Annotated in this window: 105 protein-coding genes and 1 tRNA gene (1 of these 106 running past the window's edge); 83 read left to right on the top strand and 23 right to left on the bottom strand. The window is 67.2% G+C overall.

The features are described from left to right. On the bottom strand, positions 1 to 398 hold the 5' portion of the coding sequence (locus ABFX56_RS12215) for a putative glycolipid-binding domain-containing protein (RefSeq protein WP_346233614.1). It extends 127 nt beyond the left edge of the window; the window shows 398 of its 525 coding nt (coding positions 1-398); it begins with the start codon at positions 396 to 398; its stop codon lies beyond the left edge, outside the window. A gap of 262 nt (positions 399 to 660) precedes the next feature. After that, positions 661 to 732 (bottom strand) — tRNA-Arg (locus ABFX56_RS12210). A gap of 108 nt (positions 733 to 840) precedes the next feature. Between ABFX56_RS12210 and ABFX56_RS12205 the strand changes: the two genes are divergently transcribed. Both ABFX56_RS12205 and ABFX56_RS12200 read left to right on the top strand, forming a co-directional pair. Next, complete coding sequence (locus ABFX56_RS12205; protein WP_346233613.1) at positions 841 to 1,071, top strand: DUF2249 domain-containing protein; 231 nt, start codon at positions 841 to 843, stop codon at positions 1,069 to 1,071. A gap of 3 nt (positions 1,072 to 1,074) precedes the next feature. After that, positions 1,075 to 1,554, top strand: coding sequence for a hypothetical protein (locus ABFX56_RS12200; RefSeq protein WP_346233612.1), 480 nt, complete (start codon positions 1,075 to 1,077; stop codon positions 1,552 to 1,554). An 11-nt stretch (positions 1,555 to 1,565) separates the two neighbouring features. Here ABFX56_RS12200 and ABFX56_RS12195 read toward each other — a convergent pair whose 3' ends face one another. Continuing rightward, positions 1,566 to 2,201: an arginyl-tRNA synthetase gene (locus ABFX56_RS12195; protein WP_346233611.1), complete on the bottom strand. Its 636-nt coding sequence runs from the start codon at positions 2,199 to 2,201 to the stop codon at positions 1,566 to 1,568. A 97-nt stretch (positions 2,202 to 2,298) separates the two neighbouring features. Here ABFX56_RS12195 and argS point away from each other — a divergent pair, with 97 nt between their 5' ends. The 10 genes from argS to prmC all read left to right on the top strand — a co-directional run bounded on the left by argS (position 2,299) and on the right by prmC (position 15,970). Then, on the top strand, positions 2,299 to 3,960 hold the full coding sequence (gene argS, locus ABFX56_RS12190; protein WP_346233791.1) for an arginine--tRNA ligase: 1,662 nt from the start codon (positions 2,299 to 2,301) through the stop codon (positions 3,958 to 3,960). 4 nt (positions 3,961 to 3,964) lie between these two features. Beyond that, positions 3,965 to 4,762 carry an LmeA family phospholipid-binding protein gene (locus ABFX56_RS12185; RefSeq protein WP_346233610.1) on the top strand — a complete coding sequence of 266 codons (798 nt, stop codon included), beginning with the start codon at positions 3,965 to 3,967 and terminating at the stop codon, positions 4,760 to 4,762. Between the two features lie 103 nt (positions 4,763 to 4,865). Continuing rightward, complete coding sequence (gene lysA / locus ABFX56_RS12180) at positions 4,866 to 6,320, top strand: diaminopimelate decarboxylase (RefSeq protein WP_346233609.1); 1,455 nt, start codon at positions 4,866 to 4,868, stop codon at positions 6,318 to 6,320. Continuing rightward, positions 6,317 to 7,639, top strand: a complete 1,323-nt coding sequence (locus ABFX56_RS12175) for a homoserine dehydrogenase (RefSeq protein WP_346233608.1) — start codon at positions 6,317 to 6,319, stop codon at positions 7,637 to 7,639. Before lysA ends, ABFX56_RS12175 begins: the two co-directional genes overlap by 4 nt. Continuing rightward, a complete protein-coding gene (gene thrC / locus ABFX56_RS12170) occupies positions 7,639 to 8,736 on the top strand; it encodes a threonine synthase (protein WP_346233607.1) in 1,098 nt (365 codons plus the stop codon). The genes ABFX56_RS12175 and thrC overlap by 1 nt, the downstream gene beginning before the upstream one ends. Further along, positions 8,736 to 9,695: a homoserine kinase gene (thrB, locus tag ABFX56_RS12165; protein ID WP_346233606.1), complete on the top strand. Its 960-nt coding sequence runs from the start codon at positions 8,736 to 8,738 to the stop codon at positions 9,693 to 9,695. Before thrC ends, thrB begins: the two co-directional genes overlap by 1 nt. Positions 9,696 to 9,841: 146 nt before the next feature. After that, the gene (gene rho / locus ABFX56_RS12160) at positions 9,842 to 12,112 is read left to right on the top strand and encodes a transcription termination factor Rho (RefSeq protein WP_346233605.1); all 2,271 of its coding nucleotides are present in this window, start codon (positions 9,842 to 9,844) and stop codon (positions 12,110 to 12,112) included. A gap of 5 nt (positions 12,113 to 12,117) precedes the next feature. Next, a complete protein-coding gene (gene prfA / locus ABFX56_RS12155; RefSeq protein WP_346233604.1) occupies positions 12,118 to 13,197 on the top strand; it encodes a peptide chain release factor 1 in 1,080 nt (359 codons plus the stop codon). A 276-nt stretch (positions 13,198 to 13,473) separates the two neighbouring features. Beyond that, positions 13,474 to 14,952, top strand: a complete 1,479-nt coding sequence (locus ABFX56_RS12150; RefSeq protein WP_346233603.1) for an HNH endonuclease signature motif containing protein — start codon at positions 13,474 to 13,476, stop codon at positions 14,950 to 14,952. A 148-nt stretch (positions 14,953 to 15,100) separates the two neighbouring features. Then, the gene (gene prmC / locus ABFX56_RS12145; protein ID WP_346233602.1) at positions 15,101 to 15,970 is read left to right on the top strand and encodes a peptide chain release factor N(5)-glutamine methyltransferase; all 870 of its coding nucleotides are present in this window, start codon (positions 15,101 to 15,103) and stop codon (positions 15,968 to 15,970) included. On the opposite strand, the gene ABFX56_RS12140 is transcribed toward prmC, so the two are convergent. Both ABFX56_RS12140 and ABFX56_RS12135 read right to left on the bottom strand, forming a co-directional pair. Then, positions 15,951 to 16,565 carry an HAD family hydrolase gene (locus tag ABFX56_RS12140; RefSeq protein WP_346233601.1) on the bottom strand — a complete coding sequence of 205 codons (615 nt, stop codon included), beginning with the start codon at positions 16,563 to 16,565 and terminating at the stop codon, positions 15,951 to 15,953. The genes prmC and ABFX56_RS12140 overlap by 20 nt on opposite strands. Further along, entirely contained in the window at positions 16,562 to 16,792 is a 231-nt protein-coding gene (locus tag ABFX56_RS12135; RefSeq protein WP_346233600.1) for an HAD-IA family hydrolase, read from the bottom strand. Before ABFX56_RS12135 ends, ABFX56_RS12140 begins: the two co-directional genes overlap by 4 nt. Before the next feature lie 288 nt (positions 16,793 to 17,080). On the opposite strand from ABFX56_RS12135, the gene ABFX56_RS12130 reads away from it, so the two are divergent. The 12 genes from ABFX56_RS12130 (at position 17,081) to ABFX56_RS12075 (ending at position 27,198) form a co-directional block, all read left to right on the top strand. Next, the gene (locus ABFX56_RS12130; RefSeq protein ID WP_346233790.1) at positions 17,081 to 17,749 is read left to right on the top strand and encodes an L-threonylcarbamoyladenylate synthase; all 669 of its coding nucleotides are present in this window, start codon (positions 17,081 to 17,083) and stop codon (positions 17,747 to 17,749) included. Continuing rightward, positions 17,746 to 18,936, top strand: coding sequence for an MraY family glycosyltransferase (locus ABFX56_RS12125; protein ID WP_346233599.1), 1,191 nt, complete (start codon positions 17,746 to 17,748; stop codon positions 18,934 to 18,936). The genes ABFX56_RS12130 and ABFX56_RS12125 overlap by 4 nt, the downstream gene beginning before the upstream one ends. Continuing rightward, a complete protein-coding gene (locus tag ABFX56_RS12120; RefSeq protein WP_346233598.1) occupies positions 18,933 to 19,373 on the top strand; it encodes a Cg1360 family ATP-synthase-associated protein in 441 nt (146 codons plus the stop codon). The genes ABFX56_RS12125 and ABFX56_RS12120 overlap by 4 nt, the downstream gene beginning before the upstream one ends. A gap of 122 nt (positions 19,374 to 19,495) precedes the next feature. Next, positions 19,496 to 20,287: a F0F1 ATP synthase subunit A gene (atpB, locus tag ABFX56_RS12115; RefSeq protein ID WP_346233597.1), complete on the top strand. Its 792-nt coding sequence runs from the start codon at positions 19,496 to 19,498 to the stop codon at positions 20,285 to 20,287. Positions 20,288 to 20,333: 46 nt separating this feature from the next. Further along, entirely contained in the window at positions 20,334 to 20,564 is a 231-nt protein-coding gene (gene atpE / locus ABFX56_RS12110; RefSeq protein WP_346233596.1) for an ATP synthase F0 subunit C, read from the top strand. Between the two features lie 49 nt (positions 20,565 to 20,613). Next, positions 20,614 to 21,195 (top strand): F0F1 ATP synthase subunit B, encoded by a 582-nt coding sequence (locus tag ABFX56_RS12105; RefSeq protein WP_346233595.1) that lies wholly within the window; start codon positions 20,614 to 20,616, stop codon positions 21,193 to 21,195. 3 nt (positions 21,196 to 21,198) lie between these two features. Then, positions 21,199 to 22,011: a F0F1 ATP synthase subunit delta gene (locus ABFX56_RS12100; RefSeq protein WP_346233594.1), complete on the top strand. Its 813-nt coding sequence runs from the start codon at positions 21,199 to 21,201 to the stop codon at positions 22,009 to 22,011. Positions 22,012 to 22,079: 68 nt separating this feature from the next. Then, positions 22,080 to 23,717: a F0F1 ATP synthase subunit alpha gene (gene atpA / locus ABFX56_RS12095; RefSeq protein ID WP_346233593.1), complete on the top strand. Its 1,638-nt coding sequence runs from the start codon at positions 22,080 to 22,082 to the stop codon at positions 23,715 to 23,717. A gap of 74 nt (positions 23,718 to 23,791) precedes the next feature. Beyond that, the gene (locus ABFX56_RS12090) at positions 23,792 to 24,691 is read left to right on the top strand and encodes a F0F1 ATP synthase subunit gamma (RefSeq protein WP_346233592.1); all 900 of its coding nucleotides are present in this window, start codon (positions 23,792 to 23,794) and stop codon (positions 24,689 to 24,691) included. A 21-nt stretch (positions 24,692 to 24,712) separates the two neighbouring features. Then, complete coding sequence (gene atpD, locus ABFX56_RS12085) at positions 24,713 to 26,173, top strand: F0F1 ATP synthase subunit beta (protein WP_346233591.1); 1,461 nt, start codon at positions 24,713 to 24,715, stop codon at positions 26,171 to 26,173. A gap of 1 nt (position 26,174) precedes the next feature. Further along, positions 26,175 to 26,444 carry a F0F1 ATP synthase subunit epsilon gene (locus tag ABFX56_RS12080; RefSeq protein ID WP_346233590.1) on the top strand — a complete coding sequence of 90 codons (270 nt, stop codon included), beginning with the start codon at positions 26,175 to 26,177 and terminating at the stop codon, positions 26,442 to 26,444. Positions 26,445 to 26,454: 10 nt separating this feature from the next. Then, on the top strand, positions 26,455 to 27,198 hold the full coding sequence (locus ABFX56_RS12075; protein ID WP_346233589.1) for a YaaA family protein: 744 nt from the start codon (positions 26,455 to 26,457) through the stop codon (positions 27,196 to 27,198). Here ABFX56_RS12075 and ABFX56_RS12070 read toward each other — a convergent pair. Beyond that, complete coding sequence (locus ABFX56_RS12070) at positions 27,105 to 27,728, bottom strand: methylated-DNA--[protein]-cysteine S-methyltransferase (protein ID WP_346233588.1); 624 nt, start codon at positions 27,726 to 27,728, stop codon at positions 27,105 to 27,107. The genes ABFX56_RS12075 and ABFX56_RS12070 overlap by 94 nt on opposite strands. A 137-nt stretch (positions 27,729 to 27,865) precedes the next feature. Here ABFX56_RS12070 and ABFX56_RS12065 point away from each other — a divergent pair, with 137 nt between their 5' ends. The 4 genes from ABFX56_RS12065 (at position 27,866) to ABFX56_RS12050 (ending at position 30,468) form a co-directional block, all read left to right on the top strand. Next, positions 27,866 to 28,837: an aldo/keto reductase gene (locus tag ABFX56_RS12065; RefSeq protein WP_346233587.1), complete on the top strand. Its 972-nt coding sequence runs from the start codon at positions 27,866 to 27,868 to the stop codon at positions 28,835 to 28,837. 73 nt (positions 28,838 to 28,910) lie between these two features. Next, positions 28,911 to 29,513: a hypothetical protein gene (locus ABFX56_RS12060; protein WP_346233586.1), complete on the top strand. Its 603-nt coding sequence runs from the start codon at positions 28,911 to 28,913 to the stop codon at positions 29,511 to 29,513. Next, positions 29,510 to 29,911: a phage holin family protein gene (locus ABFX56_RS12055; RefSeq protein ID WP_346233585.1), complete on the top strand. Its 402-nt coding sequence runs from the start codon at positions 29,510 to 29,512 to the stop codon at positions 29,909 to 29,911. The genes ABFX56_RS12060 and ABFX56_RS12055 overlap by 4 nt, the downstream gene beginning before the upstream one ends. A gap of 32 nt (positions 29,912 to 29,943) precedes the next feature. Beyond that, positions 29,944 to 30,468: a DUF3618 domain-containing protein gene (locus ABFX56_RS12050; protein ID WP_346233584.1), complete on the top strand. Its 525-nt coding sequence runs from the start codon at positions 29,944 to 29,946 to the stop codon at positions 30,466 to 30,468. Between the two features lie 11 nt (positions 30,469 to 30,479). On the opposite strand, the gene ABFX56_RS12045 is transcribed toward ABFX56_RS12050, so the two are convergent. The 4 genes from ABFX56_RS12045 to ABFX56_RS12030 all read right to left on the bottom strand — a co-directional run bounded on the left by ABFX56_RS12045 (position 30,480) and on the right by ABFX56_RS12030 (position 37,161). Next, on the bottom strand, positions 30,480 to 31,574 hold the full coding sequence (locus tag ABFX56_RS12045) for a YihY/virulence factor BrkB family protein (RefSeq protein ID WP_346233583.1): 1,095 nt from the start codon (positions 31,572 to 31,574) through the stop codon (positions 30,480 to 30,482). A gap of 85 nt (positions 31,575 to 31,659) precedes the next feature. Beyond that, the gene (locus tag ABFX56_RS12040; RefSeq protein ID WP_346233582.1) at positions 31,660 to 34,842 is read right to left on the bottom strand and encodes a DEAD/DEAH box helicase; all 3,183 of its coding nucleotides are present in this window, start codon (positions 34,840 to 34,842) and stop codon (positions 31,660 to 31,662) included. Between the two features lie 4 nt (positions 34,843 to 34,846). After that, complete coding sequence (locus ABFX56_RS12035; RefSeq protein ID WP_346233789.1) at positions 34,847 to 36,259, bottom strand: serine hydrolase domain-containing protein; 1,413 nt, start codon at positions 36,257 to 36,259, stop codon at positions 34,847 to 34,849. Beyond that, positions 36,259 to 37,161 carry an NADP-dependent oxidoreductase gene (locus ABFX56_RS12030; RefSeq protein WP_346233581.1) on the bottom strand — a complete coding sequence of 301 codons (903 nt, stop codon included), beginning with the start codon at positions 37,159 to 37,161 and terminating at the stop codon, positions 36,259 to 36,261. Before ABFX56_RS12030 ends, ABFX56_RS12035 begins: the two co-directional genes overlap by 1 nt. A gap of 102 nt (positions 37,162 to 37,263) precedes the next feature. On the opposite strand from ABFX56_RS12030, the gene ABFX56_RS12025 reads away from it, so the two are divergent. The 21 genes from ABFX56_RS12025 (at position 37,264) to ABFX56_RS11925 (ending at position 65,507) form a co-directional block, all read left to right on the top strand. Beyond that, a complete protein-coding gene (locus ABFX56_RS12025; RefSeq protein WP_346233580.1) occupies positions 37,264 to 38,013 on the top strand; it encodes an IclR family transcriptional regulator in 750 nt (249 codons plus the stop codon). A gap of 50 nt (positions 38,014 to 38,063) precedes the next feature. Continuing rightward, positions 38,064 to 38,855: a protocatechuate 3,4-dioxygenase subunit beta gene (gene pcaH / locus ABFX56_RS12020; protein ID WP_346233579.1), complete on the top strand. Its 792-nt coding sequence runs from the start codon at positions 38,064 to 38,066 to the stop codon at positions 38,853 to 38,855. Next, a complete protein-coding gene (gene pcaG, locus ABFX56_RS12015) occupies positions 38,852 to 39,397 on the top strand; it encodes a protocatechuate 3,4-dioxygenase subunit alpha (RefSeq protein WP_346233578.1) in 546 nt (181 codons plus the stop codon). The genes pcaH and pcaG overlap by 4 nt, the downstream gene beginning before the upstream one ends. Continuing rightward, complete coding sequence (locus ABFX56_RS12010) at positions 39,387 to 40,745, top strand: lyase family protein (RefSeq protein WP_346233577.1); 1,359 nt, start codon at positions 39,387 to 39,389, stop codon at positions 40,743 to 40,745. Before pcaG ends, ABFX56_RS12010 begins: the two co-directional genes overlap by 11 nt. Next, complete coding sequence (locus ABFX56_RS12005) at positions 40,742 to 41,515, top strand: alpha/beta fold hydrolase (protein ID WP_346233576.1); 774 nt, start codon at positions 40,742 to 40,744, stop codon at positions 41,513 to 41,515. Before ABFX56_RS12010 ends, ABFX56_RS12005 begins: the two co-directional genes overlap by 4 nt. Beyond that, on the top strand, positions 41,512 to 41,916 hold the full coding sequence (pcaC, locus tag ABFX56_RS12000; RefSeq protein WP_346233575.1) for a 4-carboxymuconolactone decarboxylase: 405 nt from the start codon (positions 41,512 to 41,514) through the stop codon (positions 41,914 to 41,916). The genes ABFX56_RS12005 and pcaC overlap by 4 nt, the downstream gene beginning before the upstream one ends. Before the next feature lie 51 nt (positions 41,917 to 41,967). Then, on the top strand, positions 41,968 to 42,201 hold the full coding sequence (locus ABFX56_RS11995; protein ID WP_346233574.1) for a hypothetical protein: 234 nt from the start codon (positions 41,968 to 41,970) through the stop codon (positions 42,199 to 42,201). Further along, positions 42,198 to 42,719, top strand: coding sequence for a Clp protease N-terminal domain-containing protein (locus tag ABFX56_RS11990; protein WP_346233573.1), 522 nt, complete (start codon positions 42,198 to 42,200; stop codon positions 42,717 to 42,719). The genes ABFX56_RS11995 and ABFX56_RS11990 overlap by 4 nt, the downstream gene beginning before the upstream one ends. 29 nt (positions 42,720 to 42,748) lie before the next feature. Next, positions 42,749 to 43,348, top strand: a complete 600-nt coding sequence (locus ABFX56_RS11985) for a TetR/AcrR family transcriptional regulator (RefSeq protein ID WP_346233572.1) — start codon at positions 42,749 to 42,751, stop codon at positions 43,346 to 43,348. Between the two features lie 8 nt (positions 43,349 to 43,356). Then, positions 43,357 to 45,090: an ABC transporter ATP-binding protein gene (locus ABFX56_RS11980; RefSeq protein ID WP_346233571.1), complete on the top strand. Its 1,734-nt coding sequence runs from the start codon at positions 43,357 to 43,359 to the stop codon at positions 45,088 to 45,090. Further along, on the top strand, positions 45,087 to 47,042 hold the full coding sequence (locus ABFX56_RS11975) for an ABC transporter ATP-binding protein (RefSeq protein ID WP_346233570.1): 1,956 nt from the start codon (positions 45,087 to 45,089) through the stop codon (positions 47,040 to 47,042). The genes ABFX56_RS11980 and ABFX56_RS11975 overlap by 4 nt, the downstream gene beginning before the upstream one ends. Before the next feature lie 99 nt (positions 47,043 to 47,141). Further along, positions 47,142 to 48,269 (top strand): DUF4192 domain-containing protein, encoded by a 1,128-nt coding sequence (locus ABFX56_RS11970; RefSeq protein WP_346233569.1) that lies wholly within the window; start codon positions 47,142 to 47,144, stop codon positions 48,267 to 48,269. A gap of 7 nt (positions 48,270 to 48,276) precedes the next feature. Continuing rightward, positions 48,277 to 48,804, top strand: coding sequence for an FHA domain-containing protein (locus tag ABFX56_RS11965; protein WP_346233568.1), 528 nt, complete (start codon positions 48,277 to 48,279; stop codon positions 48,802 to 48,804). Then, complete coding sequence (locus tag ABFX56_RS11960) at positions 48,805 to 49,602, top strand: PP2C family protein-serine/threonine phosphatase (RefSeq protein WP_346233567.1); 798 nt, start codon at positions 48,805 to 48,807, stop codon at positions 49,600 to 49,602. Between the two features lie 142 nt (positions 49,603 to 49,744). Then, positions 49,745 to 51,169: a serine/threonine-protein kinase gene (locus tag ABFX56_RS11955; RefSeq protein WP_346233566.1), complete on the top strand. Its 1,425-nt coding sequence runs from the start codon at positions 49,745 to 49,747 to the stop codon at positions 51,167 to 51,169. Positions 51,170 to 51,189: 20 nt separating this feature from the next. Next, the gene (locus ABFX56_RS11950; RefSeq protein ID WP_346233565.1) at positions 51,190 to 57,036 is read left to right on the top strand and encodes an Ig-like domain-containing protein; all 5,847 of its coding nucleotides are present in this window, start codon (positions 51,190 to 51,192) and stop codon (positions 57,034 to 57,036) included. 43 nt (positions 57,037 to 57,079) lie between these two features. Next, positions 57,080 to 58,051 carry an AAA family ATPase gene (locus tag ABFX56_RS11945; protein WP_346233564.1) on the top strand — a complete coding sequence of 324 codons (972 nt, stop codon included), beginning with the start codon at positions 57,080 to 57,082 and terminating at the stop codon, positions 58,049 to 58,051. Further along, positions 58,048 to 59,490, top strand: coding sequence for a DUF58 domain-containing protein (locus ABFX56_RS11940; protein ID WP_346233563.1), 1,443 nt, complete (start codon positions 58,048 to 58,050; stop codon positions 59,488 to 59,490). The genes ABFX56_RS11945 and ABFX56_RS11940 overlap by 4 nt, the downstream gene beginning before the upstream one ends. Next, on the top strand, positions 59,487 to 61,832 hold the full coding sequence (locus tag ABFX56_RS11935) for a transglutaminase-like domain-containing protein (RefSeq protein WP_346233562.1): 2,346 nt from the start codon (positions 59,487 to 59,489) through the stop codon (positions 61,830 to 61,832). Before ABFX56_RS11940 ends, ABFX56_RS11935 begins: the two co-directional genes overlap by 4 nt. Next, positions 61,829 to 62,560, top strand: coding sequence for a double zinc ribbon domain-containing protein (locus tag ABFX56_RS11930; RefSeq protein WP_346233561.1), 732 nt, complete (start codon positions 61,829 to 61,831; stop codon positions 62,558 to 62,560). The genes ABFX56_RS11935 and ABFX56_RS11930 overlap by 4 nt, the downstream gene beginning before the upstream one ends. Positions 62,561 to 62,675: 115 nt before the next feature. Beyond that, on the top strand, positions 62,676 to 65,507 hold the full coding sequence (locus ABFX56_RS11925; protein ID WP_346233560.1) for an FtsK/SpoIIIE domain-containing protein: 2,832 nt from the start codon (positions 62,676 to 62,678) through the stop codon (positions 65,505 to 65,507). 40 nt (positions 65,508 to 65,547) lie between these two features. Here ABFX56_RS11925 and ald read toward each other — a convergent pair whose 3' ends face one another. Both ald and ABFX56_RS11915 read right to left on the bottom strand, forming a co-directional pair. Beyond that, complete coding sequence (gene ald / locus ABFX56_RS11920; protein ID WP_346233559.1) at positions 65,548 to 66,663, bottom strand: alanine dehydrogenase; 1,116 nt, start codon at positions 66,661 to 66,663, stop codon at positions 65,548 to 65,550. A gap of 158 nt (positions 66,664 to 66,821) precedes the next feature. Continuing rightward, positions 66,822 to 67,847, bottom strand: coding sequence for an asparaginase (locus ABFX56_RS11915; protein WP_346233558.1), 1,026 nt, complete (start codon positions 67,845 to 67,847; stop codon positions 66,822 to 66,824). A gap of 38 nt (positions 67,848 to 67,885) precedes the next feature. Between ABFX56_RS11915 and ABFX56_RS11910 the strand changes: the two genes are divergently transcribed. The 3 genes from ABFX56_RS11910 (at position 67,886) to ABFX56_RS11900 (ending at position 70,835) form a co-directional block, all read left to right on the top strand. Then, positions 67,886 to 68,362, top strand: a complete 477-nt coding sequence (locus ABFX56_RS11910; protein WP_346233557.1) for an OsmC family protein — start codon at positions 67,886 to 67,888, stop codon at positions 68,360 to 68,362. Between the two features lie 92 nt (positions 68,363 to 68,454). After that, positions 68,455 to 69,432 (top strand): FKBP-type peptidyl-prolyl cis-trans isomerase, encoded by a 978-nt coding sequence (locus tag ABFX56_RS11905; protein ID WP_346233556.1) that lies wholly within the window; start codon positions 68,455 to 68,457, stop codon positions 69,430 to 69,432. Positions 69,433 to 69,506: 74 nt separating this feature from the next. Beyond that, positions 69,507 to 70,835 carry a M50 family metallopeptidase gene (locus ABFX56_RS11900; protein WP_346233555.1) on the top strand — a complete coding sequence of 443 codons (1,329 nt, stop codon included), beginning with the start codon at positions 69,507 to 69,509 and terminating at the stop codon, positions 70,833 to 70,835. A gap of 139 nt (positions 70,836 to 70,974) precedes the next feature. Here ABFX56_RS11900 and ABFX56_RS11895 read toward each other — a convergent pair whose 3' ends face one another. After that, positions 70,975 to 72,159 (bottom strand): acetyl-CoA C-acetyltransferase, encoded by a 1,185-nt coding sequence (locus ABFX56_RS11895; RefSeq protein ID WP_346233554.1) that lies wholly within the window; start codon positions 72,157 to 72,159, stop codon positions 70,975 to 70,977. 135 nt (positions 72,160 to 72,294) lie between these two features. Between ABFX56_RS11895 and ABFX56_RS11890 the strand changes: the two genes are divergently transcribed. Genes ABFX56_RS11890 through ABFX56_RS11850 form a run of 9 tightly spaced genes read left to right on the top strand, consistent with a single transcriptional unit; the run spans position 72,295 to position 81,187 of the window. Further along, complete coding sequence (locus ABFX56_RS11890; protein ID WP_346233553.1) at positions 72,295 to 73,488, top strand: substrate-binding domain-containing protein; 1,194 nt, start codon at positions 72,295 to 72,297, stop codon at positions 73,486 to 73,488. 2 nt (positions 73,489 to 73,490) lie between these two features. Next, the gene (locus ABFX56_RS11885) at positions 73,491 to 74,252 is read left to right on the top strand and encodes an ABC transporter ATP-binding protein (protein WP_346233552.1); all 762 of its coding nucleotides are present in this window, start codon (positions 73,491 to 73,493) and stop codon (positions 74,250 to 74,252) included. Further along, complete coding sequence (locus ABFX56_RS11880; protein ID WP_346233551.1) at positions 74,249 to 74,992, top strand: ABC transporter ATP-binding protein; 744 nt, start codon at positions 74,249 to 74,251, stop codon at positions 74,990 to 74,992. Before ABFX56_RS11885 ends, ABFX56_RS11880 begins: the two co-directional genes overlap by 4 nt. Beyond that, entirely contained in the window at positions 74,989 to 75,864 is an 876-nt protein-coding gene (locus ABFX56_RS11875; protein ID WP_346233550.1) for a branched-chain amino acid ABC transporter permease, read from the top strand. Before ABFX56_RS11880 ends, ABFX56_RS11875 begins: the two co-directional genes overlap by 4 nt. Continuing rightward, a complete protein-coding gene (locus tag ABFX56_RS11870) occupies positions 75,861 to 76,973 on the top strand; it encodes a branched-chain amino acid ABC transporter permease (protein WP_428834443.1) in 1,113 nt (370 codons plus the stop codon). The genes ABFX56_RS11875 and ABFX56_RS11870 overlap by 4 nt, the downstream gene beginning before the upstream one ends. Then, positions 76,970 to 78,523, top strand: coding sequence for a class I adenylate-forming enzyme family protein (locus tag ABFX56_RS11865; RefSeq protein WP_346233549.1), 1,554 nt, complete (start codon positions 76,970 to 76,972; stop codon positions 78,521 to 78,523). The genes ABFX56_RS11870 and ABFX56_RS11865 overlap by 4 nt, the downstream gene beginning before the upstream one ends. Beyond that, positions 78,520 to 79,182, top strand: a complete 663-nt coding sequence (locus ABFX56_RS11860) for a TetR/AcrR family transcriptional regulator (protein WP_346233548.1) — start codon at positions 78,520 to 78,522, stop codon at positions 79,180 to 79,182. Before ABFX56_RS11865 ends, ABFX56_RS11860 begins: the two co-directional genes overlap by 4 nt. Continuing rightward, positions 79,179 to 80,105 (top strand): alpha/beta fold hydrolase, encoded by a 927-nt coding sequence (locus ABFX56_RS11855; RefSeq protein WP_346233547.1) that lies wholly within the window; start codon positions 79,179 to 79,181, stop codon positions 80,103 to 80,105. Before ABFX56_RS11860 ends, ABFX56_RS11855 begins: the two co-directional genes overlap by 4 nt. Next, a complete protein-coding gene (locus ABFX56_RS11850; RefSeq protein ID WP_346233546.1) occupies positions 80,102 to 81,187 on the top strand; it encodes an alpha/beta hydrolase in 1,086 nt (361 codons plus the stop codon). Before ABFX56_RS11855 ends, ABFX56_RS11850 begins: the two co-directional genes overlap by 4 nt. Positions 81,188 to 81,203: 16 nt before the next feature. Here ABFX56_RS11850 and ABFX56_RS11845 read toward each other — a convergent pair whose 3' ends face one another. Then, positions 81,204 to 82,748, bottom strand: coding sequence for a DUF222 domain-containing protein (locus ABFX56_RS11845; RefSeq protein ID WP_346233545.1), 1,545 nt, complete (start codon positions 82,746 to 82,748; stop codon positions 81,204 to 81,206). Positions 82,749 to 82,943: 195 nt separating this feature from the next. Here ABFX56_RS11845 and ABFX56_RS11840 point away from each other — a divergent pair, with 195 nt between their 5' ends. Genes ABFX56_RS11840 through paaZ form a run of 4 tightly spaced genes read left to right on the top strand, consistent with a single transcriptional unit; the run spans position 82,944 to position 87,809 of the window. Next, a complete protein-coding gene (locus tag ABFX56_RS11840) occupies positions 82,944 to 84,128 on the top strand; it encodes an acetyl-CoA C-acyltransferase (protein WP_346233544.1) in 1,185 nt (394 codons plus the stop codon). Further along, positions 84,125 to 84,868, top strand: a complete 744-nt coding sequence (locus ABFX56_RS11835) for an enoyl-CoA hydratase/isomerase family protein (protein ID WP_346233543.1) — start codon at positions 84,125 to 84,127, stop codon at positions 84,866 to 84,868. The genes ABFX56_RS11840 and ABFX56_RS11835 overlap by 4 nt, the downstream gene beginning before the upstream one ends. Continuing rightward, positions 84,865 to 85,746 carry a 3-hydroxyacyl-CoA dehydrogenase family protein gene (locus ABFX56_RS11830; protein WP_346233542.1) on the top strand — a complete coding sequence of 294 codons (882 nt, stop codon included), beginning with the start codon at positions 84,865 to 84,867 and terminating at the stop codon, positions 85,744 to 85,746. Before ABFX56_RS11835 ends, ABFX56_RS11830 begins: the two co-directional genes overlap by 4 nt. Beyond that, positions 85,743 to 87,809, top strand: a complete 2,067-nt coding sequence (paaZ, locus tag ABFX56_RS11825) for a phenylacetic acid degradation bifunctional protein PaaZ (protein WP_346233541.1) — start codon at positions 85,743 to 85,745, stop codon at positions 87,807 to 87,809. Before ABFX56_RS11830 ends, paaZ begins: the two co-directional genes overlap by 4 nt. On the opposite strand, the gene ABFX56_RS11820 is transcribed toward paaZ, so the two are convergent. Together ABFX56_RS11820 and paaK are read right to left on the bottom strand one after the other, a co-directional pair. Then, positions 87,779 to 88,453, bottom strand: a complete 675-nt coding sequence (locus ABFX56_RS11820) for a TetR/AcrR family transcriptional regulator (RefSeq protein WP_346233540.1) — start codon at positions 88,451 to 88,453, stop codon at positions 87,779 to 87,781. The genes paaZ and ABFX56_RS11820 overlap by 31 nt on opposite strands. Positions 88,454 to 88,464: 11 nt before the next feature. Continuing rightward, the gene (gene paaK, locus ABFX56_RS11815; protein ID WP_428834442.1) at positions 88,465 to 89,784 is read right to left on the bottom strand and encodes a phenylacetate--CoA ligase PaaK; all 1,320 of its coding nucleotides are present in this window, start codon (positions 89,782 to 89,784) and stop codon (positions 88,465 to 88,467) included. 217 nt (positions 89,785 to 90,001) lie between these two features. On the opposite strand from paaK, the gene ABFX56_RS11810 reads away from it, so the two are divergent. Genes ABFX56_RS11810 through ABFX56_RS11795 form a run of 4 tightly spaced genes read left to right on the top strand, consistent with a single transcriptional unit; the run spans position 90,002 to position 94,677 of the window. Next, complete coding sequence (locus ABFX56_RS11810; protein WP_346233538.1) at positions 90,002 to 91,195, top strand: ABC transporter substrate-binding protein; 1,194 nt, start codon at positions 90,002 to 90,004, stop codon at positions 91,193 to 91,195. A 4-nt stretch (positions 91,196 to 91,199) separates the two neighbouring features. Next, complete coding sequence (locus ABFX56_RS11805; RefSeq protein ID WP_346233537.1) at positions 91,200 to 92,072, top strand: branched-chain amino acid ABC transporter permease; 873 nt, start codon at positions 91,200 to 91,202, stop codon at positions 92,070 to 92,072. Next, on the top strand, positions 92,069 to 93,973 hold the full coding sequence (locus tag ABFX56_RS11800) for a branched-chain amino acid ABC transporter ATP-binding protein/permease (protein ID WP_346233536.1): 1,905 nt from the start codon (positions 92,069 to 92,071) through the stop codon (positions 93,971 to 93,973). The genes ABFX56_RS11805 and ABFX56_RS11800 overlap by 4 nt, the downstream gene beginning before the upstream one ends. After that, entirely contained in the window at positions 93,970 to 94,677 is a 708-nt protein-coding gene (locus ABFX56_RS11795; protein ID WP_346233535.1) for an ABC transporter ATP-binding protein, read from the top strand. The genes ABFX56_RS11800 and ABFX56_RS11795 overlap by 4 nt, the downstream gene beginning before the upstream one ends. Positions 94,678 to 94,699: 22 nt before the next feature. Here the strand turns inward: ABFX56_RS11795 and ABFX56_RS11790 are convergent, their stop codons facing one another. Beyond that, positions 94,700 to 95,296, bottom strand: coding sequence for a TetR/AcrR family transcriptional regulator (locus ABFX56_RS11790; protein WP_346233534.1), 597 nt, complete (start codon positions 95,294 to 95,296; stop codon positions 94,700 to 94,702). Then, positions 95,289 to 95,741 carry a hydroxyphenylacetyl-CoA thioesterase PaaI gene (gene paaI / locus ABFX56_RS11785; protein WP_346233533.1) on the bottom strand — a complete coding sequence of 151 codons (453 nt, stop codon included), beginning with the start codon at positions 95,739 to 95,741 and terminating at the stop codon, positions 95,289 to 95,291. Before paaI ends, ABFX56_RS11790 begins: the two co-directional genes overlap by 8 nt. Positions 95,742 to 95,855: 114 nt before the next feature. On the opposite strand from paaI, the gene paaA reads away from it, so the two are divergent. The 7 genes from paaA to ABFX56_RS11750 all read left to right on the top strand — a co-directional run bounded on the left by paaA (position 95,856) and on the right by ABFX56_RS11750 (position 101,901). Beyond that, positions 95,856 to 96,818, top strand: coding sequence for a 1,2-phenylacetyl-CoA epoxidase subunit PaaA (paaA, locus tag ABFX56_RS11780; RefSeq protein ID WP_346233532.1), 963 nt, complete (start codon positions 95,856 to 95,858; stop codon positions 96,816 to 96,818). Beyond that, positions 96,815 to 97,126 (top strand): 1,2-phenylacetyl-CoA epoxidase subunit PaaB, encoded by a 312-nt coding sequence (paaB, locus tag ABFX56_RS11775; protein WP_346233531.1) that lies wholly within the window; start codon positions 96,815 to 96,817, stop codon positions 97,124 to 97,126. Before paaA ends, paaB begins: the two co-directional genes overlap by 4 nt. Then, positions 97,123 to 97,962 carry a 1,2-phenylacetyl-CoA epoxidase subunit PaaC gene (gene paaC, locus ABFX56_RS11770; protein ID WP_428834441.1) on the top strand — a complete coding sequence of 280 codons (840 nt, stop codon included), beginning with the start codon at positions 97,123 to 97,125 and terminating at the stop codon, positions 97,960 to 97,962. Before paaB ends, paaC begins: the two co-directional genes overlap by 4 nt. Before the next feature lie 14 nt (positions 97,963 to 97,976). Further along, positions 97,977 to 98,522 carry a 1,2-phenylacetyl-CoA epoxidase subunit PaaD gene (gene paaD / locus ABFX56_RS11765; protein WP_428834447.1) on the top strand — a complete coding sequence of 182 codons (546 nt, stop codon included), beginning with the start codon at positions 97,977 to 97,979 and terminating at the stop codon, positions 98,520 to 98,522. A 2-nt stretch (positions 98,523 to 98,524) separates the two neighbouring features. Then, complete coding sequence (paaE, locus tag ABFX56_RS11760) at positions 98,525 to 99,637, top strand: 1,2-phenylacetyl-CoA epoxidase subunit PaaE (protein WP_346233529.1); 1,113 nt, start codon at positions 98,525 to 98,527, stop codon at positions 99,635 to 99,637. A gap of 13 nt (positions 99,638 to 99,650) precedes the next feature. After that, positions 99,651 to 100,421 (top strand): enoyl-CoA hydratase/isomerase family protein, encoded by a 771-nt coding sequence (locus ABFX56_RS11755; RefSeq protein WP_346233786.1) that lies wholly within the window; start codon positions 99,651 to 99,653, stop codon positions 100,419 to 100,421. 334 nt (positions 100,422 to 100,755) lie between these two features. Then, on the top strand, positions 100,756 to 101,901 hold the full coding sequence (locus tag ABFX56_RS11750; RefSeq protein WP_346233528.1) for a ScyD/ScyE family protein: 1,146 nt from the start codon (positions 100,756 to 100,758) through the stop codon (positions 101,899 to 101,901). 201 nt (positions 101,902 to 102,102) lie between these two features. On the opposite strand, the gene ABFX56_RS11745 is transcribed toward ABFX56_RS11750, so the two are convergent. From ABFX56_RS11745 to ABFX56_RS11730, 4 genes are all read right to left on the bottom strand, one after another. After that, the gene (locus ABFX56_RS11745; protein WP_346233527.1) at positions 102,103 to 103,443 is read right to left on the bottom strand and encodes a dihydrolipoamide acetyltransferase family protein; all 1,341 of its coding nucleotides are present in this window, start codon (positions 103,441 to 103,443) and stop codon (positions 102,103 to 102,105) included. Further along, positions 103,440 to 104,459 (bottom strand): alpha-ketoacid dehydrogenase subunit beta, encoded by a 1,020-nt coding sequence (locus ABFX56_RS11740; protein WP_346233526.1) that lies wholly within the window; start codon positions 104,457 to 104,459, stop codon positions 103,440 to 103,442. The genes ABFX56_RS11745 and ABFX56_RS11740 overlap by 4 nt, the downstream gene beginning before the upstream one ends. After that, complete coding sequence (gene pdhA / locus ABFX56_RS11735; RefSeq protein WP_346233525.1) at positions 104,456 to 105,574, bottom strand: pyruvate dehydrogenase (acetyl-transferring) E1 component subunit alpha; 1,119 nt, start codon at positions 105,572 to 105,574, stop codon at positions 104,456 to 104,458. Before pdhA ends, ABFX56_RS11740 begins: the two co-directional genes overlap by 4 nt. 108 nt (positions 105,575 to 105,682) lie before the next feature. After that, complete coding sequence (locus tag ABFX56_RS11730; protein WP_346233524.1) at positions 105,683 to 106,162, bottom strand: Lrp/AsnC family transcriptional regulator; 480 nt, start codon at positions 106,160 to 106,162, stop codon at positions 105,683 to 105,685. An 81-nt stretch (positions 106,163 to 106,243) separates the two neighbouring features. Here ABFX56_RS11730 and ABFX56_RS11725 point away from each other — a divergent pair, with 81 nt between their 5' ends. The 6 genes from ABFX56_RS11725 (at position 106,244) to ABFX56_RS11700 (ending at position 113,452) form a co-directional block, all read left to right on the top strand. After that, positions 106,244 to 108,031 carry a proline--tRNA ligase gene (locus ABFX56_RS11725; RefSeq protein ID WP_346233523.1) on the top strand — a complete coding sequence of 596 codons (1,788 nt, stop codon included), beginning with the start codon at positions 106,244 to 106,246 and terminating at the stop codon, positions 108,029 to 108,031. A 316-nt stretch (positions 108,032 to 108,347) separates the two neighbouring features. Continuing rightward, positions 108,348 to 109,340 (top strand): transcription termination factor NusA, encoded by a 993-nt coding sequence (nusA, locus tag ABFX56_RS11720; RefSeq protein WP_346233522.1) that lies wholly within the window; start codon positions 108,348 to 108,350, stop codon positions 109,338 to 109,340. 20 nt (positions 109,341 to 109,360) lie between these two features. Beyond that, positions 109,361 to 109,714: a YlxR family protein gene (locus ABFX56_RS11715; protein WP_346233521.1), complete on the top strand. Its 354-nt coding sequence runs from the start codon at positions 109,361 to 109,363 to the stop codon at positions 109,712 to 109,714. Between the two features lie 89 nt (positions 109,715 to 109,803). Beyond that, positions 109,804 to 112,482: a translation initiation factor IF-2 gene (infB, locus tag ABFX56_RS11710; protein WP_346233520.1), complete on the top strand. Its 2,679-nt coding sequence runs from the start codon at positions 109,804 to 109,806 to the stop codon at positions 112,480 to 112,482. 110 nt (positions 112,483 to 112,592) lie between these two features. Beyond that, the gene (rbfA, locus tag ABFX56_RS11705) at positions 112,593 to 113,027 is read left to right on the top strand and encodes a 30S ribosome-binding factor RbfA (RefSeq protein ID WP_346233519.1); all 435 of its coding nucleotides are present in this window, start codon (positions 112,593 to 112,595) and stop codon (positions 113,025 to 113,027) included. 29 nt (positions 113,028 to 113,056) lie between these two features. Next, positions 113,057 to 113,452, top strand: a complete 396-nt coding sequence (locus ABFX56_RS11700; protein ID WP_346233518.1) for an SRPBCC family protein — start codon at positions 113,057 to 113,059, stop codon at positions 113,450 to 113,452. Positions 113,453 to 113,477: 25 nt separating this feature from the next. Here ABFX56_RS11700 and ABFX56_RS11695 read toward each other — a convergent pair whose 3' ends face one another. Continuing rightward, positions 113,478 to 114,341 carry an HhH-GPD family protein gene (locus ABFX56_RS11695; RefSeq protein WP_346233517.1) on the bottom strand — a complete coding sequence of 288 codons (864 nt, stop codon included), beginning with the start codon at positions 114,339 to 114,341 and terminating at the stop codon, positions 113,478 to 113,480. A gap of 60 nt (positions 114,342 to 114,401) precedes the next feature. On the opposite strand from ABFX56_RS11695, the gene ABFX56_RS11690 reads away from it, so the two are divergent. Then, entirely contained in the window at positions 114,402 to 115,070 is a 669-nt protein-coding gene (locus ABFX56_RS11690; protein ID WP_346233516.1) for a nucleoside/nucleotide kinase family protein, read from the top strand. Positions 115,071 to 115,343 lie beyond the last annotated feature (273 nt).

Here is a 115,343-nt window from a genome sequence, read left to right as displayed (position 1 = left end):
TAGCGCTGGGGGTCAGCTACCACCGTGAGGGCGGGCACCGCGACGTATGCGGTCGTGATGTCGACACTCTCGCCGATGGCGAGCTCAAGCCGCCGGATAGGCAGCGTGTTGCTCAGCGGTGAGATGGCGATATCCACTTCACGGGCGGCCTCGAGGTCTTGCCGCTCACGGCCGTCCACCGTCCACACCGCGCCGTCAAACTCGATCCGAAGCGATCGAGAACCAAGCACGAGGGCTAGCAAACGGAACTGCCAGTGATCGTCAGCAATCAGCGTGTACATACATTGTCCGAAGGTCCCGTGAACGGCGCTCTCAACTCGAAAGCCGTCCGCGGATTCGCTCACAGAACAGGTCTCCGTGCTGATCGATTCGAGGCCATCCCAGCTCAGCATGATCATGGATCAATGATGTGCGGCGAGTTGACTGTTGTCACGCGCTCCCGCGGACCGCAACCTTTAGAAAATGGTGAACGACGGCGTCGGGAGTCGAGGGCTTCCGTTCGAGTAGACGTGGTCACCAGCCCGGAGGACGTTCCTCTTACGACGTGGAACTCGGTAGCAGTGCGCCTGGACGTCGCACTCTGCCGCTCGCACTTAGTTTTGGATCGATGGCACCGCGAACTAGATGGTAAAAGTCCGAACTGGCCTGGCACGTGACAGGTGCCCCCACGCAGATTCGAACTGCGGCCCCTGCCTCCGGAGGGCAGTGCTCTATCCCCTGAGCTATGGGGGCCAGGGTGCGTCTAGGTTATCAGTCGACCCTGGCCGTCACACGCACGCTCTCGATAACATCGAAGGAACGGATGCGTTCACGACGGCGCATCCGGAAAGGAAACCCACCATGGCTGAGGCCTATATCCTCGACGTCCGTTCGGAAATCCCGCAGAGGCGGCACGAACTGATCTTTGAGCACTACCACGCACTCGAGGCAGGCCACAGCTACATCCTGGTGAACGACCACGACCCCAAGCCGCTCTACTACCAATTCGACGCCGAGCACAAAGGCCAGTACACCTGGCAGTACCTCGAAGAGGGTCCCACCGTCTGGCGCGTCGAAATCGGCAAGCCGTAAGGCGTGAACCTCGAACTCCCTGTCGCACTCGCGAAAGTTCTCGTCGGCCTGCTGATCCTCGCTTCCAGCCTCTGGATCGGCGGTTTCGTCGCCCTCATCATCTTCAGTGCGAGCAGTAAGAAAAGCCTCGACCGGCCGCAACGTATTGCCCTGTTCCGTCAGGTCGGACCCCGCTATCTGAGAGTGGCCGCGGTAGCGTCCGTACTGGTCGTGATCCCCGGCGCGGTGCTGCTGATCGCCCGACCGTTCGACGGGTTCACCATTGCGGTGCTGGTGCTCGCTGTCGCCATCGGGGTGGTGACCTGGATCGGCGTGCGGCAGGCGCGCGCCATGGGACGGATGCGCAAGGCCGCCCTCGCGCATCCGGACGACGGTACCCAGGCCGCAGCGATCGATCGGGCCGCTACACGGGCGACACTGCTGCGCGCCGGCATCGGCGTCCTCAGCCTGGCCCTGTTCGTCGTCGGCATCGCGATGGCGTAGCCGGCCGCCTGCTAGCCGAGGCTGGCGATGGCCGGATTGACGATCTGCGTGGCGTCGGCCGGCTCCGCGAAGAAGGTTGACCGAGCGACCACCCAGTAGCTGCCGCTGAAGACCTGCGCGACACCGACCCCGCCCTGAACGGTGAAGTAGCCGGGCGCCGCGAATGCCGAGGTGGCCGTGCTCGAGGAACCCAGGTCGCTCTTCAACGACGCGATGTCACCGGCCGGCAGGTTCGCCGCCGACAGCTCGATCGTGTCCCGGCTGGTCTGGTTCAACCAGCTGCAGGCCACACCCTTCTTGGCGACCGCGATCGCGGAGGTGCTGCCGGCCGCCGGCGTGAAACTCGACTGCAGCCCGAAGTTCGGGTTGAAGTCGTACATCGCCTGCCGTGACACCAATTGGTCGCAGGTGCGATTCACCGGGACCGGATTGGCCTTGGCCGACGCCGACGGAGACGGCGATGCCGACACACTCGCGCCCGCCGATGGCGAGCTGCTCGGCGCAGCAGACGAAGTCTGACTGGACGACGGGGACGGGCTCGCGCTCGGCCCTGGTGTTCCGCTGCATCCCGTCAGCGTCGCCACGGTCAGCGTGACCGCGGCAACGGCAAGGGTGGCGCGGGCGGAGGATGCGGTGATGATGGACACGCCTCCATTGTTGCCGTTCGACCCTGCGTGGCGCCGCCGCCTCGCCCACTTTCGGCGGTTCCGGCCGCAGAACCGGCTCCCGGTAGAATTGGCCACCGTGACCCCAGCCGAACTTTCCGCCCACATTCTCGCCGTCGTCACAGATGTGCTGCAGGCGCACGATGGTGGCGCGGCCCTCGTGCCGGCGGAGATCGCGCTGGAGAGGCCGAAGAACCGGGAGCACGGCGACTGGGCAGCCAACATCGCCATGAAGCTGGCACGCCCGCTCGGCGCACGCCCGCGCGAACTGGCCGAAGAGTTCGCCAGCGGCATCCGCGCCATCGACGGCGTCGCCTCGGTGGATGTCGCGGGCCCCGGATTCATCAACATCACCCTCGATGCCGCCGCCGCCGGCCGACTCGCCGAGACCATCGTCGATCGCGGCGACGCGTACGGACGCAACGACACCCTTGCCGGGCAGACCATGAACCTCGAGTTCGTCTCGGCCAACCCCACCGGACCGCTGCACATCGGGCACACCCGCTGGGCCGCGCTGGGCGACTCGATCGCGCGGGTGCTCACAGCCTCCGGCGCGCACCTAGTCAGCGAGTTCTACATCAACGACGCCGGCAACCAGATGGACAACTTCGGCGCCTCGATCTACGCCGCCCTGAAGGGTGAACCGACCCCAGAGCACGGCTACCCGGGGCAGTATGTCGCCGACCTGGCCGAACAGGTCGCAGCGGCGCATCCGGACATCCTCGAGCTCCCGATCGACGACGGCCTCGCGCTGGCCCGGGAGACCGGCTACCAGCTGCAGCTGGCAGAGATCAAGGAGTCGCTCGAGAAGTTCAACGTGCACTTCGACGTCTGGTTCAGCGAACGCAGCCTGAAGAAGGTCGACCCGGCGACCGGCCGCAACGCCATCGACGACGCCGTGGAGCGCCTGCGGGCGCAGGGGCACGTCTTCACCGCGGACGGCGCCATCTGGGTGCGCACCACCGACTTCGGCGACGACAAAGACCGCGTCATCCGCCGCGCCAACGGCATTCGCACCTACTTCGCCTCGGATGCCGCCTACTACCTTAATAAGGGCGACCGCGGCTTCGCGCACAAGATCTACCTGCTGGGAGCCGACCACCACGGTTACGTGAACCGACTCAAGGCGCTCGCCGGTGCCGCAGGAGACGACCCCGAGCGTGACATCGAGGTGCTCATCGGCCAGCTCGTGAGCATCAACGGCGCGAGACTTTCCAAACGCGCCGGCAACATCATCGAACTGAACGACCTGCAGGCCTGGCTCGGCACGGATGCGCTGCGCTACTCCCTGGCCCGCTACCCGGCCGACTCGCCGCTCACCCTCGACCCCGAGCTGCTGCAGAAGCGCACCAACGACAACCCGGTCTTCTACGTGCAGTACGCCCACGCGCGAACCCATCAGGTGGCCAAGAACGCTGCCGCGTCCGGGGTGGACCGCAGCGCCTTCGCCCCCGAGACGCTCACCCACGAGACCGAAAGCGAACTGCTCGGCGCTCTGGGGGAGTACCCGCGCATCGTGGCGCAATCGGCCGAGCTGCGCGAACCGCACCGCGTCGCCCGCTATCTCGAGGAGCTCGCCGGCTCCTACCACCGCTGGTACGACAACTGCCGGGTCACCCCGCTCGGCGACGAACCCATCACCGATGTGCACCGCACCCGCCTCTGGCTCAACGACGCCACCGGCCAGGTGCTGCGCAACGGCCTCGGCCTGCTCGGAGTAAGCGCACCAGAACGGATGTGACCGGATGCCTCCCGCAGATCGCGAACTGGCCGGGCGCCCCCGGCGCCGGCGAGGTGTGCTGATCACGATCCTGATCGTCGTCCTCGCCGTCATCGTGGCCGGCGTGGTCGTGCTGGACGGCGTGGCCCGCTCCTACGCGGCCGACCAGATCGAGCAGAAGATCCGCACCGAGGTGGGGCTCGGTTCCGAGACCCCGCTGACCGTGAAGGTCGGCGGATTCTCGGTATTGGCCCAACTGGCCACCGGCGCGCTCGACGACGTACAGGTGTCGGCCGACGGCGTGGCGCTGGGCGAAATGACCGGTTCGTTCCGCCTGCGGGCCCGGGGCCTGCCGATCGACACCACGAAGGCTGTGCAGCGGCTGACCGTCGACGTGAGGCTGGATGCCGAGGACGTCAAGAAGGTGATCGGCACCTTCGGTACTGTGCCACTGGACTCCCTGACCATCGGGGACGGCGCGTTGCACCTGAAATCCGAGCTGCGGGTGTTCGCCTCGCTGCGCATTCCGGTGGGACTAGATCTGACTCCCGGCGCGTCGAACGGCGAGATCGCCCTGACACCGACCGGGGTGGACCTGGCCGGCAAGTCGGTGTCCGCCGCGGACGTGAAGCAGCAGTTCCCCACCATCGGCGACGCGCTGTTTCAGAAGCGCACCTTCTGCATCGCGGACAAGTTGCCCAGCCAGCTGGTTCTGGACGATGCCCGCGTGTCGGGCAGCGACCTGGTGCTCTCCTTCGCGGCGACCGGGCTGCGGCTGGATGCTGCATCGCTGGCCGCCAAGGGCACCTGTCCGTCACGCTGACGCACCTCGTCGGCCGATTCGGTAGAATTCACGGGGTTCAGCGGCCAGCCCGCCGCCCTATGCGCCTGCCCAGCACGCGCCAGAGACAGAGTAAGGGTTTCCTTTGACTTCCAGTCCGCTCGCCCCAGCCTGGCTGGAACATCCGCGGGACGCCAACGACCTGCCAGCCTCGGTGTGGCCGGCGAACGCGACCCGGGACGCATCCGGTCGCCTTCAGCTCGCCGGCGTCGACGCGACAGAACTCGCTGGCCGGTTCGGCACTCCCTTATATGCGGTGGACGAAGCGGACGTCCGCGGCCGTGCGGAGCATGCCCGGCTCAGCTTCGAGTCGGAGTTCGCCCGCGTTGGCTCGAGCGCCAAGGTGTACTACGCCGGCAAGGCGTTCCTGTGCACCGAGGTGGCGCGCTGGGTCACCGAGGCCGGACTCAGCATCGACGTGTGCAGCGGGGGAGAGTTGGCCGTCGCACTCGCGGCCGGAATCGCGCCGGAACGCCTGGGCTTTCACGGCAACAACAAATCCGCGGCCGAGATCGACCGTGCGGTGCGGGTCGGCATCGGCGTGATCGTGCTCGACAGCCCGACCGAGATCGAGCGGGTCGCTGCCGCGGCGGAACACCACGGACTGGTCCAGCCGGTGCGGCTGCGGGTGAACACCGGGGTCCATGCGCACACGCACGAATACCTGGCCACCGCCAGGGAGGACCAGAAGTTCGGCATCGCCCTGGCAGAGGCCGCGGATGCCGTCACCGCGATCCGCGCGCACGACACGCTCGAATTCCTGGGTCTGCACGGACACATCGGCTCACAGATCTTCGGAACCGACGGCTTCGCCCAGTCCGCGTCGCGGCTGCTCGAATTGCACGCCATGCTCCTCGACGCCGGCCCGGTCCCGGAATTGAACCTGGGTGGCGGATTCGGCATCGCCTATACGAGCGTGGACCACGCCATGCCCCTGGACGAACTCGCCAGAGGGTTGGCCGACATCGTGCAGTCGGAGTGCGCTCGCCTGCAGATTCCGGTGCCGGTCGTGGCGGTCGAGCCTGGCAGGTCGATCGTCGGGCCGTCCACGGTGACGCTGTATGAGGTGGGTACCGTGAAGGATGTGGAGGTCTCCAGTGCCACCGGTGCCACGGCGATCCGCAAGTACGTCAGCGTCGACGGCGGCATGAGCGACAACGTGCGCCCGGCCCTCTACGCCGCCGACTACAGCGTGCGGATCGCCAGCCGCACCTCGGCCGCCGATCCCGCACTGGTACGCATCGCCGGCAAACACTGCGAAAGCGGGGACATCGTCGTACACGCCGACTACCTGCCCGGTGACGTGACACCGGGCGACCTGCTCGCCGTGCCGGCCACCGGCGCCTACTGCTGGTCTATGGCCAGCAACTACAACTACCTCGGTCGCCCCGCCGTGGTCGCCGTGCGCGATGGTGTCGCCCGGGTCATCGTGCGCGGCGAAACCGAAGCCGACCTGCTCTCCCGCGATGCCGGCATCCAGAACGTCACTGAATCCACTGCGCCGATGAAGTCCACCGCGCCAAAGAATGGAAACGAATGATCGAGTACCGCAATCTCCGAGTCGCGCTCTTGGGGGCAGGAGCAGTGGGCGCTCAGGTGGCGTCCCTTCTGCTGCAGCACGGCGAGGAGCTCGCGGGTCGAGCCGGCGCGGGACTGGAACTGGCGGGAATCGCGGTGCGCGACGTCGATGCCGAACGCACCGTCGACCTGCCGCAGGAGTTGTTCACCACGGATGCCGAATCCCTCATCCTCGGCGCGGACATCGTCATTGAGCTGATCGGCGGCATCGAGCCCGCCCGCAGCTACATCCTGCAGGCCCTGAACTCCGGCGCCGACGTGATCACCGGCAACAAGGCGCTACTGGCCACCCACGGCGGCGAGCTGTTCGACGCCGCCGAGCAGGTCGGCGCCCAGCTGTACTACGAAGCCGCCGTCGCCGGAGCGATCCCCATTGTGCGCCCGCTGCGGGACAGCCTTGCCGGCGACCGGATCAAGCGCATCCTCGGCATTGTCAACGGCACCACGAACTTCATCCTCGATCGAATGGACACCGCGGGGGAGAGCCTCGAAGATGCGCTCGCCACGGCCAGCGCCCTCGGTTACGCCGAAGCCGACCCCACCGCCGACATCGAGGGCATCGACGCCGCCCACAAGGCCTCGATCCTGGCCAGCCTGGCCTTCCACGTTCCCGTGCCGCTGTCCGAGGTGCACCGCGAGGGTATTACCGGGATCACGCTGGCCCAGGTCGACGCGGCCCGCAAGGCCGGCTACGTGGTGAAGCTGCTCGCCATCTGCGAGCGTCTCACCGACCCGGAGACCGGATCCGAAGGCGTCAATGCCCGCGTCTACCCGGCGCTGGTGCCGCTGGATCACCCGCTCGCGGCGGTGCGCGGGGTGAAGAACGCCGTGTTCATCGAGGCAGAAGCCGCCGGGGACCTCATGTTCTACGGGGCGGGGGCCGGAGGTCTGGAAAGCGCCTCCGCGGTGCTCGGCGACCTGGTCTCAGCGGCCCGCCGGCACGTGATCGGCGGACCGGGCCTCGCCGAGTCCAACCACGGCCACTTGCCCATCCTGCCGATCTCGAAAGTGCTCACCCGCTACCAGATCACCCTCACCGTGCTCGACCGGCCCGGCGTACTCGCCGCGATCGCCACGGTGTTCAGTCAGCACGGCGTGTCGGTGGAGAACGTGGAGCAGTCGGTGCGCCGACTCGCGCCCGGCGACTCGGTGGCCACCGCTACCCTGGTAATAGTGACCCACAAGGCCCTGGAATCTGACCTGGCGGCAACCGTCACCGCCGTGGCCGCCAATGATGTGGTGAGTTCTGTCACCTCGGTTCTCAGAGTGGAAGGTATGTAATGGGTGTTCTCACCGTCAGCCGGCAATGGCGCGGCGTTCTGCGCGAGTACGCGGACCGCCTGGACATTTCGGATGCGACGCCGATCGTCACGCTCGGCGAGGGCGGCACACCGCTGATTCCCGCCGCCGCGCTGTCGGCACGCACTGGCGCCAAGGTGTGGGTGAAGTTCGAAGGCACCAACCCGACCGGCTCCTTCAAAGACCGCGGCATGACGATGGCCGTCTCCAAGGCACTCGAGCACGGTGCGAAAGCGGTCATTTGCGCCTCCACCGGGAACACCTCCGCCTCGGCCGCCGCCTACGCCGCCCATGCCGGGATCACCGCGGCCGTGCTCGTCCCCGAAGGCAAGATCGCGCTAGGCAAACTGAGCCAGGCCATCGCCCACAACGCCCAGCTGATGCAGATTCAGGGCAACTTCGACGACTGCCTCGAGATCGCCCGCGACCTGGCGAACAACTACCCGGTGCACCTGGTCAACTCGGTCAACCCCGACCGCATCGAAGGCCAGAAGACGGCGGCGTTCGAGATCGTCGAAGTGCTCGGCGACGCCCCGGACTTCCACATCGTCCCGGTCGGCAACGCCGGCAACTACACCGCGTACACGCGCGGCTACACCGAGGAATTGACCCGGAGCGCCACCACGAAACTCCCGCGAATGTTCGGCTTCCAAGCCGAGGGCAGCGCGCCCATCGTCCGCGGCCACATCGTCACGAACCCCGAGACGATCGCCAGCGCGATCCGGATCGGCAATCCGGCATCCTGGGAGCTCGCGACCGCGGCCCGCGAGGCCACCGACGGCTACTTCGGCGCGATCAGCGACGAGCTCATCCTGCAGGCGCACCGCATCCTCTCCGCCGAAGTGGGCGTCTTCGTGGAGCCCGCCTCCGCGATCGGCGTTGCCGGACTGCTCGAGCGCAGCGCGGCCGGCGCCATACCCAAGGGCGCCACCGTGGTGATCACCGTCACCGGGCACGGCTTGAAAGACCCGCAGTGGGCCGTGCACAACGCGGACGGGTCCGAGTTCACCCCCACCATCGTGCCCAACGACACCGCCGAGGTGGCCAGCGCCCTCGGGCTGTCGAAAACACCGGCCTGATGGCAGCTGCCCGTGGGCTCGTGTCGCGCTCGGTGAGCGTGCAGGTACCCGCCACGACCGCCAATCTCGGGCCCGGCTTCGACACGCTCGGCCTCGCACTGTCGCTCTACGACCACATCACGGTGACCGTGCGCGAGGAGCCAGGTGCCAGCGTCGACGTTCACGGCATCGGCGAGGGGGATGTGCCGACGGATGCCACCAACCTCGTCGTACGCACCATCGCGCACACCTTCCGCGCGTTCGGGCAGGAGCTGCCTGGCCTGCACATCACCGCGCACAACGCGATCCCGCACGGGCGGGGTCTGGGCTCCTCCGGTGCGGCCATCGTCTCCGGGGTGATGGCCGCCAAAGGCCTGCTCGACGGAATCGTCTCGATGGACGCCGGAACCCTGCTCGCCATCGCCAGCGAATTGGAGGGCCACCCCGACAACGTCGCCCCAGCACTGTTCGGCGGGCTGACCATCGCCTGGACCGGCGACGACGGACCGCACTACAAGAAGCTGTTCGTGCACCGCGGCGTCTCACCGTTGATCTGCGTTCCGCAGGCCACGATGTCGACCAAGGTCGCGCGAAGCCTGCAGCCGGCATCCGTGCCGCACGAGGATGCGATCTTCAACGTCTCGCGCTCCGCCCTGCTGATTGCCGCGCTCATCCAGAGCCCGGAATTGCTGATGGCGGCCACCGAGGACCGGCTGCACCAGAGCTACCGCGCCGTGGCGATGCCCGAAACCGATGCGCTCATCGCCACGCTGCGCTCCGCCGGCTTCCCCGCGGTGGTCTCCGGGGCCGGACCGTCCATCCTCGTGCTGTGCAGCGACCCGTCGCAGCGTCTCGCAGCCGCCGAACTGGTGCAACGTCACCAAGCCACGCCGTGGCAATCGCTGCTCCTGGCCGTGGACTTCAAAGGTGCTACAGTGATAACGCATCCGGTAGAAATCTCGGCCTCATCGGCTGATTAGCCCGGATTGCGCAATCACTAGCACTCGCTTCATCACACACCAACCCTGCGCACCCGCTCAGACCGAGCGTGATGATCGTCAAGCTCCGCTGCGAGGGCACCGTACAACTCGGTGCCGTATTCGTCAGGGGAAAGGAATCACTCTTAGTGACTGATGTCATCGTTCGCGCCACCTGGCCGGACCCGAGCGTCAAGCTGACCGACCTGCGCGTTTCCGAGCTGCAAGCTCTGGCCGCACAGGTGGGCATCCGTGGCGCTTCCAAACTTCGTAAAGGAGAACTCGTGGACGCAATCTCCGAGGCCCAGAACCACACCGATATTCACCAGGACGATGCCGCCAGCACCGCCAGCACCACCGCACCTACCGAACCCGCCGCGGAGGCGGGAGTCAAGAAGCGCGCCCCACGGCGCGCCACTGCGCGCGGCGGAGTCGTCACCACCACGGCGCCGAAGGCCGCGCCTGCCGAGCCGCAGGCCGCACCCGCCGCACCCCAGGCCACCCCGCCGACCGAATCGCACGCTCCGGCACAAGAGGCGCACACTCCGGCTGCCGACCAGCACCAGGACGAAGCCGCACCGGGCGAAAGCCGGATCGGCGTTCGTGAGCCGGCTGGCGCGCGTGCCCGACGTGCCCGCGCCGCCATCGACGCCGCGGCATCCGGCACCAAGCTCGCCGCCGACCACGTCGCCCACGCCGAAGCCGGCGTCGACCTGGCCGCCGAGCGCACCGAACGTCCGTCGCGCGCGAAGTCCGGCCGGCAGACTCGGACAAAGGATGCCGCAGAAAACGCCGCGACCACTCAGGGCGTCGAGGAGGGTTCGGCCGCCACTTCGGCATCCGAGACCGAGCAGGTTAGCACCGAGAAGGTCAGCACAGATCAGGTCCGCACAGGGCAGGTCAGCACCGAGGCCGGCACCGATAAGGCCGACGCCGAGCATGGCAACGGCGAGCATGGCAACGGCGAGCAGGCGGCTCCGTCGCGGAACCGCAACCGCAATCGCAACCGTAACGGCGGCGATCGCGGCGACCGCGGTGACCGTCAGCAGGGCGACCGTCAGCAGGGCGACCACCAGCAGGGCGACCGTCACGGCGACGACCAGCACGGCGATGACCACGAGGGCGGCCGAGGCGGCCGCAACGACCGCAGAGGTGACCGCCAGGATCGCCAGCAAGACGGCGACAGCGAGAGGGGCGGGCGCAGCCGGTACCGCGACCGCAAGCGCCGTGGCCAGAGCGACGACTTCGAGCCGGAGATCACCGAGGATGACGTGCTCATCCCGGTCGCCGGCATCCTCGACGTGCTCGACAACTATGCGTTCGTGCGCACCAGCGGCTACCTGCCCGGCCCCAGCGACGTCTACGTCTCGCTAGGCCAGGTCAAGAAGTACAACCTGCGCAAGGGCGATGCCGTGGTCGGCGCCATCCGGCAGCCCCGTGAGAACGAAAACACCAGCCGTCAGAAGTACAACGCCATCGTCAAGGTCGACTCGATCAACGGCCTTCCGGTGGAGCAGGCAGGCGAGCGCGCCGAATTCGGCAAGCTCACCCCGCTCTACCCGACCGAGCGGCTGCGCCTGGAGACCGAGTCAGGCAAACTGACCCCGCGCATCATCGACCTCGTGTCGCCGATCGGCAAGGGCCAGCGTGGCCTGATCGTCTCACCGCCGAAAGCGGGCAAGACGCTCGTGCTGCAGGCCATCGCCAACGCCATCGCGAAGAACAACCCCGAGGTTCACCTCATGGTCGTGCTCGTGGACGAGCGCCCAGAAGAGGTCACCGACATGCAGCGCACGGTGAAGGGCGAGGTCATCGCCTCCACCTTCGACCGCCCCGCCGAGGACCACACCACCGTCGCCGAGCTCGCCATCGAGCGGGCCAAACGCCTGGTCGAACTCGGTCACGACGTCGTCGTGCTGCTCGACTCGATCACCCGCCTGGGCCGTGCATACAACCTGGCCGCTCCGGCGTCCGGTCGCATCCTCTCCGGCGGCGTCGACTCCTCGGCGTTGTACCCGCCGAAGCGGTTCTTCGGCGCGGCCCGCAACATCGAGGACGGCGGCTCGCTCACCATCCTGGCCACGGCGCTCGTGGAGACCGGATCCAAGATGGACGAGGTCATCTTCGAGGAGTTCAAGGGCACCGGCAACATGGAGCTGCGCCTGTCGCGCCAGCTCGCCGACAAGCGGATCTTCCCCGCGGTGGATGTTAACGCATCCGGAACCCGCCGTGAGGAGATGCTGATGGGCGTGGACGAGACCAAGATCACCTGGAAGCTGCGCCGCGCCCTCGCCGGGCTCGACACGCAGCAGGCGCTCGAGCTCGTGCTCGGCCGGCTGAGGGACACGACGAGCAACGTCGAATTCCTCATGCAGGTGCAGAAGTCGATGCCGTCACCGGCAGGCGCGAAAGAGGACTAACACCCATGTTCGAGTCAGTGAAAACCTTACTGGCCGAGCATGAGGACCTTCAGGGACAGCTGTCCGATCCGGCCCTCCACTCGGATCCAGTGCGCTCCAAGCGCGTCAACCGGCGGTACGCCGAGCTGAGCCGGATCGTTGCGGCATACCACGAGTGGCGGGAGCTCACCGATGACCTGGCGGCGGCCACCGAGATGGCCGACGAGGACGAGTCGTTCGCGGAGGAGATCCCGGAGATGCAGGAGAAGCTGGACATCGCCCAGGAACGCCTGCGTCGCCTGTTGATCCCGCGCGACCCGGATGACGGTCGTGACGTGATCATGGAGATCAAGGGCGGCGAAGGCGGTGCGGAGAGCGCGCTGTTCGCCGCGGACCTGCTGCGCATGTACCTGCACTACGCGGAGTCCAAGGGCTGGAAGACCGAGCTGCTCGAGCGCAACGAGAGCGATCTCGGCGGCTACAAGGACGTGCAGCTGGCGATCAAGTCCAACGCGACCGACCCGGCGCAGGGCGTCTGGGCGCACCTCAAATACGAGGGCGGCGTGCACCGCGTGCAGCGCGTACCGGTCACCGAGTCGCAAGGGCGCATTCACACCTCCACCACGGGCGTGCTCGTGTTCCCCGAGGTGGACGAGCCCGACGAGGTCGAGATCAACCCGAACGACCTCAAGATCGACGTGTACCGCTCCAGCGGTCCCGGTGGCCAGTCGGTCAACACGACTGACTCCGCGGTGCGCATCACCCACCTTCCGACCGGCATCGTCGTGTCGATGCAGAACGAGAAGAGCCAGCTGCAGAACAAGGAGGCCGGGATGCGCGTGCTGCGCGCCCGCATCCTCGCCCAGCAGCAAGAGGAAGCGGATGCCGAGGCCTCGGCGGCCCGCAAGAGTCAGATCCGAACCATGGACCGGTCGGAGCGCATCCGCACCTACAACTTCCCCGAGAACCGCATCGCGGACCACCGCACCGGCTACAAGGCCTACAACCTCGACCAGGTGATGAACGGAGCGCTGGACCCGGTGATCGAGTCCTGCATCGCCGCGGATGAGGAGCACCGCATCGCCGAGATCGGCGAGTCCGTCTAACCACACCTTCAACCGGTGGTCGAGCCTCGTCGAGACCTGCCTCCGGTGGTCGAGCCTCGTCGAGACCTGCCTCCGGTGGTCGAGCCTCGTCGAGACCTGCCTCCGGTGGTCGAGCACCGTCGAGACCTGCCTCCGGTGCTCGTGGAACCAGTGTCAGTGGTCGGGTGTTCACTAGAAGTATGGAACACGTCTTCGCAGTTGGAGTGACAACCGGCCGTCCTAGTGCCGAGTTATCGTGTCGGCACCAGTGTCAGTGGCAGGGTGTGTAATCAGATTATGGAAGACATCTTCGATCGCCAGGCGCGGATCGCGGCGTTGCTGGCCGAGGCCGAAGCGGTGGAATGGATGCCGGAATGGATGCCGGAACCCACCGCGGAGTGCACGCCGGGCTGGCGGCCGGATGGCGATAGCATCCCCGTTGTCGGGATGGGTGTCGGCAGTGGCGCCGGCATGGGTGCCGACGCGGCGGTGGCTGCGGGTGCCGACGGGGACCCGGATCTGGATGACACCGACCCGGTGGTGCGTCGGTGGCGGATCGAGCAGGTGGTTGCAGTACGGGCACAGATATCCCGGCTGCAGGCGTTGGAGCACCGCCAGTTGGCGGCTCTGGCCCAGACGGTGGAGGATACCGTGGCGCCGGGTACCGGCGGTGCGGAGCTTGAGCAGGCGATGCGGTCGTTGACGGCGGAGTTGGCGGCCGCCTGCCGGGTGTCGGCCCCCACGATGCAGGCCAGGCTGGGATTGGCGCACCTGATGGTGCATAATTTCCCGGCCACCCTGGAGGGATTGCAGGCCGGCCGGGTGGAGTCCGGGCATGTGCGCACCATCACCCTGCATGGCGGCAGCATTACCGATCCGGCCGACCGGGCCGAATATGAACGCCTGGTGTTGGAGCGGGCCGGTCGGGTTACTCCGGGCCGGTTGACCAAGTACGCGCAGTTGACCGCGTCCCGGGTCGGGAAGGTGTCCTTCCAGGACCGGCACAAGAAAGCCAGGGAGGCCCGGTGTGTGCGCTTGTCCGACGAGGATGATGGGATGGCCACGTTGACCTTGTATGTGACCAAACTGCTGGGTACGGCCATCTGGGACCGGCTGACCGAGCAGGCCAAAGCCATCCATAGCGCCAACACCAGCACCGACGATCAGGCCAACACTGCGTCTGATCCGCGTACGTTTGATCAGATCCGCACCGATTTGGCTACCGAGCTGTTGTTGACGGGGCAACCCACCGGTGGGTCGGATGCCCCGCATGCCGCGGGTATCGGTATCCGCGCCGAGGTGTCGGTGGTGATCCCGGTGCTGTCGCTGCTGGGCCAGGGTAAGGATCCGGCTGTGCTGGCCGGGCATGGTCCGATCGGGATGGATGACGCGCTCCGGTTGGCCGCCGATGCTCCGGAGTGGGTGCGGGTGCTCACCGATCCGGTGGCCGGGATGGTGCTCACCGTGGATAAGTACCGGCCCTCGAAACGATTACGCAGATTCTTGCAGGTCCGGGATGGCCGATGTCGGTACCCGGTATGTAACCGGGCCCCCCAGCGTACCGAGATCGACCACACCTTCGCGTGGGAGTTCGGCGGTAAGACCACACCAGAAAATCTGGAATGTTTATGCAAAAGCGATCACACGCTCAAACACCACAGTGCCTGGACGGTACGCCAAGTCGCCCCCGGCATCCTGGAATGGACCAGCCCCCTCGGCCAGGTCATCACCGACCTACCCGACACTGACATCCCCGGCAACATCCCACCCTTCTAACCACAGGCAGGGTCTCGACACTTCGACAGGCTCAGTGGAGTCCAGGCTCGACCACCGGGGGGCTGGGGCGGGGCGAGCTCGACCACCGGATCGGCTGGGCACGTCGCGCGCGTGAGGCGGGTCGAGCGAGGGGTGGCGGGATGAAAGGATGGAATCGATGGAACTGACTGTGCGTGCGCTACGGGATGCGGCGATCGAGGCGCTTGGGGCTGCAGGCATCCTCGACCCGGACGTCGACGCGGAACTGCTCATAGGTCACGCGCTGGGCATGAGCCGCGGACAGGTGCAAGCCGGCGCGGTGACCGGCGCGACCGTGTCCCAGGAGTGCGCGACCGCCGTCACCGACGCCGTCACTCGTCGCTCTCGGAGAGAGCCGCTTCAACACATCACCGGCAGTGCGCCATTCCGTTTGCTCGAGCTCGCGGTGGGTCGGGGAGTGTTTGTGCCCCGTCCGGAAACCGAGACTGTCGCCCAGTACGCCATCGACTCCTTGCGCGTTGTCGCCTCGCCTGAGCCGGTCGCCGTCGACCTCGGAACCGGCAGCGGCGCCATCGCGCTGGCCATGGCCACCGAAGTTCCGCACGCAGTGGTGTACGGGGTGGAGAACTCGCCGGCAGCCTTCGAATGGACGCAACGGAACTTCCGTCGCTATGGCAAGGACAACGCCCATGCGGTCTTCGCCGACATCGCGGATGCACTGCCCGAGTTGAATTCGGCCGTGGATGTCGTGGTCTCCAATCCGCCGTACATCCCGGCCGACGCCGTTCCGATAGACCCGGAAGTGCGTCTGTTCGACCCTGACCATGCCCTCTACGGCGGAGTGGACGGACTGGATATCGTGCGCGAGGTCTCCATCACCGCTCGGCGCCTGCTACACGCGGGCGGGGTGCTGGTGATCGAGCACGGCGAACTGCAAGCGGAGGCCATCCACCAGCTACTCGCGGATGACGGCTGGCGCGCGACTGCCACCCACCAAGACTTCCTCGGCCGCGACAGGGCTACGACCGCGCTGCGCTGAACTCCTCGATCGCTGCCAGCAACTCCGACCCCGTCGTGAACAAATGCCCCGTAATGCCCACCGATTCCGCGCCCGCCACGTTTTCCGGCAGATCATCGGCGAAGAACGCGTCACGCGCCGGCGTACCGTATCGCTCCAGCACCCGTTGGAATACGATCGGATCCGGTTTACGCGCCGAATAGTCGCTCGAGGTGAACAGGTGCTCGCCGAACAGCGGCACCAGCTCCGGTGCGAGCGTGCCCAAGTGCTTGGCGGCCAGCGGCCCGTTATTGGTCAGCAAAGTCACTTGGCCGAGCTCGCCGGCTCGGGCGACGGCCTTCAACGATTCCGGCAGCGGCGTCATCGCTCCGCCGCGGATCGACACCCAATCGGATTCCGTGACGTCCACCCCGATTGCGGCGTTGAACGCGAGCAGGTACGCCTCCGGACTGGCATGAAGGCCGGCCTCTGCCTCGGACTCACTTCCCTTGCGCCACCATAGATCCTGCAGTGTCTCAGAACTCAGCCCGGTGAGCAGCGACAGGCTCTCGGAACGCGCCTTCCAGTCGTAGCCGTACAACACGTCGTCCATGTCGAAAATGAACAGCAGGCTCATCGGCGACGCTCGGCGAAATCATCCATGGCCCGATTCAGCGCCTCCAACTGAAACTGACCGTCCACCTCGGTGAAGTGATGGGCGTGCATGCCGAGCTTGAGCGCGGCAGCCACGTTCGCGGCGGAGTCATCCGCCATGAACGCGTCCTCGGGTCTCACCCCGAAGTGCTCCAAGGCTCGCTGGTACGCGAGCGCCTCGGGTTTGCGCGCACCCAGCTCGCAACTCACCAGCCGATTCTCTCAGCGACACCCCGGTGACTTTTTCCCATTGCTCGAAATACTCATCGGCGGTACGCCATTCGCCTCGCTCGGCACGGGCCTCGTACCCGGCCGCCCACCAGGTTTTCGCGAGATGATACTGACTCGCCCCGATCGATTCCGCCAGCGCAGGCAACCGCCTCCGGAAGTGGTACCGGTACAGCGTCTTGTCGAAGTCGAACAGGTAGAGGTCCACGATGCTTCGTAGCTTAGGCGACCCTCACGGCGTGCGCCGTCCAGAATAGGATGGCTTACGATATGGCGACCATTTACGACTGCTCGGACAGCGCCGAGCTTCTGACCGGCATGCGACTCGCCAGAGGGGCACTCGGCCGAGGCGAACTCGTCGTGCTGCCCACTGACACCGTCTACGGCGTGGCCGCGGATGCCTTCAACGCGGCAGCCGTGCAGCGCCTGCTGAACGCAAAGGGCCGCAGCCGACAGGCGCCACCGCCGGTGCTCATCCCCGGAATCCCGACCCTCGACGCGCTCGCCGCCGACATCCCCGACCAGGTGCGGGCGCTGGTCGACGCGTTCTGGCCCGGCGGACTCACCATCATCCTGGCCGCCAGGGACAGCCTCCAATGGGACCTGGGGGAGACCCACGGAACAGTGGCGCTGCGGATGCCCGCCCACGCGATGGTGCTCGAACTTCTGAATGAGACCGGGCCGCTGGCCGTCTCCTCCGCCAATCTCACCGGCAAGCCTGCCGCCCGCACGGTACAGGAAGCCCACGACATGCTGGGAGACGACGTCACTGTCTATCTGGACGGGGGAGTGGCCGGCGCAGGCTACGACCACAACGAAGGACAGGATGCCGCCTCCACGATCATCGACGCCACGGAACTGATGGAACCCGGGGGCAGCATCCGCATCGTGCGGCACGGCGTGATCTCCGACGCCGCCATCCAGGAGGTCATCGGGTGATCTTCTACGTGCTCGCCCTGGTCATCTCTGCCCTGGTCACCTTCGGGCTCTCAGTGCTGATCTGGAAACTCAGCACGAAGTTCCGGTTGTACCCGGCCATCCGAGCACGCGACGTACACACGCAGCCCACCCCCCGCCTCGGCGGCATCGCCATGTTCCTTGGGATCCTGGTCGCCTTCGCGGTCGCCTCACAGGTCAGCTGGTTCCACCTGGTCTTCGTCAATCCCGGCCCGATCTACGCGATCCTCGGCGCCGCGCTCATCATCGTGCTGATCGGCGTCGCCGATGACATCTGGGACCTCGACTGGATGACGAAGCTAGCCGGCCAGATCATCGCGGCAGGACTGCTCGCCTGGCAAGGAGTACAACTGGTCTCCCTGCCGATCGGCGGCCTCACCGTCGGGTCGGCATACATGTCGCTGATCCTCACCGTGCTTGCGGTGGTACTCGTGATGAACGCGGTCAACTTCATCGATGGCCTGGACGGACTGGTCGCCGGCGTCGCCATCATCGCCAACGGCGTCTTCTTCGTCTACAGTTATGTCCTCGCCAGGGTGATCGGCGAAGCAGAGTACTTCAACCTCGCCTCCCTGATTTCGGCCATTCTCATCGGCGCCTGCCTGGGGTTCCTGCCACTCAACTGGCATCCGGCGAAACTGTTCATGGGCGACGCCGGCGCACTCCTTGTCGGGCTGCTGATGGCCACCTCCGCGATCTCGGTGACGAGCAATATCGATCCGCTGTCGATGCACTCCGGAAAACTCCTGGCGCCCGCCTTCATCCCGATCATGTTGCCCCTGGCGATCCTGGTCGTGCCGCTGATCGACTTCGTGCTGGCAGTGCTGCGACGGCTGAGAGCCGGGAAGTCACCGTTCAGTGCCGACCGCAAACACCTGCACCACCGGCTGCTCGACATGGGCCACTCCCACCTGCACGCCGTGCTGATCTTTTACGGGTGGAGCGGAGTAATCGCCGTCGGCGGCCTTCTGCTCATGGTCATTCCGGTAGTGTGGGCGTTTGCCTTCGTCGTCGTCGGATTGGGCGGATGCACCTGGCTCACGCTCGCGCCGCTGACCCGCCGCAAGGCGCTCGAGAAGGCCGCCCAATCCGCTGCCAAGGACGACGCTGGCACCGTCGCGCACCTTGATGGGCTCGACGCAGCATCCGTCCCGAAGGAGACCCTATGAGTTCCGTGCTCGTGTTGAAACGCGCGCTGCTGTACGGCGGCATCCTGGCCGCGGCCATCGCCGTCGTCGGGTCGATCGTCGGAGGACTCGTCGCCGGAGGAGCGGGAGTGGCCAGCGCACTGATTGGCACCGGCATGGCCGTGGTCTTTCTGGGCATCACAGCCACCAGTATCCTGTTCGCGCGCAAGTTCGACATCGGCGCATTCTTCGGCATCGTTATGGGCGCCTGGTTGCTGAAATTCGTGCTGTTCCTCGTACTGGCCTTCGCCCTGAAAGACCAGCCTTGGATCCAGCCGACAGTGCTGTTCATCACCATCGTCGTCGCCGTCCTGGGCACCCTCGCCGTCGACGTGATCGTCGCCGCGAAGTCCAGAGTCCCCTACGTCGAGACCGAACTCCCGGAACCGCCTGAGGACCCCGAGCTCACCCAGCGCTGATTTCGGGCGAGGCCTAAAGTCTTGGTAGGATCGTCGAAGAGTCATCCCCCACCTTTTCGTCGCCGTGTAAAAGCACGCCTGGATAGCACCTGGAGAAAGCGCTGCTAGCGAACGCCGTAGGTTTGTTCATCCAGACCGCAGACGACGTTCCGCCGTTCGTCGGGCCGTCAATCGGGGAGTTCTACCCACCCGCCATCTTCTTCGCGGGAACACCCTTCGAGATCAACCGGATCATGATCATCCGGTTCCTCGCCGTCATCGCGATCGTGCTCATCTTCTGGCTCGGCACCCGGGCCATGAAGGTAGTTCCTGGCCGTTTCCAGAGCGGTGTCGAGATTGCGCTGGACTTCGTACGGGTCAGCATCGTGGAAGACCTGCTGGGCAAGAAGGACGGCCGCCGATTCTTCCCGCTCATCGCCACTGTGTTCTTCACGATCCTCGCGATGAATCTTGCTGGCGTCATTCCCGGACTCAACGTCGCCGGCACCTCGGTGATCGGCGTCCCACTTCTGTTCGCCGTCATCGCCTATATCGCCTTCGTCTACGCCGGCGTGAAGAAGTCCCCGTCTGGATTCGTAAGGAATTCATTGTTCCCCCCGGGCGTTCCGTGGCCGCTGTACTTCCTCATCACGCCGCTCGAGTTCATCTCGACGTTCGTTATTCGTCCCGTCACTCTCACCCTCCGACTCATGATGAACATGATCGTCGGCCACCTGCTGCTGGTGCTCTTTTTCACGGCAACTCAGTGGTTCCTCCTCGACTCGCCGGGCATCTTCAAGCTGTTCGGTATCGGCACCTTCGCCTTCGGCTTCGCGTTCACCGTCTTCGAACTGCTGATCATCCTGCTGCAGGCATATATCTTCGCCATTCTCACCACGGTCTACATCCAGCTCGCGCTGATTGAAGAACACTAACCGGGTCAAGCAACCGCTTGATTCGTCATCACGGAAGGAAACACGCGTGGACGTCACTACTCTCGCCGAAATCGGTGGAAACATTGGAACTGTCGGCTATGGCCTGGCGGCCATTGGCCCCGGTATCGGCATCGGCATCGTCGTCGGTAAGACCGTCGAGGGTGTGGCGCGTCAACCAGAGCTCGCTGGAAGGCTCCAGGTGCTCATGTACATCGGTATCGCCTTCACCGAGGCCTTGGCCTTCATCGGTATCGCGACCTTCTTCTTCATGCGCTAAATCGCATACCGTCACATCTGAACTAATCCGGGGAGACTGAGGAGTCACCATGCTTCACGCAATCGTTGCGGCAGCCGAGGCTGACCACAACCCGCTTATTCCGGCTCCCGCCGACCTCATTTACGCAACCCTGTGCTTCCTCATCATCCTGTTCTTCTTCTGGAAGATCGGCGTGCCGCGCTTGCGGGAATTGCTGGATGCTCGAGCGGAAGCCATCGAAGGCAACATCGCCAAGGCGGACAGCGCCAAGGCCGAGGCGGATGCTGCGCTGGCCGAATACACGGCACAGCTCGCTGACGCTCGCGCCGAGGCGGCGAAGATCCGTGAGACCGCTCGCGCCGACGGAGCTCAGATCCTTGCCGAATTCCGGGAGCAGGCTCAAGCGGAGGCGGCGCGCGTGACTGCGCAGGCTCAGGCCCAGATCGAAGCAGAGCGGCAGGGCGCCCTGGTGAGCCTGCGGGCCGAAGTAGGCTCGCTCGCTATTGACCTGGCTTCCGGCGTCATCGGCGAGACTCTCGCCGACGACGAGAAGGCGGCAGCCATCGTCGACAGGTTCCTCGCAGACCTGGAGGCTTCTGAAAGCACTACCTCCCAAGACACGCAGAGCGTCGCCGCAGAGCAGGGCAAGTAACACATGGGCTCCGCAACCAGGCAGGCATTAGCCGCATCGAGATTGGCGCTCACCGCCCTCGGCGGCAACATCGACCTCGCCAAGGACGGGTTGCGCATCGGCGAAGAACTGTTCGCAGCCGCCCACGTCGTCAGCGACTCCAAGCAGCTGCGTCAACTGCTGGCCGATCCGTCCACCCAGGCGGAGGAGAAGAAGGCCGTTGTTGCCAAGGTGTTCGGCCAGAGGCTCGGCCCGGCCGTGACCGGGTTGCTCGCGACCGTCGCAGCCACCCGCTGGTCCAGGCCCGACGACCTGCTCGGCGGCATCGAAGAATTGGGACTGCGCGCGGTCGCCGAGTCTGCAGGACGCGACAGCGACATCGAAAGCGAACTGTTCGCGTTCGGCGCGGCAGTGTCCACCGACTCGCAACTTGAACTCGCGGTCGGTAGTCGGCTGGGTGACCCTGACGCGAAAGTGGCGCTCGTTGAGGCGTTGCTGAGCGGCAAGGTCTCTGAGCAGACGGTCGCGATCGTACGTCATCTCGTTCGTCAACCACGCGGCCGCCGGATCGGGCCCTCGCTGGCCAAGGCGGCAGCCATCGTCGCTGACCAGGCCAACATGCACGTCGCCACGATCACCACGGCCGCACCCCTGGCATCCGCCCAGCTGGAGCGACTACGGTCGAAGCTCTCCGACAGCTACGGACGCGAGTTGATGGTCAATCAGGTAGTGGATGCCGCAGTACTCGGCGGCGTCAAAGTCCAAATCGGCGACGACATCATCGACGGAAGCGTACTCACCAGGCTCCAAGACCTCAGGTTGCAGCTCGCAAGTTAACGGGAGCCTTCAGGCGCTCGTGTGATCCAGGATTCGGGACGGAATGGTCCCGCGAAGATAGGGAAAAAATGGCAGAAGTAACGATTAGCCCGGACGAGATCCGCGACGCGCTCAAGGACTTCGTTAAGTCGTATCGGCCGAGCAAGACCGCCACCACCGAGGTTGGTTACGTCGTGGACGCCGCCGACGGTATCGCGCACGTCGAAGGTCTTCCCGGTGTCATGGCGAACGAGCTGATCCGGTTCGGCGACGGCACGCTCGGCCTGGCACTCAGCCTCGACGAGAACGAAATCGGCGTCGTCGTGCTCGGCGAGTTCGGCGGCATCGTGGAAGGCCTCGAAGTCGCCCGCACCGGCGAAGTGCTCTCGGTACCGGTCGGCGACAACTACCTCGGCCGCGTGGTCGACCCGCTGGGTAACCCGCTCGACGGTCTCGGCGCCATCGAACCAGAGGCCAGGCGAGCCCTCGAACTGCAGGCGCCCGGCGTCATGCAGCGTCAAAGCGTCAAGGAGCCGATGCAGACCGGCATCAAGGCCATCGACGCGATGATCCCGATCGGCCGTGGACAACGTCAGCTCATCATCGGCGACCGCCAGACCGGCAAGACGGCCATTGCCGTGGACACCATCATCAACCAGAAGGCGAACTGGGAATCCGGCGACCCGAACAAGCAGGTGCGGTGCATCTACGTGGCGATCGGTCAGAAGGGTTCGACCATCGCCGGCATCAAGGGTGCCCTCGAAGACGCCGGAGCCCTCGAATACACGACCATCGTCGCGTCCCCGGCGTCCGACGCCGCGGGCTTCAAGTATCTGGCACCGTACACCGGCTCGGCGATCGGCCAGCACTGGATGTACGCAGGCAAGCACGTCCTCATCGTGTTCGACGACCTCTCCAAGCAGGCCGAGGCCTACCGTGCCGTATCGCTGCTGCTGCGCCGCCCGCCGGGGCGTGAAGCCTACCCCGGCGACGTGTTCTACCTGCACTCCCGGCTGCTCGAGCGTTGCGCCAAGCTGTCCGACGAGCTGGGCGCCGGATCGATGACCGGCCTGCCGATCATCGAAACCAAGGCCAACGACATCTCGGCGTACATTCCGACCAACGTGATCTCCATCACCGACGGCCAGATCTTCCTGCAGTCCGACCTGTTCAACGCCAACCAGCGGCCAGCGGTCGACGTCGGCGTCTCGGTGTCCCGCGTCGGCGGCGACGCCCAGGTCAAGTCGATCAAGAAGGTGTCCGGAACCCTGAAGATCGAGCTGGCGCAGTACCGTGCCCTCGAGGCGTTCGCGATGTTCGCCTCGGACCTCGATGCGGCCAGCCGCCGCCAGCTCGCCCGCGGCGCCAGACTGACCGAGTTGCTCAAGCAGCCGCAGTACTCGCCGTACCCGATCGAGGACCAGGTCGTCTCGATCTGGGCCGGCACCAACGGCAAACTCGACGAGGTCCCCGTCGAGGACATCCTGCGGTTCGAACACGAACTGCTGGACTTCCTCGGCCGCCATTCCAAGGTCCTCACGACGCTTCGCGAGACTAACGTGCTCGACGACGCCACCGTGGCAGAACTCGACGCGCAGATCGACAAGTTCAAGCTCGAGTTCCAGACCGGCGAAGGCAAGACGCTCGCCTCGGTCGGCAAAGAGGTCTTCGAGGAACTGCCGGAAGAAGACGTGAACCAGGAAAAGATCGTCCGCCAGAAGCGCTAGCACCCGTTCCCTGAGGAGGTCGCTCTGCGACCGTCTCGAAGGGGATGGGCAGGAAATACGAAAGGGAGGGAAACATGGGAGCGCAACTTCGGGTCTACCGGCAGAAGATCAGATCTGCCCAGACGACCAAGAAGATCACGCGGGCCATGGAGCTGATCTCCGCCTCGCGCATCCAGAGGGCGAGAGCGAGGGTTGAGGCGTCGGGACCCTACTCGCGCGCCGTGACACGCGCCGTGTCGGCCGTTGCGACCTTCTCGAACATCGACCACGTGCTCACCACGGAGCCGGAGAAGGTGGAGCGCGCCGCTGTACTCATCTTCGCCTCCGACCGTGGACTGGCTGGTGCGTTCAACGCGAACGTCCTGCGCGCGGCCGAAGAATTAGCTTCGCTCTTGCGCAGCCAGGGCAAAGACGTCGTCTACTACCTGGTCGGCCGCAAAGCGGTCGGGTACTTCTCGTTCCGCAAGCGGCCCGCCGTGCAGACCTGGGTCGGAAGCACAGACACGCCCACCGTGGAAACCGCTCGGGAGATCGGCGAGGCACTGGTCGCCTCGTTCCTCACCCCGGCATCCGAGGGCGGCGTCGACGAGATCCATATCGTCTACAACCGACTGGTCAGCATGCTCACCCAGGTGCCCGAGGTGGTCAGGCTGCTGCCACTGGAGGTTGTCGAAGGCGTCGAGCCGCCATCGGGGAACGAAGTGTTCCCGCTGTACGCGTTCGAGCCGGAGGTCGGCGACGTATTGGATGCGCTGCTGCCGGTGTACATCGAGAGCCGCATCTTCAATGCGATGCTGCAGTCGGCGGCATCCAAGTTCGCCGCGACGCAGAAGGCCATGAAGTCTGCCAGCGACAACGCGGACAAGCTGATCCGCGACTACACCAGACTGGCGAACAACGCCCGCCAGTCCGAAATCACCCAACAGATTTCCGAGATCGTCGGCGGCGCTGACGCCCTCTCGGTCAGCAAGTAACACAGGAGAGATAGGCACGCCATGACCGAAACAGCCACAGCTTCGACGACACTCGAGAAGCCCACCGGCGTTGGTCGCATCGCCAGGGTCAACGGCCCGGTCGTCGACATCGAGTTCCCGCACGATTCCATTCCCGGTATCTACAACGCCCTGAAGACGACGATCACCATCGGCGACGACTCGCACGAAATCACCATGGAAGTCGCCCAGCACCTCGGCGACGACCTGGTCCGCGCGATCGGCTTGAACCCGACCGACGGCCTCGTGCGCGGACAGGAGGTGCGCGACACCGGCGCGCCCATCTCGGTCCCGGTCGGCGACGTCACCAAGGGTCGCGTGTTCAACGTGATCGGCGACGTTCTGAATGCCAAGCCCGGCGAGAAGATCGAGATCACCGAGCGTTGGCCCATTCACCGCGAGCCGCCGGCGTTCGACCAGCTCGAATCCAAGACCGAACTGTTCGAGACCGGCATCAAGGTCATCGACCTGCTCACCCCGTACGTGCAGGGCGGCAAGATCGGCCTGTTCGGCGGCGCCGGCGTCGGCAAGACCGTGCTGATCCAGGAGATGATCCAGCGCGTCGCGCAGGACCACGGCGGTGTCTCCGTGTTCGCCGGAGTCGGCGAACGCACCCGTGAGGGCAACGACCTGATCGGTGAGATGGAAGAGGCCGGCGTCTTCGACAAGACGGCGTTGGTCTTCGGCCAGATGGACGAGCCGCCGGGGACGCGTCTTCGCGTGGCGTTGTCCGCGCTGACCATGGCGGAGTACTTCCGCGATGTGCAGAAGCAGGACGTGCTGCTCTTCATCGACAACATCTTCCGCTTCACGCAAGCCGGGTCCGAGGTGTCCACCCTGCTGGGCCGCATGCCTTCTGCTGTTGGTTACCAACCGAACCTCGCGGACGAGATGGGTATCCTCCAGGAGCGCATCACCTCGACGCGTGGTCACTCGATCACCTCGCTGCAGGCCATCTACGTGCCAGCCGACGACTACACCGACCCGGCCCCGGCAACCACCTTCGCCCACCTCGACGCCACCACAGAGCTCAGCCGTGAGATCGCCTCCCGCGGCCTGTACCCGGCCGTCGACCCGCTGACCTCCACCAGCCGCATCCTGGACCCGCGCTACCTGGGTGCCGACCACTACAACACGGCGATCCGGGTCAAGGCGATCCTGCAGAAGAACAAGGAACTGCAGGAGATCATCGCGATCCTCGGTGTCGACGAGCTGTCAGAAGAGGACAAGGTCACCGTGTCGCGCGCGCGGCGCATCCAGCAGTTCCTGTCGCAGAACACCTACATGGCGAAGAAGTTCACCGGCGTGGAGGGTTCCACCGTTCCGCTGAAGGCGACCATCGAGTCCTTCTCCAAGATCGCCGACGGCGACTACGACTCCGTTGCAGAGCAGGCGTTCTTCAACGTCGGCGACCTCGACGACGTCGACCGCAAGTGGGCGCAGATCCAGAAAGAGAACGGCTGATATGGCCGAACTCAGCGTCAGCCTGGTGTCCGCAGCGCAGGAAGTCTGGTCCGGCACGGCCTCGATGGTGGTTGCTCGTACCACCGAGGGTGAGATCGGTATCCTCCCCGGCCATGAGCCGCTGCTGGCCATCCTCGGAGCCGGAGAAGTGCGCGTGACCGAAACCGGCGGTGCCAAGATTGTGGCGAACGCCGAAGACGGATTCCTCTCGGTGGAGAACAACACCGTGACGATCGTGGCGAGGAACGCCGAGCTGGTCTCGGGACGGTAGTCCGGCACTCGTGCTGATTCTTCTGCCGCCGTCCGAATCGAAGCGAGACGGCGGCAGTGCGAACAGCAGGCTTCGGCTGAGCACCCTCGGCTACCCCACGCTGTCGGCACCACGCAGACAGGCGCTGAAAAGCCTGTCGGCACTGGCCAAGGACTTCGACGAGATGGGCCGCGCCCTGCGGCTCGGACCGCATCAGCACGACGAGTTGGTGCGCAACCGGCGGGTGGCGCGCTCACCGGTGCTCGGTGCCCTCCACCGCTATACCGGCGTGCTGTACGAGGCGTTGGATGCATCGAGCCTGCCAGAGCCCGCACGACGGTTCGCGGCCCAGCATCTGGTCATCCACTCCGCACTGTTCGGCCTGGTGCGGGCGGACGACCCGATCCCGGCCTACCGGCTCTCCTCGACCTCACGGCTTCCCGGCCTGTCCCTGCGCACCCTGTGGAGCGCGCCGATCGAAGCCGCCCTCGTGAATCAGCCCGGACTGATCCTCGACGCCCGCTCGGAGTCGTACACGCGCTTGGGGCCGGCCCCGGCCGGACGCAGCCTGTTCCTGCGGGTCGTCTCCGAGGACGGCCAGGGGCGTCGCAAAGCACTGAACCACTTCAACAAGAAGGGCAAAGGCACCTTCGTGCGCGCACTGCTTCGTGCCGGTATCGATCACGCCGACGCGCACTCCCTACTGTCCTGGGCGGCAGACGTTGGCATCGCGCTGTCGGCGCCGGTGCCAGGCGAACTGGAACTGGTGGTCTGAAGCCGCGCTCGATTGTCTGGCACTCGGGCGCTGTGGATGATTCCTTCGTGGTCGAGCAGCCAGGCCTTGGTGGTCACGCCCTGCCCGCGGCTGTATCCGGTGATCTTGCCGCCCGACGTGAGCACGCGATGGCAGGGCACCAGGATCGGCACCGGGTTGGCACGGATCGCGCCGCCGACCGCCCGTCCCGCGGCCGGGTGTCCTATGGCTGTGCCGAGTGCACCGTAGGAGGTGACCTCGCCCCATCCCAGCTCCGCCAGTTTCGCCCACACTGACTTCTGGAACATCGTGCCGGCGGCCGCCACCGGAACCGAGAACCGGTGCCGCCTGCCGGAGAAATACTCCCCGAGCTGGCGAGCGGTTTTCACGAGCAACCGGTCGGCCCTCTCCGGCAGGTGATCGTGCGGAAGAACGCCGTCTGTCTCGATGGCCACGCCGGTGATGGCCGTGCCGTCGCTGAGCAGTTCGATGCGACCGATCGGCGTCTGCAGCCGGAGGAGACGGTCGCTGGCGAAAGTGGGAGTGATCATGGCGACACTGTAAATCCGCCTCGTCGCCAGGCTCCGCGTCTGTTCGCAGGCGGGGGAGAACCGCCCGCTATTCCCGCCTGGGGAGGACAGGCTCGGCACCATCGCCGGTTGAGTAGTGCCCGCCCTACGCTTGACACATGTCAGAAATCGAATATCGCGCTCTCGGCCCATCCGGCCTCATGGTGTCCACCATCGGGCTCGGCTGCAACAACTTCGGGCGCGAGGGCACCGCCACCGAGACTCAAGCCGGCACCGACGCCGTCATCCACGCCGCCATCGACGCGGGAGTGACCTTCTTCGACGGCGCCGACATTTACGGCAAAGAGCGCGGGCTCAGCGAGACACTCATGGGGCATTCCCTGAGGGGACGGCGCGACAAGATCGTGCTCGCCACCAAGTTCGGCATGGACATGGCGGGCACGAACGGACCGGACTGGGGTGCCCGCGCGTCGCGGCGCTACATCCGGCTCGCCGTCGAGTCGTCCTTGACCCGACTTCAGACCGACTGGATCGACCTGTACCAACTGCACGAACCGGATGGCGTGACGCCGATCGAGGAGACTCTCGCGGCGTTGGACGAGCTCATCACCGAGGGCAAGATCCGTTATATCGGTAGCTCCAATTTCGCCGGCTGGCAGGTGGCCGAGGCGGAACTCACGGCGCAACTGCACGGGCATCCGAAGTTCGTCTCCGCGCAGAACGAATACAGCCTGCTCGTGCGCGACGCCGAAAAGGAGGTGCTGCCCGCGGTGAACGCGTTCGGGCTGGGATTTCTGCCGTGGTTCCCGCTGTACAACGGGCTGTTCACCGGCAAATTCAGCCGGACCGGCGGACCGGCGGGGAGCCGGATCATGCGCACCCGTTCCCACCTTCAGGAGAACGCGCCGTGGGACACCATGGAGGCCTATGAGACGTTCTGCGCCGAGCGCGGCGTCACGATGCTCGAGGCGACCTTCGCCTGGTTGCTGGCCCAACCGGGGTTGACCAGCGTGATCGCCGGTGCCACCTCACCGGAGCAGATCGTGCAGAACGCACAGCGCGCAACCAGTTGGAAGGCCTCGGCTGCCGAGGTTGCCGAAATCTCGGAGTTGTTTTCGCACCCCCAATGATGCAAGGGGGTTGACAGAGTTTTCCGTTGAGACATCCTATGCGGCAGGTTGAACATCAACGGAGGAAACGATCATGAGCAACACATATTACGAACCGCGGCCGAGTACAGCGCCCGACGATTCTGCGCGGCTCCCGGACCGCGCCGCATCGGAAGGGGCCCATGTGGCCGAGGTGGCCAAGGGCGAGGCCGGGAAGGTCGCCGGCGAGGCCAGGCGGCAGGTGCGAAGCCTGATGGATCAGGCGCGCGTCGAAGCAAGCGACCAAGCGGCGCAACAACAGGAACGAGCCGCCAGCGGCCTGCGCAAAGTCAGCGAACAACTGCAGAGCATGGGCGACACGGCGGACGACGGGCTGGCCGGTAATCTGGTCCGCGAAGCCGCCGAGCGTACCGGCTCGTTCGCGCAGTGGCTGGATGCACGGGATCCCGGCTCGCTCCTCGACGAGGTCAAGGGCTTCGCCCGTCGTCGCCCAGGGACGTTCATTGCGATAGCGGCCGTGGCCGGTGTCGCGATCGGGCGACTGACCAGGGCGGTGGTGAGCAACGCTACCGAGTCCGACGACACGATGAAGCCACCCCCGATGCCGAGCCAGTACGTTGCACCTGCGGCACCCGGCCTCGACACCGAATTCACCACAACGGATGAATTCAGCGACATCCGGGATGTGACGCCATGACCCAGGTGCCAGAACCGAATCCGGAGCAAAAGGCGGCAAGCACGTCCCTGGGCGACCTGATCGGCGAAGTGTCGAGAGACTTTTCGACCCTGCTGCGCCAGGAGATGGAGCTGGCCAAAGCCGAGTTGCGGCAATCCGCCACCCGCGCGGGCAAGGGCGCTGGACTCTACGGAGGAGCCGGCGTAGCCGGACACTTCGCCGTGCTGTTCCTGTCGATCGCCCTCTGGTGGGGGCTGGGTTATCTGATCGGCAACGCCTGGTCCGCGGTGATCGTGGCCGTGATCTGGGGCATCATCGCGGCGATCATGTATGTCATCGGACGACGCGAAATGAGCGCCGTGAAGGGCATGCCGCAAACCGTGGAGACGGTGAAGAAAATACCCGACACCCTCAAGTAACCAACTGAGAAAGCTTTTAGGAAGGCAGAACAATGATGAACACCGATCCGGATGACATCCGAACCGACATCGAAGACACCCGCCGCGAACTGGGCAGCGACGTGGACGCATTGGCGGAGAAGGTAACACCGTCGAAAATCGTGCACCGCCAGACCAGCCGCATGAAAAACGCCTGGGGGTCGGCCAAGGATCGTGTCTTCGGCACGGTCTCGGACGCGCAGGAATCGATGACAGACACGCTGTCCGATGTCCCCTCGAACGTCGCGGAAAAAGCAAAGGGCAACCCCATCGCCGCCGGCCTGATCGCCTTCGGCATCGGCTGGTTGGCTTCATCGCTCATCCCGGCCAGCGAGAAGGAGAAGGAACTCACCGAAACGATGAAGGAGAAGGCCGCTCCGCTGGCCCAGGAAGCGTCCGGCATGGCCGGGCAGATGGCCGACCACCTGAGGGAGCCCGCCCGCGAAGCGATGGACGCGGTCAAGGAGTCGGCGACGGACGCGGCCGGCACCGTCAAGGACGAAGGCACGAGATCGGCGGAGAACCTGACGGGCAGTTGACGCGCCGCCGGCTACCGGCCTTCTGAGCCGGTTTCTTGGCCGGTTTCTTGCCGCCGGTCGCCACTGGAGAAACGTTCTCTCAGTGCGCGGCCGGCGGCAAGTGACGTCTCCTCCTTCTTCTTCCGCTTCTCGCTGCGACTGCTGTCCTTCGGCGGCAGTTGCAGAGCCTGTTCCGCCTCGATGCCCGCCTGCAACTGCCTACCGCGCTCGGTCTCCGAGTCGAATTCCGCACCGAACAGCAGCGCCAAGTTGGCCAGCCAAACCCACAGCAGCAGCACGATCACACCGCCGATCGCGCCATACGTCTTGTTGTAACTCGCGAAATTGCCGACATAGAACGCGAAGCCGGCGGAGGCGATCGCCAACACCACGAGCGCGATCAAGGCGCCGAGGCTCATCCAGCGGAACTTGGGTTGCTTCACATTCGGCGTGATGTAGTACAGCAGCGCGACGATGACCACGGCCAAGAACACCAGGATCGGCCACTTGATCACCGTCCACACCGCGACGGCGACCTCGCCGAGGCCGAGCAGATCACCCACCGCCGTGGCGGCGGACCCCGAGACGGCCAGGATCAGCGCCATCACCGCGATGAGGACGATGGCGATCAGCGTCATCAGGAGCAGAACAGGCCGCAGCTTCCAGAACGGGCGGCCCTCGTCGATCTCGTAGACGCGGTTCATCGCTCGAGAAAACGCGCCGACATACGCGGACGCCGACCACAGGGCGCCCAGGATGCCGGCGATGAACGCGAGACCGGCCGCGGGCGAGTGGACCAGTTCCTGGATCGGGTCGCGGAGCAGGTCGACCGCGGTGCCCGGTGCCACGGTGCCCACGGCATCCAGCAGCGCCCCGGTGGTGTCGTCGGCGTTGCCGACCAGACCGAGCACGGCGACCAACGCCAGCAGTGCGGGGAACATGGCCAGGATGCCGTAGTAGGTGAGGCTGGCGGCGATGTCGGTGCAGTGGTCGTCGATGAACTCGTGGAGGGTGCGCTTCAGCACGTACTTCCAGGTGTCCTTGTTCACCTTCGGCGGTGTCTGCGGCTTGGCCGGGTGGTCCGGCGGCGGTGCCGCTTCCTTCTGAATGCTGGGTTGTTGCGTCATCGGAGTGCCCTCCCATCGATCGTTCTGCCGACGGTAGTCCACCGCGGCTGGAGCGCTAGGGCCACAATCGCGCTGGCGCTAACGATTATGACGATTCGAGCAGTCCCCGAATGTCGTCTGCGGTGAGCGCCGACGCGAAAATTCCGTCGTCGTCCAGCACCGAGGTGAACAGCTTCGCCTTCCGATCACGCAGCGCCATCACCTTCTCCTCAATCGTGCCTGTGGCCAGGATGCGGTACACCATGACGTTGTTCGACTGTCCGATCCGGTGCGCCCGATCGATGGCCTGGATTTCGGTGGCGGGGTTCCACCACGGGTCGAGTAGGAACACGTAGTCGGCCTCGGTCAGGTTCAGTCCGAAGCCGCCGGCCTTCAGGCTGATCAAGAAGGCCGGTGCGGTGCCGCCCCGGAACCGGTCGATCACCTCGCCACGCCGAGGGGTGGAGCCGTCCAGGTAGCAGAAGTCCACGCCGAGGCTCGTCAACCGCGCGGCCGCTTTCTTCAAAAACGAGGTGAACTGGCTGAAGATGAGCACACGGTGACCCTCGGCCACGATGTCCTCCAGTTGCTCGAAAAGCGCGTCCAGCTTCGCCGACGGTACGGATGCGTAGCGCTCGTCGACGAGGGAGGCATCCAGGCTCAGCATCCGCAGCAATGTCAACGACCGGAACACGATGAAACGATTCCGGTCCAGATCTTCGATCAGCCCGAGCAGCTTCTGCCGCTCGCGTTGTAGAAACGTGTCGTACAGCTTCCGGTGCCTCGGGCCCAACTCCACGCGCAGCACCTGCTCCTGCTTGGCCGGTAGTTCCCCGGCGACGACGTCCTTGGTGCGCCGCATCATCAGCGGCCGGATGCGCCGGCGGAGTCTGCTGAGCCGCTCGACCCGGGTGTCGGCCTCGTCGCCCTTCTCGATGGGCCGCTGATACTGCTCGCCGAACCGCCGCGCCGACGGGAACAGCCCGGGCGCGACGATCGCGAACAGCGCCCACAGCTCCATCAGGTTGTTCTCCATTGGAGTGCCGGTGATGGCGAGCTTGAACGGCGCATCCAGATCCCTGGCGCAACGGTGGATGGCCGATGCCCTGTTTTTGACGAACTGCGCCTCGTCGAGGATGAGTCCGGACCAGCGCTGCGAGGCGTACTGGTCGAAGTCGAGCCGGAACAGGGTGTACGAGGTGACCACGACGTCCGCGCCGGAGATCTCCGCCGATAACTGGGTGCCTCGTCCGGCGGCGGTGCCCGACACCGCCACGACGTGCAACGTCGGCGTGAATCGGTGTGCCTCGTCGGACCAGTTCGACACGACCGAGGTGGGAGCCACGACCAGGAACGGGGCGGCGTTGCCGGCTTCGGATTCACGGGCGTGCAGGATCAGCGCCAGCGCCTGCAGGGTTTTGCCGAGGCCCATGTCATCGGCCAGGATGCCGCCGAGCCGGTGCCGCCAGAGGAATGCCAGCCAGTGGAAGCCGTCCGACTGGTAGGGCCGCAGTGTGGCCGTGAGCGCAGGCGGCGGTTCGGTGGGCTCCACCCGGTCCAGTTCCAGCAGCCCGGTGACGCTGTCCCGCCAGCGGCGCGCCTGCACGGTGTTCTCGGCGAGTTCCTCCAGCTCGGCCCACAGCGCCGACTGGTATCGGCTGATCCGCAGGCCGGTCTCCCACTCCTGCAGCGACTTGGCCTCCTCGATCAACTGCCGCAGCTTCTCGAATGCGGGCTGTGCCAGGGAAAGATAACTTCCGTCGATGAGGAGCAGCTTGTCGCGTCCCGCCACCAGGGCGCGGAAGACGTTGTCGAACGGGATCGATCGCCCGTCGATGGACACGAGCACCCCGAGGTCGAACCAGTCGCTCTGATCGGTGTCCATGGTGGTGATGGTGAACTGCGGTGCGGCGGTCAACTCGCGGTAGTCGGGTTTGGTGCCCAGCACCTCCACCTTCACATCGGGCAGCACCTCGAGCGCTGGCAGGGTGTGCTCGGTGAATTCAGCGGCATCGATGCCCCGCAGGGTGACATCCTCGGCCTGCCAGGGCCGCAGCACCGCGCCCACCCTGGCCAGCAGCGCCGCCTCGGCCGGCCGATCCCGGAAGGCCCGGGGTTCCCAGCTGAAGGCCAGTCGCAGTTCGTGGTCCGGTGCGTAGGCGGCCTGCAGCACGAGCACGGGAGGCAGCACCTCGGGGAACTGAACAGAATCGTCCGAACTGGTCAGCGGGATGGCGCGGCCCAGTTGCGCTGAGAGGTTCAGAAACTCCGCGGTGTCGGCCGCGGGAACGGACATCGTGGCGGCGCGCCCCAACAGGGCGCGCTGGGCACTCTGAAGCGGGCGGTCGACCGGGGCGAGGGTGATCACCGTGCCGGAGTCCTCATCGAACGCATACACGCCGTGCGTGCCGATGGTGCCTGCCGACTGCACAGGATGCGGCCGCCCGTCGATGGTGAGCATCGTCGTCACCGTAATGCCGTGACCCTGCGCACGGGCGTCCAGGGTCAGTTCGGCCCGTTGCGCGACGACCACCCGGACATCCGCTTTCGTTCCGACGAAGCTGATGCCCAGGGCTTGAGCCTCGCGGATCAGTTGCCACAGCAGCCCACTGGCGAAGTCCTCCAGGTAGAGCCAGTCGTTGTCATAGCCAAAATACAACTGCCCGCCGGCCCGGTGCAGGGCGGCCAGCTGGCAGAACCAGCGCAGTTGTTCGGGGTCGAGGCTCAGCCGAGTGGACTGGTACGCGATCGTGTTCCAGGTCATGTTCGCCCTGACCCAGTGTCCCTTGCTGTTGTGCAGTACCGGCCGCACTCCGAGCCGCCACAGGCCGCTCGACGCGCGCGCCTGCTTGCGCAGTTCGAACTGCAACCCCATCGGCGAGGTGTCGGTGGACGGTTCCTCGGGGTCCGCCGCGAGCGGGGACAGTGTCGCCTTCCAGTCGCTGCCACGCCGTAGTGCCCCTCCGGGCACCGCCGCACGCACGCTGAGGGCGTTGCCGGCCAGCAGCGTGGCCGCGACGTGTTTGCAGTCGAATTCCATCGGGCAGCTGCACACGCTGATAGTCGGCCGTCTCCGCCCTCCGTGACCGGCCACCAGGTCGATCCGGCAGCGATAGGGCGCGGTCCGACTGCCCTGCACCACCCCGGTGAGCCGGGATGTGTCGGCGTCCCAGGCGACGTGGGTCACCGCGCCGTTTCTGGCATAGGCGCGGCCGCGTTGGTAGGAGGTCTCTCCGACGAGGCGGAGGATGTCTGCCGCGTCCACCAGGGGAGGCGTGGCCGGTGGCATCCGACTATGCTCTCACAGCCGGTGTTTTCACGGGCGCCGGGGCAACCTTCAGAGTCTGCACCCTCGGCGGGTTCTCGGGGGTGAGCAGCATCTCCACCCGCAGGCTGTTGGTGGCGCCGGAGAGGTTCCACACCTGGTGGGACGCGGTGGAGGCGGCGGACTCGTCGTCCGGTGGTTCGCTCCCGCCGGTGAGCCCGCCGACGGCCGTCACGGCCGCCGCGATCGCCGCACGCCGGTGCTCGAAACTGTCGTCGAGGGCGACGTTCTCGGAGAACAGGCGCCCAGCCACCTCGTCCGACCAGTGTTCGATCAAGCCGGTGACCGCTCGGCGGGCCGGCTCCGTCTGCGGCCAGGCGAGCGTGGCGGGGGAGCCGGGGCGGCTCTCGAGCAGGGCATCGAACGCGGCGGTGGCCGGCACCGACACGCGGGCCTGCGTCGCATTGGCGAACGCCACGATGCCCAACCCGGAGGCTGCCGACCAGCGCATGTGCGACGAGAAGCCGGGATAGCCGCCGGAATGGGAGACGACGGGTCCTTCCCGCGGATACTGCTCGACGAACAGGCCGAACCCGTAGCCGCACGGGTGGGCGCCCCGAGCGGGGGCGAAGCGGTGCAGCTGCTGCATCTCGCGACGTGACGCCCGCGACAGTCCCGGTGCGCCGGCATCCGGGTCTCCGTAGAAGGCGCCGGCGAGCCAGCGCGCCCAGGATGCGAGGTCGACCGCCGTGGTGAACAGTCCGCCGATCGGGGAAAACGCCCCGGGGGTCGAAAACGGCAGCCGCTCCCAGCCGTCGCCGCACCTCCGGTAGCCGGAGGCGAGGCCGCCGGAGCTCGACACCGACGCGTCGAACCCGGTCGAGCTCAGGCGCAGCGGCCGCAGGAACCGGGTGGCCACGAACCGGCGGTAGGGGATGCCGCCGGCCCGCTCGATGACGCGGCCGAGCAGTGCGAACGACAGGTTCGAGTACGCGAACCGGGTGCCGGGGATCGATTCGAAACTCAGTCCGCGTACCAGCAGCGCCGTGAACTCGTCGTCCGTCATCGCCTCCTGGCGGTCGGCCCACGGGTCGTCGGTGGGCAGACCAGCCGACATGGTCAGCAGCATCCCGATCGTCGGCACCGGCGAGTCCGTGGTCGGCAGCGCCACTGCCGAGAACTCGGGCACGAACCGCGTGATCGGTTCCTCCAGCGACAGCTGCCCCTCGTCTCGCAATGACAGCACCGCGGCCGCGGTGAAGGACTTGGTGCAGGAAGCGATGCGGTAGGCGGTGGTGTCCGTCGGGGCGGACCCGTCATCCAGCGTCCCGGTGGAGCCCCAGTGCAGCACGCCGGTTGCGTCGAACACCGCCCACACGCTGCTCGGCGCGGCGCCGGAGTGTTCGAGGAACGGCCGATCGATAGCCGCACCGTCCAGCATCACGGCACGAGCACGATCTTGCCCAGGCCGTGACCACCCTCGAGTTCTTGGTAGGCGTCTCGAACTCGCGCCAGGGGGAAGCTCGCCCGGATGGGCAGCACCAACTCGCCCGCGGCGGCCAGACGAGCCAGCTCGGCCAGTTCCGCCGCCGTCTTCCCGCCACCGCCGACGGTGGAGATCCCGTACGTTGCGCTGCCGTCGTCGATGGCCACCGAGTTGATCTTGTCCGCCGGAACGCCCATCGCCAACGCCAGCTCGACGATCGAGCTGCCAACGCTGTCGAGCACCGCGGTGATCCCGTGCGGCGCCACTGCCTTCAGCGCCTCGCCCAGATCCTGCCCATAGGCCACCGGGATGATGCCGAGCCTGCGCAGAAACTCGTGGTGCGCTTCGCGGGCCGTCCCGATCACCGTGGCACCGGAACGCCGGGCGAATTGCGCACTGAGCAGACCGACGCCGCCGGTCACGCCGCTGACCAGAACCGTGTCATCCGCGTCGAGGCGCACCGCCGCGGAGGCACGCACCGCCGTGTTGCCGACCAGCCCGAGTCCGCCGGCGGTCTCCCAGTCCAGTTCGGCAGGTTTGGGCGCCACGCTGGTGGCCCGCGCCAGCACGAAGTCGGCCTGGCAGGAGGATGCCCAGCCGAGAACCTCATCGCCCACCGCGAGTGTCGTGACACCCTCACCGAGTTCATCGATGACTCCGGAGAACTCGCTGCCCTGACCGCGCGGCGCTGTCAAGCTCGGCACCGTTCCGCGACGCACCTTGGAATCGAACGGGTTCAGTCCTGCGGCGCGCACCGCGACGCGCACCTGGCCGGCGCCAGGGTGCGGCTCGTCGACCTCGACGACCTCCAGGACCTCGGGGCCGCCGTACCTCGTGAACCTCACTGCGCGTGACATCTGGTCTCCTTGTGCCTTGGAACGAGTTTAGTTTCGGCACCGGCGACCGCGTCGATAACATGGTGTCGTGCAGCATCACGCCCGCCACGGACGGAGCCAGCGATGACCGGCGAATCGATGATCACGCGGGTCGCCCGGGTGCTGCGGGCGTTCGACGCCGACCATGACGCGCTGACGCTCACGGAGCTAGTCACGCGCACCACACTGCCGATGGCGACCACGCACCGCATCATTCGCGGCCTCGTCGCCGAAGGACTGCTCGAGCGGCACGGCTCCCGCTACGTCATCGGCACGGCGCTGTGGGAGCGGGGCGAGCTGGCCGGGATCAGTTTCCACTTCCGGGAGACGACACTCCCGTACCTGCTCACGCTGTACGAGGCGACCCGCGAGAACGTGCACCTCGCGGTACGCGAGGGACTGGATGCGCTCTACGTCGCCCGGTTGGTGGGACCGCACTCCGTGCCGACCATCAGCAGGATGGGCGGCCGGTTGCCGTTGCACACCACCGGAGTCGGCAGGGCGCTGCTGGCGTTCCAGAGCGAGGCGTTCCTCGAAGAGTTCTTCTCGCATCCGCTCGCGCAGCCCACCGCGTATTCACTGACGACCGAAAAGGCGGTGCGCGCCGAGCTGGAGGTGACCAAACGCACCGGGTACAGCCTGACCAACCAGGAGATGACTCTGGGGAACACCTCGCTGGCGGTTCCGATCTTCGTCGGCGAGGGGCCGCCGTACGCCGCGGTGGGATTGGTGACGCACCTGGCCAGATTCGACCCGCGGCGCAGCGTGCCGCTGCTCAAGGATGCGGCAGCCGGCATCGCGAAGGCCCTCGTCGGACGACGCGATTTTCACTAGCCGGTAATTTGCTCTTGCCGCCGTCGGCACGTTGCTGTGACCCTTGGGGCGTGACCCTCCCCACTGCGGCGACGACGCCGACCCAAGAAGACATTTCCGCCGAAATCCAAGCCCGCCAAGCCGACTACCGTTCGGCTCGCGAGTCGGGCGCGGCCGAGCAGTTGCAGCCAGACGCGGACTTCCCGCCGTACCGCAGCAGCATCCTCCGGCACCCCACCAAGGACCCATACCACGTGGATCCTGAAACCATCGAGTTGTTCTCGCCCGCGTTTGGTCACCGGGACGTGGCGGAGGTGGAGTCAGACCTCACCATTCAACGCGACGGCGAGCCGCTCGGCCAGCGCATTGTCGTCACCGGGCAGGTGCTCGACGGCGACGGACATCCGGTGCGCCATCAGCTCGTGGAGGTCTGGCATGCCAACTCCGCAGGGCGGTACCCGCACAAGCGCGACCAGCATCCCGCCCCGTTGGACCCCAACTTCAGCGGAACGGGCCGCTGCATCACCGACGACAACGGCGTGTACCGCTTCCTGACGACCAAGCCAGGCGCCTACCCGTGGCGCAATCATCGCAATGCCTGGCGACCGGCGCACATCCACTTCTCTGTTTTCGGCAGTGCGTTCACACAGCGCATCATCACCCAGATGTACTTCCCGGGCGACCCGCTGTTCCCGCTCGACCCGATCTTCCAGTCCATCCTCGACCCGAAGGCCCGGGAGAGATTGGTGGGACAGTACGACCACAGCGTCAGTTCCCCCGAGTGGGCGCTGGGGTACCGTTGGAACATTGTGCTGACCGGGTCGCAGAGAACCTGGACCGAACCGGAAGGTGGCGACGCGTGAGCCAGTTCATTCAGACACCGGAGCAGACCATCGGCCCGTTCTACGGGTACTCCCTTCCCTACGAGGGCGGGTCGCAATTGGTCGACCGCATCACCCCCGGCGCACTGCGACTGCACGGGACCGTGTTCGACGGCGCCGGCGACGGCATCCCCGACGCCATCGTGGAGATCTGGCAAGCCGACGAACAGGGCTCGATCTCCCAGGAGCCCGGCTCGATCAACCGTGACGGATACACCTTCACCGGCTTCGGCCGCACTCCCACCGACGCCACCGGGCGCTACCAGTTCACCACCGTGGAGCCGGCGGGAGTGGACGGCTCCCTGCCGTTCTTCGCCGTGGTCGTCTTCGCGCGGGGCCTCATGCACAAACTGCACACCCGGATCTACGTGCCGGAAGCGGCGGACGGCGGCACCGACAGCCTGCTGAGCGCCGTGGCGCCCGAGCGACGGAGCACTCTGATCGCGACTCGGGAGGCGGACGGCTCACTGCGTCACGACATCCATCTGCAAGGTGACCAGGAGACCGTCTTCCTTGCCTATTGAGGGGCCCGACGCCGACTACGGCCTGTTGGCCCCATCGTGGGCGGGAACTCCGGTCGCCCGTGCCACGGGCGACCGCGCGGTACTGAGCGCGATCCTCGATGTCGAGGTGGCGCTGGTGGAGGCCTACACGGCCCTCGCACTGGCACCCGAGACCGCCCCGAACGCGCTGCGGTCGGCGATCGCAGGCACCAGATTCGACCCGGCGGACCTCGCCACGCGCGCGGCCGGCGGCGGCAACCCGGTGATCCCGCTCGTCGGCGACCTGCGGAAGGCCGTCACCGCCATCGATTCGGGTGCCGGAGCCTGGGTGCACCGCGGCGCCACGAGTCAGGACATCCTCGATACCGCGCTGATGCTCGTCGCCAGCCGCGCCAAGACCGGCATCCTTCACGATGTCGACGCGGCGATCGACGCGCTCGCGACGCTGGCCGATCGCCATCGTGCAACGGCGATGGTGTCGCGCACCCTCACTCAACACGGCGTCCCGACGACGTTCGGCGTGAAGACCGCCGGCTGGCTGCACGGACTGGTCGGCGCCCGGCGCGCCCTGGCAGGCGCACACCTGCCGGTGCAGTGGGGCGGCGCAGGCGGAACCCTGGCCTCGTTCGAGGTGGTCGCCGGCACCGGGGCCGGAATGGACATCGCCCGCCGGATGGCACTCTCCCTCGGTCTGGCGGCCCCCGAAGTGCCGTGGCAGACCCACCGAGCGCCGATCACGACGCTCGGCGACGACCTGGCCACACTGTCGGACGCGCTGGGCACGATTGCCGGCAACGTGCTGCTGCTGTCCAGGCCGGAAGTCGCCGAACTGGCCGAGCCGTCCGCTCCGGGCCGCGGAGTGTCCTCGGCCATGCCGCAGAAACACAACCCGGTGCTGAGCGTGCTGATCGCCTCCGCCGCGCGGCGTTCCCCGTCGCTGGCCGCCGAACTCCATCGCAGCGCGATCACCGTCGACGAACGGCCGCCCGGGGCCTGGCACGCCGAATGGCAGGCTTTCCGCGAACTGATCAGGCTGGTCGGCGGAGCAAGCCGGCTCACCGCGGAACTGACGTCGGGCCTCATCGTCGACGCCGCGGCGATGCGCGCCCGGCTGGATGAGGCCGGCCCGCTCGTCATCAGCGAGCGGCTCATGCTCGAGTTCGGCCCGGTGATCGGCAGGGCGCGACTGCAGGAGCTGGTCTCGGCGGGCGGTGACGACCTGCCCGCGGCACTGAGGGCAGAACCGGCGATGGCACAGGTCACCGACCCCCAACTGGAACGGGCGCTGAACCCTGCCAACTATCTGGGCGCCGCGGACCAGATCATCGACGCAGTGCTGCGTGAGGCAGCGGAAGGACGTCAGAAGTGAGCGTACCCAGCATCGTCGGCACCGAACTGGGTGGACACGGCCCCGCGCTGATCCTCGGCCCGTCCCTCGGTACCCCGACGGCGCTGTGGCAACCCACCGCGGTGCTGCTGGAACCGTCGTTCCGGATGCTCGCCTGGGACCTGCCGGGCCATGGCGCGTCGCCGGCGGCCGGTTCCGCCTTCACGGTGGAAGAGCTCGCCGACGGTGTCATCGCCCTCGCCGACGCGGCAGGCATCGACGCCTTCGACTATGCCGGAGTGTCGCTCGGCGGCCAAGTCGGATTCGCCCTGGCCATCCACCACCCCGATCGGCTGCGGCGCCTCGCCGTGATGTGCTCCACAGCGAAAATCGGATCGGCGCAGGCCTGGAACGAGCGGGCCGAGGTCATCCGCACCCAGGGCACACCGGCGCTCGTCGACGGGTCAGCGAAACGATGGTTCGCGCCCGGGTTCATCCAGCGGCATCCGGACCGCGCCAGCGCCCTGCTCATCGCGCTCAGCGACACCGACGATGAAAGCTATGCGTTGTGCTGCCAGGCCCTCGCCCTGGCAGACTTCCGCAGCGCCCTGGGCTCGATCGCGAGCCCAACCAGGATGTACTACGGCGAGTACGATCAGGTGATCTCCGCCGCCGACGCCGAGTACGTGGCTGGCCGCGTACGCACCGGCAGCGCGGCCGTGATCCCGGGCGCCGCCCATCTGCCGCCGGTCGAACAGCCGGAGGCGGTGGCGTACGCGCTCGCCGGGTTCCTCGGAAAGGAAGGGTCATGAGAAAAGACCGCACCGAACGGGAAGCACACGACGACGGCATGGCGGTACGCCGTGCCGTGCTCGGAGACGAACACGTGGACAGGGCGAACGCGAAGCTCGACGAGACCACCGCGGACTTCCAAGACCTGATCACCCGCTACGCCTGGGGTGAGATCTGGACCAGACCCGGCCTCGACCGCAGAATGCGCAGCGCCATCACCCTGACCGCACTGGTCGCCCACGGGCACTTCGACGAGTTGGCCATGCACCTGCGGGCCGCCCAGACCAACGGACTCAGCCGCGCCGAGATCAGCGAGGTGCTGCTTCAGGTGGGAATCTACTGCGGCGTCCCGGCAGCCAACTCGGCGTTCGCCGTGGCGCAGAAGGTCTTTTCAGAGGGTCCGCCTCCGAAGACGCTGTGAGATAAGCAACTTGGGTTGCCAAGTCAGGTAACACGATCTAACGTTTCCGCCATGGACGCCGTACAGATTCCGCCCCTGGGCGGCCCCGCGGACGGCTTGGCCGCCGTCGTCGCGTTGCGCAAACTCGCCGACCAGCTGGAAGACGCGGAGGTCGAACGCGCCATGCGCAGCGGCTGGTCCTGGTCGCAAACGGCGGAGGCGCTCGGGGTGACCCGGCAGGCGGTGCACAAGAAGCACGGGCAGCGGCTCATCGCTGCCGGCCTGGAACTGCGGACGCGTGGATGATGACCATCACGACTCCGGAGCACTTCGTCGGCGAGACGAGCAATCGCACGTTCCAGATCGCCCGTCAAGAAGCACGCAAGAGGGGCTCGAAGACCGTCGAAGCCGAACACCTGCTGTTGGCACTGGCCTCCAGAACGACCACAGAGTGCGGCAGGCTGTTGATTGAGGAGGGCCTGGACCGGGAACGCCTCGATGCCCTGCTGCAACAGGAACGGCGCGAGGCGCTGGCCTACGCCGGAGTCGAACTACGCGAACGGATGCCGGCTGCCGGGACCGAGGGCGCCGCGCCGCTGGGGTTGGGCACCTCGGCGAACGAGGCGATCCGCCGAGGAGCCGCGATCGGGCACGCGGAACACCACGTGCGGGTGGGCACGGATCTGCTGCTGGGCATTCTGGGCGCCGAACTGGGCACCGTGCCGCGCGCTCTCGCGCTCGCGGGCATCGACCCGTCGGCACTGGCGCGGCGCGTACGCACGGAACGAAGCAGCGCGGAAAAATTTGAGAAACAACTTGACTGAGTGAGTACTCACTCAGTTATAGTTTTCTGGTGACTTCGACACCGCCCCGTGTACTTCGGGCCAGCCCACTCGCCGTGGACGAACGCCGCGCCATGATCATCGACGCGGTGATCCCGCTGCTGCTGGACCATGGCGCCGACGTGACCTCCCGGCAGATCGCCGACGCCGCCGGGGTGGCAGAGGGCACCATCTTTCGCGCCTTCGGCGACAAGGAGAGCCTGATCCGTGCCGCCGTCGACCGGTACCTGGAATCGTCCCCGATCCGGCAGCCGCTCACCGAGATCAATCCCGACCTGGCTTTGGAGGACAGAATCCGGGCGGCCGTCGTCATCCTGCAGGCGCGGTTCCGCGGCGTGTTCCGGATGGTGTCGATCCTCGGCGAGCATCCGCACCCGCGCAGTGAACACGACAAGAAGAACATCGCCGCAGCGTTCTCCGGCGTGTTCGAACCCGACCTGGAACACCTGAACATCCCGCCGGACCGCGCCGCCAAGCTGCTGCGCTGGATCTGCTTCGCGTCCTCGCTGCCGCCGTTCAACGACGGCGAGTACTACACGGCAGACGAGCTGACCGAGATGGTCATGTACGGGATCGTCGGCCAAAAATCAACACCCGAACCTCACCTTTAGGGACACCCATGCTGCTACGCATCCTTCGCCGTTATCTGAAGCCGCACGCGAAACTGCTCGTCGCGGTCGCGCTGTTCCAAGCCGCACAGTCCATCGCGTCGCTGTATCTGCCCACCCTCGTCGCCGACATCATCGACAACGGCATCGCCAAGGGCGATGTCGGTCATATCATGATGGTCGGCACAATCATGCTGGCCATCACGTTGGCCCAAATCGGCTGCGCGATTGCTGCCGTCTACTACGGCGCGAAGGCGTCGATGTCGCTGGGCCGCGACCTGCGCGGCGCGATCTTCCACCGGGTGAGCGAATTCTCCGAGCGGGAGGTGTCCCAGTTCGGGGCGCCCTCGCTGATCACCCGCACCACCAACGACGTGCAGCAGGTGCAGATGGTCGTGCTGATGACCTGCACGCTGTTCGTCGCGGCGCCGATCCTGGCGATCGGCGGAGTGATCATGGCCATGCAGCAGGACATCGGACTGTCCTGGCTGATGGCGGTCAGCGTTCCGGTGCTGTTGATCTCGATCGGGCTGATCATCTCCCGGATGGTGCCGCTGTTCCGGCTCATGCAAAAACGAATTGACACCGTCAACCGGGTGCTGCGCGAACAGCTCACCGGCATCCGCGTGATTCGCGCGTTCGTCCGCGAGAACATCGAGACCACCCGGTTCGCCACGGCCAACGCGGAACTGACCGAGACCTCGCTGGGCGCCGGACGGCTGTTCGCGATGATGTTCCCCATCGTCATGCTCGTGCTCAACGTATCGAGCGTCGCGGTGATCTGGTTCGGCGGGCTGCGGGTCGAGTCCGGCGAGATGCAGGTCGGCGCCCTGGTCGCCTACCTCAGCTACCTGCTGCAAATCCTCATGGCCGTGATGATGGCCACCTTCATGGGCGTGATGCTGCCGCGCGCCGCGGTCAGTGCCGACCGGATCGGCGAGGTGCTTCAAACCGAGACCTCGGTGCGGATGCCCGACCACGGCGTCACGACGCTTCAGGAGGACGGCACCGTCGAATTCGTCGACGTGACCTTCTCCTACCCGAAGGCGGAGCAGCCGGTGCTGCGCAACGTGAGCTTCGCCGTGCGCAGCGGGCAGACCACGGCGATTATCGGCAGCACCGGCGCGGGCAAAACCACGCTGATGAACCTGCTGCCGAGACTGTTCGACGCCACAGGCGGGTCGGTGTTCGTCGACGGCGTTGGCGTACGCGAACTGGACCCGGACACGCTGTGGAGCCGCATCGGCCTGGTGCCGCAAAAGCCCTACCTGTTCGCCGGCACGGTCGCCAGCAATCTGCGCTACGGCAAACCGGATGCCACGGAGGACGAACTGTGGGAGGCGCTGCGGATCGCGCAGGCCAAGGGCTTCGTTGAGGAGATGGAGGGCGGGTTGGATGCCGAGATCGCTCAGGGCGGCACAAACGTCTCTGGCGGGCAGCGGCAGCGGCTCGCGATCGCCAGAGCGCTGGTCAAACAGCCCGAGATCTACATCTTCGACGACTCGTTTTCCGCGCTGGACAGCGCCACCGACGCCAGGCTGCGCCTGGCGCTGAAGAAGTACCGAAGCACAGCGACCATGATCATCGTCGCCCAGCGAGTCTCCACCATCATGGACGCCGACCAGATCATCGTGCTCGAGGGCGGCGCACTCGTGGGCAGCGGAACGCACGCGCAGCTGCTGGAGGATTCGGAAACCTACGCTGAGATTGTCGCATCTCAGCTCACCGCGGAGGAAGCAGCATGAGCGAGACCACGAAGCCGGCTCCCCGCCGCCCCATGCAGCACGGCCCGTTCGGCGGCGCCGGGATGCCGGCCGAGAAATCGATGAATTTTTGGGGCTCGGCCAGGCGACTGCTCGGAACGTTGAAGCCGCACCGGGTCGGCCTGGCCTTCGTCTTCCTGCTCACCGTGCTCAGCGTGGGGTTCAGCGTGATCGGCCCCAAGCTGCTCGGGGAAGCCACGAACCTCATCTTCGAGGGAGTGATCTCGGCCAAACTGCCTGCGGGAGTCACCCAGGATCAGATCGTCGCGGGCCTGCGCGCCCAGGGCGAGAACAACCAGGCCGACCTGCTCAGCGGCATGCACCTGACGCCCGGAGTGGGCATCGACATCCACGCGCTCTCCAGCGTGCTGATGTGGGTGCTCGTGCTCTACATCGCCTCGTCGGTGTTCGGCTGGTTGCAGGCCTACGTGCTCAACGAGGTGGTGCAGCGCACGATCTACCGGCTCCGCCAGGACGTCGAAGTGAAGATCAACGCTCTGCCGCTGGGCTACTACGACCGAATGCAGCGCGGCGAGTTGCTCAGCCGAGTCACCAACGACATCGACAACGTTGCCCAGTCGCTGCAGCAGACGCTCAGCCAGATGCTCAATTCACTGCTCACCGTGATCGGTGTGATGGTGATGATGTTCCTGGTCTCGCCGCTGCTCACCCTCGTCGCCCTCGTGACGATCCCGCTGACCGTGGTGATCACCGGCGTGGTGGCCAAGCGCTCGCAGAAGCTGTTCGTGGCGCAGTGGAAGCACACCGGTGAGCTGAACGCCGACATCGAGGAGAACTTCACCGGGCACTCCCTGGTCAAGGTGTTCGGCCGGCAGCGCGAGGTCGGCGCCGTGTTCGACGCCAAGAACGAGGAACTCTACAAGGCCAGCTTCGGCGCCCAGTTCGTGTCCGGCATCATCATGCCGTCGATGATGTTCGTCGGCAACCTGATCTACGTCGCGATCGCCGTGGTCGGCGGGCTGCAGGTGGCGAACGGCTCGATGCGGCTTGGTGACGTGCAGGCGTTCATCCAGTACTCCCGCCAATTCACCCAGCCGCTCACCCAGCTGGGCAGCATGGCCAATCTGGTGCAGTCCGGCGTCGCCTCCGCCGAGCGGGTGTTCGAGTTGCTGGATACCCAGGAGCAGACCGCGGATCCGGTGCCGGCACAAACCCCGTCGGGCACGCAGGGCCGTCTGGTCTTCGAGGACGTGTCCTTCCGCTACGCCGCCGACAAGCCGCTCATTGAGAACGTGTCGCTGACCGCGGAACCCGGTCACACGATCGCCATCGTCGGGCCGACCGGAGCTGGCAAGACCACCCTGGTGAACCTGATGATGCGCTTCTACGAACTGGATGCCGGGCGGATCACGCTCGACGGCGTCGACATCGCCACCATGACGCGTGACGACCTGCGGGGGCGGATGGGCATGGTGCTGCAAGACACCTGGCTGTTCGGCGGCACTATCCGGGACAACATCGCCTACGGGCGGCCGGATGCCACAGAGGCGGAGATTCTGGATGCGGCAACGGCCACCTACGTCGACCGGTTCGTCAGATCGCTACCCGACGGCTACGACACCGTGCTGGCCGACGAGGCGGAGAATGTGAGCGCGGGGGAGAAGCAGTTGCTCACCATTGCGCGGGCGTTCCTCGCGAAGCCGAGCGTGCTGATCCTCGACGAGGCGACCAGTTCGGTGGACACCCGCACCGAGGTTCTGGTGCAGAAGGCCATGGCGGCGCTTCGCAGCGACCGGACCAGCTTCGTGATCGCGCACCGGCTGTCCACGATCCGCGACGCCGACCTCATCCTGGTGATGGAGAACGGTCAGATCGTCGAGCAGGGCACCCACGAGGAGTTGCTGGCCGCGCAGGGCGCCTACTTCACCCTGTACAACGCGCAGTTCGCCGCTCCGGTCGCCGACGAGGTGTAGCCGGCCATCTCGGTTGTGCACAGGCCGGTGGATTGCCGGTTGTGCACAGAACCGGGGTGACCGCCGCAGCGGCAGGCGTCAGCGCTGCACACTGTGCGGATGACCACCATCGTCAAGGCCCACAACGCCAGCGACTTCCTCGCCCTCGTGCCGTACCTGCTCGGCTTCCATCCGCGCGACAGCGTCGTGCTCGTGGCGTTCTGCGGCAACCGCACTCGCGGTGCCCTGCGCTTCGATCTGCCGAAAACCGACGCAGCGCTGGCGTGTAAGCGCATCGCGACCACGATGATCGGGATGCTGTGCAAGCTGCCCGAGGTGGATGCGCTGGTTCCGGTTGCCTTCACCGACGACCGGTTCGCGGATCCGATCCCGCACCGCGTGTTCATGGAAACCCTGCTGCGGCGTGCGGACCTGGCGGGGTTCCGTGCTCGCGACGCGCTGTGCGTGGCCAGCGACGGATGGGGTTCATACCTGGAGGCGGACTGCCCGCCGGGTGGACATCCGTTGGACCAGATCAGCGGCTCCGACATCGGCCGGAGGATTCCGGCCGCGGCCCGCGGCTCCCTCGGCGCCGTCACCGACGGTGCCGTGATCCCCGCAGTCGATCTCGGCACTGCCGAACGAGTGGCGCGCCTGCTGGCTACCTATCGCCGGGTGACCGACACCGCTGAGCTGGTGCCGTTCGGCCGCCTCGGCGCAGTGTTCGATACCGATGGTCCGCCGCCGGTGTTCACTCTTCCTCGTCTCATCGAGCTGGCTCTCCGGCTGAATCCGACCCGGATTGAGGACCGGGATGCCGCGCTGCTGCTCTGGCTCCTGCACAAGCCGGTGGGCCGCGACGCGCTCATGCTGCAATTCGCCTTCGGGCCGGCAGCCGGTTTCCGTGTGCTGTTCGGCGAAGCGAAATTCCGGGACGGTGATGACAGCGTCGCCCGCGAGTCGGCAGCGCTGATGTTCGGTGAGGGACCGCGGCCCGATCCGGCACGCATCACTACCGGCATCGGTGTGCTGATGGCGGTGACCGCACGCGCCCCGAAATCCGCCAGGCCGGCAGCGCTCTGCACGCTGGCCTGGCTGCAGTGGGCGCTCGGACGCGGGTCGGTGGCCGGCATCCTTGCCCAGCAGGCGCTGTCCATCCAACCCGACTACGGCTTCGCCCGGCTGTTGTCGGCCATGCTCGATGCCGGCCGCCTTCCGGAGTGGGCGTTCGAGACCTGCGCGCCATAATGGGGGGATGCGGGACGAGGAGGATTTCGGGGAAACGATCGTCGGCGTGCCGCGCCGCCCTGACGCCGCGCCGGACCTCGCCGACGCCGACACGATCATCCGGGATCGGTCGGAACTGGTGCTGCCACCGGCCGCTCCAGTGCCATCCGTGCCAGCTGTACCATCCGCGGCTGGCGAGGCTCCCAGGCGATATCGGCTGCGGGTCGGCGACCGGCAGCCGATCGTGCTGGATGCGCCGGTGTTCATCGGCAGGAGACCCGTCCCGCCGCGGATTCCGCTGGAGGCCCCTCCGCACCTGGTGCGGGTGTCGTCGCCGCACAGCGAGGTCTCCGGCACCCACATCGAGGTGGTGCAACAGGGGTCGTCTGTCATCGTCACCGACCTCAAGTCGACCAATGCCACGATCGTTCTGGTGCCGGGAGCCGTACCCCTGAGGTTGCGTCAAGGTGAGTCGGTGGTGGTGACGCCCGGCACCGTGGTGGATATTGGTGATGGCAATCGCATCGAAATCCTCCCCACGCAAAGGCTTACCTAGGTGACGCAGCTCGGCAGCAGCACGGCAGTTCAGACAGTGCATCCACCACAGCGGCCGGAAGCGTCGGTGGTGCTGGGCTGGGCTGCCCTCACCGATACCGGCCTGAGGCGCGCCCACAACGAGGACAGTCTGCTGTCGCGCCCTCCCGTTTTCGCGGTGGCCGACGGAATGGGCGGTCACGCCGCAGGGGATGTGGCCAGCGCCGCCGTGGTCGCGCGGCTTGACGAGGTGCTCTCGGGCGACTTCCTCGAGCCAGGCGTCATCGACACCGCGCTGCGGGCGGCCACCGCCGACATCGCCCTCGCCGCCGACGAGGATCAGCTGGGCGTCGGGACCACCGTCACCGGCATCGCTCTCACCGTGCAGGGCAACGGCGTGTATTGGACCGTGTTCAATGTCGGCGACTCCAGGGTGTACCTGTTCGAAGACGGTGAGCTTTCCAGGCTGACAGTCGACCACTCGGTGGTGCAGGAACTGGTGGATTCCGGGGCGATCAGACCGGAGGATGCCGAATCGCATCCGCGCGGCAACATCATCACCCGCGCCGTCGGCTTCAACGTGGAGCCGGTCCCCGACTACTGGATGCTGCCGGTGCGGGAGAACGTGCGCCTGCTGCTGTGCTCAGACGGGTTGACCAAGGAACTGAAGGAGAGCGCGATCCGCGACCACCTCGCCGCCGGCCAGGATGCGGCGCGTACTGCCGACACGCTCGTCGCCGCCGCCCTGTCCGCGGGGGGCCGCGACAACGTGACGGTCATCGTGGTCGACGTACTCGGCACGAGCGGATTCTTCGACTGACGGCCCCCTAACTGGGGATGACACATCGGCGCCGGGCGCCTGGCTACCCGGCGATTTGCGCACCTGCCGTGCTTAGAATGAAGAGGTGGGGTAGCGCTTTGCAAGACCCAGGGACCTGACAGAGCGAGGTGAGGGGGGCGCCATGGCACGACGCCTACCGTCTCAGCCTCCCGTGCTGCCCGGATTCAGCTACGTGCACGTTCTGGGCGCGGGGGGTTTCGCCGACGTCTTCCTGTACGAGCAGAATATGCCCAGGCGCCAAGTCGCGGTCAAGGTGCTGCTCAGCGAGGTCGTCAACGACCAGGTGCGGCAGATGTTCCAGGCCGAAGCCAATCTCATGGCTCAACTCAGCGCGCACCCGTCCATCCTCACGGTGTACCAGGCCAGCGTCTCCTCAGACGGCCGACCCTACCTGGTCATGGAGATGTGCTCGTCAGCGCTGGGGGAGCGCTACCGCAGGGAGCGGGTCCCGGTCGCGGAGGTGATGCGCATCGCGGTGAAGATCGGCAGCGCCGTGGAAACCGCCCACCGCGCGGGGGTACTGCACCGGGACATCAAGCCGTCGAACATCCTGCTCACCGCCTACGGGCATCCGGTGCTGTCCGATTTCGGTATCGCCGCGACGCTGAGCGACGCCGCGACCCAGGAGGCGGTGGGAATGTCCATTCCCTGGTCGGCTCCCGAGGTGCTGATGGATGAAACGCCCGGATCGGTGGCTTCCGAGGTGTGGTCGCTTGCCGCGACGGTGTACTCATTGCTCGCCGGCCGCTCGCCGTTCGAGATCCCGGGGCAGTCCAACAAGTCCGCCGACTTGATCTCTCGGATCAACCGGGCGAAGACCCAGCCCATCGGCCGGTCCGACGTGCCGGTGAGCCTGGAGCGGGTGCTGCAGCACGCGATGTCCAGGAAACCGGAGTCCCGCCCGGCCAGCGCGCTGGAACTGGTACGCGAATTCCAGGCGATCGAAACCGAGCTGGGCGTTCCGCAGACGCCGGTCGAGGTGGCCATGGACGACTGGGCATTGGCCACCGTGTCCGACCTCGAGGAACGGACCCGGATCCGCGGCGTCGTCGGCTCCGGCGGCCCGGCGCGCCCGCGGCGGCGGCGGGCGCTCAGTCACCAGGTGGACTATGCGCCGGTCGGCACGCTGTTGCGGGAGTCGAGCCCGCTGTCACCGCACTCCGGAACCGCGTCCGCGCCGATCAGCATGCGGACCAGGGCTCTCGGCTGGGTGCTCGTGGCCGGCTTGGTGCTGGCCATCGCCCTCGGTGCCATGGCAACGATGGTGCTGGTCAACGCGAACGCCTCGGAAATCCCCGCGGTCAGCGACATCACCGCCGAACTGACCCGCGATTCTGTACACTTCAGTTGGCCCGATCCCGGTCTCAGGCCCGATGACCAATACCAGATCGCCACCCGCGATGGACAGACCAGCATTCAGCAGACTCGGTCATTCACGGTGGACGCGACCGCGGGCGACCGCGTCTGCATCACCGTGACCGTGAATCGTGACGGCAAGACGGGGCCGCCCAGCAGCGAGAAATGCGCTGACTTTGTGAGCGGCTGATGAGGTCTTTTCTCCACTGGATGGCTGCCCGCAAATCGCTCGTCGTGTCCGCGACGAGCGCTTCTGTTATTGCGGTACTGGTGGCCACGGTCGCGATCGTGTCCGGCGGCTATACCGCGCAGCGCATGGATCTGAACGACGGCTCGGTCTGGGTGGCCAACGGCGGGGAGCACGTGATCGGCCGAGCCAACACGCAGGTGCTCGCGCTGGACACCGTGGTGCCCAGCACCGGCACCGAGATCGACGTCGTCCAGCGCGGCGCCAACGTGCTCCTGGTAGACCGCACCGACAGCAAGATCGATGTCGTTGATCCGGCGACCTCTCAGGTGCGCGACAGCGTTCCGCTGCCGCCGCAAGATCCGGAGGTCTTCCTGACCGAGGCGAGTGTTGTCATCGTCGCGCGCGGGACCGGCCAGGTCTGGGTCATGCCCGAAGCGGACGTGGTCCATTTCGACCAGCAGTCGCCGCCGACGCTGAGCCTCGGCAAAGACGCCGTCGTGAGCGTGTCCCCGGACGGTGTGCTGATCGGCTACTCGTCCCAGGCCCGCAGGGTCTACCGGCTCGACCTGGGCGCGCCCGGCAGCACCCCGGCGACCTTCCAGGCCGGGCTGGGCGATTCCAACGCCGCCGTCACCGTCACCTCGGTCGGGAACCATTGGGCGCTGCTGGATGCCACCTCCCGCCGGCTCAGCCTCGACGGCCGGTTGTTCGACCTGTCCAGCCTGATCGGCGGTGGCAGCAGCCCCGTGCTGCAACAGCCGTCGTCCGGCGGCGATCGGGTCTACGTCGCGTTCGACGGTGGCCTGGTCTCGCTGCCGGTGTCCGGCGGCACTCCGCGCGCCCAGGTCACCGGAGAGTCCGGGTTCCCCGCGGCACCGGTCACCCTGAACGGCTGCACCTACGCCGCGTGGTCGGGAGGAAGCGCCTGGCGCTCGTGCGCCGGGGAGAGCGAACCACAGCTGCAGCGGTTGGACTCGATGCCTCCGGCAGCGGTACGGCTCACCTTTGCGCGCAACGGCGACAAGGTGCTGCTGAACGACCCGCGCGGCGGCGGTTCCTGGGCGGTGCAGGCCGACGGGCACCTGATCGACAATTGGTCTGAACTCATCGTCACGAAGGACGATCAGCAGCAGGTCGAGGAGAACAACCTCGACACCCCGCCGGAGCTGGCCAAGGACCAGATGCCGCCGGTGGCCGTCAACGACACGCTGGGCGCCAGGCCCGGTGTCAGCAGCATCCTGCCCGTGCTGCTCAACGACTATGACCCGAACGGCGACGTTCTCGTCATCTCGGATGTCACCCCGATCGACGCGGCCCAAGGTCGCATCGACCTGGTGAACAACCGGCAGCAGCTGCAGCTGACCACGACGCCCGGCGCCCACGGCGCGTTCGGCTTCCGATACACCATCGACGACGGCCGCGGCGGCAGCGCCACCGCCGCGGTGACCGTGACCGTGCGGTCCCCGCTGGAGAACTCGCCGCCGGAACAAGTGCGGCAAACCTCCATGCTGGTGGCCCAGGGAGGCCGGGCCACCGTCTCGGCGCTCGGCGACTGGATCGACCCTGACGGCGACGCGTTCTACCTCGTCTCGGCAACGACCGCGCCGCCGGACACCGTCAGCTACCGGCCGGAGGGCAGCGTCGTGTTCGTCGACGGAGGCGCCTCGGCCGAGCAACGGTCGGTCAGCCTCGTCGTCTCCGACGGGCAGGACAGCGCCAGCGGCAGCATCCGCGTCAGTGTCAAAAAACCGGGCGAGGTGCCCATCGTCGCCGACCCGTTCGTCGTGCTGGCCTACGCCGGAGCGCCGGTGACCATCCACCCGCTCGACCATGTGCGCGGTGGTAGCGGGGTGTTGCGGCTGACCAGCGTGCCGGTGAAGAGCGGCTCCAGCATCACCGCCAGCCTGGAGAAGGGCACCTTCACCTTCACCAGCGATCAGATCAGAACCCACTACCTCGATTTCGTGGTCAACGACGGCGACAACACGGCCACCGGAGTCATCCGAGTCGACGTCGCGGCGCCTCCCAATGCCAACAGCACCCCGATCACCCTGCCGAAAACCATCTTCGTGAAGACCCTGAGCAGCCAGACCATCGACGTCGCCTCCACCGACATCGACCCGGCAGGCGGCGTGCTGCTGGTGACCGGGGTGTACAACGTTCCCGGCACTGCGCCGGTGCGTGCCGACGTGCTCGAGCAGAAGGCGATCCGGGTGACCCTGACCGGGCCGCTGTCGGGCCCGGTCACCTTCAACTACCGGATCAGTAATGGGCTGGCCGAAGCCGAAGGGGTGGTCAGGGTGATCGAGACCCCGATCCCGGCGAGGCTGCAACCGCCCATCGCGACGGACGACGCGGTGACGGTGCGGGTCGGAGACGCGGTGGACATCCCCGTTCTGGACAACGACGTGCAACCCGACGGTGAGGACCTCAGCCTCAATCCGCAGCTGTCCACCACCCTGACCGGTGATTCCGGACTGCTGTTCGCCTCCGGGGATGTGCTGCGTTACCTCGCCCCGGACAAGCCGGGCAACTTCACGGCCACCTACGAAGTGTCGGGACCCGACGGGCAGCGTGCCCAAGCGAACGTGCGGATCGCGGTGCGCGAGCCGAACGATGCGACGAACAACCCGCCGGTGCCGGCGGCGGTCACGGCGCGCGTGCTCTCCGGCGCGACCGTGCGCATCCCGATCCCTCTCACCGGGATCGATCCGGACGGTGACTCCGTTCAGCTTCTCGGCCAGGAATCCAACCCGCAGAAGGGTGCCGTCACCACCGTCGGAGACGACTACTTCGACTACGAGGCCGGCGGCTACTCCGCCGGAACCGACACCTTCACCTACACGGTGCTGGATGCGCTCGGCGCCAGGGCTATCGGCACGGTCCGGGTCGGCATCAGCGCGAAACTCGACGGCGCCCGCAACCCGGTCGCCCTCGAAGACGAGGTGACGGTGCGGCCGGGCAGCACCGTCTCGGTGCGGGTGCTGTCGAACGACTCCGATCCTGACGGCAGCCCGCTCAGCGTCGTGGGCGTCGTACCCAACGACCCGACCGTCACCGCCGAGGTCGTCGGTGACATGGTCCGGGTCACTCCACCACGGATCCCCGGACGCTACGGGCTGGTCTACACCATCGCCAACGACTCCGGCGGCACCGGCTCGAACTTCGTCACCGTGATCGTCGACCCCGACGCGCCGCCGGTGTACCCGGTGGCCAGGGACACGGTGCTCACCCTCACCGACATCCTCGACCGCGACACCATCGACGTCGACGTGCTCCGCAACGTGTTCCTCGCCGACGGCCCGGTGTCCTCCCTGACAGTGGCACTGCTCCCAGGACGCGACGCCGACGCGCAGGTGACCGCGGATCGGCGGATTCGGGTGACGGTCGGCAACCAGCGCCAGATCATACCGTTCCAGGTGTCCCGGCCCGGCGACGGCGCCGTGGCCGCATACGCGTTCGTCTGGGTTCCCGGATACGACGACGCGTTGCCGCAACTGAACCACAAGGCCCGTGCGCTCAGTGTGCCCAGCGAATCGGCGCTGACCATCGACCTCAACGACTACGTGGTGGCCATCGGCGGCAAGAAGGTGCGGCTCGCCGACACCTCCGGAGTACGGGCAACGCACTCCAACGGCCAAAACCCCGTGGTGGACGACCACACGCTGCGGTTCACCTCGGCGGACAAGTATTTCGGACCGGCCTCGGTGTCATTCCAGGTCACCGACGGCGCCAGCGCCGACGACCCGAACGGACGCGTCGCCACGCTCGTGCTGCCGATCAAAGTGACGCCGCGGGAGAACCAGCCGCCGGTGTTCAACGGTGGCGTCATCGACTTCGAACCAGGCGAGAGCAAAGTGCTCGACCTGCTGAAACTGACCACATACCCGTACCCGAAAGACGTCGACGAGTTGGCGTATTCGGTACTGGGACAGGCGCCCGCCGGCTTCAGCTACACCCTCAGGGACCAGAAACTCACCCTGCACGCCGACAGTGACGCCGTGAAGAACACCACGAGCACCATCGTGCTCGGTGTGCGCGATGACATCGCGGAAGGCAAATCCGGAACCATCCAGCTGGGCTTGGTGCCCTCGACCCGGCCGCTGGCCAGGCCGGCCGCGGACGTGGCGGTCACCCCGCGTGGGACGACCACCATTGTGGATGTCCTCGCCAACGACGACGCCGGAAATCCGTTCCCCGGGCAGCCCCTGAAGGTGGTGGCCATCCGCGGGATCGACGGCGATGCCCTCCCGGCCGGGGTGAGCATCGCGCCGAGCGCCGACAACCGCAGGCTCGCGGTCACCGTGGCCAAGACCGCGCAGCCGGTCAATGTGAACCTGCAGTACCAAGTGGCCGACGCCACCGCGGATGCTGACCGTTACGTGTGGGGTGCCGTCACCCTCCAGATCCAGGACGTTCCCGAACCGGTGACCGGGGTGGCCGTGACCTCCTTCTCCGACCGATCGGTCACCGTCGCCTTCAGCCCCGGCGGGTTCAACAACTCGCCGATCAGCGGATACGAGGTGACCGCAACTCGAACCGACGGCACCGTGTTCTCGGTGACACCGTGCCCGATCACCAGCGGATGCGCCGTCCGTACCCCCGGAAACGGCCCAGACAACGGGGTGCGCATCTCCGTCACCGCACAGAACGCGATCGGGACGTCGGAGCCGACGGCGATCGGCTCCACCGTCTGGTCGGACCTGCTGCCCGCCGCGCCATCGATCAGCGACGCCAAGGCCACCAACGTCGCTCCGGGAGCGGTGAGCATCAGCTGGCCTGCGGTGGCCGCCCCGGCCGGCGGAAGCGCGATCACCGACTACATCGTGCGCATCGTCGGCCCGGACTGGGACTCCTCCTCGGCTGTTGCGGCGACCGGCGCCAGCCAATACACGTTCACGCCGACCCTCGTCGCCGGGAGGCAATACCAGGTGAGCCTCTACGCGAAGAACAGCGCCCAGGTGCTCAGCAGCAACGACTGGAACCGCAGTGCCACGGCCACGGTCACCGCGGTGGGTCCGCCGTCAGCGGTGAGCGCCCTCAGCGCCGTGGTGGCGAACGCGCGCGGGGACGTCGCCGTGACCTGGGGCGGAAGCGATCCGAATGGTGCCCCGACGAATTCGGTGACCTATACGGTGGGCCGATTCACCGTCGGTGACACCGCGCCGACGGCCTGTCGAAGCGCGAGTCCCGGCTCTGGCGGGCCGGTCGTCAGCGGCTGGACCGACACCTCGGTGTCTGACGGCGGCCACTACTTCTACGTGGTCTACGCCGACAACGGCTATTTCTGCACCCCTACCGTTTCCGGCTCCGTGGTGACCAAAGCCACGCCGGGGCAGACCAGCGGTACCGTGACCGTCGCCCGGAACGGCACCACCGGTCAATTCGACATCCGAGTCGACGCGCTGACGAGCGCAGGGCCGAAGTATCCGGACACCGTCTTCCAATACCGGCTCGGCAGTGGTGCCTGGACCACCCTGGTCAGCGGTACCTGGATCACCTCGATGGCCGACTCTTCGGTGTACGGGAACCCGATCACCGTCACCCTGCGCGCCTGCCGGGACGCTGTGGGCGGATTCTGCGGCGAATCCTCCGCACCGACCACCCTGACCCCGGTCAACACCCGGGCCGGTATCACCAGCTGCGCCGCAGGATCCGACGTGATCCCGACCCCACCGGTCAACGCCGGAGCGCCGACGGTGACCTACCGATACTCGTTCCAGAACGAGCTGGGGATCTGGGTCGCGGCGAGCGACGCGACGCCACCGGCCGGCACCACGGCAGTGCGGGTGACGGCGACCGTTGAGATCGGGCCGGCGCCGTACTACACCGACCCCGCCTACGGTGAGGGGCCGTGCACGCCATGATGGACAGACAAGCATCAATCGCATTCGCCGAAGGGGCACCACGATGACAATGACTCCCGAGCAGGCGACCTGGTTCTCCGGTATCTTCGGCCGGTTGGTCGCCAACGTCGAGCAGGTGCTGCTCGGGAAGACCTTCGTCATCCGACTGGCCTTCACCGCGCTGATCAGCGAGGGACACCTGCTGCTGGAGGATTTCCCCGGCACCGGGAAGACGTCGCTGGCCAGGGCGATGGCACAAACCGTCGACGGATCGAGCAACCGGGTGCAGTTCACCCCGGATTTGCTGCCCGGAGACATCACCGGAGTCAGCATCTACGACCAACGCTCCGGTGACTTCGAATTCCACAAGGGGCCCATCTTTGCGAACATCGTGCTGGCCGACGAGATCAACCGCGCCAGCCCGAAGACGCAGGCCGCGTTGCTCGAGGTGATGGAAGAAGGGCGCGTCACCGTCGACGGCGTCACGCATCCGGTCGGTGCGCCGTTCATGGTGATCGCCACTCAGAACCCGATCGAGCAGGCCGGAACCTACCGGCTCCCTGAGGCACAGCTCGACAGGTTCATCATGAAGACGTCGATCGGCTACCCCGACCACGCCTCAACGCTCCGCATTCTCGCCGGCGCGGGAGTCAAGGCCCATGACGTCACCATCACGCCGATCGCGCTCGCCTCGGTCATTGTCGAAATGGGGCGCTTGGCCCGTACCGTGCACGTGGACCCGTCGATCAACGACTACATCTCACGACTGGTGGATGCGACCAGGAGCGCAACCGAAATCCGGCTGGGCGCCAGCGTGCGCGGCGCGCTGGCGCTGGTACGCACCGCGAAAACACTCGCGGCTGCCAGCGGCAGGCACTATGTGGTGCCCGACGACGTGAAGGCGCTTGCCGAGCCGGTGCTCGCCCACCGGCTCGTGCTCGATCCCGAGGCGGAGTTCGACGGGGTGACCGCGTCCAGCGTCGTCGGTCAGGTGCTGATCGAAACCCCACCGCCCGGTGATCGGCAACCGGTGTGAGCAGCCGCACCAGTCAGGCCATCGGCGCGCCGGCCAGCGGCGCGCCCACCCATGGCGTGACCAGCAGTCGGACGATGACCTCGACATCGTCCGCCCGGTTCGACGCGACGCTCGGGGCGACCCAGGGTCTGGTCAACGCGAGAACCCGCATCGTCGGCGACCGCACCGGCTTCCTCGCCGACACCGTCATCGCGCTGGTGCGGCTGGGCCGACGAGTGCGCACGATCGGCAGTGTCGTCGGCGGCAGGGTGGCCACCGTCGTCACAGCCCTGGGCTGGTGCATGGTCGTTCTGGTTCCGCTCGCGTTCTTCTTCGGTTACACCCTCGGCTGGTTGGAACTGGTCGCGGTGGCCTACGCGGGCTGCGTGCTGCTCGCCGTAGCCGCCCTCTATCTCTTCGGACGCAATGCGTTCACCATCTCACTTGACGTGCCGCGCAGCCGAGTGGTCGTCGGCGAGGCCGCGACCGGGCAGGTCGTCGCAACGAACCCCACCAGACGCCGCCTGCTCGGAGTGAAGACCGAGGTCCCGGTGGGCCGCGGCCTGGCGGAATTCGCCATGCCGAGCCTGCCACGCGGCGGGTCGTTCCGCGACACCTTCTCGGTTCCGACGGCACACCGCGGGGTGCTCACGGTCGGCCCGGTACGCACCGTGCGCGCCGACCCGATCGGGCTGGTCCGCCGCGAGCTGGTGTGGACCGACACCGTCGACGTGTTCGTGCACCCACGTACCATCAGTGTGCCCAGTACCAGCACCGGATTCATCCACGACCTCGAGGGCAACCCCACCAGGGACCTGTCCAACAGCGACGTGTCGTTCCACGCGCTGCGGGAATACGTGCCAGGCGACGAGCGCCGGTACATCCACTGGAAGAGCACAGCCAAGACCGGAACCTACATGGTGCGGCAGTTCGAGGAAACCCGCAGAAGCCACCTGGTCATCGCGTTGAGTCTGGCCGCGTCAGACTACTCCGGCGAGGACGAATTCGAGATGGCGGTGAGCGTGGCCGGCTCACTGGGAGTGCGCGCGATCCGCGACGCCAGAACAGTCTCCGTCGTCGCCAGCGAGACCACGCCGGACTTCGCCACGCGCAAGGTCCTCGCGGTCAAAGAACTCAGCACCGTGACCAGGGCGCGTCTCCTCGACGACCTGGCCGTGATCGAGCGGGCCGAAGCGGCGTTGACCATCCGCGATGTCGCCAGGGTCACCGCCGACACGGTGACCGGAATCTCGGTCGCCTTCCTGGTCTGCGGATCACCGGTGACCCCTGCGGCACTGCGGGCGGCGTCCACGATGTTTCCACTGGGGGTCGAGGTGGTCGCCGTGGTCTGCGACCCGGACTCCGTTCCGGGATTGCGCCGCGTCGCCGGTCTCAGCGTGCTGACCATCGGATACCTGGAAGACCTCCAGAAGTCACTGGCGCGGGCGGCCGCAGCGTGACCCACGACTTCGGGGCTGACGCCCGCCAGCAGCGCCGCGTGGGCTCCGCCGGATTCATCACCGTCACGCTGGCCATGCTCTGGCTGGCTACCGCCATCGCGTCTGTGGCGTTCTGGCCGATCTACCAATCTCCGGCGCTGATCGTGCTCGTCGTCGCCGCCACGGTGCTGGGATCGGCGATCGCCGTGCTCGGCGCACTGTTCCGGTGGTCCAGCGCGGTTTGTCTGGCGGTCGCCATCGCCGTCTACCTGCTCGCCGGCGTGCCGCTGGCGGTACCCGATCGCGCCCTGTCTGGCGTGCTGCCCACCGCCGACGGCCTTCTCGACCTCATCGCCGGCACCGCCTTGAGCTGGAAGCAGCTGCTCACGGTGTCCCTGCCGGTGGGGAGTTACCAGACCCTGCTGGTCCCGGCGTTCATCCTGGTGTTCGGCACCGTGACGGTGAGCGGCTCGGTGGCGCTGCGGGCGAAACGATCGGAACTGGCCGTTCTCGGGCCCATCGTGCTGTTCCTCGCGGCGATCGCCCTCGGCTCGACCAGGGCGACCTTGCCGCTGGAACTCTCTCTGGGGCTGACCGCGGCCATCCTGCTGTGGCTGCTCTGGCGACGCGCCTACCGCCGGCTGGAATCGCTCAGGCTGCTCAGCGGGGAACACGCTCTCACCGCCCGAAGTCGCGACCACCAGCTGATCAGCGTGAGGACACTGCTGGGTGCCGCGCTGACCATGGCGCTCGCGGCGGGCACCGCGGTCGCCGCCAGCGCGATGGTTCCGCCATCCGGCAGCCGTGATGTGCTGCGCACCGCCGTGGTGCAGCCGTTCGATCCACGCGACTACGTCAGCCCGCTCAGCGGATTCCGGATGTACGAACAGGCCAGTCACGCATCCAGGACGATGTTCACCGTCTCCGGGCTGCCGCAAGGCGCGCGCATCCGCATCGCCACCCTCGACAGCTACAACGGCATCGTCTATTCCGTCGGAAGCGACCGGCAGAACAGCGCGTCAGGCTCCTTCACCCGGGTTCCCGCCGCCTTCGACCAGTCCGAGGTGTCCGGGCAACACGTCACCGTGGAGGTGACCATCGACGGCTACCGGGGAGTCTGGGTTCCCACGGTGGGGAAGTTCGAGCGGATCCAGTTCTCCGGAACCGGCGCGGCCGACCTGCGCGACTCGTTCTACTACAACGACACCAGCGGGACCGCCGCCGTGGTGGCCCCGCTCGGCGAGGGTAGCCGCTACCAGCTTCACGCGGTCCTGCCGACTGCCCCGACGGCGGAGCAGTTGTCCGGACTGACGCCGGGATCCGAACAGTCGCCGCAGCCGTCTCTCATTCCCGACGAACTGTCGAACACACTGGACCGCTACGTTCGGGACATCACCAGCCCCGGCGACCGGTTGGTCGCGATGATCGACGCACTGAAGTCCAACGGCTATCTCAGCCATGCGGTCGCACCGGACGACCCGCCCAGCCGTTCCGGCCACGCGGCGGACCGGATCACGCAACTCCTCACCGACCAGCGGATGATCGGCGACCAGGAACAGTATGCGGTCACCGCCGCGCTGATGGCCCAAGAACTGGGCTTTCCGGCACGCGTCGTGTTCGGGTTCGAACCGTCCTCGGGATCGTCAGGTCCGGTGACGGTGCGCGGCGGCGACGTCTCAGCCTGGATCGAGGTGGGCACCGCACAGTTCGGCTGGGTGGCGTTGGACACCACACCGCCGGAGCGCGAAATTCCGCCGGAGACCCCGCAAGCGCCGGCACAGGTGGCTCGCCCCCAGTCTCCGGTGCAGCCGCCGCAGCAGGCGAAGGACACGCACTCCGTGCAGACTCCTCCCGAAAGCACCCAGGAACAGACCCCGGCGCCCGACCCACTGCTTCAGGCCCTTCTTGTGGCGTTGCAGGTAGTGGGATGGCTGGCGCTCGGCTCGGCCGTGGTGCTCGCTCCGTTCCTGACCATCGTGGCGGCGAAGGCCCGCCGACGCGCACTGCGGCGGAAGGCATCCACCCCGATCGAGCGCATCAGCGGCGGCTGGCGGGAGTTCGAGGACGCCGTCGTCGACCACGGATTCCTGCCACCGCCGTCGCCCACCCGCACGGAGGTGGCTGCCCTCACCGGGGGGATGCGGTCGCTGATGCTGGCCTCCGTCGCCGATCGCGCCGTCTTCGCTCCCGAGACAAGCCAGGCACGGGAGGCGGACCAGGTGTGGCGCACCGTCGGTGAGCTGCGAGGCGAACTCGAGCGCGGCCTCACCAGGTGGCAGCGGATCAAGGCCAGGATCTCGGTGCGTTCACTCGGTGGTTATAGTGTCAAGAGGCTGTTCAAGCGACAAGGGGATCGGCAGTGAACTGCGCGTATTGCGGCACGGCGCTGCCGCAGGACGCGCTGTTCTGCGGCGAGTGCGGCAGGTCGGTTCCGCATGAGTCCTCTTCCCGCAGCCCCGGCGTCGCCAGGCCTGCCGTTCAGTCGGCGGCCGTGATCTGCCGGCAGTGCGGTGCCACCATGTCCGCGCACGACATCTTCTGCGGCGAGTGCGGCTTCGTGTCCCCGGCGGTCAGCGAGGTGTTCATCACCCCCCGCGACACCGCACGGATCGAGTCGGCAGCACCGCCGGACCTCGAGCCGATGCCGGTGGCCGAGCCGATGCCGGTGGCCGAGCCGATACCTGAGCCCGTCGCACCGGCATCCGTCGCCCCGCCACCGGAGGACGACCTGGAATCCACCCGGATCGTCGGCCGGCCTCAAAGCGGCGAGCGGTTCGTCCTCCAGTTCAGCACCGGCGAAAGCGTGACCGTCTACGGTTCGGGGCTGATCGGCCGGAGCCCGCACCCGGAGCCCGGCGAACACTTCGACCGGGTGGTGCGGATCGCGGATGCGACCAGGTCGGTGTCCAAGACGCACCTGGAGTTCGGACAAGAATCCGGCGCGTTCTGGGTCAAGGATCGCTTCTCCGGCAATGGAACCGTGGTGCGCGAGCCGGAGTCGCGTCCGCTGCGCTGCCTGCCCGACCATCGGCACAGGGTGGCGCGCGGAACCCGGGTGGACATCGGCGAGCAGTTCTTCGTCGTGAGCTGACCGCCCTGGTCATCGCCGGCCCCGCTTGTCCTCCCCGAGCCGGCAGGGCACCCGGTCGTCCCCAGTTCACCGTGCGGCTCACGGGTACCCAGAACGACGGTGCTTTCCTACCCTGGTGAGCCCGTCGCACGTATCGCTGCCGGCACCGCCGGTGTCGCCGCCGCCATATTCCTTCCCGGTGCTGGCCAGTGCCGCCCCGGTGGTCGGATCGATGGTGATGTGGGCGGTGACCCACTCGATCTACCTGCTCGCCTTCGCAGCGCTGGGGCCGGTCATCGCACTCGGCAGCTTCCTTGACGCGAAGTGGAAGGGCGCCACAGCGGTGCGGCGCGGCAACTCCCGGTTCGCCGCCGAGCTGAGGGCAGCACGACTGGCCATCGGCGAGGCGCACCGCCTCGAGCGTGACACTCTGCAGAAAACGGCGCCGAGTCCCTCGCGGGTTCTAGGCTCACCGCCGAGCGACCCGGAACGCTGGCGGTGCGGCTTCGACGCCGAGGTCCCCATCACCATCGGCAGCGGGCCGATCCCCAGTACCCTCGTCCTCGACCCGCCGGCCGGATCCGGGGCAGACATCAGCCAGGAGGCGGCGACAGCGCTGCGGCAATTGCGGCAGAGTGCGGCGCTGTTGCAGGATGCCCCCGTGATCGTGGACGCCCGGTTGGGCATCGGCATCTGCGGCCCCGGCGTCGTGGCGGCCGCGGTGGCCCGCGGCATCCTCGTGCAACTGGCCGATGCGCTCTCGCCGTCTGCCGCGGAACTATCGTTCGGCGACCCCTTTGGATGGCTGGCGGACCTACCGCATCCGCGAACACCGGTGAGACCGGGCGCACAGCAGAACGGCACCGTCCGGTTCTCGCCCATCTCGGGCAGCGAGGGAGCCCCGCGCGTCGTGGTCGCGGTGGCCAAGCGTGCCGCCGACCTTCCCAGGGACTGCCGGATCGTCCTCGACACGACGGCTCCGGCCTCGGTCGTTCGGCATCCCGAGCCGGAACGATGCGGACCGCTGACGCCCCAGCCGGTGACCGAGGAGCAGGCGCGCGGTCATGCCGCCGTGTTACGCCGCTGCGCCGGGGAAGCCGGCATCCTAGGCTCCGGCGCACGGTTGCCGGAATTGGTGCCGCTGACCTCGCTGCCCCAGCGGCCGGGGGAGACCCGCTCGTCCCTGTCCTGCACGCTGGCAGCCGGATCGCGCGGGGCGCTCACCGTCGACCTGGTGGGCGACGGCCCGCACGCCGTCATCGGCGGGACCACCGGCAGCGGCAAGAGCGAACTGCTGGTGTCGTGGGTGCTCGCCATGGCAGGCAATCACGGCCCAGACCTGGTGAATTTCCTGCTCGTCGACTTCAAGGGCGGGTCCTCCTTCGGGCCGCTGGTCGACCTTCCGCACTGCGTCGGCGTGATCACGGACCTGGATGAGCGCTCCGCCGCCCGCGCGCTGGACAGTCTGCGTGCCGAACTGCGTTTTCGGGAGCGGCTGCTGGCGCGATGCGGGGTGCGATCGCTGGAAGACCTGCCGGCCGGTGACGCGTTACCCCGGCTGGTCATCGTCGTCGATGAGTTCGCCGCGGTGGTCGACGGCTTTCCCGATCTGCACGGCTTGTTCTCCGACCTGGCGGCACGCGGCCGGTCGCTGGGGGTGCACCTGATCCTGTGCACGCAGCGTCCGGCCGGAGTGGTGCGCGACGCCGTCATGGCGAACTGCACGCTGCGGATCTGCCTGCGGGTGAACAGCATCGCCGACAGCGTCGAAGTCGTCGGCACCGGCGCCGCAGCCGAACTGACGCGGCTGCCGCTCGGCCGCGGCTACCTCGGCATATCCGGGGAACGCCCGCAGCTCGTGCAATTCGCCCTGTCGGAGGGAGCCGACGGCTACCGTGCCGGCGCACGGTGGCCGCTCGTGCCACTCCGCAGGCCATGGTGCGATCCGTTGCCCACCGCCATCGACCTGGATCGACTACCCGCCGCAGAGGAGCCGGGCATCGGTTTCGCTGTGGCCGATCTTCCCGATCAGCAACGGCAGAGCTGCGCCGTCTACGACCCGGAACGGCACGGCAACCTGCTCGTGGTCGGAGCACACGGTTCCGGCAAGAGCACCGTGCTTGCGGCGCTGCAAGCCGCAGCCCGACTCTCGTTTGCAGGCGACGTGCGGTGGATCCCCGGCACGGTGCCGGGCGCCTGGGACCGTCTCACCGCGGTCCGTGATGAACTGCGTCAGCCCGGCGGGCACGGCCGCCTGCTGCTGCTCGATGACCTCGACGCGTTGCTGGACCGATTCCCCGAGGACTATCAGCGTGCGTTCCTGGACCTTCTCGTGGCGGTGCTGCGCGAAGGCGGCAACAGGTCGGTGCACGTCGTGCTCGCCACGCAGCGATCGACCGCCGCGCTGCAGGCCGTCGCGGCGCTCTGCGACGCCAGGCTGCTGCTGCGCCTGCCCGACCGGCAGGAGCACGTCATGGCCGGCGGCACGGCGGCTGATTTCGTGCCGGAGGCCGCACCCGGTGCCGGGCTCTGGCGTGGCCACCGCGTGCAGGTGGCCACGGTCCCGGTGCCGCCACCCGACGACGTGCCGGAGCCGCCGCGGCTCGACCTGTCCGGCATCCGTGGTGTGATTGCGGTGTCGAGCCGGCCGGTCTGGTTCGCACAGCGGTTGCGGCAGCATCCGCACATCAACGATGTGGTCGAACTCGCCGGCGCCACCGAGATTGACGTGGTCGCTGGAGGCAGCGGGGGAGCGACCGCCTTCGTCGCCGACGCCGACACCTGGCAGTCGCGTTGGAGCGTTCTGGAGAACGTGCGCTCGACGCTGCCGATGCTGTTCGAGGGCTGCCCGGCGGCGGAGTTCCGCGCCGTCACCCGGCTGAGGACCCTGCCGCCGCCGCTGGAGGCGGGCTCGACCGCCCTGTGGCTCAAGAACCCGGCCGGCAACGTCAGCCGGGTACGCCTGTAGCGGTCGACCCGTTCAGCGGAGCCCGTTCAGTCGAGCTCGTTCAGTCGAGCACCGTTCCGATCGGAGTGAGCGTGAGGTGATGGGCGTTCGCGACGGCGGGGTTGGTGACGTGGCCGGCGTGGGTGTTCAGCCCGCGCGCCAGCGCCGCATCCGCTGTCATCGCCTGCTTCCAGCCCAGGTTCGCGATTGCCCGCACATACGGCATGGTCGCGTTGGTGAGCGCATAGGTGGAGGTGTTGGGCACCGCCCCCGGCATGTTCGCGACGCAGTAGAACAGTGAGCCGTGCACCGTGAAGGTCGGGTCCTCGTGGGTGGTCGGGTGGGAATCGGCGAAGCAGCCGCCCTGGTCAACTGCGATGTCCACCAGCACGCTGCCGCGTTTCATCCGCGCCACCAGGTCGTTGCTGACCAGCTTCGGAGCCTTGGCCCCGGGGATCAGCACGGAACCGATCACCAGGTCGGCGGTGAGCAGGGCACGCTCGATTTCGAAGCCGTTCGAGGCGATGGTGTGCACACGACCGGCATACAGCGAGTCGAGTTCCGCCAGCCGCTGCAGGTTCGTGTCCAACACGGTCACGTCGGCGCCCAAACCGACCGAGACGGCGACCGCGTTGGCGCCGGCGACGCCGCCGCCGATCACCACCACCTTGGCCGGGTAGGTCCCCGGCACGCCGGGCACCAGCAGCCCAGGACCGCCGTTCGGCTTCAGCATGGCGTTGGCGCCGACGATCGGCGCCAGTCGGCCGGCGACCTCGCTCATCGGGGCCAGCAGGGGAAGCGCCCTCGTGATCAGCTGAACCGTCTCGTACGCGATGGCGGTGACCCGGTTGGCGATGAGCGCCTGGGTGAGGTCCGGCTCCGCAGCCAGGTGCAGGTAGGTGAACAGCACGAGATCCGGCCGCAAAAACGGAAATTCCTGCTCGATGGGCTCTTTGACCTTCAGCAGCAGGTCCGCCGCCGCCCACGTCGAGGCGGCATCGGGGCTGATCGTCGCCCCCGCCGCCACATATTCCGAATCGGGAATCGACGATCCCATTCCTGCGCCGGTTTGCACGGTGACCGTGTGCCCGTGTGCGACAAGGTCGTGGACACCGGCCGGGGTGATCGCCACCCGGAACTCGTTGTTCTTGACCTCTTGAGGAATGGCGACCTTCATTGCTCTCCGAAATTTCTTGAGTGACACAGTTTTCTTGGGTGACACAGATGGGTGACGGGCGCCGAGCGGGCCCGACTCAAGAATATCGACGAGCCGACGTCAGCTCCGCACCCGAAATCCGCGCACCGTGCCGGTTTCGTGACATTGCACCGCGAATATTAGCGATTTGTGTACTCGTCGGACATGCGCAGTCGTCCCACCGGGATGCCGCCGCCCAGAACAGGCTCGACCGTGAGCGCGATCACCCGGTCGGCATCGGCCCGGTTGATGGCGCCGACGCTGGCGAGCAGCTCGAGGGCGATCAGCGTGGTCACCCGATGGCTGCCGTCGAACACCTTCACCGCGACCGCGGCGCCGGTCGGGGTGGCCATGGCGATGACCCCCTCGGCGCCGCCCTTGGCCAGGATGCCCAGCTGCTCGATGACGACGGTGTTGGCCCGGCCCGGTCCGGCAATGGCCCAAGGATGCTCGAGGATCGACGACATCAGGCTCGCCGCGTGCTCGTCGCCGTGGCGCAGCCCGGCACCGGCGACCAGGCCCAACGCCCTGGCCAGGCCGCGCAGGCCGACGGCGAACAAGGGGGCGCCGCATCCGTCGACCCCCAGGTGTCCAACGCTCTGGCCGGTGAATTCCTCGACCGTCCGCCTCACCGCCCGTTGCAGCGGATGCTCCGGATCGAGGTAGTCGTGCGTCGACCAGCCGTTCGCCGCACACGCCATCAAGAACCCGGCGTGCTTTCCTGAACAGTTCATCGTGATCGCTCGGGCACCGACGCCCTCGCGGCGGGCGTCGAACAACGCGTCCGCGTCGGACGGCCAGTCCGCGGGACAGCCCAAGTCCGACTCGGACAAGCCGGCCCGCTGAAGCATCGCCCTGACCACCCGCACGTGCCGCTTCGTCCCGCTGTGGCTGGCGGTCGCCAAGACCGCCTGCTCGCCGGTCAGATCGACGCCGCTGCGCATCACCGTGATCGCCTGCAGCGGCTTCAGAGCCGACCTCGGATACACCAGCGCGGTGCCGTCGCCGATTTCGCGTTCGACGGTCCCGTCCGGCGACAGGACGACCGCGGCGCCGAAATGCCGGGATTCAATGAGGCCGCTGCGCTCTAAAACGGCGAGCTCCCGCACGCCGGACAGGCCAAGGGGATCCCGAGTGGAACTGGCAGAAACGCTGGTGTCGGTCATGATGATTCGAGCCTATCGCCGGGTGTAACGTGCGGAGGGTGAATCATGAGCATCGCTACGTGGTCAGGGTGCAATGGCAGGGAAACCGCGGCACCGGAACGAGCGGCTACCGGGAATACGGTCGCGAGCACACGATCTCGGCGGAGGGGAAGCCCTCGATCGACGGATCGGCCGATCGCACCTTCCACGGCAACGCCGACCGGTGGAACCCCGAAGAGCTGCTCCTGGCCGCACTGAGCCAGTGCCACATGCTGAGCTACTTGCACGTTGCCGTCCGCCACGGGATCGTCGTCACGGACTACTCGGATGCGCCGATCGGCACGATGGAAGAGACCGGCGACGGCGGCGGGCACTTCAGCTCGGTGGTCCTCCGCCCCGTGGTCACGGTCGCCTCCGCGGATGACCTCGCCGTCGCAGCCGCATGCCACCACGAGGCAAGCCGCCTGTGCTTCATCGCGAATTCGGTCAATTTCCCGGTGACGCACGAACCCACTGTGCAATTGGCATCCGAGTAACCGGTAATCTCGATTCAGGCATCGGTCAGGCTGGGCCGTGCACTCTTGGGGGAGGCAATCATCCCCGCACGTCATCACACGGAAGAAGACCAGTGTCCAAGTTTTCCAGCATGATCGCCATCGCCGCGATCGCGGCCCTCGCGCTCACCGGCTGCAGCGGCGCCCCCTCCGGCGGTGACGACCCCTCGTGCGCGGCCACGGCATCCGGCTCCAACTCGAAGAAACTCGAGGTGACCGGCAAGTTCGGCACGGCACCATCCGTGAAATTCCCCACCCCGCTCAGCGCCAAGAAGACCGAACGTGCGGTCATCATCAAGGGCAACGGCAAGGTGGCAGCCAAGGGCACCGTCGCATCGGTCAATTACACGGTGTTCGACGCCACGACCGGCAAGAAGGTCGACGCCACGGCTTACGACAAAAAGGGCGCCACCGACTTCCCGATCGACACCGGGCAGCTGCTGGCCGGGATCGTGAAGACCGTGCAGTGCGCTCCAGCCGGGTCTCGGGTCGCCTCGGTCATCCCGCCGGAAGACGCATTCCAAGCCGCCGGGGCGCCGCAGTTCGGCATCAGCGCGACCGACTCGATCGTGTTCGTGATCGACGTCGTCTCGGTGACCGTTCCGAAGAAGCAGCCGCCGGCGCTGCCGAAAGCCAACGGCAAGGACCAGCCGGCGCAGGCAGGGTTCCCGAAGGTCACGGTCGCCGATGACGGAACCCCGACCGTGACGATTCCGGATGCCGCACCGCCGTCCGAGTTGAAGACCGCAGTGCTCAAGCAGGGCTCCGGCGCGGTCGTGCCAGAACAGGGCAGCGTCGTCGTGCACTACGTTGGCGTGAACTGGAACACGAAGAAGATCTTCGACGAGAGCTGGTCGAAGGGCGCACCGGCGACCTTCGACGTGTCCCAGGTGATCCCCGGCTTCAGCAAGGCCGTGGTGGGGCAGAAGGTCGGCTCGCAGGTCATCGCCGTCGTTCCCCCCGCCGAAGGTTACGGAGACAAGGGCGCGGGCAGCGACATCGGCGGAACCGACACGCTGGTCTTCGTCATCGACATCCTGGGCCTCAAGTAAGGATGGGCCTGACGTAACGGCGGAACGCCTCCAGACCCAGACGATTCAAAGAGTCGCGCAGGTACGCTGTGCAGGTGGAAACCGTGCTGCTGTATCTTCTCGGCATCCTCTTTGTCGCGGTCGGGATCGCGGTGTCGATCGCGTTGCACGAGATCGGCCACCTGGTACCCGCGAAGCTGTTCGGGGTGCGCGTCGGCCAGTACATGATCGGTTTCGGCCGGACCGTGTTCTCATTCCGGCGTGGCGAGACCGAGTACGGCATCAAGGCGTTGCCGCTGGGCGGATACATCTCGATGGCCGGCATGTTTCCCCCGGCCTCCGCCGGCGCCGGTGCGCGCACGGCGAGCACCGGCTTCTTCCAAACCCTGGTGCAGGATGCGCGCAGCGCCAACGCCGAGACCATCCGGGACGGCGACGAGAACCGCACCTTCTACCGGCTCCCGATCTACCAGCGCGTCATCATCATGTGCGGCGGCCCGTTCATGAACCTGGTCATCGCCGTGGTGCTGTTCGGGGTGGTGCTCTGCGGCTTCGGAGTGCAGCAGCTGAGCACAACCATCGGCAGCGTCAACTCCTGTCTGCTGCCTGCCACCAGTGCGCGCCAGACCTGCGAACCCGGCGATCCGGCGGCCCCCGGCGCCGCAGCCGGCCTGAAACCCGGCGACACGATCGTCAGCATCAACTCGCGGCCGATCGATTCCTGGGCGCAGGCGACCGACATCATCCGCGGTTCGGCCGCCCGCCCGCTGACCATCGTCGTGGACAATGACGGCTCGAGGCGCACCGTGCAGGCGACACCCGCGCGCACCCAGTGGTACGTCTACAACGACAAGAACGAACCGGTCAAGGACGCCAGCGGAAAGCCGGTCACCACCGAGGTCGGCATGCTCGGCGTCTCCTCCGCCTACGAGCTCGCCAGGCAGCCGGTGACCGCCGTGCTGCCCGCCGTGGGCAACAACATCGTCCAGGTCTCCAACATCGTGCTCCAGCTGCCGCAGCGGATGATCGATGTCGCCAATGCGGCGTTCGGCACGCAGCCGCGGGACCCGAACGGCCCGATCGGCCTGGTCGGCGTCGGCCGCCTGGCCGGCGAGATCGCCACGGTGCACACCGTCCCGATCATGGAGCGCGCCTCGGTGCTCATCGGCGTGGTCGCCTCGGTGAACGTGGCGCTGCTGGTGTTCAACCTCATCCCGCTGATGCCGCTCGACGGCGGCCACATCGCCGGCGCGCTGTGGGAGGGCATCCGCAGGTTCTTCGCGAAACTGTTCCGGCGCAAGGATCCCGGGCCGGTGGACGCGACCCGGCTCGTGCCGCTCACCTTCGCGGTGGTGATCGTGCTCGGCGCGATGAGCGTGCTGCTCGCCTACGCCGACATCGTGAAACCGATCACCCTGCAGTAACAGCCCGCCACCGGTAACCCCGCGCCGCCCCACCCGGCCCCCCCACCCCGTTTCACGGAGTTTCTGTAGTTTCGGGTTGCTGGAACTGGGAAGCAGGGGCCTCCTGGACAGTTTTTCCTTGAAACGGGATTAAGGACGGTCAGCGCCAGAGCAGCAGCGCCTCGCCCTGTCCGCCACCGCCGCAGAGCGACACACCGGCCTTGCCGGAACCACGCCGCTTCAGCTCGTGCGCAGCGTGGAGCGCCAAACGGGCTCCGGAGGCGCCGATCGGATGCCCGATGGCGATCGCGCCGCCGTGGATGTTGACGATGTCCAGCGGCAGATCGAGCTCCCGCGACGAATGCAGGGACACGGCGGCGAAGGCCTCGTTGATCTCCACGAAGTCGAGGTCGGATGCCTGCCATTCGCTGCGCGACAGCGCCTGCGTCAGAGCGTGCGACGGCTGGGAGTGCAGCGAGTTGTCCGGCCCGGCCACCTCGCCGGGGGCACCCAGCACGGCGAGCCACTCCAGATTGTGCTTCTCGGCATAGTCCCGCGTGGTGAGGACGAGAGCCGCCGCACCGTCGCTGAGCGGCGACGAGTTGCCTGCGGTGATCGTCCCATCCGGGGCGAACGCGGCCTTCAGACGGGCGAGTGTATCCGGGGTGCTGTCCGGCCGGATTCCCTCGTCGGCGGTGAGGACGACCGGGTCGCCCTTGCGCTGCGGGATGGTGACCGGGGCGATCTCCACGTCGAACAGCCCAGCGGCCTGAGCGGCGCCGGCGCGTTGATGGGACCACGCCGCCACCTCGTCCTGCTCCTCGCGGCCGATCCCGAGCTTCGTGTTGAAGCGTTCCGTGGATGCGCCCATCGAGTCGTGGTCGAAGGCATCGGTCAGTCCATCGTGCGCGGTGGTGTCGAGCATCGGCATCGTTCCATAGGACCAGCCCATCCTGGAGCCGGGCAGGACGTGCGGTGCGTTCGTCATGGACTCCTGGCCGCCGGCCATGACCACCTCGGCTTCTCCGCTGCGGAGCAGGCGGGCCGCATCGATGACGGCGGCTAGCCCGGACAGGCACACCTTGTTGATGGTCACCGCCGGCGTGTTCCAGGTAAGGCCTGCCGCGATGGCTGACTGCCGTGCCGGATTCTGCCCGGCTCCAGCCTGCAGCACCTGACCGAAGATCACGGCGTCGACCGCCGAAGCCTCGACACCGGATCGCTTCAGTGCGGCCGTCATGGCGATGGTTCCCAATTGGACGGCACTCAGTGATGCGAGTTGACCTTTGATCTTGCCCTGGGGGGTTCGTGACCCCGCGAGGATAACGATGTCATTGTGATTCATCGTGACTCGACTTCCTTTACCTAGTACGCATTTCGAGTGTATGTCCTTGACACTACGCGCACACCAGGATAGGTTTCTGATACCTGAATCGCCTGTCATGTTGGGCGATCCCCACAGCATGAAAGGCAACCAACTATGCGGGTAACAACGAAGTACCTGGCGCCGGCCATTCTGGCCATCGCCGGAATGGTCCTGGTCGGCTGCGCCCCCACCGCAGCCCCGGCAGCGAAGCCCGGCGAGACCGCATCCCCGGTCGACGTCGCCATCATCACCTCGCAAACCGGTCCGCTGGCGACTTACGGGGCGGCCTATCTGGCCGGGTTCGAAGCCGGCATCGACCACGAGACCAAGGGAACCGGCGAGGTCAACGGCCACAAGCTCAACATCAGCTACGCCGACGACGCCGGGGACAGCGACAAGGCTGTCACCGCAGCCAAAGACTTCATCGGCAAGGGCTACAAGATCATGGCCGGCACCGCCTCCTCCGGCATCGCCCTGGCCCTGGCCGAACAGGCCGAGCAGAACAAGGTGCTCTACATCTCCGGCCCGGCCGCGGCGGATGCGATCACCGGCATCAACGACTACACGTTCCGCTCCGGACGGCAGACCTTCCAGGACGTCGCCACCGCCGGAACCTTCATCGGCAGCCCGCAGGGCAAAAAGGTCCTCGTCTTCGCCCAAGACACGGCGTTCGGCCAGGGCAACCTCGCCGGCGTGAAGGCGGTGCTCGGCGGCCAGGGCGCCACGGTCTCCGGCGAACTCGTCCCAGAAGACGCGACAGAGTTCACCCCGTTCGCGCAGAAGATCCGCGACGCGGCGCCCGACCTCGTCTTCGTCGCCTGGGCGGGAGCCACCTCCGGCGCCATGTGGCAGGCCCTTGAGCAACAGGGCGTGTTCGACGCGATCCCGGTCGTGACCGGCCTCGGCGACGTCTCGACGTTCGGTGCCTACGGGGCCGCGAGCGAGAAGATCAGCTTCCTCAGCCACTACTTCGGCACCGCGCCGGACAACCCCGTCAATGACGCCATGGTGAAGTACCTGAAGGCGCACGACCACGTGGCCGACCTTTTCTCGCCCGACGGCTTCGTTGCCGCGCAGATGATCGTGAGGGCCGTGAAGAAAGGCGGCGGCACGGATGTCGCGAAAATGATCACCGCGCTCGAGGGCTGGAGCTTCGACGGACCGAAGGGGCACATGACCATCCGCGCCAAGGACCACGCCATGTTGCAGCCGATGTTCCAGGCCCGCCTGGTCGCCTCCGGCAACAGCTTCGCTCCCGAGCTGATCAAAACCGTGGACGCCGACACGGTGGCACCGGCAGTCAAGTAACGGTGACCGCGAACCAGAGCGCGCTGTCGGTGGAGGGGCTGAGCCTGACGATCGGCGGTGCGAGCATCCTCGAGGATGTCACGCTGCAGGTCCCCGCCGGCGAGATGCTGGGAGTGATCGGCCCGAACGGAGCCGGCAAGACCACCCTGTTCAACCTCATCTCGGGAGTGCTCGCGCCCACCTCCGGCACGATCCGGCTGGGCGGGCGCGACGTCACCCGGATGCCGATCCACCGCAGGGCGCGCGCCGGCCTGGGCCGCACGTTCCAGACTTCGAGCCTGTTCAATGGGCTCAGCGCGATAGAGAACGTGCGGCTGGCGGCCCAGACCGAGCTGGGCGGCAGCCTGTCCATCACCAAATTCCCGCACGCTTCGGATGCCGCGACCGGCACGGCGATGCGGCGCCTGGATGAGGTGGGATTGGCACGGCACGCCACCACCCTGGCCGGAGTGCTCTCCCACGGCGACAAACGCAAGCTGGAGGTGGCGATGCTGCTGGCCACCGAACCCACCGTCATCCTGTTGGACGAGCCGATGGCCGGCGTGGCCTCCGGCGACGTCCCGGAGCTGACCGAGGTCATCCGTCGCCTGCACCAGGGCAGCGGCCGCACGGTGCTCATGGTGGAGCACCACATCGACGTCGTTCTGGGCCTGGTCGACCGGGTGGCTGTCATGCACCACGGCCAGCTGCTGGCCTGTGACCGGCCCGAGGTGGTCATGGCCGACCCGCTGGTGCAGAGCGCCTATCTGGGGGAGGTCGCATGAGCAGCGCCGCCCCCATCCTCAGCGTGCACGGGCTCAGCGCCAGAATCGCCGGGCAGCAGGTGGTCGAGGACGTCAGCTTCGAGGTGCCCGCCCGCGGGGTTACCGCCCTGCTCGGCCGCAACGGCGTGGGCAAGACCAGTACCATCCGCGCCATCCTCGGCCTCATCGAACGACGCGGCGACGTCGTGTTCGCCGGCACGCCAATCGGCAAGGAACGCACCCACCGGATCGTGCAGCGCGGCATCGGCTACGTGCCAGAAGACCGCGAGGTGTTCGCCGGACTCACCGTCGCCGAGAACCTGCGCCTGGCCGAGCGGGACCGCGACCCGCACCGCCGGTTCGTGGCCGAGCTCTTCCCCGACCTCCAGGACCGCGCCGGCCAGCGCGCCGGCACCCTCTCCGGGGGCCAGCAGCAGATGCTCTCGCTGGCGCGGGCGCTGATCAACAGCAACGGCCTGCTGCTCGTTGACGAACCCACCAAGGGCCTCGCGCCGATTATCGTCAGCGAGGTGACCGCCGCCCTGGCCGCCGCGTCGCGCAGCGTGCCGATTCTTCTCGTCGAGCAGAACCTGGCCGTGGTGCGGCAACTCGCCGACGGCGTCATCGTCCTGGCCGCGGGCCGGGTGGTGCACACCGGCAGCGCCGCCGATTTCCTTGACGACCACAACCTCATCCTCCGTCACCTCGGTGTCCACGCCGAGGCGAATGCGACGGGCCAGAACGTGGGGGAGGACCGATGAGTACCATCGTGCTGCTTCTCATCACCGGCCTCGGACTGGGTGCGCTGTACTTCCTGGTCTCCTCCGGACTGTCCCTGATCTACGGGTTGATGGGCGTGCTGAATTTCGCGCACGGCGCGTTCCTGTCTCTCGGCGCGTTCGCCGGATGGGAGCTGGCCAGACGCCTCGGTGGAGACAGCTGGATCACCCTGATCCTTTCGCTCGTGCTGGGCGCCGCGGTGGGCGCGGCTTTCGCCGCAGCCACCGAATTCTTCCTGATCCGAAAGCTCTACGAACGGCACATCGAACAGGTGCTGGTCACCGTGGGACTCGCCCTGGCGACCGTCGCCCTGTTCGAGGGGATCTGGGGCACCGACCCGGTGTATGTCGACGGTCCAGCCTGGCTCACCGGTACGACGCAGGTGCTCGGTGCCACAATCCCCAATGACCGGTTCCTCCTCATCTTCGCCGCCGTCGCCGTACTGGTCGCGATCGTGCTGTTCCTGCGCCACACCCGGTACGGTCTCGTTATCCGGGCCGGTGTCGAGAACCGGCCGATGGTGACCGCCCTTGGCATCGACGTGCGCCGTTCTTTCACAGTGGTCTTCGCGATCGGCGGAGCGGCCGCCGGCCTCGGCGGTGTGCTCGCCTCGCACTACTACGGATACGTCTCGCCGGCACTCGGCGGATCATTGCTGATCTTCGCGTTCATCGTCACCGTCATCGGCGGACTCGGCTCCCTCGCGGGCGCCGCCATCGCCTCGGCGCTCGTCGCCGTACTGCAGCAGTTCGCGAACTTCTATTGGGGCGGCACCGGAGACCTGATGGTGGTCCTGCTGCTCGCCGCGGTGCTCCTGGTGAGACCGCGCGGACTTCTGGGGAGCCGGTCATGAGGCGCACGCCACGGATGAATCGCCACACGCTCTCCCGGACGCTGCGCCGGCCGTGGGCCAGCTGGTCACTGGCGGCTGCCCTCGTGGCACTCCTGGCCTGTCTTCCGCTGCTCAACCTCAGCATCCCGGGTGTTCTTCCCGGACCCACCTACACGCCGGGAACCCTGCAACTTCTCGCGTTCAGCATGCTCATCGCAGCACTGGCGCTCAGCTACCACCTGATCTTCGGCGTTGCGGGACTGCTGTCCTTCGGACACGCGCTGTACTTCGCCGCCGGTGCCTATGGCCTCGGTATCGCGCTGAAGCACTTCGGCCTGGAACTGCTTCCCGCGATCGGCGCCACCCTGGCGGTGGGGGTGCTGCTGGCCGGCGTGGTCGGGGCACTGAGCCTCCGGGTGACCGGAATCTCCTTCGCCATGGTGACCCTCGCCTTCGCGCAGGCCGGCGCCGTGCTGGTCCGCAAGAACCCCGGCAAGCTGACCGGCGGCGACGAGGGACTGGCGCTGGACACCACCCACGTGCCCGACCTGCTCGTGGGCGTGCTGAACACCCGGAACCTCTACTGGCTGTGCCTGGCCGTGCTCGTCGCGGTGTTCTTGATCAGCAGCTGGTTCGAACACTCCCGTGCCGGACACGTCGCCGTCGCCACCCGCGAGAACGAACTGAGAGTACGGGTGATCGGGATCCGCCCGTACTTCATCAAACTGCTCACCTTCGTCGTGGCGGGAGTGCTGGCGACCGTGGTCGGCATGGCCTATCTCCTGCTGCAGAGCAGCGCAACCCAACGCCTGGCATCGGCGGATTTCACCCTCACCATCCTGGTCATCGTCGTGCTCGGCGGCGTGGGGCTGCGCTGGGGCGCCGTGATCGGCGGGGTGGTCTACACGCTGCTGGATCAACGGCTGACGGCGCTGGCGTCTTCCGACGCGATCAACTCCTTGCCCGATGTCTTGCGTGTTCCGCTGTCCGAGCCGATGTTCCTTCTGGGATCGTTGTTTATCCTCGTGGTTCTGTTCCTGCCCGGCGGCATCGCGGGGGTGGCGCTGAGACTGTCGCGGCGCGGGCAACGTGCGAAAGACGCGCGGGACGTTCTGGAGGAGGTGGTATGACCGACGAACTGCACACCCTCGGCCGGTGGACCAGAGATCGAGCCCTGGCCACCGGCGACCGCATCGCCGTCGACGACCGCGGCGTGGTGCTCACCTACCGCGACCTGGATGACCGGGCCTCACGCCTGGCACAGCAGCTGCGGGCCAGCGGCTACCGCATCGGCGACCGGATCGCCACCATCACCGGCAACAGCGCCGATCAGGTGGTGCTGTTCTTCGCGTGTGCGAAAGCTGGACTCGCACTGGTGCCACTGTCCTGGCGACTGTCGCCGCGTGAACTCGCACTGCAGATCGACCAGGCCGACCCGGCTCTGCTGCTCGTCGAGGACGAATTCGACACCCTCGCAGCGGCGGCACGCAAGAGGCTGCTGTCGCCGCCACCGGTCGCCGCCCTCGGCAGCGGCGGCATCGAGGCCCGCGTGACGGCTCGCACCCGTCTCGGCGAAGCGGCCGGCAGGCAGGATGTGCGAGACGACGACGCCCTGCTCATCATCTTCACCTCCGGAACCCAGGGACAGCCCAAGGGAGCGATCCTCACCCACTCGAACTGCTTCTGGACCAACCTCGCGCTGTCCCGCATCGCCGAGATCACCAGCTCGGACACCGTTCTGGCCGTCATGCCGCAGTACCACGTCGGCGGCTGGAACGTGCAGCCGCTCTTGGCCTGGTGGGTCGGCGCGACGGTGGTGCTGGAGCGCACCTTCGACCCCGGCCGGGTGCTGCAGCTGATCAAGGAACGCCACATCACCACGACGATGGGAGTGCCGGCGAACTACCTGTTCCTCGCCCAGCATCCGTCGTTCGCCGACGCCGACCTGTCCAGCCTGCGCCACGCCATCGTCGGCGGCGCACCGATGCCCGAACCGCTGCTGCGCACCTGGCACGCCAGAGGAGTCGCACTCACCCAGGGTTACGGACTCACCGAGGCGTCCCCGAACGTGCTCTGCCTTCCCGACGAAGACGCCCGCCGCAAGGTGGGACTGGCCGGCAAGCCGTACCCGCACGTCGAGGTCGCCGTCGCCGACGCGGTCACCGGCGAACCCCTGGACGGCCCGGCCACCGGCGAGCTTCTCGTTCGCGGCCCCAGCGTCTTCGCCGGATACTTCCGCGCGCCCGAACTCACCGCGCTCGCCCTTCACGACGGGTGGCTGCACACCGGCGACCTCGTGCACCGCGACGCCGAGGGCTACTACCAGGTGATCGACAGGATCTCGGACATGTACATCTCCGGTGGCGAAAGCATCTCCCCTGCGGAAGTGGAAAACGTGCTGGCCGGGCATCCAGCCGTCGCCGACATCGCCGTCTTCGGAGTCCCCGACGAACGCTGGGGCGAGGTCGGCATCGCCGCCATCGTGGTCAGAGCGGGCGTGGCCACCGACGAGCAAGACCTGCTCAGCTTCTGCACCGGCAAGCTCGCAGCGTTCAAGATTCCCAAGGCAGTCGTGTTCGTGGAGCAGATCCCCCGCTCCGGCGGCAACAAGATCCTTCGCAGGGTGATGGCGGACCACTACCGCAACACCGCGAAGCCATCGACGAGGAGCACGAGATGACGGACGCACCGCGCACCGAACGGGGCACCCGCACCCGCGCCAAACTGCTGGCGGCCGCGGAAGAGGTCTTCTCCGCCAACGGTTACAACGCGGCATCCATCGTGCGGATCACCGAACACGCCGGCGTGGCCCAGGGCACCTTCTACCTCTACTTCGGCGGAAAGCTGGAAATTTTCGAGGAACTGGTGGAGGACCTGAACCGGCGAGTGCGGCACGCCATGACGCAGGCCGCCGCCACGGCGACCACCCGATTGGAGGCCGAACGCGTCGGGTTCCGCGGGTTCTTCGAATTCACCGCTGCCCATCCCGCGCTGTACCGCATCGTGCGGGAGGCGGAGTTCGTTTCGCCACGTGCCCTGAAACTGCACTACACCCGCATCGTCGAGGGATACATCCAGGGCCTCACCGCGGCCCGCGATGCCGGCGAGGTGGGTCCGATCGATCCCGCCGTCGCGGCCTGGATTCTGATGGGCATCGGCGAAATGGTCGGGATGCGGTGGGTGCTCTGGGGCGACGGCGATCGGGCGGGCGACGACAGCGATCCCACCGCCAGTGGCACCTCCCGGGTGCCCGACGAGGTCTTCGAACAGATGATGCAGTTCATCACGCGCGGGCTGGGCGCGGCGGAACCAGTCGACGCGAGAAAGGACAGCCAATGACTGACTCGAAGAACTACCGACTGGGGACCGTGCCGGTGGACGGCGGCGACCTCGCCGTGGGCGCCTGGGGGCACCAGGATGCACCGGTGGTGCTCGCCGTGCATGGTGTGACCGCGTCGCACCGGTGCTGGCCGCTGGTTGCCGGGCACCTGCCAGGGCTGCGCATCATCGCGCCCGACCTCCGGGGCCGGGGCCGAAGCAACGCACTCCGTGGTCCGTTCGGCATGGCGCAGCACGCCGATGACCTGGCGCGGGTGCTCGACGGGTTCGGCGTGGACCGGGCACTGGTGGTGGGTCACTCGATGGGAGCGTTCGCGTCTGTGGTGCTGGCCCATCGGCATCCGAGCCGGGTGTCCGGGCTCGTGCTCGTCGACGGCGGGCTGCCGTTGACCGTGCCGGAGGGAACGAGTAGCGAGGACTTCACCCGCGCCGTCCTCGGCCCGGCCGCCGAGCGGTTGTCGATGACCTTCAGCAGCCGCCAGGAGTATGCCCGGTTCTGGAAGGTGCACCCGGCGTTCGTTCACGACTGGAACGACACGGTGGCCGGCTACATCGACTACGACCTCACCGGCGGGGAAGGGCACTGGCATGCGGCCACCGCGTATCAGGCCGTGGCCGAAGATTCCGCGGAACTCAGCGGCAGCGACACCGTGATCCAGGCGCTCCACTCGCTCGCGCATCCGACCACGTTCCTGCGGGCCGAGCGCGGCCTGCAGAACGAGCCGCGGGCGCTGTACTCGCCAGAGGATGTGGCCCGCTGGCACCGGCGAGTCCCCAGCCTGACCGTCCGCAACGTGGACGGCGTGAACCACTACACCATCGTGATGTCGGATCGGGGCGCGGCCGCCGTCGCCACCGCGGTGCGCGACACAGCCCAGCTGGCCAGGGACATCGATCACGACACGCATAAGGAGCTGACATGACCACCCTGTTCGACGGCATCACCGCCCGCCGGGTATCGGCGGGGCGGTTGCAGGCCAACGTGCTGGAGCGGACGCCGGCGCCGGAGCAGACCGTGGCGCCAGAGCAGACCGCCACCATCGCCTTCATCCACGGCAACGTCTCATCGTCGTCGTTCTGGCAGCCGGTCATGCTGATGCTGCCCAGCCACCTGCGGGTGCTCGCCATCGATTTGCGCGGATTCGGTGACAGTGAAACGCTCCCGGTGGACGCGACCCGCGGCCTGGCCGACTACTCGGATGACGTTGCCGCCGTGCTCGACGCGCTCGAGGTAGACCGCGTACACCTGGTCGGTTGGAGCATGGGCGGCGGAGTGGTGATGCGCTACCTCATCGACCATCCGCAGCAGGTTGCGAGCCTGACGCTGGTGTCACCGGTGTCGCCGTTCGGCTTCGGCGGCACGGGCGGCATCGACGGGCGGATGCTGACCACGGATGCCGCCGGGTGCGGGGCCGGGGGAGCGAACCCCGACTTCATCGCGCGCATCGTCGCCGAAGACCGCACCGATGCGGCACCGACCTCGCCGCGCAGCGTCTTCCGCTCTTCCTACGTGGCTGAGGGCTATCAGTCGGAGCACGAGGACCTCTGGGTGGAGTCGATGCTCACGACCGCCATCGGGGAGGGGAACTATCCGGGGGATTCGGTGGCCTCCGAGAGTTGGCCGGGGTTCGCCGCTGGTAAGGCCGGCGTGCTGAATACCATGGCGCCCCAATACTTCAACGCGTCGGGCATTGTCGACATCGCGGACAAGCCGCCGGTGTTGTGGATCCGGGGAGTGGCCGACGTGATCGTCTCGGACACGTCGCTCTTCGACCTCAACTATCTGGGCCAACTCGGGGTTATCCCCGGGTGGCCGGGCGCAGAGACGGCGCCGCCGCAGCCGATGATCGCCCAGACGCGAGCTGTTTTGGATGCCTACCGTGACGCCGGCGGGCAGGTGACGGAGCTGGCGCTTCAGGACTGCGGGCACTCTCCGCACCTCGAGCATCCCGACCGCTTCGTGGCTGCAGTGGTGGAACAACTGGGCCTCGGTCAGCGCAACTAACGAGTGGTGACTGCGCCTAACCAGTGGTGACTGGGCCGGTCTGTCGTTGCAGGTCGGTGAGCTGACGTTGCAGGTCGGCGAGAGCGGCGCTCTTGGAGGCGAGCGGCCGAGGTGTCTGTGCCGGGTCGATGTCGGGCGGCGGGATGAGCCAATAGCTGCCGTCTCTGAGGATGATGTTCCAGTGGTTGTTGTGGAGCAACAGGTGGTGGTGCCGACAGAGGAGGATGCCGAGGGCGACGTCGGTGTTCCCGTGGTCCCGGTCCCACTGGTCGATGTGGTGTGTTTCGGTGGCGCCTGGCGGGCTGTCGCAGCCGGTCCACATGCATCCGCCGTCGCGTGCGCTGATTGCGATCTTCTGCGCCGGAGTGAACAGCCGTTGTTCCCGGCCGAGGTCCAGGACCTGGCCGTTGTCGTCGAAGAGGATCGGGATGGTGCCGCCGGTGCACGCTATGCGCTGCACCGTCTCCAGGGAGACGGGAACGCCGCAGCCTTCGATGCGCCCGTGCCCGACGGGACCGGTGCTGATGCCGGTCGCCGTGCCGGTGCCGGTGGTGATGCTCGTGATGTCGCCTGCCGTCGTGAGCACACGGACCGCGGGGATGCGGGGGCCGACGATCGTGCGGGTGTCGCGCAAGTCGGCGTTGACGCCAAGACGCAGCAGTGCGGTGATGCTGTCGTGAACGTATTGGTCCAGGCTGCGTTCGTCGTTGGCGACGGCTTCTGCCCAAGCCTGGTCCGCCGGATCGATGAACCGGGGCCCGCCGCGGCGCGGGGAGGTCATCTTGTCGTACAGGTCGTCCAGGTAGGCGCCGGTCTCCAGGTCGGGGTCGAGGATGAACCGGCTGACTCCGTTCGACCGCTTCACCCGTCGGAAGGAGCGTTGCTCGTAGATCGCCGTCTCTCGGGCGGCGATGCCTTCCTCGTCCAATTCGTCCCGCAATTCGCGGGCTCGTTTGAGCAGTTCGTCGACGTTGAGCTTGCCTGATTCCTGCAGCAGTCTGGCCGCGGCGTCGGCGAGCATTTCCGGGGTGACGCCGGAGGTTTCGGCATCGCTTGGCGCATCGCCGGTGGGCTGGCCCAGTCCGGTGCGGATGGCTCTGGCGGCCTCCGCGGAGAGTAATCCGGTGTTGACGGCGGTGCCGACAGCGGTCAGCCAGGGTTCGTGGACGGCATAGGTATCGTCGGCACCGTCGCCGCTGCTGTCGTCAGAGCTCTGGCTGGTGATTGCATCGCGGATCATGGTGCCCACAGTGACCAACGTGGTGGCCTGACGGGCGCTGCCGCCTGTCGTGTGTTGCACAAGGGCTTCCGGGGTTCGGAAGCCCTCCCGCTGTGCCAAACCGGTGAGGCCGAGGTCGTGCCGGGACCGGTACCCGGTCTCGCCAGCGAGCATGGAGGCGCAGGCATCCAGCTTCGTGCGGGCGGAGGCGAGGCGGCGTTGCGCGTCAAGTAGTGCCGAGTCGTCGAGTGCTTTGACTGGGGCCAATTCGCTGGGCAATTGCTCGACGGCAGCGGTTACCGACGCAATCGCTGTGTCGAACACACTCTCGGAACTGGACATGTACCAATTTTCCTACAAGCGAATACAAGTGGCAAGGATATTCGTCGATCTGTGGATAAGATCTTCTCCGTTGGACTGTGGAGGAGAAGGCTTGGGAAGGCGAACTGCTCGGACTCGTTTGACCGAGCCCGACAGCCATGACAGTCTTTACAGAACGAACGGTCATTCAGGGGTTATCGAAGAGGACAACAGTCAGTGACGGAAGCATTCTTGGTTGGCGGCGTGCGCACCCCGATGGGTCGGTACGGCGGAGCGCTCTCCGGAGTCAGGCCGGACGACCTGGCCGCCCTCGTGCTTGCCGAGACCATCGCTCGTACCAGGGTCGATCCGGACGCCATCGATATGGTCCTCTTCGGCGCGGCCAACCAGGCAGGCGAAGACAACCGCAACGTCGCCAGGATGGCCTCCCTGCTGGCGGGACTGCCCGACCACGTGCCGGGCGTCACCGTCAACCAGCTCTGTGCATCCGGGCTCGCGGCCGTCACCCTTGCCGCGCAGTCGATCAAGGCAGGCGAGGCCGAACTGGTGCTGGCCGGGGGAGTCGAGTCGATGTCCCGCGCACCCTGGGTCACGGCGAAACCGACGAAGGCATTCGCGCGTCCCGGCGAGATCGCCGACACGTCGATCGGCTGGCGGTTCACGAACCCGCGATTCCTGAAGCGCGACAAGGCCACCTACTCGATGACCGAGACGGCCGAGGAGGTCGCGGACCTCGACAAGATCAGCCGCGACGATGCGGACCGGTTCGCGCTGGCCTCCCACCAGCGCGCCGTGGTCGCCCAGGATGCCGGACGCTTCGCCGCCGAAATCGTGGGCGTGGAAACCGGGAAGGGCGTCGTCGACTCCGACGAAGGACCGCGTCGGGACACCAGCATCGACGCTTTGGCACGGTTGCGTTCCATCGTCCGATCAGACGGTGTGGTCACGGCCGGCAACTCGAGCCCGCTCAACGACGGCGCCGCGGCGATCCTCGTCGCCAGCGCCGACGCGGTCGAACGGTACGGGTTGCAGCCGCGGGCGCGCATCCTCGGCGGGGCGAGCGCCGGTGTCGCCCCGGAGGTGATGGGGCTCGGCCCCGTGCCGGCCACCACCAAACTGCTGCAGCGCCTGGGGCTCGGCGTCGACGACCTCGACGCCGTCGAGCTCAACGAAGCGTTCGCCACCCAGTCGTTGGCCTGCATCCGCCGCCTGAAGCTGAACGCCGACATCGTCAACCGCGACGGCGGCGCCATCGCGCTCGGGCATCCGCTCGGCGCGTCCGGCACCCGCATCCTGATCACCCTGCTCGGGCGGATGGAACGCGAAGACGCCACTCGCGGCCTCGCGACCATGTGCGTCGGCGTCGGCCAGGGCGCGGCGCTCGCCGTGGAGCGGGCATGACCGGCTCCAGCGGCCTGCTCGTCACCGAGCACGACGACAGGTGGCACGTCACCCTGAACCGCCCCGACGTGCGCAACGCGATCGACCAGGCGATGGTTGATGCTTTTCACGAGGTGTGCCAGGAACTGGAGAGAAACCCACGGGTACTGATCATCTCCGGCAGCGGTGGGGTTTTCGCCTCGGGGGCAGACATCCGGCAACTGCTCGAGCGGCGCAGCGCGGATGCCCACGCCGGCATCAACTCGAACCTGTTTCTCCGCATCGCCGCGCTGCCGATGCCCGTGATCGCCGCGATCGACGGATACGCGCTGGGCGGCGGCGCGGAACTGGCCTACGCCGCCGACTTCCGCATCGCCTCGACGATGGCGAAGATCGGCAACCCGGAACCGGGCCTGGGCATCATCGCCGCCGCCGGCGCGCTGTGGCGGCTCACCGAATTGGTCGGCGAGCCCATTGCGAAAGAGGTGCTGCTGGCCGGGCGCATCCTCACCGCGCAGGAAGCGCTCCTCGTGCACCTGGTAACCGAGGTGCACGAACCGGGCGCGCTCCTGGCGGCCGCCGACGCCCTTGCCGACCGCATCCTTGCCTGGGACCCGCGCGCCCTCCAGCTCACCAAGTCGGTGCTCGCGGCGCCGCGCAGCGAGCATCCGCGGGTCGACGAGATCGCGCAGGCCGAACTGTTCGAATCCGAGCAGAAGCTGGCCAGGATGACGGCGTTCCTGGAACGGAGAAAGCGATGAGCTCCGACGATCGGCTGCCCGCCCACGTGGGCGTTCTGGGCGGAGGCAGGATGGGCTCGGGAATCGCCCACGCATTCTGCGTGTCCGGGGTGGCCGTCACCATCGTCGAGCGCGACGAACCCAGCGCCGCCGCCGCCCGCGAGCACGTGCGCAGCGCGCTGCAGGCCAGTATCGACCGGGGCACCACCTCGGAGTCCCTTGACGCTCTCAGCGCGCGCGTCGCTGTGGTGACCGACTATGCTGCCTTCGCCGACGCCGGACTGGTCGTCGAGGCCGTGCCCGAAGACTTCTCGATGAAGGCCGAGGCTCTCCGCCGCGTCGAGGACCTCCTCGGCCCCCAGGCGTGGCTGGCCACCAACACCTCGTCGCTGTCGGTGACCTCGCTCGCCGAGCAGTTGACCCGCCCGGCCCGGCTGTGCGGCCTGCACTTCTTCAACCCGGTCCCCGCCTCGGGACTGGTGGAAATCATCGTGGGCGAACGCAGCGATCCGGAGCTCGTCGACCTGGCCTCCGGCTGGGTGAACGCCCTGGGCAAGACCCCCATCGTCGTCGCCGACGCGCCGGGCTTCGCCAGCTCCCGGCTCGGCGTCGCCCTCGGCCTGGAGGCGATCCGCATGGTGGAGGAGGGCGTCGCCTCGCCCCAGGATATCGACGCCGCGATGGTGCTCGGGTACAAGCATCCGGTCGGCCCGCTGCGGCTCACCGACATCGTCGGGCTGGATGTGCGACTGGGCATTGCCGAATACCTGCACGAGAAACTCGGCGAGCGGTTCCGCCCGCCGACGCTGCTGCGGTCCATGGTGGAGCGCGGCCAACTCGGCCGGAAGTCGGGTCAGGGGTTTTACGAGTGGACCGCAACGGAAGCAGGCAAGCAATGACCGTCGTACCGAGTTACGTCAAGGGCTCCTGGTGGACCCCGGAGCCCGCTGCCGCGGGCGCGGAGACAACGGGCACCGAAGTGCGCGACGCCAGTACCGGCGCCACTATCGCGTCCGTGAGCGACGCGGGCCTGGACCTCGCCTCGGTGGTGGAGTATGGCCGCACGGTCGGACAGGCCGCGCTCGGCAGGCTCACCTTCCATCAGCGCGCCCTCGTGCTGAAGGCGCTCGCCGGCGCGCTGAACGGGATGCGCGATCAGCTGTACGAGATCTCTGCACGCACCGGCGCCACCCGCGGGGACTCCATGGTGGACATCGACGGCGGCATCGGCGTGCTGTTCACGTTCGGGTCCAAGGGCCGACGGGAATTGCCCAACACCCAGGTGTATCTCGACGGTCCGGTCGAGCAGCTCTCCAAGGACGGCTCCTTCCTCGGCCAGCACATCTACACCCGTATCCCGGGCGTCGCCGTGCAGATCAACGCGTTCAATTTCCCGGTTTGGGGCATGCTGGAGAAGTTCGCCTCGGCCTTCCTCGCCGGTGTACCCACCATCGTCAAGCCGGCCACCCCGACCGGCTACCTCGCGGAAGCCGTCGTGCGCCGGATGGTTGACTCGGCACTGCTGCCCAACGGGTCGCTGCAGCTGGTCTCTGGCAGCGCCCGCGACCTGCTCGAGCACCTCGACTACCGCGACCTGGTTGCCTTCACCGGCTCCGCCTCCACGGCCGACAAACTCCGGGAACACCACGGTGTCGTGTCCGGCGGTGTGCGGTTCCTCAGCGAGACCGACTCGCTCAACGCGGCCATCCTCGGCCCGGATGCCGACGCCTCCACCCCGGAATTCGAGGCCTTCGTGAAGTCCCTCGTCACCGAGATGACAGTCAAGGCCGGCCAGAAGTGCACGAGCATCCGCCGCGCCATCGTACCGGTCGGGCTCGTCGACGACGTGATAAGGGCGACGGCACAGCGGATTGCCGATCGGGTGGTGGTCGGCGACCCACGTGCCGAGGGCGTCACCATGGGCGCGCTGGTCAGCCGGGAACAGAAGCGCGAAGTAGTCGGCCGGGTGCGCGAACTGGTCGCCGCCGGTGGCGAGATCGTCATCGGATCGCTCGACGAACCCAGCGTGCGGCGCGGCGACGGAACCACCGGCACCGCCGAGGCCGGCGCGTTCATGGCACCGGTGCTGCTGCGTTTCGCGGATGCGAACACGCCGGCCGCGCACACGATCGAGGCCTTCGGGCCGGTCGCTTCGGTGGTGGGCTACACCGACGTGGACGACGCCGTGAGGCTGGCTGCCCTCGGCGGCGGCTCCCTTGTGGCCACCGTGGCCACGCACGATCCCGATGTGGCCAGGCGGCTCGTGCTGGGTATCGCCGCGCACCACGGCCGCACCCTGGTGCTGGACCGGGACGACGCCCGCTCCAACACGGGTCACGGTTCGCCCGTCCCGCACCTCGTGCACGGCGGACCCGGCCGTGCCGGGGGCAGCGAGGAACTTGGCGGCATCCGCTCGGTGCTGCATCACATGCAGCGCACTGCGGTGCAGGGTTCGCCTGACATGCTCGCCGCGATCACCGGGCAGTGGTTCACCGGCGCGACTCGTGAGGCGAACGGCGAGCATCCGTTCCGCAAGTCGCTGGCGACACTGCGGATCGGCGATGCCGTCGTCTCCAAGCCGCGCACCGTCACCCTGGACGACATCAGCGCGTTCGCGGCGTCCACCGGTGACACCTTTTACGCCCATACGAACGCCGAAGCGGCCGCGGCGAACCCGTTCTTCCCCGGCATCGTGGCGCACGGCTACCTGCTCGTCTCCTGGGCGGCAGGCCTGTTCGTCGACCCGGCGCCGGGTCCGGTGCTGGCCAATTACGGGCTGGAGAACCTGCGATTCATCACGCCGGTGTCGCCGGGTGACAGCATCCGGGTCACCCTCACCGCCAAGCGCATCACGCCGCGTGAGAACGACGACTACGGCGAGGTCTGCTGGGACGCGCTGCTGCAGAACCAGAACGACGACACGGTCGCGACCTACGACGTCCTCACGCTGGTCGCCAAGTAATCGCGCGCGGGGCGGGCGGGCTCACGCAGGCCGTCCAACGCGATGGTGAGCACGTCGTCGGCTAGCCGGTCGGCGTCTTCTGGGCCGTCCGGCCGGTACCACTCCACGATCGAGTTGATCATGCCGAACAGCAGCCGGGCCACGACGGCCGGGTCGATGTCGCTTCTCACCGAGCCCTCGTCCCGCGCCGTCAGCAGCAGGGCGGCGACCGTGCCGCTGAATGCGCGCCGGCGGGCAAGCGCATTGCGCTCCACCACGGTGTTGCCGTGCAGGCGCAGCAGCAGGGTCACGTACGGTTGCCGGGTCACCAACACCTTCACCGCGCCGCGCAGGATGAAATCGAGCCGGTCGGCGGCGGGACCGGATTGGGCCTGCTCGTGCGTCAGGATTTCCTCCAGCCCGATCAGGGCAACGTCGAGGGCGACCTGGAGCAGTTCCTCCTTGGAGGAGAAGTGGTGGTAGATCGCCGATTTCGACAGGGCGAGACGGGATGCCAGCATCCCCATTGACGTCGCGTCATAGCCGAACTCGTTGAACGCGGCGACCGCGATCTCGAGCACCGACTGCTGGTCGTAGCCTGGCCGACCACGCCGTCGCGTCGACGGCGCGGGCGCCGCCAGTGCTGGCGCTGATCTCTTAGGCATCGGATGCGGCACTAACGCAAGTCGTAGAGACGTTTGAGCTTTCCGGTGCTGCGCTCGAGCGTTCCGGGCTCTGCGATCACCACCTGCACCGTTGATCCGATCTCACTCTTCACGCGCCGGACGAGCTCAACGCTGGCCCGCTCGACGGTCGTCCCGTCGGCGTCCTCACGCCGCTCGACGCGCACCGTCAACTCGTCCAACCGCGCCGGCCGGCTCAGCTCGAGCACGAAATGCGGCGACAGACCGTTGACGCCGAGCACGATCTCCTCGATCTGAGTGGGGAACATGTTCACTCCGCGCAGAATGATCATGTCGTCGTCGCGGCCGGTGATCTTCTCGATGCGTCGCATCGACGGCCGCGCGGTCCCGGGCAGCAGCTTGGTGAGGTCGCGGGTGCGGTACCGGATCACCGGAAACGCCTGCTTCGTCAGCGAGGTGAACACCAGTTCGCCCCTGGTGCCGTCTGGCAGGGCTTTGCCAGTGTTCTCGTCGATGATCTCGGGCAGGAACTGGTCCTCCCAGATGTGCGGACCGTCCTTGGATTCGATGCACTCATTGCCAACGCCGGGCCCCATCACCTCGGACAGGCCGTAGATGTCCAGCGCGTCGATGTCGAGGCGTTCTTCCAGTTCTGCCCGCATCTGGTTGGTCCACGGCTCGGCGCCGAGCACGCCGACCTTGAGGCTCGTGGACCTCGGGTCCACGCCGGCGGCGATCATGGCGTCGACGATGGTGAGCAGATAACTCGGCGTGCACAGGACCACGTCGGGCTGGAAGTCGTGGATCAGCTGCACCTGTTGCGAGGTGCGGCCCCCTGACATCGGAATCACCGTGGCGCCGAGCTTCTCGATGCCGTCGTGGGCGCCCAGGCCCCCGGTGAACAGGCCGTAGCCGTACGCGTTGTGCACCATCATTCCGGGGCGCACCCCGGATGCCCTCAGGCTGCGGGCGACCACGGTGGCCCAGTTGTTCAGGTCCGACTTCGTGTAGCCGACCACGGTCGGATGTCCGGTGGTCCCCGACGATGCGTGGATCCGCGCCACCTCGCTCATCGGGACGGCGAACATGCCGAACGGGTAGTTCTGACGCAGGTCTTCCTTGGAGGTGAGCGGCAACTTCGTCACATCGTCGAGGCTGCGGATGTCGTCCGGATGCACCCCGAGCTCGTCGAACTTCGCTCGATAGAACGGAACGCGGGCATAGGCATGGGCCACGGTGCTCTGCAGCCGGGACAGTTGAAGGGATTCCAGCTCGTCGCGGGACATCCGCTCTTCGGGGTCGAGTTCGGACCGGGACGGCGCGCTCAATCGCGTTTTGGTCATCGTTGACATAGGTCTCCATTGCGGAATCGGTTGCCGACGGCGCAGTCGGCTAGCAAAACTATATGCCCACTGAACGATCGGTTGGTAATAGGTTTCCGAACGGATGGTCACCATCCGATCTCGTTTTGACAAAACCGTCCGGGCCGCGAGCATAATTAGTGACCGATTGATCGGTCACCAATTGTCACGGTCGATCACATCACATTCCAATGGAGGAGAGATTTCGATGAAGCAGTCTCACAGGCGGGGCCTCGTCCCGTTGGTCGTCGTGGCGTCGCTCGCGATGGTCTTGACCGGATGCAGCACCAGCAACCTCGGCGGCGACAAGGCCGAGCCCGGCGCCAGCGCGGACGGCCCGATCAAGATCGGCGCCGTGCTGGACATCACCGGCGTCGGCGCCAGTCTGGGCGTCCCGGAGCAGAACACGCTGAACATGCTGGCGAAGCAGCTGGAGAAGGCCGGCGGAATCGACGGCAGGCAGGTTCAACTGATCATCGAGGATGACCAGTCCACCGAGGACGGCGCCGCCAAGGCGACGACGAAGCTCATCCAGGGCGACAAGGTCGACCTCATCATCGGCGCGTCGCGCACCGGCCCGAGCGTGGCGATGCGGCCGATCGCCGAAGCCGCCGAGCTGCCGATGATCTCGATCGCGGCCAACGTCGTCATCGTGCAGGGCTCCAAGTGGGTCTTCAAGACCGCGCAGAACGACGTCGTTGTCATCCAGCGCATCCTCGAGGACGCGAAAGCCAAGGGCTACACCAAACTCGCCCTGGTACGCGACGCGACCGGCTTCGGCGAGGGAGTGGCCGACACGATCACCAAGCTGGGCGCCGATCTCGGCATCAAACTGGTAATGACCGAGGCGTTCGAGCCCAGCGCGACTGACTTCACTCCACAGATGACCAACGTGCGCGCATCCGATGCCGACGCTGTGCTCATCTGGGGCATCACCCCCTCGGCCGGTCTGGCGCAGAAGGCGTACGTGCAACTCGGCGTTAACAAGCCGGTCTACCAGTCGCACGGCATCGCCAACGCGGCGTTCTTCGACGCGGCAGGCGACTCCGCCACCGGCGTCATCGCGCCGATGGGTCGCCTTCTGGTGGTCGACCAGTTGGAGGCGAACAACCCGCAGCGCGAGGTGATCGAGAAGTTCAACAAGGACTACAGCGCCGCGTTCGGCGACAAGCCGTCCAGCTTCGCCGGACACGCCTTCGACGCCTGGAACATCGCCGTGGCCGCCATGAAGAAGGTCGGCACCGAGCCGGCCGCACTGCGCGACGCGATCGAGAAGACCGACGGGTATGTGGGCATCTCCGGCATCTTCAAGATGACACCGCAGGACCACTCCGGGTTGGACGCCTCGGCGTTGATCCTCGCCGAGGCGAAGAACGGTCGCTGGAACCTCTACAAGGACTAGTCGAGTGCTCACCGACTTCCTGCAGCTGACGGTGGCAGGGCTGTCACAGGGAACTGTGTATGCCCTGCTCGCCGTCGGGCTGATCGCCGTCTACACGGTACGCAACGTGATCAACATCGCCCAGGGCGACTACGCCACCCTGGCCGGCTTCGGCGCCATCTGGTTGGTGACCGCCGGTATGCCGCTGATCCTCGCCATCCTGGTGGCCATCCTCTCGGTGACCGTCGTCTCCATGCTGGTCGAACGCGTCATCATCGCCAGGGTCAAGAACATGACGGTGCTGGTCTCACTCATCGTCACCCTCGGGGTGTCGATCCTGCTGGAGGCCGGGATGCTCATCCTCTGGGGCCCCGAGGCGAAGGGGCTGCCGGCGCTGCCGGGCGAGAACCTGCTGATCGGCGGGGTGAGCATCCGCTCGCAGGAACTCTGGATGCTCGGCGCGCTCGTCGTCGTCGGCGGCGGAATCGTGTACTTCTACGAGAAAACGAAGTGGGGCAAGGCGCTGCGGGCCTGCGCCGAACAACCGGTGGCGGCCAGGATCGTCGGCATCTCGCCGGTGATGGCCTCCGTCGTGGCGTTCGGCATTGCCGGGTTGGTCGGCGCCGTGGCCGGTGTGGTGTATTCGCCGATCTACCTCACGATCTGGTCCGGTGGCCTGCTGCTCGGACTGAAGGGCTTCGTGGCGGCGGTGCTGGGCGGCCTGTCGTCGTTCCGGGCCGCGATCGTCGGGGCGCTGCTGCTCGGAATGCTCGAGTCGTACGTCTCGGCCTATCTGGCCTCGGGGCTGCGCGACGCCGTGGCGTTCTTCATCCTCATCGCCGTGCTGATCTTCCGTACCCAGGGGCTGGTTCTGAAACCACGACAAGGCAGGGCATGACCATGGCGATCCCGACGACGTTCGCGGACCGGACCGCCTTCTCCGGAACCTTCTGGCGCAACAACCGCGGTGCGGTGATCGGATGCGCCATCTTCATCGCCATCGTCGTGATGATTCCGTTCACCGCCTCCACCTCGATGATGAACATCGCCGTGTTCGCCATGATCTTCGCGCTGCCGGCCATCGGACTGAACCTGCTGATGGGACTGGGTGGCCAGGTCAGCCTCGGCCAGGCCGCCTTCTTCGCCGTCGGCGGGTACACGCACGCGATCCTGCTCACCAAGTTCCACCTGCCCGGCATCGTGGCGGCGAGCGCCGCGGTGCTCGCGGCCATGCTCGTCGCCCTGTTGGTGGGACTGCCGCTGATGCGTCTGCATGGCCACTATTTGGCGCTGGCCACCCTGGGACTGGGGTTCATCGTGACCATCGCGGTGCGGGAGTGGGACTTCACCGGACGCACCACCGGGATCTACGGCATCGCGCGCCCGGTGATTCTCGGGATCACCATCGACAACAACGGGTTCTTCTTCTGGTTCGTGGCCCCGTTCGTGCTGATCGGCATCATCCTCGCCGTCAACCTCACCCGCAGCCGGGCCGGCCGGGCACTGTCCGCGATCAACGACTCGGAGGTCGCGGCGGAAAGCCTCGGCGTGAGCACCTACGCGTTGCGGTTGAAGGTCTTCGTGCTCTCGGCGGCGTTTGCCGGAATCGGCGGCGTCTTCTACGCCTACCAGGTGGCCATCGTCTCGCCGGAGACTGCGGGCTTCGAGGTGTCGGTCGAGTTGCTGTTGATGGTTGTGATCGGCGGCCTCGGTTCGGTCTGGGGCGCGCTCGCCGGCGCGTTCCTGATCATCCTGCTGGGTGACGGGATGCGCGACCTGATCCCGGCGATCATCCCCGGCGCCACGGGCGAGGTGCAGTTGCTCGGCTACGGCATCGTGTTGATTCTCGCGATTCTGCTGCTGCCCGGCGGCTTGCACCAGGCGGCCAGTGCGCTGTGGCGCACACTGGTCACCCGGTCACGGCGGGCCCACCCGTCCGCTGCGGCGCCCGACACCGAGGACTCGCCATTGCCGCGCGTGAGTGCACCGCTGGCGGTCGGCGAGCCGATCCTCACCGTGTCACATCTCACCAAGCGGTATGGCGGCGTGGTCGCCGTGAACGATGTCAGCTTCACGGTTCCGGCCGGGAAGATCCTGGGGCTGATCGGCCCGAACGGCGCCGGAAAAACCACCTGCTTCAACATCATCTCCGGCGCGCTGGCGCCGTCGGCCGGCACCGTCACCTTCCTGGGCCGCAGCATCGAGGGCCGCAAACCACACGTCGCGGCCGAGCATGGGCTCACCCGCACCTTCCAGAACCTCCAGGTGTTCACCTCGACGGATGTGGTCGGCAACGTCTACATGGGTCGGTACCGGAAGGGCCGGGCCGGGATCCTGCGCGGCATGCTGGGCCTGCAGGGTGTCGAGCAGAAGAACAATCTGCAGGTCGCCCGGGGCATCCTGGCGTCGATGCGGCTCACCGACGTCGCCGACGAACTCGCCGCGTCGCTGCCGTTCGGGCGGCAACGGATGATGGAGGTTTGTCGGGCGTTGGCCAGCGAGCCGGCGCTGCTGCTGCTCGACGAACCTATGGCCGGCCTCAGCGGCGCCGAGCGGGACGCGCTGGCCGACCTGCTGCGGCAACTGCGCACCGCGGGCCTGACGATCGTGCTCGTCGAGCACGACGTGGCCCAGGTGATGTCGCTCGCCGACCAGGTGGCCGTCCTCGACGACGGAGTGCTCATCGCCAACTCAGACCCGGAGGCGGTGCGGAACGACCCGGCGGTTGTCGTCGCCTACCTCGGCACCGACCGCGACGAAGCCGAATCCGAATTGGTCGAGTTGGAGGAGAACGCATGAGTCTCGTCGTTTCCTGCCTGGATGCCGGCTACGGGCAACTCGAGGTGCTGCACGAGGTCGGCCTCGAGGTGGCCGCCGGTGAGATCCTCGCCGTCGTCGGGGCGAACGGCGCAGGCAAGACCACCATGCTTCGCGCGGTGAGCGGGCTCATCCGCCCCACCGCCGGCTCGGTGATGTTGGATGGGAAGGAGATCACCGGCACACCGGCGGAGAAGATGGCGGCGCTGGGCCTCACCCACGTGCCCGAGAACCGGCTGTGCTTCCCGACCCTGTCCGTGCGGGACAATCTCGCACTGGGCGCATGGACCAGAAAGGGCCCTGGCGACCTTGACCCGGTTCTGGAGCTGTTCCCGCGCCTGAAGACCCGGCTGGGCCAACTGGCTGGCACCCTCTCCGGAGGCGAGCAGCAGATGGTCGCGATCGGCCGCGGGCTCATGGCCCAGCCGACGACGATTCTGCTGGACGAGCCATCGATCGGCCTGGCGCCCAAGGTGGTGGCCGAGATCATGGCTGTGCTGGCCAGGCTCCGGGACGAGAAGAACCTCGCGGTGCTCCTGGTCGAGCAGAACGTCAGAGCGTCATTCAAGATCGCCAATCGCGCGGTTGTCATGAACCGCGGCAGGGTGGCGTTGTCTGGCGCACCGGCCGAGTTGGTCGAGCTGCCAGAAGTGCGCGGCGCCTACCTCGGCAACGCGGCCAGCTAGGCCGGCTCGACAGGTCCGGTGCCTACTTGTTGAGCACACCGTAGAAGGCGACTTTGATCACGTCGTCGGCGAGGCTGTCCGCCGTCATCGCGCCACCGGGCCGGAACCACTCCACGATCGAGTTGATCATGCCGAACAGCAGCCGGGTGGTGGTGCGCGCGTCAACGTCGCTGCGCAACGACCCCTCGCTGCGCGCCTCGTCGACCAGCGCGGCCACGGCGCGGTCGAAGGTGCGTCGCCGCTCCATCGCGAGCCGCTCGATGTCGGTGTTGCCGCGCAGCCGCACCAGGAGCGTGACGAACGGCAGGCGCTCGGTGAGCACGCCGACGGCGCTGCGGAGCACGAACTCCAGACGCTCGCCGCTACTGCCGGTGCGTGCCCGAGGGTCGTCGAGGATGGCCTCCAGGCCGCCGAGCGCTTCGTCCAGCGCGAGTTCGAGCAGGTGCTCCTTGCCGGAGACGTGGTGGTAGATCGCCGACTTGGTCAGTCCAAGGTTCTCGGCGAGCACGCCCATCGACGTCGCGTCGTAGCCGTGCTGGTTGAAGACCTCCACCGCGACCCGCAGGATGGACGCCCGGTCGTGCCGGATGCGTTCCAGTCCGGTGGCCGCGCTAGGCATGGTTTGGAAGTTCGCGCACTCGCCTGCTGTGCCCGCGGAACTCCGCCACGACGCGGCCGGCGGCGCACACCTGCACGTCATAGATGCCGCTGCGGCCGCGCATCGAGCGCACCTGTGCGGTCGCGGTCAGTTCCTGGCCGACCCAGGTGGGAGAGAAGTAGGTGATTTCGGCGCCGGAGGACACGGTGACGCTGCCCTCCGCATTGCAGGCCATCGCAAAGGCCGTGTCGGCCAGGGTGAACACCAGGCCGCCGTGGGCGATCCCGTGCCCGTTGGCCATGTCCTCGCGGACGACCATGGTGACCACGGCGTGGCCCTGGCTCATCTCGACCACCTGCATCCCGAGCAGCTGCGTCGAGGCGCGATCGTCCCGCAGCATCGTCTGGGGAGGTCGGTAATCCTCGGTGACTTCGCCGGACACGTCGCCCGCGGTAGCATCGGCCATCTCGTTGACACCTCTTCTCGTCGAATGTATCCTAGCCAGATATGCCATACTAAACGAACGGTCGGTTAGTTGACCGGTTGAATGGTCAGACGAAATCAATGCTGAGGTGATCTGATGGCTCCCACTCCCGCCGTTGACGAAGCCGCCGGACAGGCGCGGTTCGACGAACTGATCGCCGCGGACCAGCGGGTGGAACCGACCGACTGGATGCCGGACGGCTATCGGCACACCCTGGTCCGGCAGATGTCGCAGCACGCGCACTCCGAGATCATCGGCATGCAGCCGGAGGGTAACTGGATCACGCGCGCACCCAGTCTCAAACGCAAGGCCATCCTGATGGCGAAGGTGCAGGACGAGGCCGGGCACGGCCTCTACCTGTACTCGGCGGCGCAGACCCTCGGCGTCACCAGGGACACCATGACCGCCGACCTCATCTCCGGCAAGGCCAAGTACTCGTCGATCTTCAACTACCCCACGCCCACCTGGGCCGACATGGGGTCGATCGGCTGGCTCGTCGACGGCGCCGCCATCTGCAACCAGGTGCCGCTGTGCCGCGCCTCCTACGCCCCGTACGGGCGAGCGATGGTGCGCATCTGCAAGGAGGAATCGTTCCACCAGCGGCAGGGCTTTGAAATCCTGCTCGAGCTGATGCACGGCACCCCGGCGCAGCAGGAGATGGCCCAAGAATCGGTGAACCGCTGGTACGCGCCGGCGCTGATGATGTTTGGGCCGCCGGACGGCGACTCGCCGAACTCGGCCCAGAGCATGGCCTGGAACATCAAGCGGTTCAGCAACGACGATCTGCGCCAGCGGTTCGTCGACATGATCGTGCCGCAGGCCGAGGTGCTCGGCGTGACCTTCCCCGACCCCGACCTGAAGTGGAACGAGGACACCGGGCACTGGGACTACGGACCGCTGGACTGGGACGAGTTCAAGCGGGTGCTGCGCGGCGGCGGCGCCTGCAATGCCGTGCGGATGGAGAACCGGCGTGCGGCGCACGAAAACGGCGCCTGGGTGCGCGAGGCCGCCGCCGAATACGCCCGCAAGACCGCAGCATCCGAAAGGCTGGCGTCGTGAGCAGTCCGGGCCAAGCCGCCGGCCAGCACGAGGAATGGCCGCTCTGGGAGGTGTTCATCCGCTCCTCTCGTGGGCTGTCGCACGTGCACGCGGGTTCGCTGCACGCGCCGGATGCCACCATGGCGGTCCGCAACGCCCGCGACCTGTACACCCGCCGTAACGAAGGCGTCTCGGTGTGGGTCGTCCCCGCCGACGCGATCACCGCATCCGACCCCGACGCGCGCGGCGCGTTCTTCGAGTCGCCGCAGGGCAAGGACTACCGGCATGCCACCTACTACACCAAGTCGGAGGGGGTGCGGCACCTGTGAACACGCCCAGCACCGGCGTCCAGGGAGCGCTGACACCGGAGAAGATTGCCGCGCAGACGTCGGTCGACGGCCACCTGCCGACCGATGCCGTGGCGCGCTACGCGCTGGGTCTCGGTGACGACGCCCTCATCCTCGCGCAGCGCCTCGGCGCCTGGATCGCCCACGCCCCGGAGCTGGAGGAGGATGTCGCCCTGGCGAACATCGCCCTCGATCAGATCGGCCATGCCCGGTCGTTTTTGAGTTTCGCCGCGCTCGCCTGGAACAAGACCGAGGACGACCTGGCCTACTTCAGGGGCGAACGCGAGTTCACCAGCCTGCACCTGTTCGAGCAGCCGAACGGCGACTTCGCGCGCACCATCGCCCGGCAGTTGGTCGCCTCGCACTACCAGTACGAGCTGTACCGCCGGCTCACCGACTCCGCCGAGCCGACCCTCGCCGCGATCGCCGCGAAAGCGGTCAAGGAAGTCGACTACCACCGGGACCACAGCGTGCAGTGGGTGCTGCGGTTGGGCATCGGCACCGAGGAATCGCATCGGCGGATGGTCGCCGGACTTGCGGTGACCTGGCCGTACGTCGACGAGCTGTTCCGCGACGATCCCGTCATCGACGAGGTCGGCGCGATCGGCGAATCGGACGGCGTCGCGGTGCGGCCGTCGGAACTGCGCGCCGACTTCGACCGCGTTGTCTCAGGCGTGCTTGCCGAGGCTGGGCTTGAGGTGCCGGCGGGCTTCGTCGCCCTGGGCGGCGGGCGCACCGGCGCGCACTCGGAGTATCTCGGGCCGTTGTTGGCGGAAATGCAGGTGCTCGCGCGCGAGCATCCAGGAGCGAGTTGGTGATGATGCAGACCTTGATGGTGGATGAACGCACACCGCGTGAGATCGTGGCGGACGAGCGCACCGCCCGGCCCAGGCCGGATGACCCGGCGGCGCGGGCCGTCTGGGACGTCGCCGCCACGGTGTGCGACCCCGAACTGCCGGTGCTCACGATCGAGGACCTCGGCGTCTTGCGCGAGGCATCCGTCGTCGACGGCGTGGCGCGGGTGTCGATCACGCCGACCTACTCTGGCTGCCCGGCGATCGCCTCGATGGCCACCGATGTTCGCAAGGCCCTCGTCGCGGCCGGCTACGCCGAGCCTGTGGTCACCACCGTGCTCGCCCCGGCCTGGACCAGCGACTGGATGTCCGAGGACGGCAAACGCAAGCTCGAGGAATTCGGGATCGCGCCTCCCGTGGCCAGGGCCGGGGTCTGCCCGATCCGGGCCGCGATCGCCGTGCCGTGCCCGCAGTGCGGATCCCGCGACACCCGTCAGCAGTCCCGATTCGGGGCGGCACCCTGCCGCGCGCTGTACGTCTGCCAGAACTGCCACGAGCCGTTCGACTACTTCAAGGTGCACTGAGCGTGGCAGGACCCACCACAGCCGACCGTCAGCGCAAACGGGCCAGGTTCCATCCGCTCACCGTCCGGGCCGTGCGCCGGCTCACCGAGGACTCGATCGAGGTCACCTTCGACGTGCCGGAGGCGCTCGCTGACGAGTACGACTTCGAGCCCGGCCAGTACCTCGCCCTTCGTGGCCGGGTCGCGGGAAGGGACATGCGCCGCAGCTATTCGATCTGCTCGTCTCCGGTGCCGGGGGAGGTGCGCGTCGCGATCAAACGGGATATCGGCGGCGTGTTCTCGAGCTGGGCGAACCAGTCACTGCACGCCGGCGATGTGCTCGAGGTGATGAGCCCGCAGGGCACGTTCACCACCGACATCGATCCGGCCAGCACCAAGCACTACGCCGCGGTCGTCGCCGGAAGCGGCGTGACCCCGATCATGGCGCTCACCCGCAGCATCCTGAACACGGCGCCGCACGCCAAATTCAGCCTGCTCTACTCGAATCGCACCGCCATGGACGTGATGTTCCTCGAGGAACTCGCCGACTTGAAGGACCGGTACCCCTCCCGGTTCGGCCTGTACCACGTGCTCACGCGCGAGGTGCGCAACTCGGAGCTGATGTCCGGCCGGCTCGACGCGCAGCGGCTCGCCCTGTTCCTGCAGCACCTGCTGCGGCCCGGCGACGTCGACGAATGGTTCCTCTGCGGCCCGTTCGAACTCGTGCAACTCTGCCGCGACACCCTTGCCGAAGCCGGAGTACCGCGGGAGAACGTGCATTTCGAGCTGTTCACCACCGACCGCCCTGAATTCACCGGGCCGCCGCCGGTGCTTCCCATCGACGAGGGCGCCGGAGTGCGCACCATCAACTTCACCCTGGATGGCCGCACCGCGTCGATCACCACCGCGGCGCACGGCCGGGAGACGATCCTCAGCGCCGCGCTGCGGGTGCGTCCCGATGTGCCCTTCGCCTGCGCAGGCGGGGTGTGTGGCACCTGCCGGGCCAAGCTCACCGCCGGAACGATCGAGATGGACGAGAACTACGCGCTCGAGCCGGAGGAACTCGCCGCCGGTTACATCCTCACCTGCCAGTCGCATCCGACCAGCGATAGCGTCTCTGTGAACTACGACCACTAGGAGCGCCATGTCCATGATCGAGTTGGCCGTCACCGGCGACGTGGCCGAAATCACGCTGCGGGCACCCGAGAAGTTGAACTCCCTGGACGAGGAGGCACTCGCCGACCTCGACGCCGCATACCGGCAGGCCGAGGACGCGCAGGTTCGCGCGCTGCTGCTGCGCGGTGAGGGCCGCGCGTTCTGCGCGGGGCGGGACATCTCGAAGCTCGATCCGGCCGCGGACGACGCGTCGCACTACCTCACGGATGCCACCCTGCCGGTGCTGCGCAGAATGGCCGCGTTCCCCGCCCCGACCTTCGCTGCCGCTCAGGGCGCCTGCCTGGGGGTCGGCCTGGGTCTGCTGATCGCGACGGATGTGGTCTACGTCGCCGAGAAGGCCAAGTTCGGCTCCCCGTTTGCGAACCTCGGCGCCGCGCTGGACTCCGGCGGGCACGCGCTGTTCTTCGAACGGCTCGGCGCGCACCGGGCGCTCGATTTGATCTACACCGCCGACCTGATGTCCGGCGCCGAGGCCGTCGCCGCCGGACTGTTCAGCCGCGTCGTGCCGGATGACGAGCTGCTGGATTTCACCCGCGGCAAGGTGGCCGCGGCGGCTTCCGGCGCCACCGCCGCGTTCCTGGCCAGCAAGAAGCTCATCGCGCGACTGCGCGACGAGCGGATCGGCCTGTGGGCATCCGTCGCGGCCGAGAACACCGTGCAGGGCGACCTCAGTCGCACCGCCGACTACCGGGAGGGCTTCGAGGCCTTCCAGCACAAGCGGCCACCGCTCTTCCGCGGTCGGTAGCAGGCCCTAGCCGCCTTCTGAACCCGGCCTTCTGCACCCGGCCTTCTGGACCCGTTTCAAGGAGATTCTGACCTGCGGATGCCCGACATCAGGCATCCGGGGATCTCAGGCACAGAAACTCCGTGAGACGGGTTCACACGCACCCGGTTGGCGGCGCGTGTCTAGCGCAATTTCGCCGGGAAGGGAACCCGTAGCAGCGGCAAAAAGTCGGCGGTTAGGATGCCTCGGTCGGCGGGCATGAACGCCGGCGCGTGGAAGGCAGAAGCAGTTGTGGGAGGCATCCCGCAGGCATCAATACTCCCTTCCGCGGCCAGGTCTTACAAAGGAGTACATCGTGAAAAAGCCCCTCATCACCGCCGCGGTCTGCGCGTCGCTTCTGGCGTCGGTCGCCGTCGCCGCTCCCGCATCCGCCCACAACCGAAGCGGTCCACCGCCATGGACCGCCGGCACCCCGGTTACCGTGACCACCGGCCTCGTTTCGCCACTGAGCCTGGATGTTGCCCGCAACGGCTTCTCCTATCTCAGCCAGAATTTCGCAGGGCTCGTCACTCAAGTCGACCACCGCGGCACAGCGTCCGTCATTGCCAGCGCCCCAGGCTTTGAAACCGGCGCCGTGTCCAGCAGGAACGGGACCGTGTACTACGCGGTCGTCGCGCAGGACCACTCGAGTGCCGCCCTGATGGCACGATCGAGCAATGGCACAGTGCGGCAGGTGGCCGACCTGTGGGCGCACGAAAACAGCGAGAACCCGGATTCGGTGAACGCCTACGGTTTCGAGGGCCTCAGTGAAGACTGCATCGCGCAGTTCCCGGCTCCGGGACCCATGGAGAACCCGCCGGCCTACACCGGAATCGTCGACACACACCCGTATGCTTCGCTCGCCCTCGCGGATGCGATCTACGTCGCCGATGCCGGCGCGAACGCGATCTGGCGGGTCGGCTATGACGGAACTGTCACCACGGTGGCGGTGTTGCCGCCGACCGCGCCCACCTTTGTCACCGCGGAACTGGCCTCCGCATTCGGATTCCCCGCCTGCGCGGCAGGACATAACTACCGGTTCGAGCCGGTGCCCACCGATGTCGAGTTGGGCCCGAACGGCTGGCTGTACGTGACCTCGCTGCCAGGAGGCCCCGAGGACGCGAGCCTGGGCGCCCGCGGCGCGGTGCTCAAGGTCAATCCGCACACCGGCAAGATCGCCACGGTGGCAACCGGATTCACCGGCTCGACCGGGCTGGCCGTGTCGCCGCGGACGGGCACGGTGTACGTCGCCGAACTGTTCGGCGGTCCGGATGGCACCGGCCAGGTCTCCGTCGTATGGCCCGGCGCGAACACGCCGACACCGCTGATCGCCCTGTCGGCGCCCGCCGCGATCGAACTACGGCACGGCACACTGTATGTCACGACCGATGCGCTGACGGACGGCAAGCTCACCCTTGTCCCGCTCAGCAGAAGCGGTCACAGCGAGGACGACGGCAACTAATCGCCCCCGGCCAGCCGAAGTCCCCAACTCGGCACCCGCCCTCTCAAGGGCCCATCTCAAGGAGTTTCTGACCTCCGGATGCCTGGCCGCAGGCATCCGGAGGCCGTTGCGACAAGAACTCCTTGAGATGGGGGCTCCACGAGCGGGTTCTAAGAGACGGGTGTGCTGGGTGCCGTGCGGGTGGAGCCGGGCGCTGACGGGTTACAGGTCGGCCAGCAGCGTGACCGGGTTCTCGATACACCGGGCGATGAACCCGATGAACTGCGACGGGATGTCGCCATCGCAGACCCGGTGATCGAACACGAGCGACAGCACGACCACCTTACGAACCGCAAGTTCACCGTCGACGACCCACGGCCGGTCGGTGATCCGGCCGATGCCCAGGATGGCGACCTCGGGATGGTTGATGATCGCCGCCGAGCCGTCGACGCCGAAGCCGCCGTAGTTGTTCAGCGTGAAGGTTCCACCCCGCAATTGCTCGGCCGGGAAGGTGCCGTTGCGGGCACGGTCCCCGAGCTGCCCGATGCTGGCGCGCAGCCGGTCGGTAGTGAGCGATCCCGCGTCCTGCACCACCGGAACCATCAGGCCGTGCGGCGTCTGGGCGGCGATTCCCAGGTTGATTCTGGCGTGCTGCACGATCTCGCCCGCCGCAGAGTCGACCGACGAATTCAGGATCGGATAGCGCTTCAGACCCGCCACCACGAACCTGGCGATCAGGGTGTTCACACTCCAGCGATCTCCGGTGGACTGTTGCAAATAGTTCTTCGCCGCGATGAGCGCCGTCGCGTCGACGTCCAGCCAGATGGTCGCCTCCGGGATTTCCCGACGCGAGAGGCTCATCTTCTCCGCCACCAGCTTGCGCACTCCGGCGATCGGGATGCGCGTGTCGCCCGCGGCGGATGGAGCGGAGGCCAACGCAGCGATGTGCGACTGCACGTCGGACCGCAGCACGAGCGAGCCGGCCCCGCTGCCGGCGAGGTCGCTCGCATTGAAGCCGTGATCTTTTGCGAGCTTGCGCACCAGCGGCGACACCACGGGGGAGCGCCGCGGAGCAGGCGGGGCGGTGTCCGGCCTGCCGATGCTGTCGCCGCGGATGCTGTCACGGCGCGCGCCGAACCGGCCGCGCGGGGTCGGCCGGGCAGTGCGCGAACGTTCCGGCAATCCGTATCCGATCAGCACGGCACCGGATGCCGTGGCAGGTTGCGCTGCGACAGAAGCCGCCGGCTCCCGCAACGCGGTCCCGGGGACGGCCTCAACTACCTCCGGTGCGGCGTCGCTCCTTGTGCTCTCAACCGGCTTGCTCGCTGTCTCGCTGATGCTCAGCAATGGCTCGCCGGCCCACACGGTCTGCCCGGCAGCATGGTGCAGCGACTCCACGACACCGGCGAACGGGCTGGGCAACTCGACAACCGACTTCGCCGACTCGACCTCAACGACCGGCTGGTCGACGGCCACCGTGTCGCCCGGTGCCACCAGCCACCCGACGATCTCGGCCTCGGTCAGCCCCTCACCGAGATCGGGGAGCAGGAACTGCCGGCTCATCGGATGTCCCACTCCCAGGTGTTCAGCGCGTTCAGGATGCGCTCCGGCGTCGGCAGGTAGAACTCCTCGTACTTGGGGGCGGGGTAGGGGATGTCGAATCCGGTGATCCGCAGGATCGGCGCCGCCAGATGGTAGAACTCGCGCTCGGTGACCCGCGCGGCCACCTCGGCGCCGTAACCGCCGAACTGGGCGGCCTCGTGGAGCACTGCCGCCCTGGAAGTCTTGCGCACGGATGCGCCGACCGTTTCGTCGTCGAACGGCGACAGGCTGCGCAGGTCGATGACCTCGACCGAAAGGTCCTCCGCGTCGGCGAGCTCCGCCGTTTCCAGCGCGGTGGCCACCGTCGGCCCGTACGCGATCAGCGTGACGTCGCTACCCTCGCGCACGACCCGGGCGCGCGTCATCGGCTCGCAGGTCACCGGCAGCGTCACAGTCTGCTTCGACCAGTACCGGCTCTTGGGCTCCATGAAGATCACCGGGTCATCGCTGTCGATGGCCTCGCGCAGCATCGAGTAGGCATCCGCCGGGTTGGACGGGGTGACCACGGTGAGTCCCGGCGTGTGGGTCCAGTACGCCTCGGAGGAGTCGGAGTGGTGCTCGACTCCGCCGATACCGCCGGCGCACGGGATGCGGATGACGATGGGCAGCGCCACCCGCCCGCGGGTGCGGTTGCGCATCTTCGCGACGTGGGAGACGATCTGCTCGAACGCCGGAAAACTGAACGCGTCGAACTGCATCTCGACGACCGGACGCATCCCGTACATCGCCATGCCGATCGCGGTGCCGACGATCCCTGCCTCGGCCAGTGGGGAGTCCCAGACTCGGTCGTCACCGAACTGCGCATTCAGCTTGTCGGTGATGCGGAACACGCCGCCGAGCGGGCCGACGTCCTCTCCGAACACGACCACATCCGGGTTCGCGGCAAGTGCATCGCGCAGCGCGGCGTTCAGCGCGCCGGACATGGTGATGCTCGGCTCGGCGGTGGGGGTGGCTGCTGCGGTGGCGGATGCGCTCATCGCTGGTCCGATTCCGCTGCGGCCAGCTCGGCGGCCAGCAGGTCGCGCTGCTCCAGCAGGCTGGGCCGAGTGGCCGCGTAAACGTTCTCGAACAGTTCCATCGGATCAATGGGTGCCGCCGTGTTCATGGCGTCGCGGGTCGCGGCGGCCAGTTCCTCGGCCTCGGCCGCGATCGCCTCTCGATCCTCGTCGCAGAGTATCTGCTCCGACACGAGGTACTTCTCCAGCCGCTCGATCGGGTCGCGACCCTTCCACTTGGCCACCTCGCGGGGGTCGCGGTACCGGGACGGGTCGTCCGAGTTGGTGTGCGCCTCGACCCGGTAGGTGAGGCACTCCACGATGGTGGGGCCCTTGCCGCTGCGGGCCTTGTGCAGCGCCGCGGACACGACGGCATACACGGCCGCGACGTCATTCCCGTCCACGTAGTGACCCTGGATGCCGTACCCGATCGCGCGATCCGAGATCGCGCGGGCGCGGGTCTGCTTGGCCAACGGCACGCTGATCGCGAACTGGTTGTTCTGCACCACGAAGACCGCGGGAACCTGCCACACCCCGGCGAAGTTGAACGCCTCGTGGGTGTCACCCTCGCTCGAGGCGCCATCCCCGACGAACGCGAGCGCCGCGATCGGATCGCGCCTCAGCTTCGCCGCCTTGGCCACGCCGACCGCGTGCAGCGTCTGGGTGGCCAGCGGAGTGGCCTGGATGCTGGTGCGGTGCTGCATCGGGTCATAGCCGCAGTGCCAATCGCCGCGGAAGCCGGCCAGCAGTTCGCCGATTTCGATCCCGCGAGTGAGCACCGCAATGCTGTCCCTATAAGTGGGGAACAGCCAGTCGGTCGGCTCCAGCGCCACCGTCGCGCCGATCTCGCAACCTTCCTGGCCGAGTGCCGACGGGTAGGTCGCGAGCCGGCCCTGCCTGGTCAACGCGGTGACTTGAAGGTCAAACCGGCGTGCCAGCACCATCCGCCGGTAGAGCAGTTTCAGCGTCTGCGCGTCGGGCAGAGCGAAGCCTCCGGTCAGCGCCGGATCGGCGACGTGGCCCGCGTCGTCGATGAGGCGGATCGGCTGTGCGCTGGGCAGCCGGACGGCATCCTTGGTCTCCGCTTTGAGGGTCATAACCACCATGGTGGGCCCCCGCACGAGCGGCCACCAACGTCCGCGAAGAGTTCGGCACAGTTGGCCGCTAGGGGCGATGGAATGGGCCGTTTGTCCGCCCTGCGACGGCTACAGCTGCCAAGCGTCCGTGGAGTCCTGGGGCGCGGTTCCGGCCATTTCCTCGAGGATCACATATGAGTGAGTGGATGCAACGCCGGGGATGCTGCGGATGCGCCGCAGGATCGTCTCCGACAGCTGTTCGTGGTCCGGTGCGCTCACCGTGAGCAGGATGTCGATGTCGCCGCTGAGCGCCTGCGCCTTCTCCACGAACGGCAGCGCCACCAGCGCCGCGGAGACGCTCGGCCAGTCGGCGTCGACCTTGACCATCACCACGGCCGTGAGATTGAGGCCGAGCGCCTGCCGGTCGACGGTCGCGGCAAATCCGGTGATCACCCCGTGTTCCAGCAGCGCACCCAGCCTGGTGTGTGCGGAGGTGCGGGAGATGTGCACACGCTCGGCCAGTGTGCGCAGCGAGAGCCGGGCATCCTGGCCCAGTTCCGCGATGATCCGCCGGTCGACCCGGTCGAGCGCGAACTTGCCCGATGCCATGGCGATCTCCTCAGTTCCGGTCTCGGCAAGCGTAACGCAGCACGGCCGGAGCCGGCGCGAGGCCTTCGGTAAAGTGAACGGGTGCCCACACGACTGTCCCATCTCTTTGTCCGTACCCTCCGTGAAGATCCCGCCGACGCCGAAGTGACCAGCCACCGGCTGCTGGTGCGCGCCGGTTACATCCGTCGTCAGGCGCCAGGCGTGTTCGCGTGGCTGCCGCTCGGACTCAAGGTGCGGCGCAAGATCGAAACGGTGATCCGCGAGGAGATGGAGTCCGCCGGCGCGCAAGAGGTGCATTTTCCGGCGCTGCTGCCGCGCGAACCATACGAGGAAACCGGCCGCTGGACGGAGTACGGCGACGGCATCTTCCGGCTCAAGGACCGCAAGGGCGCCGATTACCTGCTCGCGCCCACCCACGAGGAGGTGTTCACGCTGCTCGTGAAAGACCTCTATTCCTCCTACAAAGACCTGCCGCTGTCGATCTACCAGATACAGGACAAATACCGTGACGAGGCACGGCCCCGGGCCGGGCTGCTGCGCGGTCGTGAGTTCTCGATGAAGGATGCCTACTCCTTCGACTACACCGACGCCGGCCTCGACCTCTCCTACGAGAAGCAGCGCGACGCCTATGAGCGGATCTTCGGCCGCCTGGGTCTCGACTATGTCATCGTGCAGGCGGATGCCGGCGCCATGGGCGGTTCCCGCAGCGAGGAGTTCCTGCACCCGACCCCGATCGGCGAGGACACCTTCGTGAGCTCGGAGGGCGGCTACGCGGCGAACGTCGAGGCGTTCACCACCCTGGCGCCGCCGGCCCGCTCGTTCGACAACCTGGGCCCGGCCCGGGTGTTCGATACCCCGGATTCGCCGACCATTGCCACGCTCGTGGATGGGGCGAACGCGAATCATCCCCGCTCGGACGGTCGAGCCTGGACCGGGGCGGACACGCTCAAGAACGTCGTGCTGGCGCTCACGTCGCTGGACGGTGCCCGCGAACTCGTGGTCGTCGGCCTGCCCGGGGACCGAGAAGTGGACCTGAAGCGTGCCGAGGTGGCGTTCGCACCCGCCGCCGTCGAAGCAGCCACCGATGCGGACTTCGCGCGGTTCGACAAGCTAGTGGAGCGTGCCGGGCTCGTGAAGGGCTACATCGGGCCGTGGTCTCAGGCCGGCGCGGTCTTGGGCGAAAAGTCGGCAACCGGCATCCGCTATCTGCTCGACCCGCGGGTGAGCGTTGGCTCCGATTGGATCACCGGCGCCAACGAACACGGCAAGCACGTCTTCGGCTTGGTCGCCGGGCGTGATTTCAGCGCGGATGGCACGGTGGAGGTGGCCGAGGTGCGCGACGGCGACCCGGCGCCGGATGGCTCGGGACCGATCCGCACCCGGCGCGGCATGGAGATCGGTCACGTGTTCCAACTCGGGCGCAAGTATGCCGAGGCGCTCGGCCTCAAGGTGCTCGACCCGAACGGCAAGCTCGTCACCGTGACGATGGGCTCCTACGGTATCGGGGTCACCCGCATCCTGGCGGTCATCGCCGAGGCCAACAACGACGCCAAGGGCCTGGTCTGGCCGCGGGAGGTCAGCCCGTTCGACGTGCACGTGGTCGCCGCCACGAAGGAACCGGTGGTCTACGAGGCCGCAGAGAAACTCGTCGCCGAACTCGAGGCCGCCGGCAACGACGTGCTCTTCGACGACAGGCTCAAGGTGTCGCCCGGGGTCAAGTTCGGCGACGCCGAACTGATCGGGGTGCCGCTCATCGTCATTGTCGGCAAGGGCGCCGCCGACGGCATCGTCGAGCTGTGGGACCGCCGCACCGGCCAGCGCGACAGCCTGTCGCCCGCCGAGGTGCTCTCCCGCCTCGCCGCCCTGTAACAGCTCCCCACCAGGCTTCCCGACCAGTACTTAATCCCGTTTCACAATCCCGTTTCACGGAGATTCTGTACGTCCGGCCCCTGCCGACAGGCATCCGGGCCGGTCTGAGACAAAAACTCCGTGAAACGGTGTTGACCACACGGCGGCGTGGGCCGTCGCGGCCGGCCCCGTGGTTTCTGGTGTGCTGGCCGGAGCGGGGCTGTACCTCGGCGAAGAACGGATGCGAAGCATGACCGGGCTGCCTCCGGTACCGTAGAGGGAGACTTCGGTGGGCGCGTCCCACCAGGCAATGAGAAATGAATAGTGGAGGCACTCGGTGGACATCGACCTGAGCGTGCTGCGGCTCATGGAGCGCGAACGCGAAATCCCCTTCGATGAACTGGTGGCCATCATCGAACAGGCCATTCTGACGGCGTACCTGAAGCACACCGGACAGCTCGAACACAAGGAAGGCGTCGCCCCCGCGCGGGTCGAATTGGACCGCAAGAGCGGGCACATCGCCATTTACGTCCCGGAGTTCGACGACGACGGCGTGAAGATTGGCGAGGCAGAGGATTCGCCGAGTGATTTCACCAGGGTCGGCGCGTTCGCCGCAAAACAAGTGATCAACCAGCGGTTGCGGGACATCGCCGACGACCACGTGCTGGGCGAGTTCAAGGGCCGAGAAGGCGACATCGTCGCCGGGATCATCCAGCAGGGCCCGAACCCCCGCATGATCCACGTCGACCTCGGCACGATCGAGGCCATCCTGCCCCCGGAGGAACAAGTTCCCGGAGAGGAATATACGCACGGATCCCGTATCCGGGTGTATGTCACCAGCGTGAGCAAGGGACTCAAGGGCCCATCGATCACCGTCTCCCGCACGCACCCGTCCCTCGTACGGAAGCTCTTCGCGCTTGAAGTCCCGGAGATCGCCAGCGGCGTCGTCGAGATCATCTCCTTGGCCCGGGAGGCGGGCCACCGCACCAAGATCGCGGTACGGGCCAACGAACCGGGAGTGAACGCGAAGGGCGCCTGCATCGGCGAACTAGGCCAACGGGTGCGCGCGGTCACCGCAGAACTCAACAACGAGAAGATCGACATCGTCGACTACAACGCCGACCTGGCCACCTTCGTCGCCAACGCGCTGTCGCCGGCGAAAGTGACCTCGGCGTTCGTCATCGACCAATCGATGAAGGCGGTGCGCGCGCTCGTGCCGGACTACCAGCTGTCGCTCGCGATCGGCAAGGAGGGCCAAAACGCCCGCCTGGCCGCGAAACTCACCGGCGCCCGCATCGACATCCAACCGGATTCCATCCTCGAAGGTTGAGCGGAACATCCTGCGTTAGTATGGAACACGTAAGAACCTGCCTTGGCTGCCGAGCCCGCGCCGACAGATCCTCCCTGACGAGGGTTGTCGCGCGAAACGGTGAGGTGGTGGTGGATCGCTCCGCCACCCTTCCCGGTCGAGGCGCCTGGGTGCACCCCACCCTCGGATGCGTTGAGAAAGCCCTGACGCGCAAAGCCTTCGGGCGAGCGTTGCGGACGGATGGCGCAGTCGTGGTGAGTGCGGCCACGGCGCAGCAGTTGAAGCAGGCAGTACATCCAACCGAAGTACCACCACCAGTCGGAACCCGCCCGAGCGAGAACAAATCGCCCGAGCGTTCCATGAAGAACAGGCTGAACGGCACAGTGAACCTCTAATGAGTGACAACTAATGAGTGGCTCGAAATGAGTCCGGTCCGCAGATAACGGCTTTCTCCTCTCGGGAGTTGGCCCGAGACAGGAGAAAAGTGGCAAAACCACGCGTGCACGAGATCGCAGCAGAACTCGGCATAGACAGCAAGACCGCCTTGGCGAAGCTCAAGGAAATGGGCGAATTCGTCAAGGGTCCGTCCTCGAGCGTTGAACCGCCCGTCGCCCGCAAACTTAAGGCGGCCCTCGCCGCCGACGGCATCACCGCAGCCCCGAAGGCCCCGGCCGCACCCGCTCCCGCGGCGCCGACCGCGGCGCCGACCCCGGCTCCCGCGCCCGCTCCGAAGGTTGCCGAGGCCAAGGCCGCAGAGTCCGTCGCCGTCGAGACCCCCGCGGCCGTGTCGCATCCGGAACCGGCAGCAACACCGGCACCGGCAGCGGAAACGACCAACAAACCGGGCGGCACCGCCACCCCGGCGCCCTCCGGCATCCCGCGCCCTGGCCAGCCGCGCCCCGGCAACAACCCGTACGCCAGCACGCAGGGCATGCACCGTCCTGGCACCCCGCGGCCCGGCAATAACCCATACGCGAGCACGCAGGGCATGCAGTCCCGGCCGTCGACCGGCATCCCGCGCCCAGGAGCCCCCCGCCCGAGCGCCCCGCGCCCCGGCTCACCGCGCCCAGGAGCCCCCCGCCCAGGAGGCTTCACCCCGCGCCCCGGCGCAGCAGCACGACCGGGCGGCGCCCGCACCGGCGGCTTCCGCCCCGGAGCACCGGGCGGGGCCCCATCGGGCTTCGCCGGCCGGCCAGGCGGCGGCGGTCGCGGTCGCGGCCCCGGTGGCGGCACCGCTGGCGCCTTCGGTCGCGGCGGCGGCCGGTCCAAGGCCCGCAAGTCGAAGCGTACGAAGAGAGCAGAGTTCGAACAGCGCGAGGCCCCATCGCTGGGCGGCGTCAGCGTCCCCCGCGGCGACGGATCGACCGTGATCCGGATGCGCCGCGGCGCGTCGATCACCGACTTCGCCGACAAGATCGACACGAGCCCAGGCAACCTGGTCACCGTCCTGTTCCACCTCGGGCAGATGGCCACGGCCACCGAATCGCTCGACGAGGCGACCTTCGAGATCCTCGGCGACGAGCTCGGCTACAAGGTGCAAATGGTCTCCCCGGAGGATGAGGACCGCGAGCTGCTCGCCGGCTTCGACCTCGATCTCGACCAGGAACTGGAAGACGAGAGCGACGAAGACCTGGAGATCAGGCCTCCCGTGGTGACCGTCATGGGCCACGTCGACCACGGCAAGACCCGGCTGCTGGACGCCATCCGGAACGCGAACGTTGTCGCAGTGGAAGCCGGCGGCATCACCCAGCACATCGGCGCCTACCAGGTGATCACCGAACACGATGGACTCGAGAGAGCCATCACCTTCATCGACACACCAGGCCACGAGGCGTTCACCGCCATGCGTGCCCGCGGTGCGCAGGTCACCGACATCGCGATCCTCGTGGTCGCCGCCGACGACGGAATCATGCCGCAGACAATTGAGGCACTCAACCACGCCCAGGCAGCAAACGTGCCGATCGTGGTCGCGGTGAACAAGATCGACAAGCCCAGCGCCAACCCGGCCAAGGTGCGCCAACAGCTCACCGAATTCGGCCTGGTGGCGGAGGAGTACGGCGGGGACACAATGTTCATCGACGTGTCGGCGCTCAACAAGATCGGCATCCCCGAGCTTCTCGAGGCCGTGCTGCTGACCGCGGATGCCGGGCTCGATTTGCGCGCGAATCCGAACAAGGATGCGCGCGGCGTGGCCATCGAGGCGAAACTCGACAAGGGCCGCGGCGCGGTGGCGACAGTGCTCATCCAGTCCGGAACCCTCGAGGTCGGAGATCCGATCGTGGCGGGAACCGCCTACGGCCGGGTGCGCGCCATGTTCGACGAGAACGGCGACAACGTCGAGTTCGCCACCCCGGCGCGTCCGGTGGCGGTGCTCGGGTTGACCTCGGTTCCCCGAGCCGGCGACACCTTCCTGGTCACCGACGACGACCGCACCGCTCGGCAGATCGCCGAGAAGCGCGAGGCAGCTGAGCGCAACGCCCTGCTGGCCCGCAGCCGCAAGCGGATCAGCCTCGAAGACTTCACCAGGGCCCTGGAAGAGGGCAAGGTCGAATCGCTCAACCTCATCATCAAGGGTGACGTTTCCGGTGCCGTCGAGGCATTGGAGGAGTCACTGCTCAAGATCGAGGTCGACGAGTCGGTGCAGCTGCGGATCATCCACCGCGGCGTCGGCGCGGTCACGGAAAGCGACATCAACCTCGCCACCGTCGACAACGCCATCATCATCGGCTTCAACGTGCGCCCCGACCCGAAGGCCCGCGACCGCGCCGCCAGGGAAGGCGTGGACGTGCGCTTCTACTCGGTGATTTACAACGCGCTCGAGGATGTCGAGAATGCCTTGAAGGGTATGCTCAAGCCCGAGTTCGAAGAGGTGCAGTCCGGTGTCGCCGAAGTGCGCGAGATCTTCCGCTCCTCGAAGTTCGGCAACATCGCCGGTGTCATCGTGCGCAGCGGAACGATCACCCGCAACGCGAAGGCGCGGGTCATCCGCGACGGCGTTGTGGTGGGCGACAACCTCGCCATCGAGTCGTTGCGTCGGTTCAAAGATGACGTCACCGAGGTCAAGACCGACTTCGAGTGCGGTATCGGCCTCGGCAAGTTCAACGACATCCGGATCGGCGACGAGATCGAGACCATCGAGCTGAAAGAGAAGCCGCGGCCGTAACGCACCCGGTGGCGTCCGGTGGTCGAGCCTCGCTCGACCACCGGTGTAGGCCCCGGTGGTCGAGCCGCGTCGAGACCCCCGATCGAAGAACTGAACGCGAGGAGAGAGACATGGCTGACCCAGCCCGCGCCGCCAAAATGGCGGACCGCATCAAGGTGATCGTCGCCAAGCGCCTGGAGCGTGGTCTGAAGGATCCGCGGCTGGGCTTCGTCACCATCACGGATGTGAAGGTGACCGGCGACCTGCAGCACGCCTCGGTGTTCTACACCGTGTACGGCACGGAGGAGGAGCGCGCGGATTCTGCCGCGGCGCTGAAGTCGGCGACCGGCATGTTCCGCAGCGAGGTGGGCAAGAACATCACCGCACGGCTCACCCCGTCGCTCGAGTTCATTGCCGACGCGATCCCGGAGACCGCCGCGCACATGGAACGACTGCTGGCCGAAGCGCGGGCCCGCGACGGCGAGACCGCCACCCTCAAGGAGGGCGCGAGCTACGCCGGCGATGAAGATCCGTACGTCAAGCCGCGCGTCATCGACGAAGACTAGCCGCAGCGAAACTGGGCTAGTTTGTCGGCATGACAATGCCTACGCGCCACATCAGCACATCGATCGCCCGGCCGTTCCGCGAGGTCTACGAGTTCGCGTCTCATCCGGAAAACCTGCCGCGGTGGGCGGCGGGGCTGACCGGCGCCATCTCGAACATCGACGGGGCCTGGATCGCCGAGTCCGGCCTGGGGAAGGTGAGAATTCAGTTCGCCGCGCCCAACGAGTTCGGCGTGTTGGACCACACGGTGACGCTGGCCTCCGGTGAGACGTTCGACAATCCAATGCGCACCTTTCGCAACGGCGACGGCAGCGAGGTGGTCTTCACCCTGTTCCGCCGCGCCGAAGTCGACGACGAGGCGTTCGAAACGGATGCCGCCGCCATCGCACGCGATCTGGCCACCCTTAAGGCGCTGATGGAGTCCTAGCCCCAGTCCTAGCCCCTGGCGGTCGTCACGGAAGCCGGTAACCGTCGCCGACCGGGACAGCGAGCCCATCCGCCACCAGCCCGGCCAGCGCGCGATCGCGTTGTGCGGCATCCGGCCACAGCGCCTCCAGGTCCACACCGGGGACCGCGCGTTCCACCGCCCGCAACTCATGCAGGATGATGCCGCGCACCTGACGGTCGCTGCCCTCGTAGCGTTTCTGCACCGCCCGGCGCGCCCCGGTGTATTGCGGGTATCCGGCCTGCCGCCAGGCGCAGAGCCCGGCGATCGGGCACGCCTGACACCGCGGCGAGGAGGCCGTGCACACCAGAGCGCCAAGCTCCATCATCCCCGCGTTGAAACGCTGGGCGGCCGGCGGGTCCTCCGGCAACAACGCAGCCATCGCAGCCAGGTCGCGCGCGGTGGACGGCGGCGCCGGCTGCTCCTGTCCGCCGATCGCTCTGGCCAGCACCCGCCGCACGTTCGTGTCCACCACCGGACACCGCGTGCCGTACGCGAAAGCGGCGACCGCGCGGGCGGTGTAGTCCCCGATGCCGGGCAGGGCCAGCAGGTCCTCGATCGAATCGGGTACGACGCCGCCGTGCCGCTCGACGATGGCCACCGCGCAGGCGTGCAGGCGCAACGCGCGTCTCGGGTAGCCGAGCCTGCCCCAGGCGCGCACCGCTTCGCCGGCGGGTTCGGCGGCGAGGTCCGTCGGGCTCGGCCAGCGCCGCAGCCACTGTGCCAGCGGGTCGATCACCCGCAGCGCGGGGGTCTGCTGCAGCATCACCTCGCTGACCAGGATGCCCCACGGCGAAAACTCCGGCCGGCGCCACGGCAGGTCCCGGGCGGCGTCTGCGAACCAGTCGGTCACCAGGGAGTCGATGTGCATGCCATCGACGCTAGCGGTTGGACCTGGGTCACCCGGCGATCCACGGCATACACTGAAATCATGGCTCGATGGGCACCGGCGAAGAAAGATCAGCTCCAGGCACTGGCCGAGGAGATCCTGCACAACTACGGCCAAGGTCGCTCGATCATCGCCGTCGACGGCCCATCCGGCGCCGGCACGAAGCAGTTCGCCGACGACCTCGCGGAGGAATTCCGCCGTCGCGGCAGGTCGGTGTTCCGGGCCGCTCTGGACGACTTCCACCGCTCCAGAAAGGAGCGCGAGCGCGACGGCTGGTTCTCACCACGCGCGTTCTACGATGAGTCCTTCGACTATTCGCTGTTCCGACGCATCCTCGTCGACCCGTTCCGTACGGCGGGCAGCACCGGATTCGTGCTGGCCGGATACGACGAGGAGCGCGACCAGGTCATCCACCAGCCGAAATGGATCACCGCTGGCGCCGACGCCCTGCTGATCGTGGACGGGTTGTTCCTCAACCGCGGAGACCTGGCCGGACTGTGGAACTACTCGATCTGGCTGACCGTGAGCCAAGACGTCGCCCTTGCCCGGATCACCGCCACCGGCGTCGACCCCACGGGCGAGCTGGCGCAGCGCGGCACGGGAGCGGATGCGCTCTACCAGGCCGATGCGGATCCCAGCGAGAAGGCATCGGCGATCATCGACAACACCGACCCTGACCATCCGCGGCGGGTGTTTGCCGACTCCTGCTGATTCGGGCAAACCGGCTCCCGCGCTTCCGCCTGGAATCTTCGGTGGTCGAGCCTGGACGCCACTGAGCTTGTCGAAGTGTCCAGACCAGTTCGTCGAGTTAGCCGGCTTGTCGTTGTAGTTTGCGCATGAGCAGGCTTTTGCTCTGTAGTGGGATGGGTGTCTGTTCGGGGTCGGGGCCTGGTGGTGGGATGAGCCAGTAGTTGCTGCCTACTCGGGTGATTCGCCAGCCGTTGTTGTGCAGGGTGAGGTGGTGGAATCGGCAGAGGCAGACCC

This window comes from Parafrigoribacterium mesophilum, from assembly GCF_039652555.1.
Taxonomy (GTDB): domain Bacteria; phylum Actinomycetota; class Actinomycetes; order Actinomycetales; family Microbacteriaceae; genus Parafrigoribacterium; species Parafrigoribacterium mesophilum.
The sequence above is the reverse complement of the archived record's forward strand: the minus strand, read 5'-3'. Positions and strand labels throughout refer to the sequence as shown.

Bases quoted from the DNA above. Each gene is read 5' to 3' on its own strand.
- prmC (WP_346233602.1), top strand. From the start codon at position 15,101: ATGGAATCGATGGAACTGACTGTGCGTGCGCTACGGGATGCGGCGATC.
- ABFX56_RS11830 (WP_346233542.1), top strand. From the start codon at position 84,865: ATGAGCTCCGACGATCGGCTGCCCGCCCACGTGGGCGTTCTGGGCGGA.
- pcaC (WP_346233575.1), top strand. From the start codon at position 41,512: ATGAGAAAAGACCGCACCGAACGGGAAGCACACGACGACGGCATGGCG.
- ABFX56_RS12050 (WP_346233584.1), top strand. From the start codon at position 29,944: ATGATGAACACCGATCCGGATGACATCCGAACCGACATCGAAGACACC.
- ABFX56_RS12080 (WP_346233590.1), top strand. From the start codon at position 26,175: ATGGCCGAACTCAGCGTCAGCCTGGTGTCCGCAGCGCAGGAAGTCTGG.
- ABFX56_RS11865 (WP_346233549.1), top strand. From the start codon at position 76,970: ATGACCGACGAACTGCACACCCTCGGCCGGTGGACCAGAGATCGAGCC.
- ABFX56_RS12185 (WP_346233610.1), top strand. From the start codon at position 3,965: ATGCCTCCCGCAGATCGCGAACTGGCCGGGCGCCCCCGGCGCCGGCGA.
- ABFX56_RS12055 (WP_346233585.1), top strand. From the start codon at position 29,510: ATGACCCAGGTGCCAGAACCGAATCCGGAGCAAAAGGCGGCAAGCACG.
- ABFX56_RS12040 (WP_346233582.1), bottom strand. From the start codon at position 34,842: ATGCCACCGGCCACGCCTCCCCTGGTGGACGCGGCAGACATCCTCCGC.
- ABFX56_RS11975 (WP_346233570.1), top strand. From the start codon at position 45,087: ATGAGCGAGACCACGAAGCCGGCTCCCCGCCGCCCCATGCAGCACGGC.
- ABFX56_RS11945 (WP_346233564.1), top strand. From the start codon at position 57,080: ATGACAATGACTCCCGAGCAGGCGACCTGGTTCTCCGGTATCTTCGGC.
- thrB (WP_346233606.1), top strand. From the start codon at position 8,736: ATGGCAGCTGCCCGTGGGCTCGTGTCGCGCTCGGTGAGCGTGCAGGTA.
- ABFX56_RS11990 (WP_346233573.1), top strand. From the start codon at position 42,198: ATGATGACCATCACGACTCCGGAGCACTTCGTCGGCGAGACGAGCAAT.
- ABFX56_RS12150 (WP_346233603.1), top strand. From the start codon at position 13,474: ATGGAAGACATCTTCGATCGCCAGGCGCGGATCGCGGCGTTGCTGGCC.
- ABFX56_RS11820 (WP_346233540.1), bottom strand. From the start codon at position 88,453: ATGCCTAAGAGATCAGCGCCAGCACTGGCGGCGCCCGCGCCGTCGACG.
- paaK (WP_428834442.1), bottom strand. From the start codon at position 89,784: ATGTCAACGATGACCAAAACGCGATTGAGCGCGCCGTCCCGGTCCGAA.
- ABFX56_RS11800 (WP_346233536.1), top strand. From the start codon at position 92,069: ATGACCATGGCGATCCCGACGACGTTCGCGGACCGGACCGCCTTCTCC.
- atpD (WP_346233591.1), top strand. From the start codon at position 24,713: ATGACCGAAACAGCCACAGCTTCGACGACACTCGAGAAGCCCACCGGC.
- ABFX56_RS12205 (WP_346233613.1), top strand. From the start codon at position 841: ATGGCTGAGGCCTATATCCTCGACGTCCGTTCGGAAATCCCGCAGAGG.
- ald (WP_346233559.1), bottom strand. From the start codon at position 66,663: ATGAAGGTCGCCATTCCTCAAGAGGTCAAGAACAACGAGTTCCGGGTG.
- prfA (WP_346233604.1), top strand. From the start codon at position 12,118: ATGTTCGAGTCAGTGAAAACCTTACTGGCCGAGCATGAGGACCTTCAG.
- ABFX56_RS11835 (WP_346233543.1), top strand. From the start codon at position 84,125: ATGACCGGCTCCAGCGGCCTGCTCGTCACCGAGCACGACGACAGGTGG.
- ABFX56_RS11740 (WP_346233526.1), bottom strand. From the start codon at position 104,459: ATGAGCGCATCCGCCACCGCAGCAGCCACCCCCACCGCCGAGCCGAGC.
- paaD (WP_428834447.1), top strand. From the start codon at position 97,977: ATGGTGGATGAACGCACACCGCGTGAGATCGTGGCGGACGAGCGCACC.
- ABFX56_RS11700 (WP_346233518.1), top strand. From the start codon at position 113,057: ATGACAATGCCTACGCGCCACATCAGCACATCGATCGCCCGGCCGTTC.
- ABFX56_RS11995 (WP_346233574.1), top strand. From the start codon at position 41,968: ATGGACGCCGTACAGATTCCGCCCCTGGGCGGCCCCGCGGACGGCTTG.
- ABFX56_RS12045 (WP_346233583.1), bottom strand. From the start codon at position 31,574: ATGACGCAACAACCCAGCATTCAGAAGGAAGCGGCACCGCCGCCGGAC.
- ABFX56_RS11880 (WP_346233551.1), top strand. From the start codon at position 74,249: ATGAGCAGCGCCGCCCCCATCCTCAGCGTGCACGGGCTCAGCGCCAGA.
- ABFX56_RS11875 (WP_346233550.1), top strand. From the start codon at position 74,989: ATGAGTACCATCGTGCTGCTTCTCATCACCGGCCTCGGACTGGGTGCG.
- ABFX56_RS12030 (WP_346233581.1), bottom strand. From the start codon at position 37,161: ATGTCACGCGCAGTGAGGTTCACGAGGTACGGCGGCCCCGAGGTCCTG.
- ABFX56_RS12120 (WP_346233598.1), top strand. From the start codon at position 18,933: ATGAGTTCCGTGCTCGTGTTGAAACGCGCGCTGCTGTACGGCGGCATC.
- ABFX56_RS11850 (WP_346233546.1), top strand. From the start codon at position 80,102: ATGACCACCCTGTTCGACGGCATCACCGCCCGCCGGGTATCGGCGGGG.
- pdhA (WP_346233525.1), bottom strand. From the start codon at position 105,574: ATGACCCTCAAAGCGGAGACCAAGGATGCCGTCCGGCTGCCCAGCGCA.
- ABFX56_RS11860 (WP_346233548.1), top strand. From the start codon at position 78,520: ATGACGGACGCACCGCGCACCGAACGGGGCACCCGCACCCGCGCCAAA.
- ABFX56_RS11695 (WP_346233517.1), bottom strand. From the start codon at position 114,341: ATGCACATCGACTCCCTGGTGACCGACTGGTTCGCAGACGCCGCCCGG.
- ABFX56_RS11950 (WP_346233565.1), top strand. From the start codon at position 51,190: ATGGCTGCCCGCAAATCGCTCGTCGTGTCCGCGACGAGCGCTTCTGTT.
- ABFX56_RS11755 (WP_346233786.1), top strand. From the start codon at position 99,651: ATGATCGAGTTGGCCGTCACCGGCGACGTGGCCGAAATCACGCTGCGG.
- ABFX56_RS12060 (WP_346233586.1), top strand. From the start codon at position 28,911: ATGAGCAACACATATTACGAACCGCGGCCGAGTACAGCGCCCGACGAT.
- rbfA (WP_346233519.1), top strand. From the start codon at position 112,593: ATGGCTGACCCAGCCCGCGCCGCCAAAATGGCGGACCGCATCAAGGTG.
- ABFX56_RS11810 (WP_346233538.1), top strand. From the start codon at position 90,002: ATGAAGCAGTCTCACAGGCGGGGCCTCGTCCCGTTGGTCGTCGTGGCG.
- ABFX56_RS11790 (WP_346233534.1), bottom strand. From the start codon at position 95,296: ATGCCTAGCGCGGCCACCGGACTGGAACGCATCCGGCACGACCGGGCG.
- ABFX56_RS12070 (WP_346233588.1), bottom strand. From the start codon at position 27,728: ATGATCACTCCCACTTTCGCCAGCGACCGTCTCCTCCGGCTGCAGACG.
- thrC (WP_346233607.1), top strand. From the start codon at position 7,639: ATGGGTGTTCTCACCGTCAGCCGGCAATGGCGCGGCGTTCTGCGCGAG.
- ABFX56_RS11745 (WP_346233527.1), bottom strand. From the start codon at position 103,443: ATGAGCCGGCAGTTCCTGCTCCCCGATCTCGGTGAGGGGCTGACCGAG.
- ABFX56_RS12140 (WP_346233601.1), bottom strand. From the start codon at position 16,565: ATGAGCCTGCTGTTCATTTTCGACATGGACGACGTGTTGTACGGCTAC.
- ABFX56_RS11870 (WP_428834443.1), top strand. From the start codon at position 75,861: ATGAGGCGCACGCCACGGATGAATCGCCACACGCTCTCCCGGACGCTG.
- ABFX56_RS11690 (WP_346233516.1), top strand. From the start codon at position 114,402: ATGGCTCGATGGGCACCGGCGAAGAAAGATCAGCTCCAGGCACTGGCC.
- ABFX56_RS11980 (WP_346233571.1), top strand. From the start codon at position 43,357: ATGCTGCTACGCATCCTTCGCCGTTATCTGAAGCCGCACGCGAAACTG.
- ABFX56_RS11795 (WP_346233535.1), top strand. From the start codon at position 93,970: ATGAGTCTCGTCGTTTCCTGCCTGGATGCCGGCTACGGGCAACTCGAG.
- atpA (WP_346233593.1), top strand. From the start codon at position 22,080: ATGGCAGAAGTAACGATTAGCCCGGACGAGATCCGCGACGCGCTCAAG.
- ABFX56_RS11915 (WP_346233558.1), bottom strand. From the start codon at position 67,847: ATGACCGACACCAGCGTTTCTGCCAGTTCCACTCGGGATCCCCTTGGC.
- ABFX56_RS12025 (WP_346233580.1), top strand. From the start codon at position 37,264: ATGACCGGCGAATCGATGATCACGCGGGTCGCCCGGGTGCTGCGGGCG.
- ABFX56_RS11730 (WP_346233524.1), bottom strand. From the start codon at position 106,162: ATGGCATCGGGCAAGTTCGCGCTCGACCGGGTCGACCGGCGGATCATC.
- ABFX56_RS11965 (WP_346233568.1), top strand. From the start codon at position 48,277: ATGCGGGACGAGGAGGATTTCGGGGAAACGATCGTCGGCGTGCCGCGC.
- ABFX56_RS11890 (WP_346233553.1), top strand. From the start codon at position 72,295: ATGCGGGTAACAACGAAGTACCTGGCGCCGGCCATTCTGGCCATCGCC.
- ABFX56_RS11955 (WP_346233566.1), top strand. From the start codon at position 49,745: ATGGCACGACGCCTACCGTCTCAGCCTCCCGTGCTGCCCGGATTCAGC.
- paaZ (WP_346233541.1), top strand. From the start codon at position 85,743: ATGACCGTCGTACCGAGTTACGTCAAGGGCTCCTGGTGGACCCCGGAG.
- ABFX56_RS12175 (WP_346233608.1), top strand. From the start codon at position 6,317: ATGATCGAGTACCGCAATCTCCGAGTCGCGCTCTTGGGGGCAGGAGCA.
- ABFX56_RS11895 (WP_346233554.1), bottom strand. From the start codon at position 72,159: ATGAATCACAATGACATCGTTATCCTCGCGGGGTCACGAACCCCCCAG.
- ABFX56_RS12035 (WP_346233789.1), bottom strand. From the start codon at position 36,259: ATGCTGGACGGTGCGGCTATCGATCGGCCGTTCCTCGAACACTCCGGC.
- paaI (WP_346233533.1), bottom strand. From the start codon at position 95,741: ATGGCCGATGCTACCGCGGGCGACGTGTCCGGCGAAGTCACCGAGGAT.
- ABFX56_RS11855 (WP_346233547.1), top strand. From the start codon at position 79,179: ATGACTGACTCGAAGAACTACCGACTGGGGACCGTGCCGGTGGACGGC.
- ABFX56_RS12105 (WP_346233595.1), top strand. From the start codon at position 20,614: ATGCTTCACGCAATCGTTGCGGCAGCCGAGGCTGACCACAACCCGCTT.
- ABFX56_RS11970 (WP_346233569.1), top strand. From the start codon at position 47,142: ATGACCACCATCGTCAAGGCCCACAACGCCAGCGACTTCCTCGCCCTC.
- ABFX56_RS12065 (WP_346233587.1), top strand. From the start codon at position 27,866: ATGTCAGAAATCGAATATCGCGCTCTCGGCCCATCCGGCCTCATGGTG.
- ABFX56_RS12090 (WP_346233592.1), top strand. From the start codon at position 23,792: ATGGGAGCGCAACTTCGGGTCTACCGGCAGAAGATCAGATCTGCCCAG.
- ABFX56_RS12100 (WP_346233594.1), top strand. From the start codon at position 21,199: ATGGGCTCCGCAACCAGGCAGGCATTAGCCGCATCGAGATTGGCGCTC.
- ABFX56_RS12130 (WP_346233790.1), top strand. From the start codon at position 17,081: ATGGCGACCATTTACGACTGCTCGGACAGCGCCGAGCTTCTGACCGGC.
- ABFX56_RS11845 (WP_346233545.1), bottom strand. From the start codon at position 82,748: ATGTCCAGTTCCGAGAGTGTGTTCGACACAGCGATTGCGTCGGTAACC.
- ABFX56_RS11715 (WP_346233521.1), top strand. From the start codon at position 109,361: ATGGAACACGTAAGAACCTGCCTTGGCTGCCGAGCCCGCGCCGACAGA.
- paaA (WP_346233532.1), top strand. From the start codon at position 95,856: ATGGCTCCCACTCCCGCCGTTGACGAAGCCGCCGGACAGGCGCGGTTC.